Here is a 112,747-nt window from a genome sequence, read left to right as displayed (position 1 = left end):
TGACGGCTTCGAACACGAGCTGGCACAGCCTCACCCGCACCGCTGACCCCGTGCCCCTGGCCTCGGCCGGCACGGAAGCCCCTGCCCACCCCCAGAACGGAACCGCCGCATGAGCGCCCCCAAGACCACCATGACCCCCGCGCCGGTCCGCCGCCGCATCCACCCGGCCTGGATCGTCGCTGCCGTGGCCTTCCTCGCGCTGGTCGGCGCTGCCGGGTTCCGGGCGGCGCCCGGTGTGCTGATGGTGCCGCTGCAGAACGAGTTCGGCTGGTCCACCACTGTGCTGTCCGCCGCGGTCAGCATCAACCTCGTGCTCTTCGGGCTCACGGCGCCGTTCGCGGCGGCCCTCATGGAACGCTTCGGCATCCGCGCCGTCACCGCCGTGGCACTCGTGCTGATCGGCGCGGGCAGCGCCCTGACGGTGCTCGTGACGCAGTCCTGGCAGATCCTGCTGACGTGGGGGCTGCTGATCGGGCTCGGCACCGGGTCCATGGCGCTGGTCTTCGCCGCGACCATCGCCAACACCTGGTTCGCCAAGAGCCGGGGACTCGTGATCGGCATCCTCACCGCCGGCAGCGCCGCCGGACAGCTCGTGTTCCTGCCCTTCATCGCGCTCCTGGCCCAGGACCCGGGCTGGCGGCAGGCCTCGCTCCTCATCGGCGCCGGCGCGCTGGCCGTGGTGCCGCTGGTGCTGATGTTCCTGAAGAATTCACCGGCCGAGGTCGGCGTGCTGCCTTACGGGGCGACGCCGCCGGCCGAGGAGATGAACGCTGAGATGAACACCGATTCGGACGCCGGGGCGGCAACAACCGCGGAAGCAGCGACCGGGCCGGCAGCGGCGGCGCCCCGCCGGAACGCCGCCGTCCGCGCCCTGCAGGTCCTCAAACGGGCCAGCAAGGTGCGCACCTTCTGGGCCCTCGTGGCCGGATTCGCGATCTGCGGCGCGACCACCAACGGGCTGATCGGCACCCACTTCATCCCCTCCGCCCATGACCACGGCATGCCGGAAACCACCGCGGCGGGCCTGCTCGCCATCGTCGGACTCTTCGACATCGTCGGCACCATCGCCTCCGGCTGGCTTACGGACCGCTTCAACCCCCGGATCCTGCTCGCCGTCTACTACCAGTTCCGCGGGATCGGGCTGCTGGTCCTGCCGCTGCTGCTCAGCGCCACCGTCCAGCCCAGCATGATCGTGTTCGTCGTCATCTACGGCCTGGACTGGGTGGCTACGGTACCCCCGACCGCCGCGATCTGCCGCCAGGTGTTCGGCGCCGACGGGTCCGTTGTGTTCGGTTGGGTCTTCGCGGCCCACCAGCTTGGCGCGGCCGCCGCGGCCCTGGCGGCCGGGGCGGTCCGCGACGCCACCGGCCAGTACACCTACGCCTGGTTTGCCGCCGCCGCGATGTGCACCATCGCCGCCGTCATCAGCGCCACCATCCGCAAGGACGCCCGGAAACCGGAGTCCATCCCGGTCCCGGCGTAGCTGTTCTGTAGACTGACCCGACAGCGAGGGCGCGTTTCCGCCGCCCCGGACGGAACCGACCAAACGGCCAGCGTCTCACCAGCAGCCCGATTGGGGAATTCATGTCAGTGCTCGATTCCGACCGCAGCCCGGCGCGGCCGTCACCCGTCCCGCAGCTGATCCGGCTCTCCACCCTCCTGGCCATCGCCGGGGTGGGCTACTTCATTTGGGTCTCGCTCGGCGTCTGGGCCAAGCAAGGCCTGGACTTCAGCGTCTACTGGTACGGCGGCAAGATCCTCAACGACGCCGGCGCGGCGCCGTCGCAGCTGTACGCGGGAAATGTGGACTGGGCAGGCGGGCCGAAACTGATGTTTACCTACCCGCCGTTCGCCGCCATGGTCTTCGGCCTGTTGGCCCGGCTGCCGCAAACGGCGGCGCTGACCCTGTTCAACGCGGCCGGCGCCGGCGTGGCAATCCTGGCCACGGTCCGCGCGGTCCGGTACTGGAACGCCAAAAGCAGTTGGCGCGCCACCTTCCAGGCTCCCGGCAACGTCTGGGCCGCCGCCGTCCTGGCTCTGGCGGTGCTCAACCTCGGCCCGTGGCGCGAGACCCTGGTGTTCGGCCAGATCAACGCCCTCCTGATGGGCCTGATCGCCGTGGACCTGCTGGCCCGCAACCCGCGCTGGACCCGTGGTTTCCCCGGCAGCGGCTTCCTGGTGGGCGTCGCGGCCGGCATCAAGCTGACGCCCCTGGTGTTCGGTCTGTACTTCCTGGTCCGCAAGGACTGGCGCGGACTGGGCAACATGGCTGCCGGCTTCACCGCCACCGTGGTTGTCGGCTGGCTGATCCGCCCCGCCGAATCCCTGCAGTTCTGGCTCGAAATGCTGCCGGATACCTCCCGGATGGGGGGAGCGGGCTACGTGGACAACCTGTCCCTCAAGGGCGCCCTGCTGCACTTCGGTGTCCCGGAGGCGCACGTCACCGTTCCGTGGCTGGTGCTGAGCTTGGCGGTGGTGGGCCTGGGCGCAGCCGTGATCCAGGCCGCCAGCGACCAGGGCGCCCGCGTCGTCGCGGTTTCGGCGACCGCACTCACCATGCTGCTGATCAGCCCGGTCTCCTGGTCCCACCACTGGGTGTGGGTCGCGGCCGTCTTCCCGGCTTTCGCTTGGACCCTGCGGGAAAGCCCGCGCCGCTACGCCGGGATGCGCTGGACCATGGGCGGCGTGCTGGGCATCTCGATCCTGGTGTTCCTGTTCTCGCCGAAGACTATTGGCACCGCCCTGGGCGCGGAAAACCTTGATATCCAGACGCCCGGCCTGTGGATCATGGCCTCCAGCGCCGGTGTCTTCTGCGCCCTGGCCCTGCTGGTGTGCTGGCTGGTGGCCTTGCGGCGGGACTCGCTGGCGCCGGGACTCGACCTTGCATCCGAGCCGGTTGCTGAGGGGGACGTCCGGGCCGCAGCCTCTTCTTCCTCTTCGTAGGCACCTCTTTGTAGGCACCGCTTTGTAGGCACCTCTTTGTAGGCACCTCTTCTTCATGGGCGCCGGGCCGGCTGCCACGGCTAGGCTGTTCGGCATGGCTTCCTCGACTTCGCGCAAGACGGCCCTTGTCACCGGCGTCGGCCGGCTCGCCGGAATCGGCGCCGGCATCGCGCGCCGCCTCGCCGCGGACGGCTGGGACCTCGTCCTGACGTACTGGCAGGACTACGACGCCCGGATGCCGTGGGGAGTCCAGCCCGACGACGTCGAACGCCTCACCGCCGAGCTGCAGGCGATCGGCGCAGCCGTCGTGGCCCTGCCGGCCGATTTCCAGGATCCGCAGGCCGTGGACCGGCTGATGGCCGCCGCCGCGGCGGAGGCCGGAACCCTGGAGGGCCTGGTGCTCAGCCACGCCGAGTCCGTGGACTCCGGCATCCTGGACACGTCCCTGGAAAGCTTCGACCGGCACTTCGCCGTCAACACCCGTGCCAGCTGGCAGCTGATCGCCGCCTTCGCCCGGCAGGCCGGTCCCGACGGCGGGGCCATCGTGGCCCTGACCAGCGACCACACCGCCTTCAACCTGCCCTACGGCGCATCCAAGGGCGCCCTGGACCGGATCGTGATCGCCGCCGCCCGGGAACTCGGCCCGCTCGGGATCAGCGCCAACGTCCTGAACCCGGGACCGGTGGATACCGGCTGGATGGACGGGCCGCTCCGGGACGAACTGGCCCGGCGGCACCCCGGCGGCCGGCTGGGCACCCCGGCGGACGTGGCCGGAACGGTCGCGTTCCTGCTCTCGCCGGAGGGCCGCTGGATGTCCGGGCAGCTGGTCAAGGCCGACGGCGGCTTCTCCGCCTGAGCCCGGCCAGAACTCCCGCGCGGGCCTAGCGGAAGGCGGGGAGACCGGTGATGTGCTGGCCCAGGACCAGGGTGTGGACCTCGTCGGTGCCCTCGTAGGTGCGGACGGATTCCAGATTGGCGGCGTGCCGCAGCGGGGAATGCTCCAGCGTGATGCCGTTGCCGCCGAGGATGGTGCGGGCCTCCCGGGCAATGCCGAGCGCCTCCCGCACGTTGTTCAGCTTGCCCAGCGAGATCTGCTCCGGGCGCAGCGTGCCGGCGTCCTTGAGCCGGCCCAGGTGCAGGGCCAGCAGGGTGCCCTTCTGGATCTCCAGGAGCATGTTCACGAGCTTCTCCTGGGTGAGCTGGTATCCGGCCAGCGGCTTGCCGAACTGCAGCCGCTGCTGGGAATACGCCAGGGCGGACTCGTAGGAATCCCGGGCCGCACCCATCGCACCCCACGCGATCCCGTACCGGGCCTCGTTGAGGCAGGAGAAGGGGCCCCGCAGCCCCTGCGCGGCCGGCAGCAGCGCCTCCGGACCCAGCCGGACGGCGTCGAACGTGATGTCGCACTGGATGGAGGCACGCATCGAGAGCTTCTGCCCGATCGGCGTCGCGGTGACGCCCGCGGTGCCGGCGGGGACCAGGAAGCCGCGCACGCCGTCGTCGGTCATGGCCCACACCACCAGCACATCGGCCACGGACGCGAGCCCGATCCAGCGTTTGGCGCCGTCCAGGATCCAGCCGGCGTCGCTGCCCGTTCCGTCGGGGCGGGCAAAGGTCTTCATGGACGCCGGATCGGATCCGGCGGTGGGCTCGGTCAGGGCAAACGCGCCGATCAGCTCGCCGGCGGCCATCCGCGGGAGCCACTCCTGCTTCTGGTCCTCGGAGCCCCACTTGTGGATGGCAGTCATGGCGAGCGAGCCCTGCACGGAGACAAACGTGCGGACACCGGAATCGCCGGCCTCGAGTTCCATAGCCGCGAGGCCATATTCGACGGCGGAGCGGCCGGGGCAGCCGTAGCCCTCCAGGTGCATGCCGAGCACGCCGAGCTCGCCGAGTTCAGGGGCGAGGTCCAGGGGGAACACGGCGTCCTCGTACCAGCCGGCGATTTCGGGCCGGATCCGCTGGTTCGTGAAATCACGGACGCGCTCGCGCACTGCGAGCTCCTCCGCGCTCAGCAGCGAATCGATCGCCAGGACATCGGAAACGTCGGGACCACCGGGAATGCCAGCCTCATTGCTCATGCCAGCATCCTACGGCGGCGCCCTGCGGGGCCGCGCCCCGCAAGGCCCCGCGCGGGCCCAGGGTCCCCGCGCGGACTGCGGCGCCTGTGCCCGGTCCGGTGCCCGCCGCAGGCCTACACTGGTGCCATGGAAACCGCATCTGTCCTTGCTGTCTGCAGGGTTCACCAGCTGCTGGAAGATCCCGGCAGCGTCGGGGTCACAGCGATCGACAAGCGCGCCGTGGAGGGCCCGGTCCGGGTCCACAAACTCGGCCTGCGCGGTGATGTCCAGGCCAGCAGGATCCACCACGGCGGCGAGGACCAGGCGCTCTACGCGTACTCGCAGGACGACGCCGACTTCTGGGCCGTCGAGCTCGGGCGGGACATGCCGGCGGGCATCTTCGGCGAAAATCTGCGGATCACGGGCCTCAACGCCTCCACCGCCGTGATCGGCGAACGCTGGAAAATCGGACTGGACGTGGAGGTGGAAGTCACCTCCCCGCGCGTCCCGTGCGCCACGTTCCAGCGGCGGATGGGGGAGCCGCACTGGGTCAAGCGGTTCAGCGATGCGGGCAGGGTGGGCACCTATCTCCGGGTGGTCCGGACCGGCAGCATCGAGGCCGGCGACCACATCCACCGGCTCTTCGTCCCCGCCCACGGCGTGACGATCGCCAAGTGGTTCTCCGATCCCTCCCTGGAGGACATGGAGGCCCTGCGCGACGCCGACGCCGACGGCCAGATCCGCCTGCAGCCCGAGTACCTCCAGAGATTCGAACAGTTGGAGCGCCGGCTCGGGGTCTAATCGTGGTGCCCCGCTGTGCGCAATCCGGTGTCCCGGTGTGCGCAATCCGGCGCGCCGGTGTGCGCAAGCTCACCGCCCGCCGTCGGCCCCTCAACTACCACTGTTCCGATCCATGCCCTACACTTGAAATATCCCCCACTCCGGAAATCCCTTATTCCTGCCCAATTCTTGAGGCAGGACTGGTAAGTGTTGGGGCCCGCAACTGTGATGCGGGCATTTTCATAGGGAGAGCCGGCAAAAGAAAACGCTGTACAGACTGCTGGGATAGCAGCCAAGAGATGCAGCGGGAAGTCCTGCCATGGGATTGCGAAAGCGCCGGACTTCTGTGACCCGCCGGTCAACCGTACGCCCGGCATTTCGTGTCACGCGTACTGCGGCTCCGCTCACCTCGGGTTGTGCCGCTTGGCCCCTATGGATGAGGAAAATTCACCTATGCCCGAAAATCAGAACAACTCCGTCGACAGCGAACTCGCCACCGAGAACAGCCAGAACGACGTCGAGACTTCTGAAACGGCTGCCCCCGCAGCCGGCTCCGCCCCGGAATTCACCGAGGCTCCTGCGAACGTTGTAGCTCCGGCCGCTGTTGAGGCCGCTGCCGAGGCTGCCCCGCAGGCCGACACCAAGACCGAGGCTGCTTCCGCCCCGGCCAAGAACGACGACGCCGAGGAAGACGGCGTGAAGTTCGCCGATCTCGGCATCGACGGCCGCGTCCTCGCCGCCCTGCAGGACGTCGGCTACGAGAAGCCGTCCCCGATCCAGGCAGCAACCATCCCGCTGCTGCTCGAAGGCCGCGACGTCGTGGGCCTGGCCCAGACCGGTACCGGTAAGACTGCAGCATTCGCAGTACCGGCACTGTCCCGCCTGGCCGAGCTCCACGACCTCAACGGCCCGTCCCGCAAGACCCAGGCCCTGGTCCTCGCCCCGACCCGCGAGCTGGCGCTCCAGGTTGCCGAGGCCTTCACGTCCTACGCCAAGCACATTGATGACTTCACCGTCCTCCCGGTGTACGGCGGCTCCGCCTACGGCCCGCAGCTGGCAGGCCTGCGCCGCGGTGCCCAGGTTGTTGTCGGCACCCCCGGCCGCGTCATCGACCACATCGCCAAGGGTTCCCTGGACCTGTCCGAGCTCCAGTACCTCGTGCTGGATGAGGCCGACGAGATGCTGCGCATGGGCTTCGCCGAAGACGTGGAGCAGATCTTCCAGCAGACCCCGTCGGACCGCCAGGTTGCGCTCTTCTCGGCCACCATGCCGAGCCAGATCCGCCGCATGTCCAAGCAGTACCTGAACAACCCGGCCGAGATTTCCGTGAAGTCCAAGACCACCACCGGCGCCAACACCCGCCAGCGGTACCTGCAGGTCATGGGCCCGCACAAGCTGGACGCGCTGACCCGCATCCTCGAGGTCGAAGAGTTCGACGGCGTCATCGCCTTCGTGCGCACCAAGATGGCTACCGAGGACCTGGCTGACAAGCTGAAGTCCCGCGGCTTCCAGGCCGCCGCCATCAACGGTGACATCCCGCAGCAGCAGCGCGAACGCACTGTCGATGCACTGAAGGAAGGCCGCATCGATATCCTCGTGGCCACCGACGTCGCGGCCCGCGGCCTGGACGTTGAGCGCATCAGCCACGTGGTCAACTACGACATCCCGCACGACACCGAGTCCTACGTCCACCGCATCGGCCGCACCGGCCGCGCGGGCCGTTCCGGCGACGCGATCCTGTTCATGACGCCGCGGGAGAAGTACCTGCTGCGTTCCATCGAGAAGGCGACCCGCCAGCCGGTGGAGCAGATGCACCTGCCCACGGCCGAGACCGTCAACACGTTGCGCCTGGGCAAGTTCGCCGAGCGCATCACCGAGACCCTCGAGTCCGAGGACGTCGCCGCGTTCCGCGACCTCATCTCCTCCTACGAGGAAGAGCACAACGTCCCGGCCTCGGAGATCGCCGCAGCACTGGCCGTCATGGCCCAGGGCGGACAGCCGCTGCTGGTCAAGGAACTGCCGGCAGCGCCCGAGTTCCAGAAGCGCGAGCGCTCCAAGGACGGCTTCGGCTCACGCGGCCCGACCCGCACCCTGACCGAGGGCAACGCCACCTACCGGATCGCCGTCGGACGCCGCCAGCGCGTCATGCCGGGTTCGATTGTTGGCGCCATCGCCAACGAAGGCGGCATCTCCTCGGCCCAGATCGGCGGCATCGACATCCGCTCGGACCACTCCCTCGTGGAGCTTCCGGCGGACCTGAGCCCCGATCAGCTGAAGGCCCTGTCCCGCACCCGGATCGGGGGCGAGCTGATCCACCTCGAACTGGACAACGGCCGCAAGCCTTCGGGTGAGCGCGGCGCGTACCAGGGCAACCGCGGCGGGGACCGTGGGGACCGTGGCGGCTACTCCGGCGGCAGCGGCAACTTCAAGGGCAACGGCGGCTTCAAGCGCGAATTCCGCAAGGGCGACGGCGAGCGGTCTTCCGCTGACCGTGGCGGCCGCTCCTACAGCGAGCGTTCCGAGCGGAGCTTCGGCGCCGACACGCGCAAGCCCCGCCACGAAGGCGGCTTCAAGCCCCGCAACAAGTGGTAACCAGTAGCACTATCTGAGAACGGGCCGGCTCTTGAGCCGGCCCGTTCTTAGTTTTTGCAACACGCCCCGTGTTTCCTTCGTCACAGCCGCGGCGGCCGGCTGGTCCGGGGAGTCGATTGAGGCTCCCGGAACCGTGCTGGGAGCCCGGATTTGCGCTGTTTTCGGCGGGTCCGACGTCGTCCGGCCGCCGATTTGTTGGTGGGCGAATCTTCCGGTAGAGTATTTACTCGTTGCCCCCCTAGCTCAGTGGTAGAGCGCGTTCTTGGTAAGAACGAGGTCACCGGATCGATTCCGGTGGGGGGCTCTGAATGAGGGCCTGTGTCAAGGCGGTTTTGACCGGCTTAGCGCAGGTTTTCCTCATTTATGGCGGTGTAGCTCAGTTGGTTAGAGCGCACGACTCATAATCGTGAGGTCGGGAGATCGAGCCTCCCCACCGCTACAGAACAACCCCGCAGGCCCAGCCTGCGGGGTTCTTTTGTCTTAACCCCCTGTTGCCCTGTCACTTCTTGTCCTCATCAAGGCCTGATGGCAACCAGGAGTGATAGCGCAACGGGGTGCGGGTTGCGGGGCGGCATCATCCCTGCGCCCCTGACCTGCGGAAACATTGCCGAGACGGTTACTGGGCAGTACACTCGGCGACGGGGGAGCCGGGTGACCGGCTCAAAGACTGGGGGAAAAATTGAAAAACAAGATTATCCGCCTCGGCATCGCCGCGGCACTCGCCGCGCTCTCGCTTGGGGGCCTCGCGGTTCCGGCGCAGTCCGATGAGGAAATGCATGCCATCCCGCCGGCGCCGGCCGATCCCTGTGGCCCGGTGGTCGACTCCGTCAGATTCTGCACGGCACCGGACGGGCATCAGTACCCGATGCAGGTCAGCGGCGGTGCCGTCGCCGGCCCGCGGCCCGGCATCGGCGGTGCCCTTCAGGTCGGCAGCACCCTGACCGTTGTCGACGGTGACTGGGATCCCGCGAACGCGACGCTGACGCATCAGTGGCTGCGCAACGATGTGCCGGTCCTGGGCGCCACCGGCCCCACTTACCTGCTCACCACGGCGGACCTCGGCAAGGGCATCCGGGTCAAGACCACGGCGGCAGCCCCGGGCTATGCAAAGACGACCCTGCAGTCCGCCAAAACCGCCCCCGTCACGAACGCCGGCGGCGCCGTCCCGTCTCTCGTTGCGGAAAACGTTAATTTCGGTACACCGAGCACCAACCCGGATATGCCCGGCGTGCTCGTATACGGTTCGGGGTCTTTTGCCGGGGCTCCGGTTATCCACCGCCAGTACCAGTGGCTTCGCGACGGCAAGCCCATCCCGGGTGCCACCGCGCGAATTTTCGACACGACAGGATGGGGTCCGACGGGGCTGCTCAGCGTCCGGGTCACCGGCCACGCTCCCGGGTTCAAACCGGCCACCGGGACCTCCAAACCGGAAAACGTTTCTAACTACAACCCGACCCCCGCCACCGTGGTCACCGGCGGCACCGGCCTGGGGGACGTCCTCACCGGCGCTGATGATGTTCCCTGGTCTTTCAGACCGTTCGAACACCACTACAGGTGGCTGCGCGACGGCGTCGCGATTCCCGGAGCCTCCGCGCTGACCTACAAGATCACGGCCCAGGATCAGGGCCACACCCTGGTCCTGAGGACCGAGGAACTTGGATACGACGGCACCCACCCCTACTCCAACCGGGTGACTGTGCCGGCGGCCGCGGGGGTGGAGCTGAAGGAACTGACGAACGTCACCAAGCCGGTCGTGACCGGGGACGCCGTGACCGGCTCTGTGATGAAGGTGTCGGCCGGGACCTGGTCCGTGCCGGCCGATAAGCTGACCGTCACCTACGACTGGGTGGTCCCAGGCCGGGAGAAACCGGTCAGCGGCCCGACTTTCACCCCGGACCAGCCCCAAGTTGGCAGGACCCTCTCCGTCCTCGTGACTGCCTCAGCCCCGGGCTACAAAACCGCCTGGGTAAAAGTCACCGCACCCAAGCCCGTGACCGCGCGTGAGTCGACGCGGGCCATCAGCGGGACCCTGACCGTCGGGTCGAAGGTGACCTTGACCCGCGACCCCTGGTATGACCGGTCGGGGATCACCTCGGACGTACAGTGGCTGCGCGACGGCGTCCGGATCGCCGGGGCCGACGGCTGGAGCTACGTCCTGGCGAAGGCCGACGCCGGCACGAAGCTCTCGGTCAGTGTGAACCCGACTGCAACGGGCGGCAAGTACCAGACGCTCACCGCTTCGGCGAGGGTGGCGGGTCTGCCCCTGATTTCGGCCACGCCGACGATTTCCGGCACCGTCAAGGCCGGGAACGTCCTGACCGTGAAACGGGGCACCTGGACCTGGGGCACTGCCTTCACGTACCGCTGGCTGCGCAACGGCGTCGTCATCTCTGATGCCTACGCATCCACCTACAAGGTCCGGACCGCCGACAAAGGCACCAAGCTCACCGTCCGCGTCACGGGCTCCCGGTTCGGCTACACCACCGTCTCCAAGACCAGCGCGGCGCGCACCGCACAGTAGGACGGCCCGGTTGCGCTATCACTTAAAGCTCCTCTGGTGGCCCTGGAGCAGCGATACGTGATAGCGCAACGGGTGCGGGACGGGCGGGTGCGGGTGCGGGACGGGCGGGTGCGGGTGCGGGACGGGCGGGGCGTGCCGTCCTGCAGCACGGTCCGTGACAAGCAGCCCGTGACAAGGGGCCCGTTTCACCGTAGGTTGGCAGCACCTGGCGGATGGGGATATCAGTGGACTTCTTGGGCACGATCATGGCCCCGTTCAAATGGCTGGTCTCGGCCATCATGGTGGGGTTCCACGACGGGCTCAGCGCCATTGGCATGCCGGCGGCCAGCGGCTGGACCTGGACGCTGTCCATCATCGGGCTCGTGCTGGTCATCCGGGCCGCCCTGATCCCGGTGTACCTGAAGCAGGTCAACGCCCAGCATCGCATGGGGCTCCTGCAGCCGGACCTGAAGAAGCTCCAGGACAAGTACCGGGGCAAGACTGATCCGTTGTCCCGGCAGGCCATGGCGCAGGAACAGATGGCGCTGTACAAGAAGCACGGCACCAACCCGTTCTCGGCCTGCCTGCCCCTGCTGATCCAGACGCCGTTCTTCTTCGCCCTGTTCCAGGTGCTCTCCGGCATCAGCACGGCGGCCGGCCAGAACCAGGGCGTCGGCGCCATGAGCCCCGAACAGGTCCGGCAGTTCGACGAGTCCACCATTTTCGGCGCCCCGCTCTCGGCCTCGCTGCTGCACGGCGGCGGCGACCAAACGGCCGTGTGGATCCTCTCCATCATGATGATCCTGGCCATGACGGCCGCACAGTTCATCACACAGCGGCTCATCATGCAGCGGCAGATCACGGCCCTGAACATGTCCGAAGAGGCCATGGCGAACCCGTTCATTCGCCAGCAGAAAGTACTTCTCTACATCCTGCCTGTTGTCTTCGGCGTGGGTGGCATCGTTTTCCCCATCGGCGTCCTGATCTACTGGACCACCACCAACTTCTGGACCCTGGGGCAGCAGTACGTCATCCGGTGGGACAGAATGGGTCCATGACGCGAATCGCAATCATCGGCGGCCACGGCAAGGTGGCTTTGGAATTGTCCAGGATCCTCGCTGCGGACGGGCAGGAGGTCACGTCCTTCATCCGCAACCCGGACCATGCGGCCGACGTCGCGGCCACCGGAGCCACGCCGTCGCTGTTGGACGTGGAGAGCTCGACGACGGCGCAGCTCGCCAATGCCCTGCGGAACCACGACGCCGTGGTGTGGTCTGCCGGGGCCGGCGGCGGCAGTCCCGAGCGCACGTACGCCGTGGACCGGGACGCGGCCGTCCGTTCGATGGACGCTGCGCGGGAGGCGGGCGTGCGCCGCTACGTCATGGTGTCCTACTTCGGCGCCGGACCCGACCACGGGGTCCCCGCGGACAACGGCTTCTTCGCCTACGCCGAGGCCAAGGCCGCAGCGGATGCCTATCTGCGCGGTTCGGGCCTTGACTGGACCATCCTGGGGCCCGGCACGCTGACGTCCGGCCCGGGCAACGGGATGATCGACGTCGACCCAGCAGACACGTCGGACGGCACCGCCACCGCCCGCGCCAACGTCGCCCTGGTGGCAGCCGCGGTCCTCGGGCTGCCCGCCACGATCGGGCGCACCATCGAGTTCCGGGACGGCACCCTGCCGCTCGCCGCAGCCCTGCAGCCATAGACCCAGCCGCTTGGCCCGGCACCCTGGGCGGGCGCCGTCGGCCTGGCCCGGGCCCCGCCGCCGGTAGCCCCGACGCCAGGCCGATAGGGTGGTGGGGGCGGTCCGTGCATCCACCCGGGATGCCTCCGGTCCGCCTCCGGGGAAAGCAGGCACATGGACCAGTTGGCACTCATCGTTGGACTCCTGTTGGCCACTGTGGGGGCCGTCGGCCTGGGGGACCGGCTGAGGCTGCCGTACCCGGTGCTGATGCTGCTGCTGGCCGTCGCCCTGACGTTCATCCCGGGCTTCCCCGAGGTCCAGATCGCGCCCGAGCTGATCCTGCCCATCTTCCTGCCGCCCCTGCTCTTCGCAACGGCCCAGCGCAGCTCGTGGGCCGTCTTCCGGGTCCGCTGGCGCACGCTGCTCATGCTCGCCGTCGCGCTCGTGGTGGTCTCCACGGCCGTGGTAGCCGGCGCGGCCTGGCTCATGATTCCGGGTATCGGCATTCCGGCCGCGATCGCTCTGGGGGCCATGGTGGCCCCGCCCGATCCCGTGGCGGTGGACTCGATCGCAAGCCGTGTCCACATGCCGCGGCGGCTCATCAACGTGCTCCAGAGCGAAGGCCTCTTCAACGACGCCGCCGCCATCGTCATCTTCCAGGCTGCCGTGGCAGCCGCCGTCGCCGGGACCAAGATCGCCTCCGACGTCGTCCTCCAGTTTGTCCTGGGCGCCGCGATCGCGGTGGTCGTTGGCATCGGCATGGGCTGGCTCACGAGCCTGATCACCCGCCTCGTGACCTCCATGGTGGCTCGCAGCGCCGTCACTCTGGTGGTGCCGTTTGCCGCCTACATCCTGGCCGAGGAGGTGCACGCCTCCGGGGTGATCGCCGTCGTGGTCACTGCGCTGGAAATCCAACGCCACTCCCGGCCTGAGGACGCCGCCGAGAGAGTCACCCGCACCGCGTTCTGGGACGTGGTGGAACTGCTGATCACCGGTCTGGCGTTCGGGTTGGTGGGGCTGGAAGTACGCCAGGTCATCCATGAGGAAGGCAGCGGCGTGTTCGGCATGGTCGGGACGGCCGCCGTGGTCTGCGTGCTCGTCTTCGTGGCACGCTTCGCCTGGCTGGCCATGATGTCCGGCCTGTCCCGGGCCAGGAAGGACGTGCTGCGCCCCACCTCGGCCAAGGACGTGCTGATTCTTACCTGGTGCGGCATGCGCGGCCTGGCCACGCTCGCGCTGGCGCTGGCCCTTCCGCTGACCATCGCGGACGGCACGCCGTTCCCTGCGCGGAGCGAGCTGCTGGTGATCGCCTGCGCGGTCCTGCTGGCCACCCTGGTGCTGCCCGGCCTGACGCTGCCGTGGCTGATGCGGGTCCTGAACGCGTCCGAGGACGGTTCGGAAGAGCGCGACGCCGCCCGCGTGCTGGCCCGCCGTGCGCAACAGGCGGCGATTGCCGCGCTCAAGGACAACGAGCTCATGAGGGAACTTCCGGCGGAGAAGGTGGCGCTGGTGAAGGAGAAAATGACCCGGCTGCACGCCGAACTGCTGGACGGGAGCCTGCGGAACGAAAGCCCGGGGGAGAAACGCCAGCGCGGCCGCGAGCTGGCGATTGCGGTGCAGACGATCGCCCTCGACGCCGCCCGCCAGGAAGTCGTGGCGGCCCGGAACGAGCCGGGCATGGACCCGGAAGTCGCCGACCGGGTGCTGCGGCAGCTGGATTTGCGCACCATGATCATGCCGGAATAGCCACCTTTCGCGCGGCCGGCACCACGCTGCCTACGCCGGGGCTCTGAGCTCCAGGTCCCAGGTGTTCTTCTCCACATAGTCCAGCGCGCACCGCACGGCACCCACGGTCACGATCGAGTCGCCCAAGGGCGAAACCGCGACCGTCGGCGGCGTGACGGTGAACTCGCTCAGCCGTTCGGCGATCGGCCCAAGCAGCACGCCGGCCGAGTTTGCCACGGCGCCGCCGATGACCACCAGCTCGGGGTTGAGGATGGTGGCCACCGCTCCGATGACCCGGGCCATCCGGTCGGCCAGCCTGCCCAGGATTTTCAGGGCAAGGGCATCGCCGGCGGCGGCAGCGGCGAAAACGTGTTCCGCCTCGACGCCTTCGCCGGCGTGCTCGCGGAGGGACGTCCTGGCCTTTCCGGCCAGGGCGTCGGCGGCCCATCCCCTCGCCAGGGCCGCAATGCCGAACGTGTCGCCGACCCCCTCCAGCATGTCCAGGAATGCCAGCTCACCGGCGCCGCCTCCGCGGCCGTGCAGCAGCCGGCCGCCGTCGATCACTCCCGAACCGAGGCGTTCACTGGCGAGGATGACGACGACGTCGTCCACCCCGGCGGCCGCGCCGCGCCAGCGGTCGCCCAGGGCGGCAAGGTTGGCGTCGTTTTCCAGAAGCACCGTCCACCCGTGCAGGTCCCGCAGCGCCGCCTTCAGGCCGACGTCGAACAGCCCCCAGAAGTGCTGGGTCACCAGCACATCGCCGTTGCGGTCCACCGGCGCGGCGATGCCCGCGCAGACGGCCAGTACTGAGTCGGGGGAGGCCCCCACCGAGTGCAGGGCCATCATGGCGGTCCGGTCAATGACCGCGATTCGTTCTTCGGCCGAAATTTCCGCACTGGCGAAGGGCTGGCTGGACCGGCCCAGGGCTTGGCCGCGGAGATCGGACACCACCACCGTCGCCTTGGAGATGCCCACGTCCATGCCCAGGACGTAGCCTGCGCGCTCGTTGAGCTCGAACCTGCGGGCAGGCCTGCCTTTCTGGTAGCCGCCAAATGCCCGCTGGTTTTCCAGTTCCCTGATCCAGCCGCGCTCCATGAGGTCCTCACACACGGAAATGGCAGTGGCGCGGGTAAGGCCCGTGGCGTCCATGACTTCGGTGACCGTCACAGCCGCCGAGGCGCGCATGAACTCCAGGACTGCTCCGGCGCTTACACGCCGCAACAGTTGGGGCGTTGCCGCGGTCAATTCAGACATGGTGTTGACCTCTCTGTGCTCTGCACCACATAATACTTGAGGAACTAAATTTAGATTCCAAATAAACGCTGAATTTCAATAAACCCGTGCGCGGTGGGCCGGACGGCCGCCGACCACTGGCTTGGCCCTTCACTCAGCCTTTTGCAAAGGAGCAACTGTGAACCGCATCCTGAAGCACTGCCCGCCCGGAACCCACTCCTCCCGCACCCGCACGTCGGTCCCTGCCCTGTGAACGCCGCTGCCACCGCATCACTTCTCAGCAGGCGTTCCCTGCTCCGGGCAGCCGGCCTCGCCGGCGCTGCCGCGATGATTCCCCTGGCCGGCTGCGCGTCACCGTCAGGCCCGCAGAACGGCGTCACCACACTCCGCTTCATGCAGAACAAGCCAGAGGTGGTGGCCTACTTCAATCAGGTGATCAAGGACTTCGAGGCGCTGAACCCGGACATCCATGTGGTCCAGGACTTCAACGAAGGCAACTTCGTTCCCGGGCTGGTCCGCAACGATCCACCCGACGTCGTGACCCGCGGCTTCGCCACCGAAACCGCGGAGTTCGTCCGGAAGGGCATCTTCGCCGACCTGTCCGGACTTCCCGTCGCCAGGACCATCGATCCGAAGTTCCAGGACCTCGTCAACTCGTGGGGACAGTACAACGGCAACGAAACCAGCGCCCTGCCCTTCTCCGTCGCCGCCGCCGGCGTCATCTACAACCGGGGCATCTTCGCCGCCCACGGGGTGGCCGTCCCCACCACATGGGACGCCTTCGTGGCGGCCTGCGAGACCTTCAAGGCGGTCGGCATCACGCCGATCTACGGCACGTTCAAGGATGCCTGGACCCTCCGCCAGGGCGCCTTCGACTACGTGACCGGAGGAATGCTGGATGTCGGCGCCTTCTTCCAGGAGCTCATGGCCAAGGGCGCCAAAATCACGCAGGGCGCGCCCGAGGCGTTCAGCAGCCACTTCGGCTCCTCGCTGCCGAAGATCCTGCAGCTCGCAGCGTTCTCGCAGGGCGGCGCGGCCAGCAAGAACTACGCCGACGGGAACGCCGCTTTCGGCAAGGGCCAGGCGGCCATGTACCTCCAGGGCCCGTGGGCGCTCTCGCAGCTGGTGCAGGCCAACAAGGACATCCGGCTGGGCACCTTCCCGCTGCCGGTCACCAACGACGCGGCCGAGACCAAAGTCCGCGTCAACGTGGACATGGCACTCTCCATCACCCGGAACACCCCCAACAGGGCCGCCGCGGAGCGGTTCGTGAACTACCTCCTGGAACCGTCCGTCGTGAACACGTACAACGGGAAAAACGCCGCCTTCTCGCCCCTCAAGGACGCCCCCGCCGTCAGCGACCCCCAGCTCACCGGAGTGGCCGCGCATGTGGGCGACGGCCGGTACTACCAGGGCGCCGGAACGTATTTCCCGCCATCGATCCCGATGAACAACTACATCCAGTCCTTCGTCTACAACAAGAACGGTGAGCAGTTCCTGTCCACGGTCGACGCCGAATGGCGCCGCGTGGCCGAGCGCACTGCCGTCTGAACCCGCCACCAGGAGCAACCATGACTATGACTTCCCGGGCGGCCACGACAGCACCGCCCACCCCAGGAACCGCCGCCACACCCGCCACAGCAACAGCGGCAGCGCGCAGCTGGAGCCGGATCGATCCCGCGTACTACTGGATGATCCTTCCCGTACTGGCCCTCTTCGCGTTCTTCATCACGCTGCCGGCACTCGTGGGCGTGTTCTTCAGCCTCACCAACTACGCCGGCTACGGCGACTGGAAGTTCATCGGCCTGATGAACTACGTGAACATCTTCAAAGACCCGGCAGTACTGCAGTCGTACGTCTTTACGTTCGTCTTCGCCCTCACCACCACCGTGGTGGTGAACGTGGTGTCGCTGGCCATCGCACTTGGCCTGAACGCGAAGATCAAATGGCGCACCGGCCTGCGCACCGTGTTCTTCATCCCCATGGTGCTGTCCGCCCTGATCGTGTCTTTCGTGTTCAATTACCTCTTTTCCAACACGCTCCCCGTGCTGGCTGAGCGGTTCGGAATGACCCCGCTCGCCACCAGCATCCTCGCCAACGAGAACCTGGCCTGGATCGCCATTGTCGTGGTCACCGTGTGGCAGGCCGCGCCCGGCGCCACCATCATCTATCTCGCCGGCCTCCAGAGTGTCCCCTCCGAGGTGTATGAAGCGGCCGATCTCGACGGCGCCGGCACCTGGCGGCAGTTCACCAGCCTGACCCTGCCGCTGATCCTGGGCTACCTGGTCATCAACGTGATCCTCGGCTTCAAGGGCTTCCTGGGGACATACGAGATCATCGTGGGCCTCACCGGCGGCGGTCCCGGCATGGCGACCCAGTCCGTGGCCATGCGCATCTTCTCCGGCTTCACCGGCGGGGACTATGCCTACCAGATGGCCAACGCGGTCATCTACTTCCTGATCACTCTGCTGATCTCCGTCATCCAGCTGCGCATCATCGAGCGCCGGGGGGTTTCACTCTAATGACTGCGTCCATCACCCTGCCCGACGCCGGCGCTGCCGGATCCGCGGGCACCGGGACCTCCCAGCCGGGCACCGGCAGTCCCGCGCGCTTCCGCCGCACCTCGCGGGAGGGCTACCGGATCAACTGGTGGCTCACGGCATTGATGCTCGTGGCTTCCCTGACCATCCTGGTGCCGCTGTACTTCACGGTGGCCATGGCCCTGAAGTCCCCGGACCAGATCGGCACCGGAACCGGGCTGGCCTGGCCCAACCCCCTGAACTGGGACAACTTCGCGAAGGCCTATGTGGCCACGAACTTTCCCAAGGCCTTCCTGTCCACGGCGCTGGTCACCATCTTCAGCGTGCTGGGGTCCCTGGCCTCCAGCTCGCTGGTGGCCTACGCGATCGCCCGCAACTGGAACCACCGGTTCTTCCGGGGCTCGTTCGTCTACCTGCTGTCCGCGATGTTCATCCCCTTCCCGGTCATCATCCTGCCCCTCATCAAGCAGACCGCCCTGCTCGGACTCGACAACCCCGCAGGCGTCGCATTCCTCCACATCCTGGGTGGAATCTCCTTCAACACCCTGCTGTACATCGCCTTTGTCCGCGCCATCCCGGTGGAGCTTGAGGAATCGGCCCGGATGGACGGGGCCACCACCTGGCAGGTCTTCTTCAAGATCATCCTGCCGCTGCTCGCCCCCATGAACGCGACCGTGGGCATCTTCGCCTTCCTGGGCTCCTGGAATGACTTCCTGCTGCCGCAAATGATCATCGCGGACCCCGCCCTGCAGACCCTTCCGGTGGTCCAGATGCTCTTCCAGGGGGAGTTCAACACGGACTACAGCCTGGCCTTCGCCTCGTACCTGATGGCCATGGCGCCCACCCTGGTGGTTTACATCCTGGCGCAACGTTGGGTACTGTCCGGAGTCATGCGCGGCGCGGTGAAATAGCCAGTGAAGTATCCAGCGAAGTTCCAGCGAACGGGGCGCAGCACACGGGCGCCATCATTTTTCCCATACCAACAAGAAATCCCGACCCAAGAAAAGGAATGTCCTTTGCCCAACACCGCCACTCTGGCCACCCTGTCCGGATCCGACCTCGCCGCCGACCCCAACTGGTGGCGCCAGGCTTCGGTGTACCAGATCTACCCGCGCAGCTTCTCCGACTCCAATGGTGACGGCCTGGGCGACATCAAGGGCATCACGGCCAAGGTCCCGTACCTGAAGGAACTGGGCATCGACGCCGTCTGGCTCTCCCCGTTCTACCCCTCGGCGCTGGCTGACGGCGGCTACGACGTCGACGACTACCGCGATGTGGACCCGAAGCTGGGCACCCTGGCGGACTTCGACGAGATGTCCGCCGCGCTGCACGCCGCCGGCATCAAGCTCATCGCCGACATCGTCCCCAACCACTCCTCCAACCGGCACGACTGGTTCCAGGAGGCCCTCGCCGCACCGAAGGGCTCCGCTGCCCGCGAGCGCTACATCTTCCGCGACGGCCTCGGCGAAAACGGCGAGATCCCGCCGTCGGACTGGGAGTCCGTCTTCGGCGGCCCCGCCTGGGAGCGCATCACCGAGCCCGACGGCACGCCCGGCCAGTGGTACATGCACATCTTCGCCAAGGAGCAGCCGGACCTGAACTGGGCCAACCGGGAAATCCGCGACGACTTCCTCAAGACGCTCCGCTTCTGGTCCGACCGCGGCGTGGACGGCTTCCGCGTCGACGTCGCCCACGCGCTGACCAAGGACCTCACCGAGCCGCTGATCTCCAAGGTGGAGCTCAGCGCCGCCAACACGGGCACGGACGGATTCCCGGACGGCTCGCACCCGTTCTGGGACCGCGACGAAGTCCACGAGATCTACGCCGAATGGCGCGAGGTGTTCAACGAGTACAACCCGCCGCGCACCGCCGTCGCCGAAGCCTGGGTGCACGCCACCCGCCGCGCCCGCTACGCCAGCCCGGAAGGCCTGGGCCAGGCGTTCAACTTCGACCTCCTGCAGGCCGACTTCGACGCCGTCGAGTTCCGCGAAATCATCACCCGGAACCTCGCCGAGGCCACGGAATCCGGTGCCTCCTCCACGTGGGTCTTCTCCAACCACGACGTCGTCCGCCACGCCACCCGCTACGGCTTGCCCAGGGGCGGCGGCAAGCACGCCAGCGGCCAGGACGGCAAGGACTGGCTGTTGGCCGGCGCCCCCGCCGAAGAGCTCGACGTCGAACTCGGCCTGCGCCGCGCCCGCGCCGCCACGCTCCTGATGCTGGCCCTGCCGGGATCCGCGTACCTGTACCAGGGCGAGGAACTGGGCCTGCAGGAAGTCACGGAGATCCCCGACGCCGAGCGCCAGGACCCCACCTTCTTCCGCAACAAGGGCGTGGAGATCGGCCGCGACGGCTGCCGCGTTCCGCTGCCGTGGGCCGCGGAGGGCACCTCGTTCGGTTTCGGCGCTGGCGGGGCGCACCTGCCGCAGCCGGCGTGGTTCGGCCGCTTCGCCGTGGCAGCCCAGGACGGCGCGGGAGGGTCCACCCTGGAGCTCTACCGCGCGGCCCTGAAGCTGCGCCGCGAACTGCAGACCTCCGAGGAACTGCAGTGGCACGAAACCGGCAGCGCCGACGTCCTGCACTTCAGCCGCCCGGGCGGCTGGCAGACGGTGACCAATTTCGGCGACGCACCCGTCGACCTGCCCGCCGGCGACGTGCTGGTCAGCAGCGGCCCGCTGGATGGTGGACTGCTGCCCGCCAACACCACCGCCTGGCTGCGGTGAGCCCCGCGTTGAAGGATCTGTCCGGCACGCCCGCCGACGAGGTGAACGCCAACGAGGCCAACTCCTACGATGCCAGCCTGGCCCAGGAGCTCGTCTACGGCTGCATGGGCCTGGGCGGCGGCTGGACGGCGGAGCCGTACTCGTCCGCGCATGTGGACGAGGCGGCCGCCGCCGTCGACGCGGCCCTCACAGCGGGCATCACCCTCTTTGACCACGCGGACATCTACACCAACGGCAAAGCCGAAGCCGTCTTCGGCGAGGTCCTGGCCCGGACCCCGGGGCTGCGGGAGAAAATCCGGCTGCAGACCAAATGCGGCATCCGGCTGAACGAGCAGGGCCTGGAGGCGTACTACGACCTCAGCCGGGACGGCATCCTGGAACGGGTCAACGAAAGCCTGGCCCGGCTCCGGACGGACTACGTGGACGTGCTCATGCTGCACCGCCCCGATCCCCTGATGGATCCGGCGGAGGTGGCATCCGCCGTCGGGCAGCTCATGGCAGAGGGCAAGGTGCGGGCCGTGGGCGTGTCCAACATGTCCGGTCCCCAGATCGAGATGCTGCAGGACCGGCTCGAGGCGCCCGTGGTGGCCAACCAGCTCGAAATGAGCCTGCTGAAGCGTGCCTGGCTCGAAAGCACGGTGCTGGTCAACCATGCCGAAGGCACCGACTACAGCTTCCCGCACGGCACCGTGGAGCATTGCGTCCGGAACGGCGTCCGGCTGCAAGCCTACGGGTCCCTGGCCCGCGGCCTGTACACCGGGGCCCCGGCCGCCGCGCCGACGCCGGCAGAGAAGGCCACCGCGGCCCTCGTTGCCGACCTGGCCGCCGCGAAGGGCGTCACGGGGGAGGCGGTCGTGCTCGGCTGGCTCATGAAGCACCCGGCCGGGATTGCACCTGTGATCGGCACCGCCAACCCGGAGAGGATCCTCGCCTGCGCCGGCGCCGCCGACGTCGCGGCGGCGATGACCCGCGCCGAGTGGTACGGCCTGTGGGTCGCGGCCAGGGGCAGCAACATCCCCTAGCCCCTCCCGCCCTTCCCAACCAGCTCGCAGCAGGGGCCGTTTTGGACGTCCAGAACGGCCCCTGCTGCCAGTTACTTGGGTCGGGGCGGGGTTTTTGGTCGTAATGGTCACCCCGGAGGGCAGGATCGCTTAGCGGCAAGTGCCTCAGGGCGGCTAGCGTAGATGCATGACCTCTACTACCACCACCGCCGAATCACTTCGGCCCCAGCGCAACATTCCGGCCGACATCGCCCGCTCCTGGCTGCTGGTCAACGCAATGAAGACCGATCTCTTCGACCAGTCCGCCGTCTCCCGGGCCGATGCGATCATCCTCGACATCGAAGACGCGGTGGACCCCTCGCAGAAGGACACCGCCCGCGGCAACGTCGTGGACTGGCTGACCGCCGGCGGCAGCGCCTGGGTCCGGATCAACGACGCCACCAGCCCGTTCTGGGCCGACGACCTCGCGGGCCTGCGTGGCACCCCGGGCCTGCTGGGCGTCATGCTGGCCAAGACCGAATCGGCCGACCAGGTCACGGAGAGCTTCCACCGGATGGACGGCAAGACGCCGGTCATCCCGCTGGTCGAATCCGCCGTCGGCATCGAGGAAGCCAACCACATCGCCAAAGCCCAGGGCGCCTTCCGCCTGGCCTTCGGCTCGGGCGACTTCCGCCGCGACACCGGCATGGCGGCCACCCCGGAAGCCATGGCCTACCCGCGCGCCAAACTGGTAGTTGCCAGCCGCGTCGGCGGCCTGCCGGGTCCCATCGACGGCCCCACCGTCGGCACCAGCCACCCGATCCTGCGCGAACAGACCGGCATCACCGTCATGATGGGCATGACCGGCAAGCTCTGCCTCGCGATCGACCAGACCCCGGTCATCAATGAAGTCATCAGCCCCACGCCGTCCGACGTCGCCTGGGCCACGGACTTCATGGCCGACTTCGAAGCCAACGGCCGCGTCATCCGGGACGGCTCGGACCTGCCGCGCCTGGGCCGCGCCGAAAAGATCATGAAGCTCGCGGTAGCCTTTGGGGTGCAGCCGGCCCTGTAGCCGCACCCGTACCAAACCAGGAGACCCCGTGACCGATACCCGATATCTGGTCCACGGGGTCTTTTGGGATGGTCCGCCGGCCATGCCGGCACCGGGGGAGCCCGGCGGCGGCCTGCCGGTGCTGCGCCTCCAGGACCTGTCCCGCCAGGACCTTGGCGGCGCCTTCACCAACATGACGCTCGACGCCGGAACCCGGCTCGGCTTCCGGCTCGCCGCCGAGGGGAAGTCCTGCCTCGGGCACCACAAGGTGCACGGGCCCGCCGACCGCGACCACGTCCTGTGCCCGGCGCGGGCGCAGGCCGTGAAAGGCAGCCAGTGCGAGCGGTGCTTCGTGCTCGACGATTCCCGGCTGATCCACGACTTCCACCGCGGCGGCCGGGTCCCGCCGGGCCTGCGCGCCTACCTCCTGCAGCCGCACTGGCTCTATGTCGCCACCTTCGCCCGCGGAGCCAGCAAGGTCGGAACCGCGTCCCACCTGCGCAAATGGAACCGGCTCGCCGAGCAGGGTGCCGTCGTCGCCCGGTACGTCGCCCGCGCCGGGGACGGCCGCGTCGTCCGCCTTCTTGAGGACATGGTCACGCGCGACGCCGGTCTGCCGCAGCAGGTCCGCGCGGCCGCTAAGGCGGCTGCGCTCGTGGCCCCGGCAGCCGCCGTCGAACTCGACGCCCTGAACGCCCGGCTGGCAGGCGAAGCCCGAACCCTCCTGGCCGGAGCCGGCGGGGAGGGCTTTGAAGTGGTGGACGAGCGGTGGATTCGGCCGGAACTCTCTGCCGGCGCCTGCGCACAGGCCGCCCGACATGCCTACCCGCGCGATCTGGGGGCCGGAACGCACGGCTTCCGGATCGACTCGCTGAGCGGCAGCATTGCGCTCGCGGCGCTGGACGGCAGTGATCTGGAATTCGTGGTGAACCTGGGGCAACTCAAGGCCAGGGTTATCGAACTCGGTGACCACGGCTCGGACGTCCCGGCGGTGCAGGAATCCCTGTTCTGACGCCGGACTTGTCCCGCGACGCGCACATTACTGGACGCGCCCGTATTCCGGCGTCGCCAGGCAATGTGCGCGTCGCCAGGCAATGTGCGCGTCGCCAGGGATTTTCCGCCTCGCGGCGTTGCCTGTGCGCCCCGGTAGACTGGCACGGTGCTGAATGAATTCTGGGCCACCGCGTCAACCACCTACAAGGTGCTCGTCTTCAGCGCCATGGGCCTGATCGCCCTCGGCATCATCCTCAACGTGGTGGGCACCAGCACCGGCAACCAGGCCCTGGCCCTCGCCTCGCTGCCGGTGATCGGGCTGGGCCTGATCCTGCACATTGCCGGGCTTGTGGTCCGAGGCCAGACCATCCGGAAGAACCTCAAGCGCTAGCCCCGCCCGCGGCGGACCCGCGCGACACCGCCACCGGCCGACGGCGGACCCGCTGCGTCCCTGTCACGAAGCCGGACGGCCCGGGGCGTGGCGATAGGCTGGAACCATGACTATCAATCCGGACCTGCAGGGGCGCAGCTACCCTGCCGCAGAGGTGTATGACGTCGGCCGCGAGAAGATCCGCGAGTTCGCTCGCGCGGTCAAGGCCACGCACCCCGCCCACTTCGATGTCGCCGCCGCCGAGACGCTGGGCCACAGCGACCTCGTGGCGCCGCCGACCTTCGCCATCATCGTCGCCCAGCGCGCCGACGCGCAGCTGATCGAGGATCCGGATTCCGGAATCGACTTCTCCCGCGTGGTCCACGCCGACCAGCGGTTCACCCACCACCGCCCGATCGTCGCGGGCGACCGGCTGGTCGCCGAGCTGCACGTCGACGGCGTCCGCGCCATGGGCGGCGGAGCCATGATCACCACCCGCTCGGAGATCTTCGCGCTCGCCCCCGGCGCTGCCGGTGACGCTGCCGGCGTCCGCCAGCCGGTCGCCACCGCCACCTCGTCCATCCTGGTCCGCGGAGAGGGACAGTAGCCATGAGCATCAACATCGCAGAACTCACAGTCGGCCAGGACATCGGCAGCCGCAGCATCACCGTCACCCGCACCGACCTCGTCAAGTACGCGGGTGCATCCGGTGACTTCAACCCGATCCACTGGAACGAGGCGTTCGCCACGGGCGTCGGCCTGCCGGGCGTGATCGCCCACGGCATGTTCACCATGGGCGCCGCCGTCCAGCTCGTGACTGACTGGGCCGGCGACCCCTCCGCCGTCGTCGACTTCCAGACCCGTTTCACCAAGCCGGTGCCGGTCGCTGACACCACGGGCACGCCGGAGTCCGGCGCCGTGATCGAGGTCAGCGGAGCCATCGGAGCGCTCGACGTCGACGCGGGCACCGCCCGCGTCGACCTCACGGTGGTCTCGGCCGGCCAGAAGGTCCTCGTCAAGGCCCAGGCCGTCGTCAGGCTGGCCTAGCCCATGGCGCTGCTGTGAAACGAACGGCTGTGACCAGGGATGTCTTCGTCCCGGCTGCCGAGATCACGCACTGGCGGAACGCTGTGGTGGTGGCCTACGGGGCCAGCGGAATCGCGTTTTCCACCTGGGTGTCCCGGCTGCCGGCCATCCGCGATGGCCTGGACCTGACCCCGGGCACCATCGGGCTGCTCCTGCTCTGCATGACGGCCGGGTCCTTCCTGTCCGTGTCCGCCTCGGGCCTGATCGTCCTCCGGCTCGGCTCCAAGCGCACCATCCGGATCGGCAGCATCATGGTCGGGTTCGGTTTGATCCTGGCGGGCTTTGGCACGTCCGTGCTCGCCAACCCCGTGGCGGTCGCCGCAGGACTGGCGATCATCGGGCTGGGCACGGCCAGCTGGAACACCGCGTCCAATGTGGAGGGCGCCGCCGTGGAACGCGCCGTCCGGCGGCACATCATGCCCCGGCTGCACGGCTCCTTCAGCCTGGGAACGGTGGCAGGGCCGGGCTGGGCGCCTGGGCCGCCGGCGCCGGAATCCCGGTCTTCTGGCACTTCGCCGCCGCGGGCCTGCTGGTGGCCGGCTCGGTGACCACCGCTGCGGCATGGTTCCGGGCCGACATCACCCCGGTCGAGGGGGAACAACCCTTCAAAGCATCCGGGACCGATACCTTCGAGGATCCCTCCACCGGGCCCATCCCCATCGTCCGGCAGACGGACGCGGTCCCCGAGCAGCCGCTGGACAACAAACGCCAGATCGCCCAGGCCTGGCGTGACCGGCGCACACTGCTCCTGGGCGTGCTGGTCCTCGGGCTCGCCCTCGCCGAAGGCGCCGCGGGTGACTGGGTGGCCCTGGCCCTGGCGGACGGCCACGGCCAGACCGACGCGGCCGGAGCCGCCGGGTACGGGCTGTTCGTCACCTTCATGACCATTGGCCGCTTCGCCGGCACCCTGGTCCTGGACCGCTTCGGCCGCGTCCCGGTGATGCGCTGGTGCGCCGCACTGGCCGTGCTGGGCCTGGGCTTGTTCGTCTTCGCCCCGGCCCCGTGGCTGGCCTACGTGGCCCTGGCCATCTGGGGACTCGGCGCCTCACTCGGCTTCCCGGTGGGCATGTCCGCCGCGGCCGACGATCCCGTCAAGGCCGCCGCACGGGTCTCCGTGGTGTCCACGATCGGCTACGGAGCGTTCCTGTGCGGGCCGCCGCTGCTGGGCCTGCTGGCCGAGCACGTCGGCATTCTCCACTCGCTGCTCGCCGTCATGGTGATGCTGATCGCCAGCTTCCTGCTCTCCCCGGTGACACGCAAACTCCCCGTGTCCGCGCCCGTGCCGGGACAATACAGCTAACTGAGAGCGGGTGGCCCCGGCTTAGTGGGGCGGATGATCCCGGCTAGGCTGGTCAGGTGACCCAGATTCAGCTTTCCGCCCTGACCACCTCCGCCGTCGGCGGCCCCGCCGGCAGCTACATCGAGGCCGACAGCGAGGCAGGGATCATCGACGCGGTCCGCACGGCGGACGCCGCCGGCCAGCCCCTGCTGATCATCGGCGGCGGCTCCAACCTGCTGGTCTCCGACGACGGGTTCCCCGGTACGGTGCTGAAGATCGCCTCGGAAGGGTTCACGGTCAACGCCGAGGACTCCTGCGGCGGCGTGGCGGTGGTGGTCCAGGCCGGCCACAACTGGGACGCCTTCGTCGAGCACGCCGTGAAGCACGCCTGGTCCGGCGTCGAGGCGCTTTCCGGGATCCCCGGCGCCACGGGCGCCACTCCCGTACAGAACGTCGGCGCCTACGGGGCCGACGTGTCGCAGACCATCGCCGCGGTGCGCACCTGGGACCGGGAACGCAATGCGGTGAAGACCTTCACGAATTCCGAACTCGCGTTCGGCTACCGTGACTCCATCCTGAAGCGAACCACCGTCAACGGCTCGCCGCGCTATTTGGTGCTCACGGTGGAATTCCAGCTCCCGCTAGGCCGGATGAGTGCCCCCATCCGCTACGCCGAGCTCGCCCGGTCCCTCGGCGTCGAGCAGGGCCGGCGGGCCTACTCCAATGACGTCCGGCGCGAAGTGCTGCGGCTGAGGGCGTCCAAGGGCATGGTCTGGGATGCGAAGGACCGTGACACCTACTCCACGGGATCATTCTTCACCAACCCGATAGTGCCTGAAGAAATGGCGGCACGGCTGCCGCAGGAGGCCCCGCGTTACCCGGGCGGCGCGGATGGGCTGACCAAGCTCTCGGCGGCCTGGCTGATCGACCAGGCCGGGTTCGCCAAGGGCTTCGGGCTGGACCCGAACAGCGTCTCGGGCGGCCGGGCATCGCTTTCCACCAAGCACACACTCGCCATCACCAACCGGGGAGGGGCCAGCACCGCGGACATGCTGGCCGTCGCGCGCGAGGTGCGCCACGGCGTCGTCAAACGGTTCGGCATTGAACTGCACCCGGAACCGCTGCTGATCGGCGTCGAACTCTAACGAACGCTCGGCCATCGTCGGCACGGCGCCTCAGCGCCGCGCCTAGCGGTCCGTGGGGCGGGGGGTCACCTTGCTGAAGAGCATGAAGGTGAAACCGGAAGCTGAGGCCCCGAGCAGGAAGACCTGGCAGAACGCCACGGATTGAACGCTGGGACCGCTTTGCAGCACCAGCCCGGCGCACGCAAACGCTATGGCGCCGGCGAGCAACGCCAGCGAGCCGAGCAGGAAAGCCTGTACGGTGGCCGGAAATTCGCCGGCGTAGTCGAGGTGAAGGTCCCGGCCACGCGGGGCGCTGCTTCCGCGGTTCACGCCCTTCTGCGCCAGTGCCTGCGACCGTGCCTGAGACCGTGCCCGCGGCTGCAGCGCCGCGGCTGTGACAAAGCTGGCCACCGACACCGCCATACACAAACCGGCCACCAGCTGCAGCGTACTCATCATGGGCGAAAGCCGGGTGCCGCTGGCGATGGCGACGGCGAGACCGGCAGCCATGCCGGCGGCGCTGGAGGCCCAGCCCAGCAGGGCCAGCCTCCGGCACAGGGGCCGCAGCTGCGGCCACACCTCACTCATAGTCATGCATCAAGGGTAGGGAGGCCCGCTGGAAGACGGCTGGGAACAGCCGGGCAACAGCCCGACAACGGGCGCGGGAGCCCTGCCATGGGTGTCTCCCTGCGGGCGGCCTACCATGGGTCCATGGCAATCACGACGCGCGTCCGGCTCACTCCCGGAATCATGGGCAGGCTGCGGCTGGCTTCGCAGGGACTTCTGGGACCAGGGTTTGAGTCCGTCCCGGAGGCCGTCCGCACCATGACGGCGATGCAGGCCCAAGACCTGCGGGCCGCGCTCTGGGCTGTCGGCCAGCGCGTTCCGGGTGCCCGGGTTGACGATGTCCGCGGGGCGCTGGATCGGGCGGAGATCGTCCGCTCGTGGCCCATGCGCGGCACCCTGCACGTGCTGGCCCCGGAAGATTTGAAGTGGATGCTGGCGATTACCTCTGATCGGCTGATCCGTGGCATGGCCGGGCGCCACCGGGAGCTGGAGATTGACGGCCGGGACGTGGAAGCAAGCCGTGACGCGGCCCTGGAACTCGTCCAAGGCGGCCGATCGGCGACGCGCCAGCAGCTTTTCGCGGCCTTTGAGGCCGCGGGGCAGTCGACGGCGGGCCAGCGCGGAATCCACCTGCTGGGGATGCTGTGCCAGCGGGCCTGGCTGGTCCAGGGACCGCTCGCGGGGAATCAGCAGCTCATCAAAGCGTTCGACGAGTGGATTCCAAAATCGCGCGAACTGGACCGTGCCGAAGGCATCGCGGAACTGCTGCTCCGGTACATGCTCAGCCACGGCCCGGCCACGGAACGGGACTTCGCCTGGTGGTCCAGCACGCCGCTGACGGAGGTCCGCACCGCCCTGGCTCGCGTGTCAGACCAGCTGGTGGGGCTGGAGTTCGAAGGAGCCACCTACTGGCTGTCGCCGGCCACCGCGGCACTGCTGGACGACGGCGTGCCCGGCCAGCGCACGGTGTTTGCCCTGCCGGGGTTCGACGAGTTCCTGCTGGGCTACACGGACCGGTCCCTCGTGCTGGCGCCGGGGGACGCTGACAAGGTGGTCCCCGGCGGCAACGGGATGTTCAAGAAGACCATCGTCTCCGGCGGCCAGGTGATTGGCACCTGGGCGCGGGCGGGCACGGGCCGGGCGGGCGCCGTCGTGCCTGAACCTTTTGACGCGGTTAACGGGCTGCGGCCTGCCGCCCAAAAGTCCTTTGAGCTGCAGGCCGCGAAGTACCTAAGATTCTTAGGCGGCTGAGGATGCTTAGAGATTCCCGGTGGCGATGCGGAGCATGCGCCGCAGCGGCTCGGCGGCGCCCCACAGCAGCTGGTCGCCCACCGTGAACGCGCTGATGTACTGCGGACCCATCTCCAGCTTGCGGATGCGGCCCACCGGGATGTCCAGGGTGCCGGACGCCGCCACGGGCGTGAGTTCGGCCATCGAGGCTTCCTTGGTGTTCGGCACCACGCGGGCCCACTCGTTGTCCGTGTCCAGGAGCTTTTCGATCTCGGACACGGAGAGGTCTTCGCGGAGCTTCAGCGTGAGGGCCTGGGAGTGCGAGCGCATGGCACCGATCCGGACGCACAGGCCGTCCATGATGACCCGGTTCCCGGCCGAAGTGCCAAGGATCTTGTTGGTCTCCACCCCGGCCTTCCATTCCTCTTTGGACTGGCCGTTGCCGAGGTCCGCGTCAATCCAGGGGATCAGGGAACCGGCAAGCGGAACGCCGAACTGGGTCGCGTCGATTTCGGTGCGCTGGTGCGCCAGGACCTTCCGGTCGATCTCCAGGATCGCCGACGCCGGGTTGTCCAGTTCGCTGCTCACCTCGGCGTTGAGGCTGCCGAACTGGTTCAGCAGTTCACGCATGTGGCGCGCGCCGCCGCCGGACGCCGCCTGGTAGGTCATGGAGGTGCCCCACTCGACGAGGTCGTTCTTGAACAGCCCGCCGAGTCCCATCAGCATGCAGGACACCGTGCAGTTGCCGCCGATGTAGTCCTTCACCCCGCCGGTGAGGCCGGCGTCGATGACGTCCCGGTTGATGGGGTCCAGCACGATGATGGAGTCCTCATTCATGCGCAGCGTGGAGGCGGCATCGATCCAGAGGCCGTCCCAGCCGCGGCTGCGGAGTTCACCGTGGACCTGCTTGGTGTAGTCGCCGCCCTGGGCGGTGACAATAATGGGCAGCTTCGCCAGCGTCTCGAGGTCAAATGCGTCCTCGAGCTTGCCGGTGGCGCCTGTGGCGGCACCGGCAACGGCCGGGGCGGCACCGCCGGCGTTCGAGGTGGAGAAGAAGACCGGGTTGATGTTGGCGAAGTCGCCCTCGTCCTGCATTCGCTGCATCAGGACGGAACCGACCATGCCGCGCCAGCCGACGAGGCCGACAGACGGGGTAGCTGCTGTAGTCATGGGCCCAGTTTAGACTTCACCGGCTGCCAGACGCAGTCGGTTACGTCACGCCGTCGGATTCAGCACGCGTTTGCGGACGACGCGGGGCCGGAACCGTGCCGCCTATTCGACAGGCCGGGGAAGGCTGCGGGCGCTGCGGAGCCGTTCGGCCCGGCGCTCCTTGGCGTAGCCGGCCCAGGCCGCGAACAGCGGAACCAGGATCACCAGGTACATCCACACGGGAGTCCTCGATGGCCGCCGCGTTGCTGGCCTTTTCCTGCTCCTCGGCGTTGGTGAGGAGCCGTTTTGCAAGTTTCCAGCCAAAACGGCAGCCCCTTATCCGCGCATCAGCCTAACGGCCGCGGCCAAGGCCATGTGCATCCCGGTGTACAAACCCAACCCGCCCAATCTAGCCCGGACGCCGGCACCAGGCGATGGGGTGATCTCCCCATCACCCCGGGTTGCGGTCCCGTATGGCGGGGCGGCGCTCCCGGGCGGCGCTAGTCGCCGCGCGGCTCTTCCAGCAGCGCGGACTTCCGCCGGCGCAGCGCAAAGACCGCCCCGAACGTGAAGACCTGGGTCACCACCACCAGCACGATCGCGCCGATGATCTTGTTGCCGCCCAGGATCATGGTCAGTCCCACTATGGCCGAAAGCAGCGCGAGCAGGGGCAGGAGCATGTACCCCAGGACAAAGAGAGTCTCGGGCTTGCGCAGCATTACTTGGCCTCCGTCCGGCGCCACATGGTGAACCGGTACCGCGTCCCGGTGGCGGACGTGAGCCAGCCGGTGGCCGGCTCACTCGCCGCCAGCTTCCATTCATAGGTCAGCTCGGGCGCGTAGGTGTCGCCGTCCGTCTCGGAATCGATGAACGTCACCACGGCGACATCGGCGATGTCCAGGGTCTGCGCGAAGATTTCCCCGCCGCCCAGAACCCACACGGTCTCGTGGCCCGGAGCGAACTGGGACTCCAGCAGCGCGTCGTCGAGCGACTTCACTGCGAGCGCTCCCTCCGCCTCGGAAGTGTCGCCCCAGCCTTCCTGCCTGGTGACCACAATGTTGGTGCGGTCCGGCAGCGGACGGTACTTGTCCGGGAAGGACAGCCAGGTCTTGCGCCCCATGATCACCGGATGTCCGGTGGTCAGCCGGGTGAAGTGCTTCATGTCTTCGGGAAGGTGCCACGGCATGTCGCCGTCCTTGCCGATCACCCCTGCCGTGGTCTGCGCCCAGACCAGCCCGATGCCGGTGGTGCTGGCGGCGATTTTTTCGGTGAAGGCCATGGGATCCATGGCGTCGTCGTTGCTCATACGGCTATCGGGGCCTTAATCGTGGGGTGGTGCTGGTAGCCGACCACCTCGAAGTCCTCGAGGGTGTAGTCGAAAATGGAGTCCGGCTTGCGTGTGATGTTCAGCTGGGGGTACTCGTAGGGTTCGCGGGCGAGCTGCTTGAGGACCTGGTCCATGTGGTTGTCGTAGATGTGGACATCCCCGCCGGTCCAGACGAATTCGCCCGGTTCCAGCCCGGTCTGCTGCGCGATCATGAGCGTCAGCAGGGCGTAGGAGGCGATGTTGAACGGCACGCCCAGGAACGTGTCCGCCGAGCGCTGGTAGAGCTGGCAGGAGAGCTTGCCGTCGGCCACGTAGAACTGGAAGAACGCGTGGCACGGGGGCAGCGCCATGTCCTTGAGCTCGGAGACGTTCCAGGCCGAGACGATGTGCCGGCGCGAGTCCGGGTTGGACTTCAGGTTCTCGATGAGTTCGGCGATCTGGTCGATGTGACCGCCGTCGGGCGTGGGCCAGGACCGCCACTGGACCCCGTACACGGGACCGAGTTCGCCGTCGGCGTCGGCCCATTCGTCCCAGATGGTGACGCCCTGGTCCTGCATCCATTTGACGTTGGTGTCCCCGCGCAGGAACCACAGCAGCTCCACCGCGACGGACTTGAAGTGCACCCGCTTGGTGGTGATGAGCGGGAAAGTTTTGCTCAGGTCGAAGCGGAGCTGGCGGCCGAAAACACTGAGGGTGCCGGTGCCGGTGCGGTCCGATTTGTGCGTGCCGTGCTCGAGGACGTCGCGCAGGAGGTCTTCATAGGGCGTAGGAATGCTCACGGGTCCAGTCTACTGAGAAGTCGCCGGCTCTCCTTATCCGTCTTGCTGCTGAGCCGGGCGCGCAGGACCGCCAGCAGGGCGGCGTCGTCCAGTCCTGCTGCGCGGCCGCCCGCAATGTAGCGGTCGACGGCGGCAATCACCTCCGCGGGAGCCGCCGGCGCTGCCGCTTGCCCGGGCGCGGCCCCAGGGACCGGCGCGGCCCCCGTCCGCGCGACGACGGTGCCGTTGCGCCGCCGGGTTTCGACCAGCCCCGCCAGCTCGAGCTCCTTGTAGGCCCGGGCGACGGTCCCGGCCGCCAGGCCCAGGTCCGCCGCGAGGCTGCGGACGGTCGGCAGCCGGCTTCCCGGTGCCAGCGTCCCGGCCGCAATCAGGGACGCCACCTGCGACCGGATCTGCTCGAAGGGCGGAACAGGGGAGCGGAGGTCGACGGAGAGCCCTGCCGTCACGTGGCGGGCTCCTTGTCCGGCCGCGGAGCCGGAGCCGGACGGTCCCGGGCCAGCATGCGGACGGGGATGACGGCGATGACTACGGCAACGCCGGCCAGGACGGAGCCGGCCAGGGCCGCCGGCCACCACGATCCGGCGGCCGGAGGGACGCCCTCCCCGAAGGCGTCCGGCCCCAGCACCGCCGCCCAGACCTGGCTTTGGGTCAGCAGCAGGACCGCGGCCTGGGCGGTCAGGGCGGCCGCAAGGGTCCGCACTGCCCGGTGCACAGTGATGGCGCGCAGGGCCGCGTCCATGCCCGAGGGAAGGCCGGGCACCCCGTGCCGGCGGCGGGCGGCCAAGAGCGCCGGCAGCGAAACGGCTGCTGTGCCGGCCATGAGCAGGGCGGCCGGTACCCAGTCAAGCTCCTCGCCCGGGAGGGCGGGCCCCGCGGCCGTGACCCCAACGACGGCCAGGAAGACCAGCAGGGCCAGGGCGGCCGTGGTCAGCAGGGCGGGGCTCACGGGCTGCCGGGGCCAGCCGCGCGGTGCTTCCGGACTTCCGTAATTGCGTTGCAGGAGCAGCTCGCCGCCGGCGATGGCCAGCAGGACCGCGGTGGCCATCAGGGCCACGATTCCCGCAAGGCCCAGGCTGGCGGCCGCCATGACCACGGGGGTGAGGAAGACGCCGGCCACGAGCGGCACGGCAGCCGCGAGGCCAAGGAGTGCTCCGAGCGAGGAGATCAGTCTGACCGCCGGGTGCCGGGGTCCGGCGGCGAGTCCGGATTCGGGCCGGTTCCGGACGCCCAGGCCTGCGGAGGCGAGCCGCGGCGGACGCCAGCACCACATCACCACCAGGACCGCCATCCCCGCCAGGGCGGCGAAGTTCGTCCAAGACGCCGGTCCGTCGGCGGGATCGGGACGGGACGCGAAGTTGCCCGCGATGACCGCCAGCCCGGCAGCCACCATGGACACCGTGCGCAGCAGCCGGTTCATCGCGATGCTCCGCAGTACCGCATTGTCGACGGCGTCGAGGGACTCCAGCTGGCGGCGGCGGGAAATCAGCCACAAAACCAGCCAAGTACCGACGGCCAGCACCAGCAGGGCGCCCCCGAGCCAGGCGGCCTCTTCCGGTCCGGGGATACGGCCGTCACCGCCGCCGCTGTTGTAGCTGTCGCCGTCGTTGATGGTCCAGGGGGCCACGGCCGCGAATCCGGGCAGCGTGGCGGTCCGGGCGATGGCCGCGGCAGCCGAGACGAAGATCGCAGCCGTGGTCAATGCCAGCCTGCGGGGCAGGAAGTCCCGGATCCGCCGCACCGACAGCACGGCCTGCCGCCGCATTCGCCGCGGACCCGGGTAACTGACCTGGCCCAGGGCATGCACGGCCAGGCAGCCCAGGACCGGCCAGCCCAGTGCCGGGATAATCGACTCGGCGTTCACGACGGACGCGGCGGTTGGGTTGGCCGGGATGATGCCCAGGGTCATGGCGCCCTGGAGGGAGCTCGCCAGCCAGCCGATCACGCCCACCCACAGCCCGTGCTCGGACACGCTCCGCGGCGTCGTTCCGGTCCCCGGGGCCCAGACCACCCACCGCAGCACGGCATAGACCAGCAGCGCCGCGATCGCCGGGCCCAGCAGCAGCATCGGCGGAACGTAGAACTGGACAGGCATGAAATCCCCCAAGATTCAGCAGCTTTGTACCAAGCTATTGATACAAACTAGTTCTCGGGGCCCGGGGGGTCAAGGTGTCAGTCGTCGAACGGCTTGAACCGCTCCACGGCAACCACCTTGTTCTTGCTGCCGCGCGCCACATGACACACCACAATCTCGCCGGGCGCCAGGAAGGGGTCCGAGGACGGCAGCAGATCCCGCAACCGGGAGCTCATGTGCTTGCCCAGTTGCTTCAGGACGGTCGGCAGTGCCGGGCGGTGCGTGCACAGGGCCACGGCCCGCTGCTTGTCGAACAGCCCCTCGACGACGGCGGCCGTCTTGTGCGGGCTGCGGCCGTGCCGGTGCTCGGTCAGGGATTCGTTGAGCTTCACCTTGGCGTCAGCCGCCTTGGCGTACGGTGCGATGGTGGCCACGCACCGCAGCCACGGGCTCGAAACGATCCGCGCGGGCTTCCACGCCTGCAGCAGCCGCCCCACCGCCTGTGCCTGCCGGGCTCCGGTGGCCGCGAGCGGCCGGTCACCTTCGGCCTTGGTCCAGGAGGAGCGCGGTTTGGCCTTGGCATGGCGCACGATCAGCAGTGGCCAGGTTGCCAGTTCGCCGCGGTCGTGGGCGTTCACGAGGTGCTGCAGCGGCTCAACGTCGCCGGGGTTGCTCAGGAGGCGGGCGGCCTTCTCGGGAGGGCACCACATGACGCTGTCGACTTCCGTGCCGTCCGGCAGCAAGGCAGCGCCGTCGACGTCGACCGCCCAGTAGTGGACCACCTTCAAGCCGGCGGCCACGTGGTAATGGATGGCCGGAAGCGGGATCCCCAGCGGAGCGGTGAGCCCGATCTCCTCCTCCACCTCGCGGACAGCGCACTCCGGGATGGTCTCGCCGGCGTCGATCTTGCCCTTCGGCCAGGACCAGTCGTCATACCGCGGGCGGTGAATCAGCAGGACCTCGAGCTGGTCCTTGTTTGCCGAATTGAGCCGCCACGGGATGGCGCCCGCCGCCGTAACGGCAATCTCTTCATCTGGACGGTCGGTCTGGTCCGCAATCAGTGCATCGCTGCTCACACTCACGGTCCCTACCGCAGGCTGGTCGAGCGCTGGCGCGAACGGGAGGCGAGCAGCCAGGACTGGACGTCCTGGAGGTTCCGGCCGTCTTCTGCCAGGTGGTGGCGGGTCCATTCGCCCTGGCTGTCCAGGTGCCAGCTGGCGGTTTCGGGAACCATGTAGCGGTCCAGCAAGTCCAGGACATAGCTCGTGTCATTGCCGCTGGCCAGCTGCACGAGCGCCTCCACGCGGCGGTCGAGGTTGCGGTGCATCATGTCGGCCGAGCCGATGTACACCACCGGGTCGCCGGCGTTGGCGAAGGCGAAGACGCGCGAGTGCTCCAGGAAGCGGCCCAGCACGGAGCGGACCGTGATGTTTTCGCTGAGGCCCGGGACTCCGGGACGCAGGGAGCAGATGCCGCGGACAATGACGTCCACCCGCACTCCGGCCTGGGACGCACGGTACAGGGAATCGATGATGGCCTCGTCCACCATCGAGTTGACCTTGATCTGGACGCGGGCGGCGATGCCGGCCCTGGCATTCCGGATCTCGGTTTCGATCCTGTCGATCAGCCCGGACCGGACCGAGCGCGGCGCCACGAGCAGCCTCTTGAACGTGGACTTCGGCGCGTAGCCGGAGAGCTGGTTGAACAGCTTGGAGAGGTCTTCGCCCACTTGCTCGTTGGCCGTCAGCAGGCCCAGGTCCTCGTAGTAGCGGGCCGTGCGGGGGTGGTAGTTGCCGGTGCCGATGTGGCAGTAGCGGCGCAGGCCGTCCACTTCCTGGCGGACCACGAGCGAGAGCTTGCAGTGGGTCTTCAGGCCCACGATGCCGTACACCACGTGGACGCCGGCCTGTTCGAGTTTCCGGGCCCAGGAGATGTTGGCCTGCTCGTCGAAGCGGGCTTTGATCTCCACGAGGGCCAGGACCTGCTTGCCGGCCTCGGCGGCGTCGATCAGCGCATCGACAATCGGGGAGTCGCCGGACGTGCGGTACAGGGTCTGCTTGATGGCCTGGACCTTCGGGTCCGCGGCCGCCTGTTCCAGGAACGCCTGGACGGAGGTGGAGAAGGAGTCATACGGGTGGTGCAGGAGGATGTCCCGGCGCCGCATGGCGGCAAAGACGTTGGCCGCCTTGGAGGTCTCCGATTCGTTGAGGTACCGGGAGGTGTGCGGGACGTGCTTCGGGTAGTGCAGGTCCGCCCGGTCGATCCCGGCAATCACCGACAGGCCGCGCAGGTCCAGCGGAGCCGGCACGGAGTAGACCTCGGATTCCTCGACGCCGAGCTCGCGGATCAGCAGGGCGCGGATGTTGGGGTTGATGTCATTGGTGACCTCAAGCCGGACAGGCGGGCCGAACCGGCGGCGCAGGAGTTCCTTCTCCAATGCCTGCAGGAGGTTCTCGGCGTCGTCCTCTTCGACCTCGACGTCCTCGTTGCGGGTCACCCGGAAGATGTGGTGCTCCAGGACCTCCATGCCGGCGAACAGCTGGTCCAGATGCACCGCGATCACTTCTTCGAGCGCGATGAACCGTGCCACCCGCCCGGCGACGGAGCCGGCGCGGGCGCCGTCGATGGAGATCAGGCGCGGCAGCTGGTCCGGGACCTTGACGCGGGCGAAGAGCTCCTTGTCGCTGACCGGGTTGCGGACCACCACGGCCAGGTTCAGGGACAGCCCCGAGATGTAGGGGAACGGGTGGGCCGGGTCCACGGCCAGCGGGGTCAGGATCGGGAAGACCTTCTCCGCGAACATGGCGCTGAGCTGGTCCTTGGCCTGCGAGTCCAGCTCCTCCCAGTGCATGAGGTGGATGTGCTCGTAGGCCAGCGCCGGGCGGATCTGTTCGGCGTAGACACGGGCGTGGCGCTGCTGCAGCTGGTGCGCGGCCTCGCCGATCTGCTCCAAAACCTGCATGGGACTCAGCCCGGCGGGGGAGGGGACCGCGAGCCCGGTGGCGATCCTTCGCTTCAGCCCGGCCACCCGGACCATGAAGAACTCATCCAGGTTGGAGGCGAAGATGGACAGGAAGCTGACCCGCTCCAGCAGGTACAGGTTGGGGTCCTCGGCGAGTTCCAGGACCCGGGCGTTGAAGGCAAGCCAGCTGAGCTCCCGGTCCAGGAACCGGTCGGGGCTGATGTCGCCTTCCGGTTCCAGGTTCGGCGCGAACTCCGGAATGTCGATCCGGTCCTGGGTGGCGCGTGAGGCCGGCACTTCGGAGGAGCCAAAGCGGGCTCGTACCGGACGCGCCCCCTTTTCCGACGTAGCTGGTTCAGACGTGGATGTCCGGGCAGTATCCCGTGGCATGGTGTCTCCTCAATGCTGGCGCGATGTAGGTTCAACCTTACAAGCAATCACGGCCAGATGACCCCAGATTGCGGCCCGGGCGGGACGGTCGTCCGCCGACTTGACTAACGGCCGCCAAGGGCCGCGGGGCCGCCGGTCAGTGCTGCTGCGGGAGCGGCGCGTACATGACGTCGACATCCCAGCGGGTGAATCCGAGCCGGCGGTAGAGGGAGACTGCGGGGGCGTTGTCGGCATCGACGTAGAGCATGACGGCACGGAGCCCGAGGTCCTGCAGGTGCCTGATGCCGGCGACGGTGAGCGCCTTGCCCAGCCCGGAGCCCTGGGCCTCCGGGGTTACGCCCACAACATAGACCTCGCCGATCGCGGGGTGATTGCCATGCCGGGGGTGCACCTTGGTCCAGTGGAACCCCAGAAGCCGGTCCGTCGGGTCCACAGCCAGCAGGAACCCTGCCGGATCAAACCAAGGTTCGGCCATCCGGGCGTCCAAATCGGCGCGCGTCATGTTGCCCTGCTCCGGGTGGTGGGCGAAGGCGGCCTTGTTGGCGGCCAGCCAGGCGTCCTCGTCCCGGCCGGGCACGAAAGCGCGGAGCTGCACGCCCTCCGGGAGCCGGATCTCCGGCAGGGCTGCCGCCGCCGTCATCAGCCGCATCTTCCAGAGTTCGCGGACGGCGCCGTAGCCATAGCGGGCCGCGAGGTCCGCGGCGGCCTCATGGTTTCCGTGGGACCAGGCCTTCAGGCCGGCGAATCCGCGGACGTTCTTCAGTTCTCCCACCAGGCGGTCGCCCACGCCCTGGTTGCGGTAGCTGGGGTGGACGGCGATCTCCAGGACCCCCGTGCCGTCGGGTTCTTCGATCACGACGGCGACGCCGGCCAGGTCCTGCGCAGTCGCCGGATCCAGCTTGTCGTCCGGGGCGTAGAGGGCGAAGGCCAGCACCGAATGCTCGCCGGCGTCGGCGGCGCGCAGCGTGACAAGGGTTTGTTCGGACAGCGGCGGATTGCCGTCGGACTCTTCCGCCGCAGCCACAAGGGCGGCGACGTCCCTCAGCAGCCTGCCGTCCACGGTTCCTTTGACAGCATGGACGGGCCAGTTTTCCGGGTGCGCAGGGCTCATGGTGCAAGGCTATCGGGTGCCCGGCCGCCGGCGGCCGATTTTGTTCAACTCCGGGCGTCGGCGTATAGTCGATATCTCGTCCGGCGTTCCGCCAGATGCGAGGGGGATCCACCACTGGGGTGGCCTCGATACGTTCGACCCGTATGTCCTCCACTGAACTGCCGCACTGAATAATTGCAGCACTGAAATTGCAACAAGAAGGCCCCGGACTCTGGATTCCGGGGCCTTCTGCGTTCGCAACGCCCTGTGCTGGTATGTCCTGTGCTGCTGTGCCCTATGCTGGGGCGGTGCCGCTCAGGCCTCGGTGAGTTCGTCCTCGGGCTGGCGGACCAGGGTCAGGCGGTAACCGACGTTGCGGACCGTGCTGATCAGGTTTTCATGGTCGGCGCCCAGTTTGGCGCGGAGCCGCCGGACGTGGACGTCCACGGTGCGGGTGCCGCCGTAGTAGTCATAGCCCCAGACTTCGGTCAGCAGCTGCTGGCGGGTGAACACCCGGCCGGGGTGCTGGGCCAGGTATTTCAGCAGTTCAAATTCCTTGAAGGTCAGGTTCAGTGCCGCGCCGTTGACCCGTGCGGTGTAGCTGGCCTCGTCAATCACGACGCCGGCGGCCCGGATTTCGGTCGGGACATCCTCCTGCTCGGGGACGGCGCGTGCCACGCCGAGGCGGATCCGGGCTTCGACCTCCGCCGGGCCCGCGGATTCCAGGAGGATGTCGTCCACGGCCCACGCCGAGGAGACGGCAGCCATGCCGCCCTCGGTCAGGATGAGCATCAGGGGAGCGCTGAGGCCGGTGGCCTTGAGCAGCTGGGTGAGGGAACGTGCGCCCACCAGGTCCTTGCGGGCATCCAAAAGGACAATGTCGCAGGGGTCGGTTTCGAGCAGGGCCGTGGGCTCGGCCGGAAGGATGTGCACCCGGTGGTTCAACAGTTCCAGAGCAGGCAGGACGTCCACGGATGTTCCGGTGCTGTTCGTCAATAGCAGGATGTGCGACATTGTTCCTCCAAGGGGTGTCCGCGCATCGTTGGGCGTCTGTGTTGCTGATGATGAGTATACCTAAAGGCCCCTTTCCGGCCATGGTCCCGTCACCTCCGGCCGGTCCTTTTGCGACACATACCGTTCATATAGGGCAGGATTGAACCGTCAGGGCCCGCGGCCCGTGGAAATTGAGCCGAGTCGAATTGGGGTCCGCAGTGAGCGAAGGTACGACCAGGACAGGTCTGCCGATGGCGAGCCAACGGTGAAACCGTGGAGCGTCGGGATCATCGGCCTGGCCGGCCTGGTGGCCATCGTTGCCGGCGCTTACGTCTCGCCTGAGGCCCTACTGGCCGTCGGGGTCCTCAGCGCCCTCGGCATCGGCATTGGCTGGCCCTATTTCCTCGGCATCCCCGCCAAGAAGACCCTCGCGGCCCTGATCGGCCTGCCCGGCGTCGGGTCGGCCGTGGCGGCGACCTATCTCCCGGCTCCCGGCTTCCTGGACTGGACGCCTTCGTTCATGGCGGTCGGGGTGATGGCCATCTTCGTCATGCAGCTGATCCGGGGTACCGGCCAGGCCCAGCGGCTCGAATCCACCCTGGGCTCGTGCTCGGGGGTCCTGCTGTCCTGCCTGGGCGCCGGTTGGATTGCGAGCTCACGCTTCAACGGCGTCCGCGAAATGATCCTCGTGGCCGCGGTCAGTGCGGCGATCGCCCTGATGGCGGGGCTGATCCGCTGGCCTGACCGGATCGTGGCGCCGCTGGGCATCGTGGCCGCGGGGCTCGCCGGGCCGCTGGCCGGCCTGGTGTTCTCCGACATCGCAGTGCTTCCGGCTGCCCTCGCCGGCGTCGTCGTGGGCGCGGTGCTGGTGAGCTTCCGCCGCCTGGTCATTCTCAGCGGCGAGGGCTTGACCGTTTTGGCGGCCGTGGGCATGGGCCTTGGCCCGGTGTCGGCGGTCGGATCGCTGGCGTACTTCATAGACAAACTACTCATCTACTAGGCGTTAGGATGGCATCATGTCCGTACTTGCATATGAGATCTTCTTCCTTGTCCTGCTCGGCGTGGCCAGCCTGTCCATGGCCTGGTTTGCCGGCTTCGTCGTGTACCGCCTCTTCAAAGGCCAGAAGTAGCACGTTCCAGAACCCGTAGCTTCCAGAGGTAGATGCTGTGCCGATTGAAATCCCTACTGATCTGACCCCCGAAATCGTTCCGCTGTCCTGGCTCATTGGTGAGTGGGAGGGCAGTGGCCGGCTGGGAGCCGGGGACGAGGACTCCGAGCACTTCGTGCAGCATGTCTCGTTCACGCACAATGGCCTGCCGTACCTGCAGTACCGCGCCGAGAGCTGGCTGACCGACGACGAGGGCACGAAGCTGCGCCCGCTGACGGTGGAGACCGGTTTCTGGGCCCTTGACCGCAAGCAGCGCGAGGAGGACAGCGGCCCGGGCCTGATTCCAGGCGACATCGTTCCGGTGCTTAAGAGCGCGGACGAAGTCGAGGCCCTGCGCAACAGCGACGGCGGCTTCGACATCTCCGTCTCCATCGCCCACCCCGGCGGGATCTCGGAGCTGTACTACGGCCAGATCAAGGGCCCCCAGATCCAGCTCAGCACCGACATGGTGATGCGCGGCAGCCACTCCAAGGAGTACACGGCGGCCACCCGGATCTTCGGGCTCGTAGAAGGGAACCTGCTGTGGCGCTGGGATGTGGCCACCGGCAAGGGGTCGACGGCGGGCGGCGGCCTGGAGGCCCACGCGTCGGCCATCCTCGCCAAAGTAGGCTAACCACGCGGTCTCACTGATTTTTCCGTTGTCTGCATCGACCAAGGAGAAACACCGTGAACGACTCAGCTGCCGGCACAGGCACCAGCACCGACGCCGGCAAGGCCAGCTACGCCGACCTCAAGGCCGTGTACTTCAACGGCACCCTTAAGAGGTCCCCGGATGTGTCCAACACCCAGGGCCTGATCGAGGTCAGCCGCCAGATCATGGAGAAGCAGGGTGTGACAACCCGCGTGATCCGCACGGTGGACCATGACATCGCCAGCGGCGTCTACCCGGACATGCGCGAACACGGCTGGGCCACCGATGAATGGCCGGAAATCTACCCGGCCGTCAAGGAAGCGGACATCGTGGTCGTCGCCGGGCCCATCTGGCTGGGGGACAACTCCTCCCAGACCAAGAAGCTCATCGAACGCCTCTACGCCCACTCCGGGCAGCTGAACGCGAAGGGCCAGTGGGCGTACTATCCCAAGGTGGGCGGCTGCCTGATCACCGGCAATGAGGACGGGATCAAGCATTGTGCCATGAACGTCCTGTACAGCCTCCAGCACATCGGCTTCACCATCCCGCCGCAGGCCGACGCCGGGTGGATCGGCCCCGTCGGGCCAGGGCCGAGCTATCTTGACGAAGGGTCCGGTGGCCCCGAGAGTGATTTCACCAACCGCAACACCACCTTCATGACCTGGAACATGCTGCACCTGGCGCGGTTGCTCAAGGATGCCGGCGGCATTCCGTCCTACGGAAACCTCCCCGACGCCTGGAAGGCCGGCACCCGTTTCGACTTTGAAAATCCGGAATACCGCTAAAGCTAAGGACGTTCCTTTCAATATGACTATCAAGAGCCCCCTGTTGTCGCGCCCGGCCGCCGTTGAGGCCGGCGGCGCCGACGCCGGCGTCGCCGCCCACTACGGCGAGCCGCTCCGGGAGCAGCGGGCGCTGGCCGCCGGCACCGCCGTCGTCGATCTCTCCTACCGCGGCGTGGTCACGGTCAGCGGACCGGACCGCCTGAGCTGGCTCAACACCCTGTCCTCCCAGCAGCTCACTTCCCTGGCCCCCGGCCAGTCCACCGAACTGCTGTTGCTGAGCGTCCAGGGCCGGATCGAGTTTGACGCCCGCGTGGTGGACGACGGCGCCACCACCTGGCTGATCGTCGAAGGGGCCGAGGCGGCCCCGCTGGCCGAATGGCTGAACAAGATGAAATTCATGCTCCGGGTCGAGATCGCCGACGTCTCCGCCGACTGGGCCGTGCTCGGTTCCACGCGGCGCATCCCGGAGTGGTCGCAGCTGCAGGCCTGGGAAGATCCCTGGCCGCACGTCGGCGCCGGCGGCTACTCTTACGCGGTGGTGGGCGAGGACGCCCACCCCGGACTGGAGCGGCCCTGGTTCGAGTACCTCGTGCCCGCGGCTGAGCTGGTCGAGACGGTGGGGGACCGGGCCCTCGCCGGCACCATGGCTTCCGAAGCCTTGCGGATAGCCGCATGGCGGCCCCGGTGGGGCGCGGAAACAGACGACAAGACCATCCCGCACGAACTCGACCTCCTCCGCACCGCCGTGCACCTGGCCAAGGGCTGCTACAAAGGCCAGGAGGCGATCGCGCGCGTCCACAACCTGGGCCACCCGCCGCGGCGGCTCGTGTTCCTCCAGCTTGACGGATCCCAGCACACCCTGCCCGCGGCCGGCAGCGAGGTACGCGCCGGCGACCGCAAGGTGGGCGTCGTGACCTCCGTGGCGCAGCACTACGAAATGGGCCCCGTGGCCCTGGCCGTGATCAAGCGTTCCGTCGCCCCGGAGGACGTCCTGACCGTTGTCGACGGTGACGAGCCCTACGCCGCGGCCCAGGAGGTCATTGTGGCCCCCGACGCCGGCCAGGTCGTAGGCCGCCAGACCGGCTTCCTGCGGGGGACCCGATGAGCGACTCTTCCCCGAAGGATTCAGCGCCCGACGACGACACGCTGGCGCTGGCCCACACGCTCTTCGACGCGGCCCGCGAGGGCAACTCCGCGCTGCTGGGCGGCTACCTGGCCGCCGGCGCCCCGGCCACGCTGACCACTGCCTCCGGCGACTCGCTGGTCATGCTGGCGGCCTACCACGGCCACGCCGGCACCGTCCGGCTGATCCTGGAGCACGGCGGCGACGCCAACATGCCTAATGACCGCGGCCAGACGCCGCTGGCCGGCGCCGTCTTCAAGGGCTACACGGACGTCGCCCAGGAGCTGTTGGCGGCCGGGGCGGACCCCGACGCCGGCACCCCCTCCGCGCGGGCCGCCGCCGAAATGTTCGCCCGCACGGACATCCTGGCCCTCCTCGGCTGACCCCGCCGCCGGCGCCCGGCCGCCGGGCAGGCCTGCCTGGCCCGGCGGCCTGCGCAGCCTGGCCGGCGCCGGCCGTGCAGGATTTGGGACAATTGCCGCCAAATACTCCACATGGAATAATCGGTGTGGAGTAAGAGCACTTGAGACCGCAGAGGACTGCACCATGGCCCGGGTAACCGCATTGACACCGCTGGGTGTCGCCGCACTTTCCCTGCTCGTGGAGGAACCCATGCATCCCTACGAGATGTACCAGCTCCTGATCGCCCGGCACGAGGACCGGCTGGTCAAGGTCCGGCCGGGGACCCTCTATCACGCCGTCGGTCGGCTCGCAGAGCAGGGTCTTGTCGCGGCAACGGGAACGGACCGGGGAGGCAACCGTCCGGAGCGCACCACGTACACGATCTCGGCAGCCGGCCGCGAGGCGTTCACGGCATGGCTCCAGGACATGCTCGCCGCCCCGGTCAACGAATACCCGTCCTTCCCGCTGGCCATCTCCGAGGCCTACAACCTGCCCGCCGACGTCGTCGTCGAGCTCCTGGACCGGCGCCAACGGGCGCTGCGCGAACAGCTCGACTTCCTGCTCTCCGGCGAGGAGCGGCTCAAGGCGAAGGGCGTGGACCGCAAGTACTGGATCGATGTCCAGTACCAGCAGAGCACGCTGCAGGCCGAAATTGCCTGGATCGGCGGCCTGCAGGACCAGCTCCGCTCCGGCGAACTGCCGTGGTGACGCCCTTGCACAACCGGCGGCCGGAACCTGGCCGCCCCCAGCATCTCCCATCCAGTATTCACACCAGACCCTAAGGAACCCCATGGAAAACGTAGCCCGGCCATGGCCGGCACTCTGGTCCCTGGTGATCGGCTTCTTCATGATCCTGATCGACACCACCATCGTCTCGGTGGCCAACCCGAGCATCATGGAGGGCCTCAACACTGACATCAACGCGGTCATCTGGGTCACCAGCGCCTACCTGCTGGCCTATGCCGTGCCGCTGCTCATCACGGGCCGGCTCGGGGACCGTTTCGGGCCGAAGAAGCTCTACCTCTCCGGCCTCGTGGTCTTCACGCTGGCCTCGCTGTGGTGCGGGCTCTCCGGCAACGTCGAGACCCTGATCGCGGCCCGCGTGGTCCAGGGCCTCGGCGCGGCCATGATGACGCCGCAGACCATGGCCGTCATCACCCGGATCTTCGCGCCGGACCGGCGTGGAGCGGCCATGGGCATCTGGGGCGCCACGGCCGGCGTCGCCACCCTGGTCGGCCCGATCCTCGGCGGCGTGCTGGTGGACGGCCTCGGCTGGGAGTGGATCTTCTTCATCAACGTCCCCGTCGGCATTGCAGGCTTCGTCCTCGCCCAGCGCTTCGTCCCCACCCTGAGCACGCACCCGCACAAATTCGATATCCCCGGCGTGCTGCTCAGCGCCCTGGGCCTGTTCCTCCTGGTCTTCGGGATCCAGGAAGGCGAGACGTATGACTGGGGCACCATCGCCGGACCCATCACCGTCTGGGGCCTGATCATCAGCGGCATCGCAGTGCTGGTGGCCTTTGTCCTGTGGCAGCGGTTCAACAAGGGTGAGCCGCTGCTGCCGCTGTCCCTCTTCACGGACCGCAACTTCTCGCTCGCCAACATCGCGATCACCACGGTGGGCTTCACCGTCACGGCATTCAGCCTGCCGCTGATCTTCTACTACCAGATCGTCCGCGGCCTGACCCCCACCGAATCGGCGCTCATGATGGTGCCCATGGCCCTCATCTCGGGCGGCCTCGCGCCGGTGGTCGGCCGGATCATCGACAAGGTCAACCCGAAATTCATCACGGCAACGGGCCTGGTCCTGATGTCCGTGGCGCTGTTCTGGAACTCCCTGCTCATGCACCCGGACACGCCCATCTGGCTGTTCCTGCTCCCGAGCGCAGTGCTGGGCTTCGCCAATGCGGGTATCTGGGCGCCGTTGAGCTCCACCGCCACGCGCAACCTGCCGCCGCGGCAGGCCGGGGCCGGCTCGGGCGTCTACAACACCACCCGCCAGATCGGCGCCGTGCTCGGCAGCGCCGCGATCGCGGTCCTCATCCAGGCGCGGCTGGCGGCCGAGCTTCCCGCCCGTCCCGGAGCTGGCGGGGATGCCAGCCCCATGGGCTTCGGCGGAGCGCTGCCCGAGGCGCTGCATGAGGGGTTCTCGACGGCGATGGGCCAGTCCATCCTGCTGCCCGCGGCCGTCATCCTGCTCGGCGCCGCCGTGGCGCTCTTCTTCGCCAAACCCAAGCCGGTCCAGGGCTGGGGTGCCCCGGGTGCCGCTGCCGCATCAGACGCGGCGGCCGGCGCAGGGGCAGGCGGCACGGCTGACGGCGCGGACAAGGCAAGCGGCCGAACGGACAACGCCGCCGCGGAGCGGCGCTAGTCCGGCCGGCATCCGGATCAGCCCAGCAGCACGCTGGTCTGGATGCCGCCGGCGGAGAAACCGAGGCTCCGGGCCAACGCCAGCGACCCCTTGTTGCTGACCTCGGAACGCCACTGCAGCGTCAGCCCGGCGGCGAGGGCCTCGTGGGCGGCAATTGAGGCGGCCAGCTTGCCCAGCCCGCGGCGGCGCCATTCAGGCGCAACCAGCACGCCCAGGTGGGCCAGGAGCCCCTCCCATTCGGCGTAGGCCCCGCAGGCCACCGGCGTCCGGCGTCCGTCTTCCAGATGCAGGACGGTGAAACGGTGTTCGAGGTCCGCGAGGCCCACCTCGTTGACGTCGTCGGGCGGGCAGAACGACTCCAGTTCAATCGCTTCCGGGTTCCCGTGCGAGACGGTCAGTTCCCCGGAGCGCTGCTGCAGGGGGAGGTCGTCGGCGAAGAACAGCGCGGCGGCGCCCAGACCGTGGCCGCCGTGCGCGCGGGTGATGGTCAGCAGCGTCACGTGCTGGGCCAGTTCCTCGTCGGAGAGGCCTTCGGCGGCGTCCAGCGCCCATTGGGGGCCAACCAGGGCGGAGTTGCCGAACAGGCGGACGAACTGCACGGACCGGGCCGTCTCGTCGGCCCGGGTGAGCCGTACACCTGCGGCGGCCGCGAAGGCGCCGTCGTCGAACCCTAAACGGCGCGCCCACGCGAGCTGGACAATTTCAGCGGAACCGGGCTCAAGAGTCATGCAACAACCCTACCTACCGCGGGGCCGGGGTTCCGGGCGCAGCCGCCGGGCCGCCGCCTGCGGGCCGCATCCCTGTCTGCCGTCGCCCGCTTAGCCGCAGAGGCCTCCTAGCCGAAGAGAACGGCGGCCTCGTCATAGCGGCTCTGCGGTACGGACTTCAGGTTGCCGAGAGCGGCGTCGAAGCCGACATGCACAATGTCCGTGCCGTGCAGCGACACCATGGTGCCCCAGCGCTTCTCCACCACCGAGTCAATCGCCGCCATGCCCAGCCGGGTGGCCAGGACGCGGTCGAACGCCGTCGGGACGCCACCGCGCTGGATGTGGCCCAGGACCGTCGCGCGGGTCTCGATGCCGGTGCGTGCCTCGAGTTCGGGCGCCAGCATTTCGGCGATGCCGCCGAGACGGGGGCGGCCAAACGTGTCCAGTCCGCGCTCCGAATGCGGGGACTCCTGGCCCTCGGGCACGAACCCCTCGGCAACGACCAGCAGCGGGGCGCGGCCACGGTCGTGGGCGGAGACGACCCACTCGGCGATCTGGTCCATGGAGGCCTTTTGCTCCGGGATCAGGATGGCGTGGGCGCCCGAGGCCATGCCGGCGTGCAGGGCGATCCAGCCCACGTGCCGGCCCATGACCTCGGCGATCATGCAGCGGTGGTGGGACTCCCCGGTGGTGCGCAGCCGGTCGATCGCCTCGGTGGCGATTTCCACGGCAGTGTCGAAGCCGAAGGTGTAGTCCGTGGCGTCGAGGTCGTTGTCGACCGTCTTGGGCACGCCCACGATCTTCAGGCCGGCGTCGGTGAGCCGCTTGGCGGCGGCCAGGGTGCCCTCGCCGCCGATGGCGATGATGGCGTCGATCCCGAGGCGGTCCATGTTGGCTTTGATGACCTCGGGGCCGCCGCCGTTCTCGAACGGGTTGGTGCGGGACGTGCCGAGGATGGTGCCGCCCTGCTTGGCGATGCCGCGGACCATGGTGCGGGGGATCTCCACAATGTCGCCCTCGACAACGCCGCGCCAGCCATCCTTGAACCCTACGAACTGCTGGCCGTGGACCGCGATTCCCTTGAGGACGGCGCCACGGATGACGGCGTTCAGTCCGGGGCAGTCTCCGCCGCTGGTGAGGATTCCAATTTTCATGTCTTGGCTCAAATCCTGGTTTGAAGGGGTACAGGCAGAGCGCCACGCTGAGCTCACCTAGAGTCTAGTGGCGGGTGTGGGGCAGGACACAAACGGTTACAAAAGTGCCCCCGCCTGGCGGCGGGGGCACTTTGCGGGACGCGGGGGCGGGCCTGTGGCGGTATCAGGGCCGGGAGGAACGCTTCGACAGGAAGCTTTGGAGGACGATTGCGTTGCGCTGGTCCGGAAGGAGCAGCCACGCGGCAAGGTAGACCACGAACGCCGGCCCAGGGAGAAGGCTCAAGAGCAGGTAGGCGATCCGGACATAGGCCACATCAACATTGAGTTTGGCGGCGATTCCACCGCAAACCCCGCCAAGCCAGCGCTGCGGACCGCGTTTTAGGCCGAAGCCCCGGATGGTGTCGAAGAATTTATCCATGGTTCAAGACTTCCCTGTTGTTGGTTTCTTGTCACGCCTGCGTGCCGAGACCAGCCCGCCGATGATCAGGGCGGCGCCCGCCCCGATCATCAGGCCGATCAGCACATAGGTGCCGTTGAGGGCCACGAGGCCCAGCCGGGAAATGATGAGCAGCGCGGCCAGTGCCACTACTATCAGCCCCCAGACCACCGTGCCCACCCGGGCCGGGGAACCGGTCTGTTCAAGGTCCTGCCCGGCGTCGGGCCGGGAGTCGTCATAGCTGCTCATGTCAGTTTCCTTCCTTGATGGTCACGTTGCTCACGGTGCCGGAGACCTGCAGGACCAGCCGGGCGCCCGGCTTCGCGGTGTTGTAATCGCTTTGCTGCTTGGTGATGCCGCCGCGGTCCTGGTTGCCGTCGTGGAGGCTCCCCATCGTCATGTCCCCCTGGACCTGCACGGGGACGGTCGTGGGGATGACGACAGTGAGGTTGCTGGCTGTCGCGTCGATCGGAACAACGACGTCGGAGCCCAGCGGCGGATTCAGCGCCAGCTTCGTCAGGTCCACCGTTCCGGCGCCGCCGGTGATCTCGAAGCCGCCGCGGGCCTGTTCAATGCTGGCCGGCGTCCAGTCCGCGTTCTGGAAACGGAACCGGTCACCATTCGGGACCACACTGAAGATTCCGCCGATTAGCAGCGCCACCACCGCGAAGAAGCTCAGGATTCCCGAGGTCCGGCCCCGCAACCCGGCAAACAGGATCCCGAGGCCCAGGATGACCGCGCCGACCGCCCAGACCAGGGCATTGCCGGCATCGCCGAGGTCGATCACGTTGGCGGCGTCGAGGGCCTTGATGCCGCCGCCCACCAGGAGGGCCGAACCGACGGTCACGGCGACAGCCGGCGCGCCGGGGCCAAGGTTACGGGGCGCGGCCGGTGGGGGCGGGGTGGCCCCGGACCCCGGGCCGTAGCCGCCGGGGGAAACCGGATCGGTGGGGCCGGGAGGGATGGGGCCGGACGGCGGAGGCGGACCCCAGACGGGGCCGGCGCCGGTGACTCCGGAGCCGCTGCCAGGCTGGCCGTAGGCCGGGCCGCCGCCCTGGGGGAGGCCGGCATCGGGGAAGCCCGCATCGGATTGCGGCCCGGCGCCAGTGCGGGAGGCTCCCGCAAAGGCAGCGGTGCCGGCCGGGCTGCTGTAGTCGTAACGCGATGGCACGGGAGTGGCTCCGTTCCGGGTCTTGTTGCGTTGGGTCAGGTAATAGACGAGGTAGATGGCACCGCCCACCCAAAACACGGTCCAGACGAACGCGCCGAAGCCGTAGCGGTCCCAGCCCCAGACGCCGGTGCCGAGGCTCGGGAAACCGATGACCGTGGTGATGAGGGAGCCGGTCATGCCGGCCGTCCACCGGCCCGCGGCGGCCTCCTGGACGTGGATGCGGCCGTCAGGTTCGGGCAGCAGCGCCCAGGCGAGACCGTAGGCCAGCACGCCGATCCCGGCGAAGACAGCCAGGACGATCAGGACACCGCGAATGATCAGGGGGTCGACGCCGAGCCGGTGGGCTATGCCGCTGGCCACGCCGCCCACCCAACGGTCCCGTCCGCGGTAGATGCCCTGGCCCCGGATCCAGTCGAAGAAGTTCTGGGACTGCGGCGCGGGGAGCGGTCCGTCCGGGGCCGGGAAAAGCCGCGGCGGCGCCGGCGGCGGCGCGGCGTTGTCCGGGCCTGAATTGTCTCGCCCGGCGTTGTCCGGCCCGGCGCCGGCCGGTTGGGCGCCGACCGGCTCAGGACCGGCCGGAGCGGAGCCGGGCTGACCCGTGCCGGGAAGTTCTGTGCCCGGACGTTCCGTGTCTGGTTTGTCCGTGGCTGGCCGGCCTGCGGAGGCCGGGCTTTCATCGGGGTGCGGGGTGTGCGGATTCATACTTCGATCCTTCCCGTTCCCGGCGCCGGGCTCTACTGGGGAACACCCTGAACGGTCCCTGAGTGTCCCCCGGCTGGGCCCTCAAACGCGTCCGGGGAACCCCGATCCGTGCTTGGATTGATCCATGACAACCGCGCCCGCCCGCCCGCCGCTGGTCCGCAGCAGCGACCGCGTGATTGCCGGCGTCTGCGCGGGCCTCGCCAACCATCTGGGCTGGCCGGTGCGCATGGTCAGGATCGGCATGGTGGTGGCTGCGCTCGCAGGCGGCGCCGGGGTGGTTTTTTATGCCTGGCTCTGGATCATGGTGCCCACGGCGGATGAAAGCGCCCGGCGCAACGCCCGCCGCCCGGCGTCGCCGATCGCCCCGGCGGTCAGCTCCCCGGACGCCCCCGGAGTCCAGGACACCGCGCCAACTCCCGGTGCGCCCGGAACCCCCGGCATGCCCGGATCCCGAGGCGCGCGCGGTGCCGCACCGCAGGGGTCCTGGTGGTCCAAGGTGCCCGGCATGCCCTTCGGCAAGGAGATCCTGCTAGGCGCCGGCTTGCTGCTGGCCGCCGGGATCCTGATCGCCCGGCTCCTCGGCGTTGACGTGCCGCTGGGCACCCTGATCCCGGTGGCGGCGATCCTGGGCGGTGCCGCAATCGCCTGGATGCAACTGGACGAGACCCGCCGGGCGGGTCTCGTGGACAAGACCAAGGCGGACCAGGCCGGCGGCTGGGCGCGCCTCGCGGCGGGGCTCGCCCTCGTGGTGGCCGGCGTGCTGGTCATGGTGTCCGGCTCGGGTTCCTGGGAACAGACCTGGCTGGCCCTCCTGGCCTCGGTGGCGGTGCTCGGCGGCGTGGCCCTGGTGCTGCTGCCGTGGGGGCTCAAGTTCTGGCGCGACCTGGAGGCCGAACGCGCGGGGCGGGTGCGCGCCACCGAGCGCGCCGAGATCGCTGCCCACCTCCACGATTCCGTGCTGCAGACGCTCGCGCTGATCCAGCGCCGCGCCGGCAACGAACACGACGTCATCCGGCTGGCCCGCGCGCAGGAGCGCGAACTGCGGGGCTGGCTGTACCGGGACGCCGACAAGGAGTCCGGCCAGCTGTCTGAGGGCATCAAGGCCGCCGCCGCAGAGGTCGAAGACGCACTCGGGCACGCGGTCGAAGTCGTCAGCGTGGGCGACTGCGCCATGACCCAACGCCACGAGGCCCTGGTCCAGGCGGCCCGCGAGGCCATGCTCAACGCCGCCCGGCACGGCGGCGCAGCCGTGTCAGTGTATGTGGAAGTCACCGACGCCGCCGCAGAAGTTTTCGTCAAGGACCGGGGCCCGGGCTTCGACCCGGATTCGGTTCCCCCGGACCGGCTCGGCGTCCGGGAATCGATCATTGGCCGGATGAACCGCCACGGCGGCACCGCCGCCATCATCAGCAGCCCGGACGGCACCGAGGTGCGGCTCCGGCTGCCCGTCGTGGCCGCCGCGTCTGCCGGAAATGCCGGCGCTGCCGTCAACAACGCCAACGGAGAGGCCAAGCAGTGACCAGCCCAGCACCAGGACAGCCAGCACCAGGAAATCGAGCACCGGAAAACGCAGCACCAGAGGGCCAATCGCCAGCAAATGCGGCCCGGGTCCGGGTGGTGATCGTGGACGACCACGCCATCTTCCGCTCCGGGCTCAAGGCGGACCTGGACCCGGACATCGTCGTCGCGGGGGAGGCCGGAACCGTGGAAGAGGCGATCGCCGTCATCGCAACCCAGCGCCCCGACGTCGTGCTCCTTGACGTCCACCTCCCGGGTGGCCGGGGAGGCGGCGGTCGCGAGGTCCTGGCCGGCTCGGCGCCGCTGCTGGGCACCACCCGGTTCCTGGCGCTGAGCGTCTCCGACGCGGCGGAGGATGTGGTGTCCGTGATCCGGGCGGGCGCGCGCGGCTATGTCACCAAGACAATTTCCGGCGCGGAGATCAGCGGCGCAGTCCGCCGCGTGGCCGGCGGCGACGCCGTCTTCTCGCCCCGGCTGGCGGGCTTCGTCCTGGACGCGTTCGGCACGGCCCCGGCGGACATCGCCGACGACGAGCTGGACAAGCTCTCGGCGCGGGAACTCGAAGTCATGCGCCTCATCGCCCGCGGCTACAGCTACAAGGAGGTGGCCAAGGAACTGTTCATCTCGATCAAGACCGTTGAAACCCACGTCTCGGCCGTGCTGCGCAAGCTCCAGCTCTCCAGCCGCCACGAGCTGACCCGCTGGGCCGCCGAGCGCCGCCTCCTTTAACCCATGGATGCGCTATCACTTAGGGTCCTCTTGCCGCGGCAATGAGGCCCATAAGTGATAGCGCATCGGGGGTTTGGGGCGGCTACTTCGCCTTGCCGAGGAAGTCCTGCAGGCGGGCGACGCCTGTGGCCAGGTCCTCGTCGCCGAGGGCGTAGGACAGGCGCAGGTAGCCGGACGGGCCGAACGCTTCGCCGGGAACCACAGCCACCTCGACCTCATCCAGGATCAGCGCCGCGAGTTCGGCAGAGGTGGCCGGCCGCACCGGACCGTTCGCCGACGGGAACTCCTTGCCCAGCAGCGCGCGGACGTCCGCGTACACGTAGAACGCGCCCTTCGGCGTCGGGCAATCAACGCCGTCAATCGCGTTCAGGCCGGCGACGATCGCCTTGCGGCGGCGGTCAAACGCCACCTTCATCTCATCGACGGCGGTCAGCGGCCCGGACACGGCGGCGAGGGCGCCGACCTGCGGGATGTTGGAAACGTTCGACGTCGCGTGGGACTGCAGGTTGGTGGCGGCCTTGATGACGTCCGCCGGTCCGATCATCCAGCCCACCCGCCAGCCGGTCATGGCATAGGTCTTGGCAACACCGTTGAGGATGACCACCTTGTCGCCCAGTTCGGGTGCTGCGGTGGCGATCGAGGTGAAGGGCACGCCGTCGTAGGTCAAGTGCTCATAGATCTCGTCGGTGACCACCCACAGGCCCTTGGACGCCGCCCACTGGCCGATCTCCTTGACCTGCTCCGGAGAATACACGGCGCCCGTGGGGTTGGAGGGGGAGACGAACAGGAGGATCTTGGTGCGCTCCGTGAGCGCGGCTTCCAGCTGCTCCACAGTGACCAGGTAGCCCTGCTCCGGGCCCGCGAAGACCTCCACGGGCACGCCGCCGCCCAGCCGGATGGCCTCGGGATACGTGGTCCAGAACGGGGTGGGAACAATGACCTCGTCGCCCGGATCCAGGAGGGTGGCGAAGGTGTTGTAGACAGCCTGCTTTCCGCCGTTGGTCACCAGCACCTGCGCTGCCGTGGCCTTGTAGCCGGAATCGCGGAAGGTCTTGTCCGCGATGGCCTGCTTCAGCTCCGGCAGGCCGCCGGCGGGGGAGTAGCGGTGGTACTTCGGCTGGCTGGCAGCCTCGATGGCGGCCTGCACAATGTAGCCGGGAGTCGGGAAATCTGGTTCCCCGGCACCGAAGCCAATGACCGGCCGGCCGGCTGCCTTCAGCGCCTTCGCCTTGGCATCGACGGCCAGAGTGGCGGATTCGGCTATGGCGGAAATGCGCCGGGAAATGCGGGCAGAAGACATGGGCGGGTCCGTTCTTCGCTTGCAGCTGGAAGGCTGAATATGGGAATCGACGAAATCTACTCTATGCTGTTCACCGGATCCTCCGGGGTGCCTGAACGCAAATGTGACTGACCCCTGTCAGCCCGTTTTCGCAGGTCCGCAGGGGTCCGGAAGAGGGCCGGTTCGACGTAGGCGCAGTTGTTGCGTAGACTGGTTCTCCGGTGTTGAAAACACGATGATGGCCTGCGCCTCAGGGAAGCCTGGGGAAACACGTCGGCCGGAGCGGATTTTCGCCCCGAAGGGTAGTGGCGCAATTGGTAGCGCAGCGGTCTCCAAAACCGCAGGTTGCAGGTTCGAGTCCTGTCTGCCCTGCGCATGCTGTTCCGGTTTATCCGGAACCAGCGCAGCAACCATGGTTCAGTTCAGAGCCGGGTATCCGATCATTGCGAGGATGAGTGAGGACCAGGTGACCGAAACAGCTGCCAGCAGCTCCAAAGGCCGCCCCGCCAAGAATGCCGTCAAGGCCGGCTTCTTCGCTCGCATCGCGATCTTCATTCGCCAGGTCATTGGCGAACTGAAGAAGGTCGTCGCACCGACCCGTAAAGAACTGATCAACTACACGCTCGTGGTGCTGGTGTTCGTCACCATCATGATGGTGATCGTCACCCTGCTCGACTTGGCCTTTGGGACCGCAGTCAGCTGGGTCTTCGGCGGCAGCGGCCCCACGGACCGCTAAGGGGACCGGTCCGCAGACTGCGTGGATGCCCCGGGAAACCGGAGGTTCCGCGGAGTGTGCGGAATTGAGTCATTTAAATAGGCATGTAAGGCAATGAGGAAGCAGGAGACCAAGTGTCTGAGCAGGAGCTCGAGGTAACTGAGACTGAGCTGGATAAGCGCCAGGACGCCGCGGTGGAAGCCACGGAAGAGTCCGAGGCTGCGTCTGCTGCGCCCGAATCCGACGCCGCCGACGAGGCCGTAGTCGCGGAAGAAGACGCCGAAGCCGGCGACGCTGACGAAACCGACGCTGACGAATCCGACGAAGACACCGACGCGCTGGCCGCCGCGGCCGCCAAGGCCGACGTCGACCCTGCCGAGGAATTCAAGGGCAAGCTGCGCCGCCAGGAGGGTGACTGGTACGTCATCCACTCGTACGCAGGCTACGAGAACCGCGTCAAGGCCAACCTTGAGACCCGCATCCAGACCCTGGACATGGAAGATTACATCTTCGAAATCCAGGTTCCGATGGAGGAAGTCGTTGAGATCAAGAACGCTCAGCGCAAGGTCATCAACCGCGTCCGCATCCCCGGTTACGTCCTGGTCCGCATGGACCTGACGGACGCCTCCTGGGGCGCCGTCCGCCACACCCCCGGCGTCACCGGCTTCGTGGGCAACGCCCACAACCCGGTCCCGCTGCGCCTCGATGAGGTCTTCTCCATGCTCGCCCCGGTCTTCGAAGAAGAGCAGGCCGAGAAGGGCAAGCCCGTCAAGCACGCCGCCGCCCAGGTCGACGTCGACTTCGAGGTTGGCGAGTCGGTCATCGTCAAGGAAGGCCCGTTCGAGACCCTCCCCGCCACGATCTCCGAGATCAAGATCGATTCCCAGACCCTCGTGGTGCTGGTGTCCATCTTCGAACGCGAGACTCCGGTCACCCTGGCGTTCAACCAGGTCAGCAAGATCTAGCTGTTCCCACAGAATTCGCCCCGGGCTGCCGGCTTAGCAGTCACGGAGCGGCCGGCCGCCTTGCCATGGCGGCCACCAACCTGAGGCACGCTCCTGTGTCCCAGGACGTATTTGAGAGAAGGACCTACATTGGCTCCCAAGAAGAAGGTCACCGGCCTCATCAAGCTGCAGATCCAGGCAGGTGCCGCTAACCCGGCCCCGCCGATCGGTCCTGCGCTTGGCCAGCACGGTGTCAACATCATGGAATTCTGCAAGGCGTACAACGCTGCGACGGAAGCCCAGCGCGGCAACGTTATCCCCGTGGAAATCACGGTCTACGAGGACCGTTCATTCACGTTCATCACCAAGACCCCGCCGGCTGCAGAGCTCATCAAGAAGGCTGCAGGCGTCGCCAAGGGTTCGGCTACCCCGCACACCGTCAAGGTTGCCAAGCTGACCCAGGCCCAGGTCAACGAGATCGCCACCACAAAGATGGAAGACCTCAACGCCACGAGCCTCGAAGGCGCAGCGAAGATCATCGCCGGCACCGCCCGCTCCATGGGTATCACGGTCGAAGGCTAGTCGAAGGCGAACTGCCTTCACCGCCGGGCAACCGGCACCACCTAATCAATAAGAGCGGAATTTCGGTATGGAAAAACCAGCCGGAATCCCGACTGTGGCAGGGCCCAGCGCGGTCCGCAGACCACAACTGCACAAGGAGAAATAAGCAGCATGGCAAAGCGCAGCAAAGCATATGAGGCAGCCGCGGCCAAGATCGACGCGGAGAAGTTCTACGCGCCGTTCGAGGCAGTGACGCTCGCCAAGGACACCAACCCGTCCAAGTTCGACGCCACCGTTGAGGTCGCTTTCCGCCTGGGCGTTGACCCGCGTAAGGCCGACCAGATGGTCCGCGGCACCGTCAACCTGCCGCACGGCACCGGTAAGGTCGCCCGCGTCCTCGTCTTCGCAACGGGCGACAAGGCTGAGGCTGCAATCGCAGCCGGCGCCGACTTCGTTGGCTCCGATGACCTGATTGAAAAGATCGCCGCCGGCTGGACCGACTTCGACGCCGCCGTCGCCACCCCTGACCTCATGGGCAAGGTTGGCCGCCTCGGTAAGGTCCTGGGCCCGCGTAACCTGATGCCGAACCCGAAGACCGGCACCGTGACCGCTGACGTGGCCAAGGCCGTCAACGACATCAAGGGTGGCAAGATCGACTTCCGCGTCGACAAGCACTCGAACCTGCACTTCATCATCGGCAAGGTTTCGTTCGACGCCGTCAAGCTGGCCGAGAACTACGCGGCAGCACTGGAAGAGGTCCTTCGCCTCAAGCCGTCCGCTTCCAAGGGCCGCTACATCCAGAAGGCCACCGTCGCCACCACGTTTGGCCCGGGCATCTCGGTTGACCCCAACGTCACCAAGGTCCTGACCGAGGTCTAGTCCTCGCCGGATCCACGGCGCCACCAGCCCCACGGCGTCTCCAGTTCCAAGCGAAAGGCCGTCCCGCACCAGCGGGGCGGCCTTTCGCCGTTTCGGCGTCCGGAAGTCCCCGCCGTCGCGGCATCATCAGGCGTCCCGGGGCCCTTGGAGCCGCCGGCCTTGCCGGTTAGGCTGTCCCGGTGACTACGCCGCCGTACCTCATCGAACCCCTCTCCCTGCCCGCAAGCCTTGATGCCGCCGGCGTTGATGCCGGCGCAGCGGAGTTCCAGGAATTCATGGCCCTCTCCGATGAGCTCGTCCTGCAGATGTGGGGCAACCTGGACCGTGCCACGTCCCCGGCTGCTCGCCTTCAGTTCTGGCGGGACAGCCCTTACACCCGGGTGCGGCTCTTTTTCGTCCGGCTCGACGGGCGCATGGTGGCCAGCTCCTGGGTCCGCTTCGAATTGCAGGAGAACCTCAGCAGCGCGCTCCTGCACGTGAACGTCCTGGATGCCTTTACCGGCCGGGGGATCGGCCGTGCACTGCTGGAGCACGCCGAAGCGCTGGCCGCCGCCGACGGACGGACCATACTGCAGACCTTCACGGAACACCCGGCCGATTTCGACGTCGATGGCCCAAACGTCATCAGGCCGGCTACGGGCACCGGAGCCCTTCCCGCCAGCGCGCCAGGTGTCAGGTTCGCCGGACAGGCCGGCTACCGCCTGGAGCAGGTGGAACGGTTCAGCTCACTCGACCTCCCGAACTCTGCGGACCACAACACTGCGGGCCCGAACTCCGCGGATCTGGACGTTCTGGAACGGGACGCCCTGGCCCACGCGGGGGACTACGAGCTCCTGCACTGGAGGGATTCCTGCCCGGAGGAACACGCCGCCCAGCTCGCGGTGCTGATGTCGCGGATGAGCACGGATGCCCCCAGCGGCGCGCTGAGCTACGAGCCGGAGGCCTGGGACATCGCCCGGGTCCGCCACGCCGAGGACACCTGGCGGCGGGCCGGCCAGTCCTCCCTGGTGGCGGCGGCACGGCACCGGGCCACCGGTGAACTGGCCGCCTACACGGTCCTCCAGACGGAACCGGACAAACCCTGGCTGGCCAGCCAGGACGATACCCTCGTCGCGGCCAGCCACCGGGGCCACCGGCTCGGCATGCTCATCAAGATCCTCAACCTGCGGCAATTGCGGGAACACTACCCCGCCGTTCGGCGCGTCCTGACCTACAACGCCGCCGAAAACGATCACATGCTCAGCATCAACATCGCGCTGGGCTTCAAACCTGCGGGTTACGACGGCGAGTGGCAGCGGGCCGCGGCTGGTCACGGCACCCGGAACTGACTCCCGCGGCGCCGGGAGGCGAATGGAGCATAAACCGCCCGCGTCACCAATGGACCCGCGTCACCAATGGAACAGCGGCCCAAACCGGCATATGCTGGCCGTTGAAGGCCCGGTGTGAGCCGGGCCGGACCGATGGTGGATGGCACAACGGCTGGGATGATGCCCCCTATGGCAAACGAAGTACGGATTGAGCAGCTGTGGATCCCCGATTCCCTTGACGCGCCCGATGCCGCGGACTTTCTGGCCGCCGTCGAGGTGGGGCGAAGGGTCCGGATGCAGACCTGGGGCACCGACGACCTCGCCTACGCGCCGCAGGAGAAGCTCCTCGAGATGGCGGACCCGTACGAACGCCAGGTGATCCTTGTAGCCAAGATCGACGGCGTGATTGTCGGGACGGCGGACATCGCGCTGCCGCTCGTGGACAACCTCGACCTCGCCGAGTTCACACTCGACATCCTGCCGGAATTCCGGCGCCAGGGTGTGGGGCGGCAGCTGCTGGAGGCCGCGGAGCACCTGGCCCGGGATGAGGGCCGCCACACCATCCTGATCGACACCAATCACCCGGGATCCACTCTGAGGGACCCGGAAGCCGAACAGCTCGTGCCCGGCAGCGGCGTCGGATTTGTCCCGCTGGGAAGCCGCGACGTCGAGTTTGCCCGCCACACCGGCTACACCCTGCAGCACATCGAACAGTTCAGTTCCTGCGCCCTGCCGCTGGACAGCAAACTCGTCGCCGAGCTGGAGGCCGAGGCCGAGGAAGCCAATGCCGGCCGCTACCGCCTGCACCACTGGACGGACCGGTGTCCTGACCAGTGGCTCGAGGCCGTCGCCGCCCTGGAGAACCAGGCAGGCGAGGACGAAGTACCCGGACCGGACGCCCAGGAGATGGTGTTCGACGGCGGCATCCTCCGGGAGGCGGAGGAGGTCACCATTGCCCAGGGCCGCCGGACGGTGGTCACCGCCGTCGAGCACATCGCCAGCGGAACGCTCGTGGGCCTGACCACCATCAGCGTCCTGGCCCTGCGCCCGGACGTCGTCTTCCAGGATGACACCGTGGTGCTGCAGGAACACCGCGGCAACAAGCTCGGGCTGCTGATCAAGGTCGCCAACATGGAACGGCTCAGCGAACAGTTCCCGGACGCCCGGGTCCTGTACACATGGAACGCCCCGGAGAACCGCTACCTGCTGAAGGTCAACCTGCAGCTCGGATTCACGACGGCGGGCGTGACGGGTCTCTGGCAGAAAGAACTCCCCGACTTCGGCCCGAGTGTCAGCTGAGGGACGGCGCACTCTTCGGGCCACCGCTATCCGGTCCGTCCTGTCCGGCGGGCTCTCGGCCCGCCCCGATTTGGAACACACGCCCGGCGTCCCGTAAGCTGGGAGGACCAAAGACCGTCGGTTGTTGGAAATCCACTCTCCCAAGCAAGACTCACTTCTGCAGTCGCGCCGGGAGAACGCAGTGGATTTCCGGACGAAGGACCCTGAACATAGGGCGGCCGGCGCAGGTGAACGAAGCAAAGCTCCGTGGTCAAGGACCGCGTCGAGACAAGCCCCGTGCATCTGCGCGGGGCGTTTTTTAGTTTTAGCTCTCTTGAGCGGGGACCCGGACACACCGGCACTATCCCCGGAAGGAGGGTTATGGCAACGCCTAGCAAGGTTTCAGCAGTAGCTGAGATCACTAACGATTTCAAGGAATCGACCGCCGCTGTCCTGACCGAATACCGTGGGCTCACCGTTGCACAGCTCAAGCAGCTGCGTGTTTCTCTCGGCCAGGAAACCAAGTTCTCGGTCGTCAAGAACACCCTGACCGCCATTGCAGCCAAGGAAGCTGGTGTCGAAGCATTCGACGGTCAGCTCGCCGGCCCCACTGCAATCGCGTTCATCAAGGGTGACGCAGTTGCCGCTGCCAAGAGCCTGACGGATTTTGCCAAGGCCAACAAGCAGCTGGTCATCAAGACCGGCTACTTCGAGGGCAAGGCTCTGAACGCCACCGAAGTTGCTGCCCTGGCAGCACTCGAGTCCCGTGAGCTGCAGCTCGCAAAGGTTGCAGGCATCCTCAAGGCTCCTGCTGCCGCTGCTGCACGCATCATTGACGCACTGCGCCTCAAGCTTGAAGAAGAGAACGGTGCCCCGGCAGCAGCCGAAGCACCCGCCGCTGAAGAAGCTCCCGCAGCAGATGCAGCAGCCGAGGCCGCACCGGCCGAAGCCGCAGCCCCCGAAGAGAACTAGTCCTCTTCTCCATAAGACTCCGGTGCGACAGCGAGCCTCAGGGCCGCCGGGCACCACTATAGGAAGGACGCCACACCATGGCGAAGCTCACCAACGAAGAGCTCATTGAAGCTTTCAAGGAACTGACCATCATCGAGCTCTCCGAGTTCGTCAAGCTCTTCGAAGAGACCTTCGAAGTTACCGCTGCTGCTGTTGCCGTTGCCGGCCCCGCCGGTGGCGCTGCCGCTGAGGAAGCCGAAGAGAAGACCGACTTCGACGTCGTCCTCGAAGCTGCTGGCGACAAGAAGATCGCAGTGATCAAGGAAGTTCGCGCCATCACCTCCCTGGGCCTCAAGGAAGCCAAGGACCTGGTTGACAGCGCACCCAAGGCTGTTCTCGAAGGCGCCACCAAGGAAGCTGCCGAGAAGGCAAAGGCTCAGCTCGAAGAAGCTGGCGCCACCGTTACCCTCAAGTAACTCCTGCCGTCCGGGTCCCTCGCGATCCGCACTGCTCGAAGGAAACCCCGTCCACTCAGGTGGGCGGGGTTTCCTGCGTTCGCGGGCCGGAACCACTTTCACGGGCCGGCACGCACATCCCGCGGCGCGCACATCCCGCGGCGCGGGTGAACGGCGCCCAAGGATTCGGGAAAGTTTTTCTGATACCCCTGTCGCACATGATGGCCCGACCCTAAACTTTGGATTTGTGCCCACCGGCCCCAACGTTCAGGAGTTCACCCACAATGACGGACCCCAACACTTCCCCCTCCCGCCGCGCCATGCTCACGGCAGCCCTCGTGGGCGGGGGCGCAGCCGCGGCCGCGCTGGCCGGCACCCCGGCACAGGCCGCCGGCAGCGAACAGCCGGGCGGGGGCCAGGCCGGCAGCAAGAAACAATTCACACTGACGGTCCTCGGCACCACGGACCTGCACAACAATGTCTTCAACTGGGACTACTTCAAGAACGTCGCCTACGCCGATTCCGCCGGAAACAAGATCGGGATTGCCCAGGCCGCCACGCTGATCAACGCCTTGCGGGCCGAGCGCGGCGCGGCCAACACCCTGACCATCGACGCCGGGGACACCATCCAGGGCACGCCCTTGGCCTACTACTTCGCCAAGATCAAACCGATCTCTGCAACCGTGAAACACCCCATGGCGCTGGCCATGAACGCGATCGGCTACGACGCCGTGGGGCTGGGCAACCACGAGTTCAACTACGGCATTGCGCTCCTGCGGACCTGGGAGAAACAACTGGACTTCCCGCTCCTGGGCGCCAACGTCCACGATGCCGTCTCGGGCCGCCGCGCCTTCACCCCCTACGTCCTGAAGCGGGTCAAGACGCACAGCGGCTGGCTGACGGTGGGCCTGGTCGGCTTCGTGACGCCGGGCTGTGCACTCTGGGACCGCGACAACGTCCAAGGCAAGCTCGACTTCAACGGCATCGTCGAGGAGGCCAGGACCGTCATCCCCCAGGTCAGGGCCGCCGGAGCCGACGTCGTGATCGTCACGAGCCATTCCGGCGCGACGCCCGGATCCTCCTACGGCGACGCGCTGCCCTTCCCCGAGAACGCGTCCACGCAGCTCGCCGAGGAAGTCCCCGGCATCGACGCCATCCTGGTCGGGCACGCCCACCTGGAGATTCCGGAGCGCTTCGTCACCAACAAGGCCACCGGCACGCAGGTGCTCCTGACCGAACCGCTCAAGTGGGGCATGCGGGTGTCCGTCATGGACTTCAGACTCGCCAAGGTAAAGGGGCAGTGGACCGTCACCTCGGCGCGTTCGCTCCTTTTGGACGCCAAAACCGTCGACCCCGATCCCGCCGTCGTCCGGGCCGTTCAGGCCGGGCACGAGGCCACCGTGAAGTACGTCAACGAGGTCATCGGGACCTCCAGCGCCCCGCTCAGCACAGCCACCGCCTGCTGGGAGGATTCCGCCGCGATCGACGCCATCAATTACGTCCAGGCCAGCACCATCAAGGCCGAGCTGGCCAACGGTCCCGCGGCGGGGCTGCCCGTCCTGTCCATAGCGGCGGCCTTCTCCCGGGCTGTCGACGTCAAGGCCGGACCGCTGACCATCCGCGATGTGGCTGGGCTGTACATCTTCGACAACACGCTGCTGTCCATCAAGGTCACCGGAGCGCAGGTCAAGGCCTACCTCGAGTGGTCCGCGCAGTACTTCAAGCCGGTGACCGCCACGACGGCCAGAGCCCAGGACGTGACGAACGCTGTCACCGCCGCTGCCCCGAACGGCACGCCGGACTACAACTACGACGTCGTCTACGGACTCGACGCGCCGCTGAACTACGAGATCGACCTCGCCCGGCCGGCGGGGGACCGGATCGCCAACCTCAGCTACGGCGGCCAGTCGCTGCGGCCCGAGCAGGAATTCGCCCTGGCCATCAACAACTACCGGCAGAGCGGAGGCGGCAACTTCCCGGCCGTGAAGAGCGCCCCGGTGCTCTCGAACAGCCAGCAGGAGATCCGGCAGCGCATCATCGACTATGTCGTGGATCGCGGCACCCTGGACGTCGCCACGTTCAGCCAGGCCAACTGGCGGCTCACCGTCAACGGGGCGCCACTGACGGTCACGGCTTAACCCCCTCGAACCTTTTAACCCGGGCGGGCTAGTTGGGTTCGGTGATGTCCGCGACGACGGCGCCCAGGACAGCCGTCAGGGCGTCCGCGTCCACGAAGGCGCTGTAGCCGTGCTCCCCGGCGCCCATGGAGATCCGCCGGCCGGTGATGGTCCGGTCGGCGTAAACCGGCCAGGGGCGGATGCTGCCCAGCGGCGTAATCGTGCCGCGCTCGTACCCGGTGGCTTCGAACGCGGTCTCCGCCGCCGGGAGGGAGAGTTTGTTGACGCCCAGCAACGCCCGCAGCTTCGGCCAGGAGATCTGCCGGTCGCCCGGGACCAGGGCGAACAGGAAGCTCCCGTCCTTGTGCTTGACAACGAGCGACTTCACGATGTCCGCGGGCCGGATTCCCAGGATCCCGGCCGCCTCCTCAAGGCTGCGTGCGGCGAGGCGTTCCACGATCTCGACGTCCAGGCCCCGGGCGGCGGCGTCGGCCAGGAACCGCTCGCGGCCACCGCTTGTTGTCCTCTGTTCCGCCATCCGGGTCAAACCTTTCCTGCTCCTGGTCGTTGCTGGTTCATTCGGGTCGGCGGGTGCCGGTTCAGTCGCGGTACAGCAGCAGCGCCTCGCCCTGGCCGCCGCCGCCGCACAGGGACACGGCCGCCTTGCCGGTGCCGCGGCGTTTGAGTTCGTGGGCCGCGTGCAGCGCCAGCCGGGCGCCGGAGGCCCCGATCGGGTGGCCCAGAGCGATGGCCCCGCCGTGGATGTTGCACTGCTCCAGCGGATAGTCGAGGTCCTTCAGGGATTGCACCGCCACGGAGCCGAATGCCTCGTTGATTTCGATGAAGTCGAGGTCCGCGACGGACCAGCCGGCCCTGGCAAGGGCGTCCTTGATGGCGTTGGACGGCTGGGAATGCAGCGAGTTGTCCGGCCCTGCGACCTGGCCCGGCTTGCCGACCACGGCGAGGTAGTCGAGGCCGTTGTCCTCGGCGAACTTCCGGGTGGTCAGCACCAGGGCGGCGGCGCCGTCGGAGAGGGGAGAGGAGTTACCGGCGGTGATGGTTCCGTCGGTGACGAACGCCGCGCGCAGCCCGGCCAGTGATTCGACGGTGGTGTCGGGCCGGACGCCCTCGTCGGAGGTGACGGCGATCGGATCGCCCTTGCGCTGCTTGACGCTCATCGCCGCGATCTCGCCGTCGAAGACGCCGTCCTTGGCCGCCCGGGCCGCGCGCTGGTGCGACTGGGCGGCCACCCGGTCCTGGGAGGTCCGGTCGATGCCGAGGGTCAGGTTCTTGCTCTCGGTCGACAACCCCATGGACTGGCCATCGAAGGCATCGGTCAGGCCGTCGTGCGCGGCCACGTCGAGGGCCTGGACCGTGCCGTACGCCCAGCCCTGCCGGGACCCGGGCAGCACGTGCGGTGCGCGGGTCATGGATTCCTGGCCGCCGGCGACCACCACGGTGGCGTCGCCGCTGCGGATCATCCGGGCGGCGTCGATCACCGCGGTAAGGCCCGAGAGGCAGACCTTGTTGATGGTCACTGTGGGAACGTTCCAACCGATGCCGGCGCCGATCGCGCTCTGGCGTGCCGGGTTCTGGCCCGCACCAGCCTGCAGGACCTGGCCCATGATCACGCCGTCCACCTGGTCGGCTTTGACGCCGCTGGCGGCCAGGGCCGCCCGGATGGCGTGGCTGCCGAGTTCGACGGCGGTGAAGCTGGCCAGTTGCCCGTTCAGGCGCCCCTGCGGGGTGCGGGCGGCGGCGAGGATGACAACATCGTTGTTGCCTGCAGGATTGCTCATGGTCTTTTCTTCCGATCTACTTTCGACTTATGTCTACGTTATCGTGAGCCTCGTCACCTATCCATTCGGCCCGGCACCGGTCCGCCCCGCCGCCGATTGGCGAGACTCCGGAAGCGCTCCAATCGAACCCGGCGGGAACTCAAAGGGGACCCTGGCCGATCTCAGGCAGGCCACCGCCAGAATTTTGTGCTTGCAATCCCGGCGGAAGTGGGGTAGACAAGTAGGTTGCTTTGCCGTATCGTAGATATTTGCGTCTTCCCTGTTTACCTTCAGCCTTCATATAGCGGTGGGCTTAGCCTGACAGCTGTTCTATCAATGTGCCGTCAATAACGTGCACCAGCATGGACAGTGCGGGTCCCGGGTCATATAGCGGAACCGGACTGGTAGCGCTGCGGAGTCATTCTGCAGAGTGCATAACGGGGGAGATCTGACAACGCCTGAAGGTCTGTGGAAGGATCCCTCTTGGTCGCCTCGAGCACCTCTAATGTAAACAACGCTACCGCTATCAATGCCGACAGCACCGACGGTGCAACCCGCCGGCTCTCATTCGCAAAGATTCACGAACCCCTTGATGTTCCGAATCTGCTCGCCCTGCAAACCGACAGCTTTGACTGGCTGGTCGGAAACGAACGCTGGCAGGCGCGCGTTGCGAAGGCCGTCGAAGAAGGCGACCTCAGCGTCGCCACCTCCTCGGGTCTGTCCGACATCTTCGAAGAGATCTCCCCGATCGAGGACTTCCAGGGCACCATGTCCCTGAGTTTCTCCGAGCCGGAGTTCGCTGACCCCAAGTACACCATGGCTGAGTGCAAGGACCGGGACGCAACGTACTCGGCTCCGCTGTACGTCAAGGCCGAATTCATGAACAACAACACGGGCGAAATCAAGCAGCAGACCGTGTTCATGGGTGACTTCCCGCTGATGACCGAGAAGGGCACCTTCGTCGTCAACGGCACCGAGCGTGTCGTCGTCTCCCAGCTGGTCCGGTCCCCGGGCGCCTACTTTGAGCGCACCGCCGACAAGACCAGTGACAAGGACATCTTCACCGCGAAGATCATCCCGTCCCGTGGCGCCTGGTTCGAACTCGAAATCGACAAGCGCGACCAGGTCGGCGTCCGTCTTGACCGCAAGCGCAAGCAGTCCGTCACCGTGCTGCTGAAGGCCCTCGGCTGGACCGAAGGCCAGATCCTCGAGGAATTCGGCCAGTACGACTCCATGCGCGCGACGCTGGAGAAGGACGCCACCGAGACCCGCGAAGACGCGTTGCTGGACATCTACCGGAAGCTGCGACCGGGCGAGCCGCCCACGGTTGAGGCTGCCCAGTCCCTGCTGGACAACCTGTACTTCAACTCCAAGCGCTACGATCTGGCCAAAGTCGGCCGTTACAAGATCAACCGCAAGCTTGGCATCGACCGCTCCCTTGGCGACAAGGAAGCCTCGGTCCTGCACGTTGAAGACATCGTGGCCATGATCAAGTTCCTCGTCGCGCTGCACGCCGGCGAGAAGACCCTCATGGGCAAGCGCGACGGCCAGGACCACGAGCTCCGCGTCGAAATCGATGACATCGACCACTTCGGCAACCGCCGCATCCGCGCCGTCGGCGAGCTCATCGAGAACCAGGTCCGCACCGGCCTGTCCCGCATGGAGCGCGTTGTCCGCGAACGCATGACGACCCAGGACGTCGAGGCCATCACGCCGCAGACCCTGATCAACATCCGTCCCGTCGTGGCAGCCATCAAGGAGTTCTTCGGAACCTCCCAGCTGTCCCAGTTCATGGACCAGAACAACCCGCTCTCGGGTCTGACCCACAAGCGCCGCCTGTCCGCGCTTGGCCCGGGTGGTCTGTCCCGTGACCGTGCCGGCATGGAAGTCCGTGACGTGCACCCGTCCCACTACGGACGTATGTGCCCCATCGAAACTCCTGAAGGCCCGAACATTGGTCTGATCGGTTCGCTGGCATCCTACGGACGCATCAACCCGTTCGGTTTCATCGAGACCCCGTACCGCCTTGTCTCCGGTGGTGTCGTCTCCGATGAGGTCAAGTACCTCACGGCCGACGACGAAGCCGAGGTCCTTATCGCACAGGCCAACGCTCCCCTGGACGAGAACAAGCGTTTCGCGGAAGAGACCGTCCTGGTCCGTGCCCGCGGTGGTGGAGGCGAGCCCGTGCTGGTTCCCGCCGCCGACGTCGAGTTCATGGACGTTTCCCCGCGCCAGATGGTGTCCGTGGCTACGGCCCTGATCCCGTTCCTCGAGCATGACGATGCCAACCGTGCACTCATGGGTGCCAACATGCAGCGCCAGGCCGTGCCGCTGGTCCGTTCCGAGGCGCCGTTCGTCGGTACCGGCATGGAACGCGCTGCTGCTGTCGACGCCGGTGACGTCACCATCGCCAAGAAGGCCGGTGTGGTCACCGAGGTCTCCGCTGAACTCGTCATCATGCTCAACGACGACGGTACGGAAACCAACTACCGCATCAACAAGTTCGCCCGCTCCAACCAGGGCAACTGCTACAACAACCGTGTCCTGGTGAACGAAGGCCAGCGCCTGGAAGTTGGCGGCATCATCGCCGACGGCCCGGCAACGGACCAGGGCGAGCTCGCTCTCGGTAAGAACCTGCTCGTGGCATTCATGTCATGGGAAGGCCACAACTTCGAGGATGCCATCATCCTGTCCCAGCGCATTGTGGCCGAGGACGTCCTGTCCTCGATCCACATCGAGGAGCACGAGATCGATGCCCGCGACACCAAGCTTGGTGCCGAGGAAATCACCCGTGACATCCCCAACGTGTCTGAGGAAGTCCTGGCTGGCCTGGACGAGCGCGGCATCATCCACATCGGTGCCGAGGTTGAGGCCGGCGACATCCTGGTCGGTAAGGTCACCCCCAAGGGCGAGACCGAGCTGACCCCGGAAGAGCGCCTGCTGCGCGCCATCTTCGGCGAGAAGTCCCGCGAAGTGCGTGACACCTCCCTGAAGGTTCCGCACGGCGAGTCCGGCACCGTGATCGGTGTCCGCGTCTTCGACCGCGACAACGACGACGAGCTGCCCCCGGGCGTGAACCAGCTGGTGCGCGTCTACGTGGCTGCCAAGCGCAAGATCACCGACGGCGACAAGCTTGCCGGCCGCCACGGCAACAAGGGCGTTATCTCGAAGATCCTGCCCGTCGAGGACATGCCGTTCCTCGCCGACGGTACCCCCGTTGATATCGTCCTGAACCCGCTGGGTGTTCCGGGCCGTATGAACGTCGGCCAGGTGCTGGAAACGCACCTCGGCTGGGTTGCCAAGACCGGCTGGAAGATCGAAGGCGAGCCCGAATGGGTCAAGCAGCTGCCGAACCTGCCCCGCGAGAGTGGCCAGACCACTGTTGCGACGCCGGTCTTCGACGGTGCGCGTGAAGAAGAAATCACGGGCCTGCTCGATTCCACCAACGTCACCCGCGACGGCGACCGCCTGATCAACTCCTCCGGCAAGACCCGTCTGTTCGACGGCCGCTCCGGCGAGCCGTTCCCGGATCCGATCTCGGTCGGCTACATGTACATCCTGAAGCTCCACCACCTGGTGGACGACAAGATCCACGCCCGCTCCACCGGCCCGTACTCCATGATCACGCAGCAGCCGCTGGGTGGTAAGGCACAGTTCGGTGGCCAGCGCTTCGGTGAAATGGAAGTGTGGGCGCTCGAAGCTTACGGCGCCGCGTACACGCTCCAGGAACTGCTCACGATCAAGTCGGATGATATCCACGGTCGTGTGAAGGTTTACGAAGCCATCGTCAAGGGCGAGAACATCCCCGAGCCGGGCGTTCCTGAGTCCTTCAAGGTCTTGATCAAGGAAATGCAGTCGCTGTGCCTGAACGTGGAAGTGCTTTCCACGGACGGAACCACAATTGAAATGCGTGACTCTGATGACGCAGTCTTCACGGCTGCGGAAGAACTGGGCATCGATCTGTCTCGTGCAGAGCCCAGTTCCGTAGAAGAGGTCTAGCAGAGCGCCCGACGGCGGGTGGTTACCCGCCGTCGGGCCCCTCGGCCCCTTCCCGTAACCCAAGACTTCAGAATTTAGAGAACAAGAGAGAACAGGGACCATATGTCCAGCGAATCCTCCTTCGGCCTCATGCAGATCGGCCTCGCCACCGCGGAAGACATCCGTGGCTGGTCGTACGGCGAGGTTAAGAAGCCGGAAACCATCAACTACCGCACGCTCAAGCCCGAGAAGGACGGCCTCTTCTGCGAGAAGATCTTCGGACCGTCCCGCGACTGGGAATGCTACTGCGGTAAGTACAAGCGCGTGCGCTTCAAGGGCATCATCTGTGAGCGGTGTGGCGTTGAGGTCACCCGCGCAAAGGTCCGCCGTGAGCGCATGGGCCACATCGAGCTGGCCGCCCCGGTCACGCACATCTGGTACTTCAAGGGTGTTCCGTCCCGCCTGGGCTACCTCCTTGACCTGGCACCGAAGGACCTCGAAAAGGTCATCTACTTCGCCGCCTACATGATCACGAGCGTCGACGCCGACAGCCGCCACGAGGAACTGCCCAACCTGCAGGTTGAGCACGACATCGAGAAGAAGCAGCTGATCGACAACCGCGACTCGGACATCGCCACGATCGCCCGCGACCTCGAGAACGAGCTTGCCCGTCTCGAGGGCGAAGGCGCCAAGGCTGCCGACAAGAAGAAGGCCCGCGACTCCGCCGACCGCCAGATGGCGAACGTCCGCAAGCGCGCCGACGCCGAAATCGAGCGCCTCGAGCAGGTCTGGGACCGCTTCAAGAACCTCAAGGTCGCTGACCTTGAAGGTGACGAAGGCCTGTACCGCGAACTGCGCGACCGCTACGGCATGTACTTCGAAGGCTCCATGGGTGCCGAGGCCATCAAGAAGCGTCTTGAGAACTTCGACATGCAGGCCGAGTCCGACATGCTGCGCGACGTCATCGCCAACGGCAAGGGCCAGCGCAAGACCCGCGCCCTGAAGCGGCTCAAGGTGGTCAACGCGTTCCTGACCACCAACAACAGCCCGCTGGGCATGGTTCTGGACGCCGTCCCGGTGATCCCGCCGGAACTGCGCCCCATGGTCCAGCTGGACGGTGGCCGCTTCGCGACCTCCGACCTCAACGACCTCTACCGCCGCGTGATCAACCGCAACAACCGCCTCAAGCGCCTGCTTGACCTCGGTGCTCCGGAGATCATCGTCAATAACGAGAAGCGCATGCTTCAGGAAGCTGTTGACAGCCTCTTCGACAACGGCCGCCGCGGCCGTCCGGTCACCGGGCCGGGCAACCGCCCGCTGAAGTCCCTGAGCGACATGCTCAAGGGCAAGCAGGGTCGTTTCCGCCAGAACCTCCTCGGCAAGCGCGTCGACTACTCCGGCCGTTCGGTCATCGTCGTCGGCCCGCAGCTGAAGCTGCACCAGTGTGGTCTGCCGAAGCAGATGGCCCTGGAGCTCTTCAAGCCGTTCGTGATGAAGCGCCTGGTTGACCTCAACCACGCACAGAACATCAAGTCGGCCAAGCGCATGGTGGAACGTTACCGTCCGCAGGTCTGGGACGTCCTGGAAGAGATCATCACCGAGCACCCTGTGCTGCTGAACCGTGCACCTACCCTGCACCGCCTCGGCATCCAGGCGTTCGAGCCGCAGCTCGTTGAAGGCAAGGCAATCCAGCTGCACCCGCTGGTTTGTGGCGCCTTCAACGCCGACTTCGACGGCGACCAGATGGCAGTGCACCTGCCGCTGAGCCCCGAAGCCCAGGCCGAGGCCCGCATCCTGATGCTGTCCTCGAACAACATCCTGAAGCCGTCCGACGGCCGCCCGGTGACCCTGCCTTCGCAGGATATGATCATCGGTCTCTACCACCTGACCACCAAGCGTGTCGGTTCAGCTGGCGAAGGCCGGATCTTCTCCTCCGTTGCGGAAGCCATCATGGCCTACGACCTTCACGAGCTGCACCTGAACTCCAAGGTCAAGATCCGTCTCGAGGGCTTCGTGCCCTACGCCGGCTGGGAAGCCCCGGAGGGCTGGGAACAGGGTCAGACCGCACTGGTCGAGACCTCCCTCGGCCAGGTCATCTTCAACCAGACGCTGCCTGCGGACTACCCGTGGGTGGAGGATGTTGCCGACAAGGGCGAGCTGTCCCGGATCGTCAACGACCTCGCGGAGCGCTACCCGAAGGTGATCACGGCAGCAACGCTGGACAACCTGAAGGATGCCGGTTTCTACTGGGCCACCCGCTCAGGCGTCACGGTTGCCATCTCCGACATCGAGGTGCCCTCGGACAAGCCGCGGATCCTCGCCGGTTACGAGACCATGGCCGCCAAGATCCAGGGCCAGTACGACAAGGGCCTGATCGACGACGACGAGCGTCGCCAGGAACTGATCGAGATCTGGAACAAGGCAACCAACGAGATCGCCCAGGCGATGCGTGACAGCCTGTCCCCGATGAACACCATCAACCGCATGGTTTCCTCCGGCGCTCGTGGTAACTGGATGCAGGTCCGTCAGATCGCGGGTATCCGTGGCCTGGTGGCCAACCCGAAGGGTGAAATCATCCCGCGTCCGATCAAGTCCTCCTACCGTGAGGGCCTGTCGGTGCTGGAATACTTCATCGCCACGCACGGTGCCCGTAAGGGTCTGGCTGACACCGCCCTGCGTACCGCCAACTCGGGTTACCTGACCCGTCGTCTGGTGGACGTCTCGCAGGACGTCATTGTCCGCGAAGAGGACTGCGGTACCGAGCGCGGCCTGATGACCGCCATCGCCGTGGCCGACTCCAACGGGGTGCTCGTCCTGGACGAGAACGTCGAGAACAGCGCCTACGCCCGCACCCTGGCCGTGGACGTCGTCGACTCCTCGGGCAAGGTCCTGGCAGCGGCCGGCACTGACTGCGGCGACGTCGTCATTGCCGAGCTGTTCGCGGCCGGCATCACCGAGGTCAAGGTCCGCTCCGTACTCACCTGTGAGTCCAGCGTCGGCACCTGCGCCCTGTGCTACGGCCGTTCGCTGGCCACGGGCAAGACCGTCGACATCGGTGAGGCCGTGGGCATTATCGCCGCACAGTCCATCGGTGAGCCGGGCACCCAGCTGACCATGCGTACGTTCCACACCGGTGGTGCTGTTTCCGCCAGCGGCGGCGACGACATCACCCAGGGTCTGCCCCGTATCCAGGAGCTCTTCGAAGCCCGTACTCCGAAGGGTGTCGCACCGATTGCTGAAGCAGCCGGCCGCATCACCATCGAAGAGTCCGAGCGCCAGATGCGCCTGGTCATCACCCCGGATGACGGATCTGAAGAGATCGCCTACCCGGTGCTGCGCCGTTCACGTCTCCTCATCGAAGACGGCGATCACGTCAGCGTTGGCCAGAAGCTCATCAACGGCCCGGTCGACCCCAAGCAGGTGCTGCGCATCATGGGCCCCCGTGCCGCTCAGAAGTTCCTGGTGGACGAAGTCCAGGGCGTGTACCGCAGTCAGGGCATCGGTATCCACGACAAGCACGTCGAGGTTATCGTCCGCCAGATGCTGCGCCGCGTCACGGTCATCGAGTCCGGCGAATCGGACCTGCTGCCCGGCGAGCTCGCCGAACGCAGCCGCTTCGAAGAGGCCAACCGCCGCGTTGTGTCCGAGGGCAAGACGCCGGCTTCCGGCCGTCCCGAGCTCATGGGCATTACCAAGGCGTCCCTGGCGACCGAGTCCTGGCTGTCCGCAGCTTCCTTCCAGGAGACCACCCGCGTCCTGACGCAGGCGGCCATGGAAGGCAAGAGCGATCCGCTGCTCGGCCTCAAGGAAAACGTCATCATCGGTAAGCTCATCCCGGCCGGCACGGGTCTCCCGCGCTACACCGAGGTCACGGTGGAACCGACTGAAGAAGCAAAGGCCAACCTGTTCACCGGCCCGAGCGCATTCAGCGACTTCTCCTACGACACGCTGGGCGACGGAGCTCCCGAGTTCCACGCCATCCCGCTGGATGACTACGACCTCGGCAGCGACTTCCGCTAACGGGCAGGGCGGGCCCTTTCGTGTCGCGTTCCGCGCCACGTAGGGACCCGGTCGCCCTGCCCTTGGCAGTCATAGCCCAGGGATGGTCCCGCACCGCAAGGTGGGGGACCATCCCCGTTTAACCCATCCATTGCTCCGTAGGTGCCCTTTTGAGGCCCCATAAGGGCCGTACCGGAGCAATCGATGGGGGAGCCGCATTTTCGGTGCTAAACCGCGCCGATTAAGGGCTAGGAGCCGTCCGTGTTAGACTTGAGACTAATTGTTATTGTGGCAGTGGATGAGTGCGCCGGTTTTAGTTAGACAGCATGCAGCTGAAAAGCTTGACCAGGACGACGTTTCCGGTTTGCAGGGTTCTTGTGCAACGTATGCCACATTTTCGCATGCCTAGGGGCAGTTCAGGTCGAAAGTCCTTGAACCCCGGCGTGCGGTCCGACTATTAAGGCTTCGCCTCAGCTGCTCTGGAGAGAACTTCAAAGCTCGGGCGGCGAGGCGCAGCGACAAGAGAGCGGCCGCCAACGGCCGCTCCGGATAAAACGGAGAACACGAGAGTGCCTACGATTAACCAGCTGGTCCGCAAGGGCCGCACGCCTAAGGTCAAAAAGACCAAGGCCCCCGCGCTTAACGGCAGCCCGATGCGCCGCGGTGTTTGCACCCGCGTTTACACGACGACCCCGAAGAAGCCGAACTCGGCTCTGCGTAAGGTTGCTCGTGTGCGCCTCAACGGTGGCATTGAAGTCACCGCTTACATCCCCGGTGTAGGCCACAACCTGCAGGAGCACTCCATTGTGCTCGTTCGCGGCGGCCGCGTGAAGGACCTTCCGGGTGTCCGCTACAAGATCGTCCGTGGCGCCCTCGATACCCAGGGTGTCAAGAACCGTAAGCAGGCTCGCAGCCGCTACGGCGCAAAGATGGAGAAGAAGTAATATGCCTCGCAAGGGTCCGGCCCCCAAGCGGCCGCTAGTTCTAGATCCCGTTTACGGCTCCCCGCTGGTCACCCAGCTCATCAACAAGGTGCTGGTTGACGGCAAGAAGTCCACCGCAGAGCGCATCGTTTACGGTGCACTCGAGGGTGCTCGCGCCAAGTCCGGCGGCGACCCCGTTGCAGCCCTCAAGAAGGCCATGGAGAACGTCAAGCCTTCCCTTGAGGTCCGCTCCCGCCGCGTTGGTGGCGCCACCTACCAGGTTCCGGTTGAGGTCAAGCCGGGCCGCTCCACGGCCCTCGCCCTCCGCTGGCTGGTTGGCTACTCCAAGGCCCGCCGCGAAAAGACCATGACCGAGCGCCTCCAGAACGAAATCCTGGATGCCTCGAACGGTCTCGGTGCCGCTGTGAAGCGTCGCGAAGACACCCACAAGATGGCCGAGTCCAACAAGGCCTTCGCACACTACCGCTGGTAATACTTCCCGGACGCCGCCGGCTCGAGAGAGCCGGCGGCGAACGTGCAGTCCATCCGAAAGGGAGACACCGTGGCACAGGACGTGCTTACCGACCTTAGCAAGGTCCGCAACATCGGCATCATGGCCCACATCGATGCCGGCAAGACCACTACTACCGAGCGCATCCTGTTCTACACGGGTGTGAACCACAAGATCGGCGAAACGCACGACGGCGCTTCGACGACTGACTGGATGGAACAGGAAAAGGAACGCGGCATCACCATCACGTCTGCCGCCGTGACCTGCTTCTGGGAAAACAACCAGATCAACATCATCGACACCCCCGGCCACGTTGACTTCACGGTCGAGGTTGAGCGCTCCCTGCGCGTCCTCGACGGCGCTGTCGCCGTGTTCGACGGCAAGGAAGGCGTGGAGCCGCAGTCCGAGACTGTTTGGCGCCAGGCCGACAAGTACAACGTTCCGCGTATCTGCTTCGTCAACAAGATGGACAAGCTCGGCGCTGACTTCTACTTCACCGTCGACACCATCATCAGCCGCCTCGGTGCCAAGCCGCTCGTCATGCAGCTGCCGATCGGCGCCGAGAACGACTTCATCGGCGTCGTCGACCTCCTGTACATGCGTTCGCTGGTCTGGCCCGGCGACGCCAAGGGTGACGTCACCATGGGTGCCAAGTACGAGATCCGCGAGATCCCGGCTGACCTCCAGGCGAAGGCCGAAGAGTACCGCGCAACTCTCGTTGAGACTGTTGCCGAGGCCTCTGAGGAACTCATGGAGAAGTACCTCGAGGGCGAAGAGATCAGCATCGATGAGCTCAAGGCCGGCATCCGCAAGATGACGATCAACTCTGAGCTGTACCCGGTTTTCTGTGGTTCGGCGTTCAAGAACCGCGGCGTGCAGCCGATGCTCGACGCCGTCGTGGACTACCTGCCGAACCCGCTTGACGTCCCGCCGATGATCGGTCACGATCCCCGCGACGAAGAGAAGGAACTTACCCGTAAGCCTTCCTCTGAAGAGCCCTTCTCGGCACTGGCCTTCAAGATCGCCGCGCACCCGTTCTTCGGTCAGCTCACCTTCATCCGCGTGTACTCCGGTCACGTGGAAGCAGGCTCGCAGGTGGTTAACTCCACCAAGGGCAAGAAGGAGCGCATCGGCAAGCTGTTCCAGATGCACGCCAACAAGGAAATGCCCGTCGAGGGCGCTACCGCCGGCCACATCTACGCAGCGATCGGCCTGAAGGACACCACCACGGGCGACACCCTGTGCGATCCGTCCAACCAGATCGTCCTCGAGTCCATGAGCTTCCCGGAGCCCGTGATCTCGGTTGCGATCGAGCCGAACACGAAGGGTGACCAGGAGAAGCTCTCCACGGCCATCCAGAAGCTCTCCGCTGAGGACCCGACCTTCCAGGTCTCCCTCAACGAGGACACCGGCCAGACCATCATCGCCGGCATGGGCGAGCTCCACCTGGACATCCTGGTGGACCGCATGCGCCGCGAATTCAAGGTTGAGGCGAACGTTGGCAAGCCGCAGGTTGCTTACCGCGAGACCATCAAGCGTGCTGTAGAGCGTCACGACTACACGCACAAGAAGCAGACCGGTGGTTCCGGCCAGTTCGCAAAGATCCAGATCGCGATCGAGCCGCTGGACACTGCGGAAGGCGAGCTGTACGAGTTCGAGAACAAGGTCACTGGTGGCCGCGTTCCGCGCGAGTACATCCCGTCCGTCGACGCCGGCATCCAGGATGCGCTCAACGACGGCGTCCTGGCCGGTTACCCGGTTGTCGGCATCAAGGCGACGCTGATCGACGGCGCTTACCACGATGTTGACTCCTCGGAAATGGCGTTCAAGATCGCCGGCCGTATGGCTTTCAAGGAAGCCGCACGCAAGGCGAACCCTGTTCTGCTCGAACCGCTGATGGATGTCGAGGTCCGCACCCCTGAGGAATACATGGGTGAAGTTATCGGTGACCTCAACTCCCGCCGTGGCCAGATGCAGTCCATGGAGGATGCCCAGGGCGTCAAGGTCATCCGCGCGCACGTCCCGCTGTCCGGCATGTTCGGCTACATCGGTGACCTGCGGTCGAAGACCCAGGGCCGCGCTGTGTACTCCATGACGTTCAACAGCTACGCCGAGGTCCCGAAGGCAGTTGCCGACGAGATCATCCAGAAGAACCGCGGCGAGTAGTCCCTAGGACGCATCGCAGCAGCAAGAAACTCGGATGCGCCTCCGCCCAGCGGAGATTCATCTGGTGCAGGCGGCCGGACTCCGGTCAGCTGCAGTCCGGCCAAACCGGGGTGCGGCCGTCTGCACGAACAGGCTCTAGGCACTAGCATTAGTACCTGAATCTGCAATTTCACCAATCCAAAGCCCCCCAAGTAGACTTACTGGAGTTTCTGTCGCGACAAGCGCGGCCGAAGGGTAAGTCATTTGAAAACGTTCTAGGAGGAACCTGTGGCAAAGGCAAAGTTCGAGCGGACTAAGCCGCACGTTAACATCGGTACCATTGGTCACGTTGACCACGGTAAGACGACGCTGACGGCCGCCATTTCCAAGGTGCTGTACGACAAGTACCCGACTCTCAACGAGAAGCGTGACTTCGCGTCGATTGACTCTGCTCCCGAAGAGCGTCAGCGCGGCATTACCATCAACATCTCCCACGTTGAGTACCAGACCGAGAAGCGCCACTACGCACACGTAGACGCTCCGGGTCACGCTGACTACATCAAGAACATGATCACCGGCGCTGCTCAGATGGACGGTGCAATCCTCGTGGTTGCCGCCACTGACGGCCCGATGGCCCAGACCCGTGAGCACGTTCTGCTCGCCCGCCAGGTTGGCGTTCCCTACCTGCTGGTCGCGCTGAACAAGGCTGACATGGTCGATGACGAAGAGCTCCTCGACCTCGTCGAAATGGAAGTTCGTGAGCTGCTCAGCTCGCAGGGCTTCGACGGCGACGAGGCTCCCGTTGTTCGCGTTTCCGGCCTGAAGGCCCTCGAAGGCGACCCCGTCTGGGTCAAGTCCGTTGAGGACCTCATGGCAGCAGTCGACGAGTCCGTTCCGGACCCGGTACGCGACCGTGACAAGCCCTTCCTGATGCCGATCGAAGACGTCTTCACGATCACCGGTCGTGGCACCGTTGTTACGGGCCGCGCCGAGCGTGGAACCCTCGCGATCAACTCCGAGGTCGAGATCGTCGGCATCCGCCCGGTCCAGAAGACCACGGTTACCGGTATCGAGATGTTCCACAAGCAGCTCGACGAAGCATGGGCCGGCGAGAACTGTGGCCTCCTGCTCCGCGGTCTGAAGCGCGACGATGTCGAGCGTGGCCAGGTTGTCGTCAAGCCGGGTTCCATCACCCCGCACACCGACTTCGAGGCTAACGTCTACATCCTCTCCAAGGACGAAGGCGGGCGTCACAACCCGTTCTACTCCAACTACCGCCCGCAGTTCTACTTCCGCACCACGGACGTCACCGGCGTTATCACCCTGCCGGAAGGCACGGAAATGGTTATGCCCGGCGACAACACTGAGATGACCGTTGCGCTCATCCAGCCGATCGCAATGGAAGAGGGCCTCGGCTTCGCTATCCGCGAAGGCGGCCGCACCGTTGGTTCGGGACGCGTCACCAAGATCATCAAGTAGTACTTGCTGATCAATGGTTATCCCGGCCGCCTGACGGTCACGGAAAACTAACGGAACAGCCCCGCTGCACTTGCAGCGGGGCTGTTCCTTTTAAGTTCCTGATACCTTTGCAGGAAGGGAAAGGAGCTCACCATGGGCTGGTTCATTTTTCTGCTCATCGTCGTCGCGGCCGTCATCGTGTTCTTTTGGGCGAAGCGGCACTTCCGCCAGGAGATCGAGCGCGCCAAGCGCATCAACCGGGCGAACCGCAACCAATAGTCCGGCCACGCAAGAACTCAGGCCCGCCGGGCACGCGCGAGGGCCTGGTACCAGTAGTACGAGTCCTTCGGCGTGCGCTGCAGCGTCTTGAAATCCACATGCACCAGGCCGAAGCGCTGTGAGTAGCCCGCCGCCCATTCAAAGTTGTCCATGAGCGTCCAGACGTAGTAGCCAAGCAGGTCGACGTCGTGGGCGATGCCCCCCGGCGAGGTGGCATCCACCGCCTCGGCCAGATGCGCGGCGAGGTAGCTGATCCGCCCGGCGTCGGGGATGGGGCCGGTGACATGGTCCGGTTCCGGGAAACTCGCCCCGCTCTCGGTGATGTAGACCGGCGGCAACGCCCCGCCATACCTGTCCTTCAGCTCCCGGAGCAGGATCCCCAAATGGTCCGGAGCGACCGGCCAGCCGAAACCCGTGAGCTCGTACTCCGGAAACGCGGCCAGGTGGAACGGGACTTTCAACATCTCCTCCACGGTCCCCGAAGGAGTGTTGACGCCGCGCCCCGTCGCCACCTTCACGGGGTAGTAATAGTTCAGGCCATAGAAATCCAGCGGCTGGTGAATTGTGGCCAGATCCGCATCGGTGATGTTCCCCAGGTACCGGAACCACGGCCGTGCGACCAGCGGCGGCTTGGGAAAACGGCCCATGAGGATCGGATCCGCGTAAAGACGGTTCAGCACGAGGTCGAACATCCTGGCCAGCAGCCGGTCCGTCAGCGAACCCGAAGCCGGCCGGACGGGGGAATGCAGGTTCGTCACGCCGACGCCGCCGCGGACACCTGCAGCCCGCAGCGCCTGCACCGCGAGACCGTGGCCCAGCAGCTGATGGCGTACGGACGGCAGGGCATCGAAGAGCAGGCCGCAGCCGGGGGCATGGACGTCCATGGCATAGCCGTTGAGCGTGACCGAGGCGGGCTCGTTCAGCGTCACCCACTGCGCCACGCGATCGCCGAACCGTTTGCCGGCGGCCGCGCAGTACTCGGCGAACCGCTCCGCCGTCGAACGGTTCATCCAGCCGCCCCCGTGCTCGAGGGGGAGCGGGGTGTCCCAATGGTAGAGGGTGGCCATGGGGGAGATGCCGGCGGCGAGCAGCCGGTCGATCAGGCGGTCGTAGAAGTCCAAGCCCGCGGCGTTGAAGCGGCCGGTGCCCCCGGGCTGGACCCGCGGCCACGAGATGGAGAAGCGGTAGGAGTCGATTCCGAGCTCGCGCATAAGCCCGACGTCTTCGGCCGCCCGGTTGTAGTGGTCGCACGCGACTGCGGGGGAGTGGCCGTGCAGGATGTTCCCCGGCTTCTCGGCAAAGGCGTCCCACCCGGAGGGCCCGCGACCGCCGGCCGCGAGGGCACCCTCGATCTGGAAGGCCGCGGAGGCAACGCCCAGGGTGAACCCGGGGCTCAGGCGGGCGGCGAGGGCCTGAACTGCTACAGAATCCTGCACAGTCATGCCCCTATCATCCATTCAACCGGCGGTTCACGACAACGGCCGAACGGTAACGCTACCGACAGTGACTGCACTACAGCGATTGCACTGCAGCGATTGCACTGCAGCGATTGCACTGCCGTGCAGAGGGCTGATTCGCTTCTGCCCATAAATTCCGGCATACTAGATGAGTTGTTCAAGCGCTCTTTCGCGTCCCGATCCGGATAATGCCGGGTGCCAGGGTCCAGGTAAGAGACCAAACATAACCCACTCCCCACGGAATTGCGGACGACTACGTGTGAAAACGTGCGACACGCCCGACCGCGGGGGTCGGTTACGCCGGCAGGTTGAGGAACCCGGATTCTTCCGGATTCAGCTTGTGCGGCGGGTGGTAGTCACGACTTCAAATGCCTCGGCAGCCACATACAACAGGTAAGTAAACAGAGCAGCATTTACTGAAAGAGAGTCAGGCGACATGGCGGGACAAAAAATCCGCATCCGGCTGAAGTCATACGACCACGAGGTCATTGACGTTTCAGCACGGAAGATCGTTGAGACGGTCACGCGCGCAGGCGCAACGGTAGTCGGCCCTGTGCCGCTGCCGACGGAGAAGAACGTTTACTGCGTTATCCGCTCTCCGCACAAGTACAAGGACAGCCGCGAGCACTTTGAAATGCGCACGCACAAGCGTCTGATCGACATCATCGACCCCACGCCCAAGGCTGTTGACTCGCTCATGCGTCTCGACCTGCCGGCCGACGTGAACATCGAAATCAAGCTGTAGGGAGGTGCTGAGAGACTATGACCGCAACCCGTAACGTAAAGGGCCTGCTGGGCACGAAGCTCGGCATGACCCAGGTCTGGGACGAGAACAACAAGCTCATCCCCGTCACTGTGGTCCAGGCTGACTCGAACGTCATCACGCAGCTGCGCAATGCAGAAACTGATGGCTATGTCGCCGTTCAGATCGGCTACGGCCAGATCGATCCCCGCAAGGTCACCAAGCCGCTGGCTGGTCACTTTGAAAAGGCAGGCGTCACGCCTCGCCGCCACGTCGTAGAACTGCGCACTGCAGATGCTGACTCTTACGAGCTGGGCCAGGAGCTCTCCGTAGAGCTCTTCGAAGCCGGCCAGAAGATCGACGTCGTTGGCACCACCAAGGGTAAGGGCTTCGCCGGTGTTATGAAGCGTCACGGCTTCCACGGCGTTGGAGCTTCCCACGGTGCCCACAAGAACCACCGTAAGCCCGGTTCAATCGGTGGCGCATCCACCCCGAGCCGCGTCTTCAAGGGCATGAAAATGGCCGGCCGCATGGGCGCCGTTCGTCACACCACGCTGAACCTCACGGTCCACGCGGTTGACGTCGAGAAGTCGCTGCTCCTTATCAAGGGCGCCGTTCCCGGTGCCCGCGGCCAGGTCGTACTCGTACGCACCGCCGTGAAGGGAGCCTAGTTCAATGACTAGCACTGTCAAGGTTGACCTGCCTGCAGAGATCTTCGACGTACAGACCAACGTGCCGCTGCTGCACCAGGTCGTCGTTGCCCAGCTCGCTGCTGCTCGCCAGGGTACCCACAAGACCAAGACCCGCGCCGAGGTTTCCGGTGCAGGTCGCAAGCCGTTCAAGCAGAAGGGCACCGGCCGCGCCCGTCAGGGTTCCATCCGTGCTCCTCACATGACCGGTGGTGGCGTTGTCCACGGCCCCACGCCGCGTGACTACAGCCAGCGCACCCCCAAGAAGATGATTGCTGCTGCACTGCGCGGCGCACTCTCGGACCGCGCCCGCAACGGCCGCGTCCACGTCGTTGCTGACCTGGTTACCGGCTCCAAGCCGTCCTCCAAGGAAGCACTGGCAACCCTGCGCGGAGTTTCCGAGCGCAAGAACCTGCTCGTTGTCATTGAGCGCGCCAACGATGTTGCTGCACTGTCCGTGCGCAACCTCGAGGAAGTTCACGTTCTGTACGCAGACCAGCTGAACACCTACGACGTGCTCGTTTCCGACGACGTAGTCTTCACCAAGGCTGCCTACGAAGCATTCGTTGCTGACAAGGTTGCAAAGAACGAGGAGGATGCCAAGTGAGTGCAGCCACCATCAAGGACCCGCGCGACGTCGTGCTTGCACCCGTTGTCTCGGAAAAGAGCTACGGCCTGATCGATGAGGGCAAGTACACCTTCCTGGTGGACCCCCGTTCGAACAAGACCGAGATCAAGCTGGCCGTGGAGAAGATTTTCTCCGTCAAGGTCGAATCGATCAACACCATCAACCGTGCCGGTAAGCGCAAGCGCACCAAATTCGGCTGGGGTACCCGCAAGAACACCAAGCGTGCCATTGTGAGCCTCAAAGAAGGCACTATCGACATCTTCGGCGGTCCGCTTTCATAGCGGAGACCACTTTAACGAGGAAATAAATTATGGGAATCCGTAAATACAAGCCGACTACTCCGGGCCGTCGTGGCTCGAGCGTAGCGGACTTCACTGAAATCACGCGGTCGACGCCGGAAAAGTCGTTGGTACGTCCCCTCCCGAAAAAGGGTGGCCGTAACAACTCCGGTAAGATCACGACCCGTCACAAGGGTGGTGGACACAAGCGTCAGTACCGTCTGATCGACTTCCGTCGCCACGACAAGGACGGCGTCAACGCCCGCGTTGCCGAAATCGAGTACGACCCGAACCGCACGGCTCGGATCGCCCTCCTGCACTACGTTGATGGCACCAAGCGTTACATCATCGCCCCGAACAAGCTGTCCCAGGGCGACTTCGTAGAGGCCGGCGCCGACGCTGACATCAAGCCCGGCAACAACCTTCCGCTGCGCAACATCCCGGTCGGTACCGTAATCCACGCAGTCGAACTGCGTCCGGGTGGCGGCGCCAAGATGGGCCGCTCCGCCGGCGCATCGATCCAGCTCGTTGCAAAGGAAGGCCGTTTCGCCCAGCTGCGTCTGCCTTCCGGCGAAATCCGCAACGTTGACGTGCGCTGCCGCGCAACCGTCGGCGAGGTCGGCAACGCCGAGCAGTCGAACATCAACTGGGGCAAGGCCGGCCGTATGCGCTGGAAGGGCGTTCGCCCGACTGTCCGTGGTGTAGCCATGAACCCGGTTGACCACCCGCACGGTGGTGGCGAGGGTAAGACGTCCGGTGGACGTAACCCCGTCAACCCCAACGGTAAGCGCGAAGGCCGCACCCGCCGTCCCAACAAAGAGAGCGACAAGCTTATTGTTCGTCGCCGTCGTACTGGCAAGAACAAGCGATAGGAGCCTGGACACATGCCACGCAGCCTGAAAAAAGGTCCTTTCGTTGACCAGCACCTCTTTGTGAAGGTAGCCAGGGAAAACGAAAAGGGCACCAAGAACGTCATCAAGACCTGGTCCCGCCGCTCGATGATCGTCCCCGACATGCTCGGCCACACGATCGCCGTACACGACGGACGCAAGCACATCCCCGTGTTTGTCACTGAGTCGATGGTCGGGCACAAGCTCGGCGAATTCGCTCCCACGCGGACATTCCGCGGCCATGTCAAGGACGACCGTAAGGGCAAGCGCCGCTAGGCGCCTGCACTTACGTCAAAGACGAGAGAAGGAAAGCAATGGAAGCCAAGGCAATTGCGCGTCACATCCGCGTAACGCCTATGAAGGCCCGGCGCGTCGTCAACCTTGTTCGTGGTAAGCAAGCGAATGAGGCTCTGGCAATTCTGAAGTTTGCCCCGCAGGCAGCTTCGGAGCCGGTATTCAAGGTAGTTCAGTCGGCAATCTCCAACGCCCGGGTCCTCGCGGACCGCGACGGCGTGGCGTTTGACGAAGGTGACCTCATCATCAGCGAAGCGTTTGTTGATGAAGGCCCGACCATGAAGCGGTTCCAGCCGCGAGCCCAGGGTCGTGCATTTCAGATCAAGAAGCGCACGAGCCACATCACCGTGGTAGTCGCTACCCCGGAGAAAGAGGAGGCTCGCTAAGTGGGACAGAAAGTTAACCCGCACGGGTTCCGACTCGGCATCACCACCGATCACGTATCGCACTGGTTTGCTGACAGCACCAAGGCCGGACAGCGGTACAAGGACTTCGTTCGCGAAGACATCCGCATCCGCCAGCTCATGTCCACGGGCATGGAGCGCGCCGGCATCGCCAAGGTCGAAATCGAGCGCACCCGCGACCGTGTCCGCGTGGATATCCACACGGCACGTCCGGGCATCGTCATCGGCCGCCGCGGCGCTGAAGCAGACCGCATCCGCGGCGAGCTCGAAAAGCTCACGGGCAAGCAGGTACAGCTGAACATCCTCGAGGTCAAGAACCCCGAGATGGAAGCCCAGCTTGTTGCCCAGGGCGTTGCAGAGCAGCTCACTTCCCGCGTGGCGTTCCGCCGTGCGATGAAGAAGGCCATGCAGTCCGCACAGCGTGCCGGTGCCAAGGGCATCCGGATCGCTTGCTCGGGTCGACTGGGCGGCGCAGAAATGTCCCGCTCGGAGTTCTACCGCGAAGGCCGTGTGCCCCTGCACACCCTGCGTGCGAACATCGATTACGGCTTCTACGAGGCCAAGACCACCTTCGGCCGCATCGGCGTGAAGGTCTGGATCTACAAGGGCGACGTCACTGCCAAGGAACTGGCTCAGCAGGCAGCTGCTGCTCCGTCCCGTGGCCGTGCCGGCGACCGCCCGGGCCGCCCGGGTGGCGCTGACCGTGGTGACCGCCGCCGTCGTCCCGAACGCGCCGCAGCTGAGGCAGCTCCGGCTGCCGCCGAGGCTCCGGCAGTTGAGGCTGCACCTGCTGCAGTAGAAGGAGGACAGGCTTAAATGCTTATCCCACGTCGAGTCAAGCACCGTAAGCAGCACCACCCGGGTCGTTCCGGCGCTGCTACGGGCGGCACCCAGGTCTCCTTCGGTGAGTGGGGCATCCAGGCTCTGAGCCCGGCCTACGTCACGAACCGTCAGATCGAATCTGCCCGTATCGCGATGACCCGCCACATCAAGCGTGGCGGAAAGGTCTGGATCAACATCTACCCGGACCGTCCGCTGACGAAGAAGCCTGCTGAAACCCGCATGGGTTCCGGTAAGGGTTCTCCGGAATGGTGGGTCTCAAACGTCAAGCCGGGCCGGGTTCTCTTCGAACTCTCCGGTGTCAGTGAAGAGGTAGCTCGCGAGGCCCTGCGCCTGGCAATCCACAAGCTGCCGTTGAAGGCACGCATTGTGCGTCGCGAAGGTGGTGAGTAGAAATGGCAGTAGGATCCAAGGAACTTGCATCCGCACAGCTGGACGGTTTCGACAACGAGCGTCTCGTTGAAGAACTCCGCAAGGCCAAGGAAGAGCTGTTCAACCTGCGTTTCCAGTCCGCCACCGGTCAGCTGGAGAACCACGGTCGTCTGCGCGCGGTAAAGAAGGACATCGCCCGCATCTACACCGTTCTCCGTGAGCGCGAGCTGGGCATTCGTGCCGAGGTTGCCGCACCGGTTGTGGAAGCCAAGGAAGAGAAGAAGTCCAAGAAGGCTGCAACCAAGAAGGCTGAAAAGGCTGAAACGGTTGAAACCGAGGAGGACGCCAAGTGAGTGAAAAGGACGAGAACGTGACGGAAACTGTTTCCGACGCAGCCAAGGCTGACGAGCGCGGTTACCGTAAGACGAAGCGCGGCTACGTCGTCTCGGACAAGATGGAAAAGACCATCGTTGTCCAGGTCGAAGACCGCGTCAAGCACGCCCTCTACGGCAAGGTCATCCGCCGCAACGCCAAGATCAAGGCTCACGACGAAGAGAACAGCGCCGGCATCGGCGACCTCGTGCTCCTCGCCGAGACCCGCCCGCTGTCCGCTACGAAGCGGTGGCGCCTGGTCGAGATCCTCGAAAAGGCCAAGTAACACCTGCAGCTTTGCTGCTTGTTGATACAGCAGAAGCCCTCGTTCCCCTTTGGGGGAGCGGGGGCTTCCGCGTTGCCCGGGGGGCTGCCGGAGCCGGACGCTTCCGGCGTTGCAGACTGACGCGTGCCGGCCGCGGCGTCACGCAGAGCAAGCTTTGGGAAGGCGCACGACGGCGGCTGGCCGGGTTTGCGGGGCTGCACGGGATCACCGGCGGACGGCGGGCCCAAAGGCTGTCATGCGTGACGCCGTCGGGAGCGGTGCCGGCCAGCGTTTCCTGACCCGGGCCGACGTGTGCCGGCGGCAGGGCTGTGATATGGGGATACGCCCAAAACGTGCTAAGATTTTGAGTTTGTATGGCGCCTTTTGCGCGCCGACATCAACCTCGTAAACAATCGTGCCACGGCATAGTGCCCCCTTGCGCCCCGACTCGTCGGGGACCGCCTGGGAAGCAAATGTTTTTGGCACGGGCGTTTAGGCCTGGTCTGGCAAAATCCAGGCAGGTCAAGAGACACCCCGATCAACCGTTCCGCAAGGCTCATTCCGTAGGAAAAATTTCGGTCTGAGAACCAGCGCGACGCAAGGAGTAAATAGTGATTCAGCAGGAGTCGCGACTCAAGGTCGCCGACAACACGGGTGCTAAGGAAATCCTTACCATTCGCGTTCTCGGTGGATCTGGCCGTCGCTACGCAGGCATTGGCGACGTGATCGTCGCTACCGTCAAGGACGCAATTCCGGGCGGCAACGTAAAGAAGGGCGACGTCGTCAAGGCTGTCATCGTCCGTACCAAGAAGGAACGCCGCCGTGCGGATGGTTCCTACATCAAGTTTGACGAGAACGCAGCCGTCATCCTGAAGAACGACGGTGACCCCCGCGGTACCCGTATCTTCGGACCGGTTGGTCGTGAACTTCGCGACAAGAAGTTCATGAAGATCGTTTCTCTGGCTCCGGAGGTGCTCTAGTCCATGGCTAAGATCAAAAAGGGTGACCTCGTTCAGGTCATCACTGGCGCCAAGGCTGAGCGCGGCGGCGACAAGGGCAAGCAGGGCAAGGTTCTGCGCGTCTTCCCCGAGACCAACCGCGTGTTGGTCGAAGGCATTAACCGCGTAACCAAGCACACCAAGGTCGGTCAGTCGCAGCGCGGCACCAAGACCGGTGGCATCGAGGTCGTCGAGGCTTCAATCCACATCTCCAACGTGGCTCTGGTTGACCCCTCCACCAAGAAGCCCACCCGCGTCGGTTTCCGCACCGAGACCGTTGAGCGCGATGGCGTGAAGCGTGAAGTGCGCGTCCGCGTGGCCAAGAGCTCAGGGAAGGACATCTAATGACTGAGACTCTCGAGACTCCGGCAAGCAAGATCGTTCCTCGTCTGAAGACCAAGTACGCCGATTCCATCAAGAACTCGCTGACTGAGGAATTCAAGTACCAGAACGTCAACCAGGTTCCCCGCCTGGTCAAGGTCGTTGTGAACATGGGTGTTGGAGATGCCGCCAAGGACTCCAAGCTGATCGACGGCGCTGTCCGCGATCTGACCCTGATCACCGGCCAGAAGCCGCAGGTCACCAAGGCCCGCAAGTCGATCGCTCAGTTCAAGCTGCGCGAAGGCATGCCCATTGGTGCACACGCAACTCTGCGTGGAGACCGCATGTGGGAATTCCTGGACCGTCTGGTCACGCTGGCCCTGCCGCGTATCCGCGACTTCCGCGGCCTCAGCGGCAAGCAGTTCGATGGCAACGGCAACTACACCTTCGGTCTGACCGAGCAGGTTATGTTCCACGAGATCGACCAGGATTCCATTGACCGCGTTCGCGGCATGGACATCACCGTCGTGACCACTGCCAAGACCGACGACGAAGGCCGCGCGCTGCTCAAGGCGCTTGGCTTCCCGTTCAAGACCGAAGACTAATCTAGCTACGTAAAAGGTCCGACCGCGCTGGCCCCGAATTCTGTTCGGGATATGCAGCACGGCGGAAACCGTTATGAGGAAGGGCACGAGCCCACATGACAATGACAGATCCCGTCGCAGACATGCTTACGCGTCTGCGCAACGCTAACTCGGCATACCACGACACCGTGACCATGCCGTACAGCAAGCTCAAGGCACGCGTTGCTGACATCCTGAAGGCTGAAGGTTTCATTGCCTCCTGGAAAGAAGAAGACGCTGAGGTTGGCAAGAAGCTGACCCTCGAGCTCAAGTTCGGTCCGAACCGCGAGCGTTCCATCGCTGGCGTTCGTCGTATTTCCAAGCCGGGACTGCGCGTTTACGCAAAGTCCACCAACCTGCCGCACGTGCTCGGTGGCCTGGGTGTCGCAATCCTGTCCACCTCTTCCGGCCTCCTGACTGACAAGCAGGCCGGCAAGAAGGGCGTGGGCGGCGAAGTCCTCGCTTACGTCTGGTAACGGGAAAGGAAGAGAATAATGTCACGTATTGGACGTCTCCCCATCACCGTTCCTGCCGGCGTTGAGGTCAAGGTTGACGGCTCTGTCGTCAGCGTCAAGGGTTCCAAGGGCGAGCTGAGCCACACTGTGGCCAGCCCGATCGAGGTTTCCCTGGAAGATGGCACCCTGACTGTCGCCCGCCCGAACGACGAGCGCGCCTCACGTTCGCTGCACGGCCTGACCCGCACCCTGATCGCCAACATGATCCAGGGTGTCACCGCAGGCTACGAGAAGAAGCTTGAGATTGTCGGTACCGGTTACCGCGTCCAGGCCAAGGGTTCTGACCTGGAGTTCGCTCTGGGCTACAGCCACCCGGTCAACGTCTCGGCACCGAACGGCATCACCTTTGCAGTTGAGACCCCGACCAAGCTCTCTGTTTCAGGCATCTCCAAGCAGCAGGTCGGCGAGGTTGCTGCCAACATTCGCAAGCTGCGGAAGCCGGACCCCTACAAGGGCAAGGGCATCCGTTACGCAGGCGAAGTCATCCGCCGCAAGGTCGGAAAGGCTGGTAAGTAACCATGGCGATCGCAATTAACAAGAAGCGTACGAACAAGAGCAAGTCTGCCCAGCGCAGCCGCCGCCAGCTTCGTATCCGCAAGCGCATCTCCGGTACGGCTGTACGCCCTCGTCTGGTCGTCAACCGCTCCGCACGTCACGTATTCGTCCAGGTTGTCGATGACACCAAGGGCCTGACCGTGGCAAGCGCCTCCACATTGGAAGCCGACCTTCGTGCATTCGACGGTGACAAGACCGCCAAGGCCAAGCGCGTTGGCGAACTGGTCGCCGAGCGTGCCAAGGCTGCCGGTATCGAAGCAGTTGTCTTCGACCGCGGTGGTAACAAGTACCACGGCCGGATCGCCGCCGTCGCTGACGGCGCACGTGAAGGTGGGCTGGCACTGTGACCGAAAATAACGAAAAGGACATTCAGGTGACTGAAGCTGTAGCTGCTCCGGCAACTGAGACCGCTGCGCCTGCTACCACTGACGACCGCCGTGGTGGCGCCCGTCGTGGCGAGCGTGGCGACCGCGGCCAGGGCCGTGGCGACCGTGGCGGCCGTGGTGGCCGTGACGGCGGCCGCGAAGCCGAGAAGAGCCAGTTCGTAGAGCGCGTTGTAACCATCAACCGTGTTTCCAAGGTCGTCAAGGGTGGTCGTCGCTTCAGCTTCACCGCTCTCGTCGTCGTCGGTGACGGCAACGGCATGGTCGGCGTTGGCTACGGCAAGGCTAAAGAAGTTCCTGCCGCTATCGCGAAGGGCGTTGAAGAGGCCAAGAAGTCCTTCTTCCGCGTTCCGCGCATCGGCAACACCATCCCGCACCGCGTTCAGGGTGAGGCCGCCGCAGGCGTCGTCATGCTGCGTCCGGCTTCCGCCGGTACCGGTGTTATCGCCGGTGGCCCGGTCCGTGCAGTACTGGAGTGCGTGGGCATCCACGACATCCTCTCCAAGTCGCTCGGTTCCTCCAACGCCATCAACATCGTTCACGCGACCGTTGATGCCCTGAAGCGCCTCGAAGAGCCGGCAGCAGTGGCAGCACGCCGCGGCCTCCCGCTCGACGAGATCGCTCCGCCGGCAATGGTGAAGGCGCTCCTGAACCAGAAGGCAGGTGTCTGAGTCATGGCTAAGAACCTGATTCCCTCCGACGCCCAGTTGGAGATCACTCAGATCAAGTCCGCCATTGGCGGCAAGCAGAACCAGCGCGACACCCTTCGGTCCCTCGGCCTGAAGCGGATCGGACACACCGTTGTCCGCACCGCCGACGCCGTGACCGTTGGAATGCTCAACACGGTTCCGCACCTGGTAAAGGTAGAGGAGGCGAAGTAAATGGCAGAGAAGAACACCGCCGAAAAGGCACAGGGCGCCGCTGAGAAGCAGAACGCACTGAAGGTTCACCACCTGCGTCCCGCCCCGGGTGCCAAGACCGCCAAGACCCGCGTTGGTCGTGGTGAAGGTTCCAAGGGTAAGACCGCTGGTCGCGGTACCAAGGGTACGAAGGCCCGCTACCAGATCAAGGCTGGCTTTGCCGGCGGCCAGCTGCCGCTGCACATGCGCCTGCCGAAGCTGCGCGGCTTCAAGAACCCGTTCCGGGTTGAGTTCCAGGTTGTAAACCTGGACCGGCTCAACGAGCTGTTCCCGGAAGGTGGCGCAGTCACCGTGGAGAACCTGGTCGAAAAGGGTGCCGTTCGCAAGAACCAGCCCGTCAAGGTGCTGGGCACCGGCGACATCACCGTCAAGGTTGACGTCACCGTCCACGCATTCTCGGCCAGCGCCGCAGAAAAGATTGCCGCAGCAGGCGGAAGCACCACCGCCCTCTAACGAGGCGGCGGGGCAGTTGCCCGTTGTTGAAACTCCCGGCACCGGGGGCTCAGGCCCCCGGTGCCGGGAGTTTTTTTCAATTTCCGGGCCCCGCCGATTGTTCGCCGCACGCATCCACCGGTTAGACTCGGTTGTTGGGTTTATTTGACCTATCTCACACGACTTTACTTATTACTCAGGAGGACGCTTGCTTAGCGCATTTGGCCGGGCCTTTCGCACGCCTGATCTGCGACGCAAGTTGTTGTTCACGCTGGGAATCATCACAATCTTCCGCTTGGGTGCCTTCATCCCCTCGCCTGGTGTGAGCTACCAGAATGTCCAGCAATGCTTGCAGAACGGTCAGACCTCGGGCGGCATCTACCAGCTCGTCAACCTGTTCAGCGGCGGTGCATTGCTGCAGGTCTCCATCTTTGCCCTCGGCATCATGCCGTACATCACCGCCAGCATCATCGTCCAGCTGCTCCGGGTGGTCATTCCCCGGTTCCAGCAGCTGTACGAGGAGGGCGCATCCGGGCAGTCGAAACTGACCCAGTACACGCGCTACCTCACGATCGCGCTCGGCCTGCTCAACGCCACCACGCTGGTGTCGCTGGCACGTTCCGGGCAGCTGCTGCCCAACTGCCAGCTGCCGATCATTCCGGACACCTCGATCGTCACCACGGTCCTGATCATCATCACGCTCACGGCCGGCACCGGCCTGATCATGTGGATGGGCGAGCTCGTGACCGAGAAGGGCGTCGGCAACGGCATGTCCCTGCTGATCTTCACGTCCATTGCGGCAGGCTTCCCCGGATCGCTCGGTGCGATCTGGAAGGCCCAGGGCCCCGGCACGTTCTTCCTGGTCCTGATCATCGGCCTGCTCACCGTGGCCCTCGTGGTCTTCGTGGAGCAGTCCCAGCGCCGGATCCCGGTGCAGTACGCCAAGCGCATGATCGGACGCCGCACCGTCGGCGGAACCAGCACGTACATCCCCATCAAGGTGAACATGGCCGGCGTCGTGCCCGTCATCTTTGCCTCGTCCATGCTGTACCTGCCGGGGCTGATCTCACAGTTCAACCAGCCCAAGGCCGGCGAGCCGATGCAGCCCTGGGTCGAGTGGATCAACAACAACCTGACCAAGGGCGACCACCCGATCTATATGGCACTGTATTTCGCCATGATTGTGTTTTTCACCTACTTCTATGTTGCGATTACTTTCAACCCTGAAGAGGTCTCGGACAACATGAAGAAGTACGGTGGCTTCATTCCGGGCATCCGCGCCGGCAAGCCGACGGCGGACTATCTTCAGTACGTCCTATCCCGGATCACCCTGCCCGGAGCCTTCTACCTCGGCTTCGTGGCACTGATCCCGCTGGTTGCACTCGTCCTGATCAACGCGAACCAGAACTTCCCGTTCGGCGGCACCTCGATCCTGATCATGGTGGGCGTCGGTCTGGAGACCGTGAAGCAGATTGATGCGCAACTACAGCAACGTCACTACGAAGGGCTTTTGCGATGACGAGAATGTTGATTATCGGACCCCCCGGCTCCGGCAAGGGAACGCAGGCGGAACGCATTTCGGAGCGCCTCGGCGTCGTTGCGATTTCCACCGGCGACATCTTCCGCGCCAACGTCAAGGGTGAGACTCCGCTCGGCGTCGAAGCCAAGAAGTACATGGATGCCGGCGACTTCGTCCCGGACAGCGTCACCAACAAGATGGTGCGCGACCGCCTCAGCGAAGGCGACGTCGAAAACGGCTTCCTGCTGGACGGGTACCCCCGCACCACCGCGCAGGTGGACTACCTCGATGCGATCCTCGCCGACGCCGACCAGAAGCTCGACGTCGTCCTGCAGCTCACCGCGGACGACGAAGAACTGGTCACGCGCCTCCTGGGCCGTGCCAAGGAAACCGGCCGCAGCGACGACAACGAAGGTGTTATCCGTCACCGGCTGGACCTGTACCACGAGCAGACCGAACCCGTTGTGGCCAAGTATGCCGAACGCGGCATCCTGACCCAGGTGGACGGCATCGGCGCCATTGACGACGTCACCGAGCGCGTCATGGAAGCGATCAAGTCGGCCCAGGCCGCCTGATCCCTGGACTGAGGCCCTCCCGCTAGGGCACCACTGAAGGGCGCGTTCCGTACCATCGTGTACGGGACGCGCCCTTTCGCTGTTGGGCGGCACTGTTTGGTGGCGCCGGCTCCTGGGGCGGGCGGCCTGTTCGGGACTGGCGTGCCGGTGCTGGAGAATAGAGCGTGAAGACGTGGGTTGAAGGCCCATGGTGGAGGACCGGGCTGAAGTGCGCCCGGACCGCGAGAGAAAATTCTGAGGGTTTAGATGGCATTCGGCCAGGCACGCATTGAATACAAGACCAACGCCCAGATGCGCACGATGCACGAGGCCGGGCTTGTCCTGAGCCGTGCACTGGATGCGGCCGTTGCCGCGGCGGCCCCGGGCGTCACCACGGCCCGGCTGGACGAGGTCTTCGCCGCCGTACTCCAGGACGCCGGCGCCAAGTCCAACTTCCTCGGCTACCACGGGTTCCCGGCCACGATCTGCACCTCGGTGAACGAGGAGGTTGTCCACGGGATCCCCGGCGGCCGGGTGCTGCAGGACGGCGACATCATCTCGATCGACGGCGGCGCGATTGTGAACGGCTGGCACTCCGACTCGGCGCGGACCGTGATTGTGGGCACCGCCGATCCCGAGGACGTGCGCCTGTCCGACGTCACCGAGGAAGCGATGTGGCGGGGGATCGCGGCCCTGGCCACCGGCAAATTCGTGGGCGACATCGGCAACGCAGTGGACGACTACGTCTCCTCCGTGCCGGGCAAGCCGCTGGGCATCCTGGAAGACTACGTGGGCCACGGCATCGGCTCCGAGATGCACATGGCCCCGGACGTGCTGAACTACCGCACCAGCCACCGCGGGCCGAAGATCCGCCCGGGACTGTGCCTTGCCATCGAGCCCATGCTGGTCCGCGGCAGCATCGACACCGCGATCCTCGAGGACGACTGGACCGTTGTCACTACGGACGGCAAGCGCTCCTGCCAGTGGGAGCACTCCGTCGCCGTGCATGAGAAGGGGATCTGGGTCCTTTCGGCGCCCGACGGCGGAGCGGCGAAACTCGCGCCGCTCGGCGTCGTTCCCGTCCCGATTCCCTAGGCTCCGTTCCCTAGGCCCCGCGACGCACGCGGCGACGCGCAAGTTTTCTGGAGACACGGAAAATCCCTGGCGACACCGAAATTCGGAAGCGCCAGGGATTTTGCGTGTCGGCGGCGCAGCGAAGCCTGTTTGCCGCAGGATTCCATAACGTTTGTTTTTGCGGCCGGGTGGCCTCCCTGGCGCGTCCCCTTCGGCTTCGGTCCTCCGCCGGGGCGCACAATGGAGCCATGACAGCAACAGGGGCGATCACCGACGTCGCCGGGATCCGGGTAGGACACGTCCAGAAGATAGGCGACGGCTGGCTGAGCGGGGTGACTGTCATTCTTCCGCCGCCCGGCACGGTGGGCTCCGTCGACGTCCGCGGTGGCGGCCCTGCAACGCATGAGACGGACTCCCTGGATCCCACCACGCTGTCCTCGAACGTGGACGCCGTAGTACTGACCGGGGGGAGCGCCTACGGCCTGGCAACGGCGGGCGGGGCCATGCGCTGGTGCGAGGAGAACGGCCGAGGCTTCGCCGTCCCCGGCGGGCTGGTTCCGATCGTGCCGGCGGCAGCAATCTTCGACCTGGGCCGCGGCGGCGATTTCACCGCCCGCCCGGACGAGGAGATGGGCTACGCGGCCACCGCCGCCGCCGCGGCTCGCCAGGAAGGGCACGACGTCGAACGAGGCAACGTCGGAGCCGGCACTGGAGCAGCAATCGGCCGGGGCACCTACAAAGGGGGAGTGGGCACAGCTTCCCTCACCCTGGACAACATGTCCCAAGAGGGCCCGGTGGTCGTGGGAGCGATAGCCATCGTCAACGCCCTGGGGCTGCCCTTCGACGCATCCGGAGTGAACGCCGCAAGGAATGCGAATCCGGGCGGGGCGGCGGATCTGGAACCCGGAAGCGTGCGTCTAAGCGAGGAACGAGCGAGCACGCGGAGGGTTTCGGATTCGCCGCCCCTGAACACAACCCTCGTCGTCGTCGCCACGAACGCCGTCCTGAGCAAGGCCGACTGCAAGCGGACGGCCTCCGCTGCCCACGCCGGCCTGGCCCGGGCACTGAACCCCAGCCACACCCTTGCCGACGGCGACACCGTGTTCGCGTTGGCGACGGGCGCCGTCGAGCTTGACAGCAGTACCCCCGCCGCCCGGCACATAAGGCTGATTGAGCTGCAGAGCGTGGCTGCCGACGTCGTCCGGCTGGCCATCCTGGACGGGATCTCCCGGGCGGAAGCCGTGGAGACGGCGGCGGGGACGCTAGGTGCGTACGGACGCTGAGTGCGCTACGATGGCTGGATTTAACTCTCGATTTAACAATCGCGCCGCAATGGCGTAGTGTTGTCTGTTGGTTGTCTGCCCCGTTGTGCCCTTTTGTGGTCGGGTGGCACCAACCAACCAATCAAAAACGTCCGCGGTCATGACCGGTGCAATCCGGGAGGCTGCGGCAACAACAGTTAGCGGAGGGTATGGCCAAGAAGGACGGGGTCATTGAGATCGAGGGCGTTGTGACCGAGGCGCTGCCCAACGCGATGTTTCGCGTTGAGCTCACCAACAAGCACATCGTTCTGGCACACATCTCTGGAAAGATGCGCCAGCACTACATCAGGATCCTCCCCGAGGACCGCGTAGTGGTGGAGCTGAGCCCTTACGACCTGACACGTGGTCGTATCGTCTACCGCTACAAGTAAACACTGGGCGGCCAGGGCAATAGCCAAAGGGCCGGTCCAGCTGACCAACTGCAACACGCAAAGGAACGCCATGAAGGTCAAGCCGAGCGTCAAGCAGATCTGCGAAAAGTGCAAAGTGATCCGCCGTAATGGCCGGGTCATGGTGATCTGCGAGAACCCGCGCCACAAGCAGCGCCAGGGCTAATTTCCTTCACGGGAAATCCTGGGTTGCTAACCCACGCAAGTAAATAAAGGCAGCACAAGCTGAATTGGGACGTATGGGCCCGGACAGCTAACCCCTGGTCGGAGGCCGGGGCCGCACTGAAAGTGCGGGTGTACTGCCTACGACCTCCGGTTTATACAAGGAGTACTGCCAATATGGCTCGTCTCGCTGGCGTAGACATTCCCCGCGAAAAGCGGCTGGAAATTGCGCTTACTTACATCTACGGCGTGGGCAAGACCCGTGCACACGAAACCCTGGCTGCTACCGGCATCAGCGCTGACGTTCGGGTCAAGGACCTGACCGACGCGCAGCTGGTTGAGCTGCGTGACTACATTGAAGGCAACTACAAGGTTGAGGGTGACCTTCGCCGCGAGGTAGCCGCCGACATCCGCCGCAAGGTTGAGATCGGCAGCTACGAAGGCCTGCGTCACCGCAAGGGCCTGCCCGTACGCGGTCAGCGTACGAAGACCAACGCCCGTACCCGCAAGGGCCCGAAGCGTACCGTCGCCGGCAAGAAGAAGGCCCGTTAATCCCTGAGGGATTAGCTCGGTTTTCCCCCGATAACTTTCTGTAGGAGAAAAAATGCCCCCGAAGACTCGTGGCGCGGTTCGCAAGCCGCGTAAGAAGGACAAGAAGAATATCGCGCTTGGCCAGGCGCACATCAAGAGCACCTTTAACAACACCATCGTGTCCATCACGGACCCGACCGGTGCTGTCATCTCCTGGGCTTCCTCCGGTGAGGTTGGCTTCAAGGGCTCGCGTAAGTCCACCCCGTTCGCTGCCCAGATGGCCGCCGAAGCCGCCGCAAAGCGTGCACAGGAGCACGGCATGCGCAAGGTTGACGTGTTCGTCAAGGGACCGGGTTCCGGACGCGAAACCGCCATCCGCTCGCTGCAGGCCGCTGGCCTTGAGGTTGGCTCCATCCAGGACGTCACACCCAGCGCCCACAACGGCTGCCGTCCCCCGAAGCGCCGCCGCGTCTAAGGCTTTCCAGCGCCCAGGAGCTTGCCCGGACCGTCACAGGTCCGGGCAGGCCCGGCCGCGTTAAGTCTTCAGACCGATCTTTCCACCACCTGTGTTGCGTCATATAGCGGATGCTCGCCGAAAGGAAACCTAAGTGCTCATTGCACAGCGCCCCACCCTCTCCGAAGAGGTCGTCTCCGAAAACCGCTCCCGGTTCATCATCGAACCGCTGGAGCCGGGCTTTGGTTACACCCTCGGAAACTCCCTCCGCCGTACCCTGCTCTCCTCCATCCCCGGTGCCTCTGTAACGAGCATCCGGATCGATGGCGTGCTGCATGAGTTCACCACGGTTCCGGGTGTCAAGGAAGATGTCACCGAGATCATCCTGAACATCAAGAACCTGTCGGTTTCCTCCGAGCACGACGAGCCGGTTGTTGCTTACCTGCGCAAGCAGGGACCCGGAGTCGTCACCGCCGCGGACATCGCTCCGCCGGCCGGCGTCGAATTCCACAACCCGGATCTGCACATTGCCACGCTGAACTCGAAGGGCAAGTTCGAACTCGAACTGACCATCGAGCGCGGTCGCGGCTACGTTTCGGCAGCTCAGAACAAGTCCGGCGACTCCGAGATCGGCCGCATCCCGGTCGACTCGATCTACTCGCCGGTCCTGAAGGTTACTTTCCGCGTGGAAGCTACCCGTGTTGAGCAGCGCACTGACTTCGACAAGCTCATTGTCGACGTCGAGACCAAGCAGGCAATCGCCCCGCGCGACGCCGTTGCTTCGGCAGGTACCACCCTGGTGGAACTGTTCGGTCTGGCCCGCGAGCTGAACACCGCAGCTGAAGGTATCGAGATTGGCCCGTCGCCGACGGACGCTGCCCTGGCAGCTGACATGGCCCTGCCGATCGAGGATCTGGACCTGACGGTCCGTTCCTACAACTGCCTCAAGCGTGAGGGCATCCACACCGTGGGTGAACTCGTTGCCCGCTCCGAGGCTGACCTCATGGACATCCGTAACTTCGGTGCGAAGTCCATCGATGAGGTCAAGGCCAAGCTGGTCGAACTGGGCCTGTCCCTCAAGGACTCCCCTCCCGGTTTCGATCTCGCAGCACGCGCCGCAGCCATCGAAGAGGACGACGCCGCGTTCAGCGACGACGAGCTCTAACCAACAGAACTTGGCCGGCCGGCTGGATGCACCCTGGCGTGCACAGCCCAACGGCTTCCATAAGGAGAAACTATTATGCCTACCCCCGCTAAGGGTCCGCGCCTCGGCGGCGGAGCGGCTCACGAGCGTCTCATGCTCGCGAACCTGTCCGCTGCACTGTTCGAGCACAAGCGGATCACCACCACGGTGACCAAGGCCAAGCGCCTGAAGCCGTACGCCGAGCGCCTGGTGACTTTCGCCAAGCGTGGCGACCTGGCTTCCCGCCGCCGTGTCCTCGGCCTGATCAGCAACAAGGGCGTCGTCCACGAGCTGTTCACCGACATTGCACAGGCAGTGGAGAACCGCGACGGCGGCTACACCCGCATCACCAAGATCGGCAACCGCAAGGGCGACAACGCTCCCATGGCTGTCATCGAACTGGTTCTCGAGCCGGTTTCCGCGAAGCAGGCCGTTGTAGCCGAGGCTACCTCCGCCGCCAAGAAGGACGCAGACAAGAAGGACGCCGACAAGAAGGACGCCGCGAAGGCCGAAGCAGCTCCGGTTGCCGAGACCGAAGAGGCTCCCGAGGCTGAGGTCGTTGAGACTGAAGCTGCAGCTGCCGAAGAGGCTCCGGCCGCTGAGGAAGCAGCCGTTGAGTCCGAGAAGGACGCGAAGTAATTCGCTAAAACCTTCTTATAGACTTAAGTCTATGAACGAGCTCAAACCCGCTGCCCCCGTCTTGGGGGGCGGCGGGTTTTTGCGTATCCGGATGGATGTGGCGTACGACGGCGGCCCCTTCAGCGGGTGGGCGGTGCAGCCGGGACTGCGCACAGTCCAGGGCGTTCTCGAGGAGGCCCTTGAACTGCTGATCCGCCGCCCGGTCCGCGTCACGGTGGCCGGCCGTACCGACGCCGGGGTGCATGCCCGCGGCCAGGTGGTCCACCTGGACCTCACCGAGGCAGAGTGGCTGGGCCTTAACCGCGGTGCTGAACTGGATCCCGCCGTTGCCCTGCTCCGCCGCCTCCGCGGCGCCCTGAGCCGGGGCCTGGGGGACCTCAGCGGGGCGATCGAGGTGCACAGGGTGAGCATGGCGCCCGAAGGATTCGATGCCCGCTTCTCGGCCCTCTGGCGCCGCTATTCGTACCGGATCGCTGACGGCCCCGCGCTGTGGGATCCGCTGGGCCGCGCCTGGACCCTCTGGCACAAGGTCCCGCTGGATGTGGGGCTCCTCAACGAAGGTGCCGCGCGGCTGCTGGGGCTCCAGGATTTCCGCTCGTACTGCAAGCCCCGCGAGGGCGCCACCACCATCCGGGAACTGCAGCGCTTCGAGTTCGCGCGCGGCACCGACGGGGTCATCGTCGTCACCGTCCAGGCCGACGCGTTCTGCCACAACATGGTCCGGTCCCTGGTGGGCTCGGCGCTGTACGTCGGGGAGGGTGCAGAGGCCCCGGGCTGGCTCTACGAGCGGCTGCTCGCCCGGCAGCGCGACGCCAGGTCCGTGCTGGCCGCCCCGCATCCGCTGGTGCTCGAGGAAGTGGCCTACCCTTCTGACAGCGGCCTGCTGGCCCGCGCCGAACTGACCCGGGCCCTGCGCGCCTAAGACCGCCGATCTTCCCCAGTTTCTACGGCACGAGGCCGCCAGACGCCGGCGGTTCGGAACGCCACGCCGGCCGGGAGTCCCGAAGGTGGGGAAACTCCGCCGCAACCGGCAGCCGGTGACCCTGGACATGACGCTAGAAAGCGGCCGGGGGCCCGTCGGCGGGAAGCTCGAGGGTGAACGTGCTCCCGTGTCCTGGACGGGTGCGGCAGGAGATGGATCCGCCGTGCCGCTCCACGATGGCTTTGGTGATGGACAGCCCCAGGCCGGCCCCCGGAATGGAACCGTCGCGGACTGCCGGGCTGCGGAAGAAGCGGGTGAACACCCGGCTGGCGTCGGCGGCCGTCATGCCCATGCCGGTGTCTTCGACGTGGAGGCGCACCAAGCCGTCGCCGGTAGTGGCGGAGACCCGCACCGATCCGCCGTCGGGTGAGTACTTGATCGCGTTGGAGACGAGGTTGTCCAGGGCCTGGCTGATCCGGAGCGGATCCACGTGGGCCCACAGCGGGCCCCGCACGTCCATGGCGAGGGAGACGCGGGACGCCTGGGCCTGGGCCTGGGCCGAGCCGAGACTCGCCTCCACCAGCCCGGCGAGGTCGGTGCGGCGGGGGTGGACATGGAGCGCGGCGCTGGCGGACATGAGAAGGTCGGACACCAGCGCCAACAGCCGTTCCGCGTTGCGCTGCGCCACTTCGACGCGGCGCACCACCGGGCTGTCCAGGCCTTCGGTGTCGGCGAGCACCAGATCCAGGTTCCCGATGATGGACGTCAGCGGCGTGCGGAACTCGTGGGAAACCGTGGAGACCACCTCGTCTTTCGCCGCGAGGGCGTCCACCAGGCCGGTGACCTCGTTGAAGACCACCACGGCCCCGCGGAAGTCATCGGCGTCGTCCTTCAGGGGCCGGGCCCCCGTGGAGACGACCCGGCTGGCCGGCCCCTCGCCGAAGCAGACGAGATAGTCGGCGAAAGACTCGCCGCCCAGCGCCCGCCGGATGGGGCGGCGCTCCAGGGGCAGCGGCGTGTTTCTGTCCTGCCCGGTCAGCACCAGCCGGCCTTCTTCCGCCGGGACTTCTTCCGCGCCCGATTCCGACGCCGGCCGGGCCGCCGCCTGCGCCGCCGCCGGGACGGGGGCAGGCGAGCCGGGCGCGGCGACCGCGGATTCCTCCAGCTGCGTCTGCCAGCTGTTCGTCAGGAGGCGGCGGCCGTCGGCGTCGACGGCCACGATCCCGACGTCGACAGTGTCAAGAATGGTATTCAGGAGCCGTTCGCGCTCCCGACTGTCCGCGAGCAGGACCTCCAGCTCGGCTTCCTTGGACTTGATCCGCCATTGCTCGTGCCGCAACCGCGCCCGCGCGAAACGCATGGCCAGACAGACCGCAGCCATCATCAACGGCACCAGCAAGGCTTCGGCGATGCGGGCCGCAAGAGGTGCCGCACGGTCCGCGAGGAGCCACGGCGCGGCGGCCAGCAGGGGCACGGTGAAGCTGAGCCATAGGCTTGCGGGGGCGGACAGCCGGGATGCCGAGATCCACACCACGGGCAGCACCGAGAGAATCCCGGGATCCGGCAGGCCAGCCGAACTGCCGTCACGAAGGAGTCCGATCGCGACGAGGCCCAGGACGGGGATGGCCAGCGGCACCAACGGCCCGAGGCGCTGCCAGGGAACCGTCACGCAGGCCACGAGGAGCACAGCCTGCAGGCCGAGTGCGTACCGGCACAAGGTGCTGTCCGGAAGTGCGGGCCAGGCGGCGGGGGCTGCGAGGACGATTCCAGCCATCATCACGGCCAAAGGCAACTGGCACATGAAGACCCGCGCGCGCGGCCCCAAAGCCTTGCCGTATCGATCCACACCGCGGATCAGCCGCTGTCTAAGCAAAGACGCCGCGCCCCCTTCCCGTTGACCCATTTTTACACCTTGTGTCACGCAAATTTGACACAATTCGAAGTTTTGCTATTTCTGTTACCTGGCAGCGAAGAATTTGCCCCGTAGGGTGGGTATTCTGACAGTGCCGGCTGGGGCCGACGGGATTAGTGTTGCTGCCGCATCCGCGGGCGGCAACGTAGCGTGCCACGTGAGGGGGGCCATGACCGACCTTGGAGTCGCCGTCGTAGTAGAAGACGACGAAGATGTTCGGAACCTTGTTGAAGCCGTATTGAGCCAGGCGGGCTTCGAAGTTCATTCCGCGGCCGGCGGGCGGGAAGGCGTCGACGTCGTCAGGGCGCAGGAGGCGAGCGTGGTCACCCTGGATGTCGGGCTGCCCGATATCGATGGTTTCGAGGTGCTGCGCCGGATCCGGCAGTTCAGCGACGCGTACGTGGTCATGTTGACGGCGCGTACCGACGAACTGGACACTTTGACGGCATTTCACACCGGAGCCGATGACTTCCTGGCGAAGCCTTTCCGGCCCCGCGAATTGCGCGCCCGCGTGGGTGCCATGATGCGCAGGCCCCGGCAGGAGATCCGGGCCGGGCAGGTACCCGGTCCTGAGGCTCCCGCCGCGGAAGCGACCCAGAGTCCCGTCCTGCGCCACAACGGGCTGGACCTGAACCCCGAGACGCGGACCGTGAGCGTCGACGGCGTGGCTGTCAGCCTGACGCGAAGCGAGTTCGACCTTCTGCAGGCCCTCCTCAAAGGTGCCGGCGCCGTGCGGTCCAAAACAGAACTGGTGCGGGTGGTCCGGGGCGATTACTACCGGGCGGATGCCTACATCAGCGAATCCGATGAACGCGCCGTCGAGGTGCATATCGGCAACCTCCGGAGGAAGCTCGGCGAGGACCCGGTGGAACCGCGCTGGCTGCAGACCGTCCGGGGTGTGGGCTACCGGTTGGCGCCGCAGCGGTAGCCCACTGGCTGTCCGGCGTCCGCGAGACCTGAAGGGGTCAGGGGTCCGGGTGGGCTGAGCTGTCCAAGAGGATCGGGCGGTCCAACAGGATCTAGCTGTCCCACAGGACATAGCTGAACTGGAGTTCGTCGACCGTTTCGTCGCCGCGCTCGGCAACGTCGCGCAGGAGCACCAGGGCGTGGCCCATGTCGCCGGCCCTGAGGGCAGTCTCCAGTTCGCCGGCGAGCTGGGCCAGACGCAGGCCGCCGACCATTTCGGAGGACGTCTTCAGGCTCAGCACCGCATCCATGGACCGTGCGAGGTCCCCGTTCTCGAGGGCTGACGCCAGCGTTTGGTAGCGCTGGTCCCACATCTTGGTGTAGTCCCTGGCAAATCCCTTAGCCACTGCCGGGCTGTCGAGCTGGGCGCCCAGGTCCTGGAGCGCCGCCGGGTCCACAAGCGGGGGCGCCGAGGGGAGGACTGCGGGGTCAGCTGTGGCGTCTGCGAGCGGGAGGGCCACAGGGACGCTCGGCCCTGTGGGGTCCACGAGCGGGATGGCCGCCGGGGCACTGGAAGCCGCCAGGGCGGTCTCCGGCTGTCCGGGAATGTCTGTGGGAGCGAGGGCGACGCTTGCATTGCCGTCGTCGGGGCTGGCACTGGGTTGGGGCATGTGACCACGCTACTTGCTGATGTGGCCTATGCCTTGCAGACCGGCCTATCCTGCGGAAACCCTGAGGCTTTCCGCAGGGGAACCAGCAACACCCGCTATTGCCAGCCATGGACTCGCCTGTAATGCCGGCCGCTACTGGCCGCTGAACGTGTCGATGGCGTTGATGACAGCCGGACCCAGGATGGCGATGAAAAGCACCGGAAAGATGAAAAACAGCAGCGGGAACAGGATGGTGACGGGCAGCTTCATGGCCTTCTCCTCGGCCCGCTGCCGGCGTTTGACCCGCATGACCTTTGCCTGCACGCGCAGCACCCGGCTGATGGCAATGCCGTACGTGTCCGCCTGGACCACCGCCTGGACGAAGCTTCGCAGCTCGGGCACGTTGGTCCGTTCGGCCAGTGCCACGTACGACTCGCGCCGGCTGCGCCCCACCTGCATGTCCTGCAGCGTCCGGATCAGTTCGTCCGCCAGCGGGCCCTTGCCGTTTTCGCCCGCCCGGGCCATGGCCCCTTCGAAGCCCAGGCCCGCTTCCACAGAAATGAGCATCTGGTCCAGCGTGTTTGCCAGTTCCAGCTGCATCGTCTTCTGGCGCTCTTGCCCCTTGCTGTAGAGCAGGAGGTCTGGGATGAAGTAACCCAGCAGGAACACAAAGATGCCCACGAGCTTGAGGATCGGCGTCGGGCCGTTGGCGCTGATGTAGAAGCCCAGGAAGGCGCCCAGCAGGCCAAGGAGCGGCTTGGCCGCGAGCACCCGGCCCAGCGGCAGCGAGGCGGGGCGCCCGGCGAGGGACAGCAGCCTGTCCAGCTTGCGGACGTAGGCCGTGGGCGTCAACCGGTACCCGACCCATTCCAGCACGCCGCTGCGCTCCCGGTGGGTGAGCTCGGCAGGGTCTGTGCCCAAGGCGAGCAGCTCCCGGAGGACGCGCTGTGACCTGCGGTCCACGGAGAGGAGGGACCAGGCAAAATAGCCGAGCGGCAACGCCACCAGCAACATGGCAAGAAGTACAACGGGTGCCATGGCGGCCTCAGAACTTCAGGTCGATGATCTTGCGCATCCACAGACCGCCAATGGTCATGAGGATGACGGAGGCGACGATCATGCCCCAGCCCAGCGGGTGCGTGAACATGACGTTCATGTAGCCGGGGTTGACCAGCATCAGCATCACAACAATCCCGATCGGCATGGCCATGAGGATGTAGGCGGAGAACTTGCCCTCGGCAGCGAGTGATTTGATGTGTCCCTTAATCTCGCTGCGCTCGCGGATGGTCTCGTTGACCTGGTCCAGGACTTCGGCCAGGTTCCCGCCAACCTCGCGGTTGATTTGGATGGCCTGTGCGATCCAGACAAAGTCCTCGTTCCGCATCCGGTCTGCCGTGTCGCTAAGGGAAGCCAGAAGGTCCCGGCCCAGGCTGGTCTCGGTGACTACCCGGCGCATTTCCTCCGACGTCGGGCTTTGCGATTCGGCGGCTGCGGCGTCAATGGCGCGCAGGATGCTGTGTCCGGCCCGGAGCCCTCCGGAGAGCAACTGCAGGGTGTCGCCGAGCTGCTGGTCGAACCTGGTGCGGCGCTTTCCGGTCAGGTAGCCGATGACGAGGTGCCCAACCACCGGTGCCAGGAGAACCAGCAGGATTGCCAGCAATGGTCCCGCGACGACGAAACCCGCGAGGCCCCCCGCAAAAGCGCCGGCCAGGAGCAGGACGTAGAAGTCGGCCTGGCCCAGGCGCAGGCCGGCCTGTTCCAGCGACTCGCGGCTGAAGAGCCGGATCTTGCGGCCTGAGAAGAATCCGTCCACCAAATGGACGGCCGAGCCGGCGAACCGCGTCAGCTGCGAGTCTGTCTGGACTTGGGATGGCCTGCGCCGGTCCAGCGGGACACTCGCCCCGCCCGGAGCGAGCAGCACGATTCCCAGGACCACCACTGCGCTGAAGAGCAGGCCGACGCCAATGGACAGCAGAGTCATGGACAGATCACGCCCTTCCGGCCGGCGTTAGCGGCGCGGCAAACACAGCGGGGGAGACATGGATGCCCAGGTCCTCGAAACGGTCGATGAAGCGCGGACGGATGCCGGTGGGAACGGGCCGGCCGAGGAACCGGCCGTGGGCATCGACCCCGGCCGCGTAGTCAAACACGAAGGCGTCCTGGAGCGTCACGATGTCTCCCTCCATGCCCTGGACCTCGGTCACGTGGGTGATGCGCCTGGTTCCGTCCCGCAGCCGGGAGATCTGGATGATCAGGTTGACGGCAGAGGCGATCTGTTCCCGGATGGCGCGCAGCGGCAGGTCCATCCCCGCCATGAGCACCAGTGTCTCCAGGCGGGCCACGGCATCCCGCGGCGAGTTGGAGTGGACGGTCGAGAGCGACCCGTCGTGGCCGGTGTTCATGGCCTGGAGCATGTCTAGCGACTCCCCGCCGCGGACCTCCCCCACCACGATCCGGTCCGGGCGCATGCGCAGGGAGTTCCGCAGCAGTTCGCGGATGGTGACCTCGCCCTTGCCCTCAGTGTTTGGCGGCCGGCTTTCCAGCTTCACCACGTGCTCCTGCTGAATCTGGAGCTCGACGGCGTCCTCGATTGTCACGATCCGCTCGTCGTGGGGCAGGAAGGAGGACAGGACGTTGAGCAGCGTCGTCTTGCCGGTGCCGGTGCCGCCGGAGACGATGATGTTGAGTTTGGCCTTCACACAGGCATTCAGCAGTTCCGCCATTTCCGGCGTCAGCGTGCCGAACTCGATGAGGTTCCGGACTGTCAGCGGCACTTTGCTGAACTTTCGGATGGTCAGCGAGGAACCGCCGACGGCGAGCGGCGGGATGACGGCGTTGACGCGGGACCCGTCCTCGAGCCGCGCATCCACGAGGGGTGAGGACTCGTCGATGCGCCGGCCCACCTTGGAAACAATGCGCTCGATCACCTTCCGGAGGTGGTCCTCGGAACTGAAGCGCGACTCCGTCAGGGTGAGCTTGCCGTGCCGTTCCACGTAGATCTGGTCCATCCGGTTGACCATGATCTCCGTGACCGCGGGATCATCGAGGAGCCGCTGCAAGGGGCCGTAGCCCAGCACGTCGTCGGCAACGTCGCGGACCAGCCGGGAGCGTTCTTCGGCGGACAAGGGGACCTGTTCGGCGTCGATGATGCGCGTCAGTTCCTCCCGCGCCGAGGTGCGGAGATCCTCTTCCTTCGTCGCCGAGTCGTTGAAGCGGGTTCCCAGGCGTTCGAACAAGGCGGTGGCGGCGCGCTCTTTGAGGGCCGCGAAGACATCGACGGGCTGCTGGCCCCGGGCGCGGGATTCGTGGGGCTCCGTGAAACCCGGCAGGGGTGTGGGGCTGCTCTTCTCGAGCACGACGGCGGCCGGCAGCGCCGCCGTCGTCTCACTTCGGGTGGGGGAGCCCGGCAGCGGTGAGACAGGCAGGGCTGTGGCGCGCTGGGTGGATCCGGTGAGCGGGGCGTCGGCGGGCGTTCCTTCGGCGGAGCGGAGCCGCTCGGAGAGTTTCACCTATACCACCACCCGCCGGTGGAGCTTCTTTTGGGCGGTGGCGCGCCAGGCGGGATCGAACCGGTTGACGAGCTGTTTCAGGCCTTTGATGGCCGGGTCCTTGCGCCCGTCCTGGAGCACCGGAACGCCGCGGTTGGTGGAGATGGCGACTGCCTTGGATCGGGGGATGCTGACGTCAACGGGCGCGCCAATGGTCGCCTCGACGTCCTGGACGCTCAGCCCGGACTTGGAGTCGGCCATGTTCAGGACCACGTGGCGGGTCTCGGGCAGCAGGTCCAGCCGCCGGAGGATTTCCAGACCGGAGCGCAGCCCGCGGATACTGGGCACGTCCATGGCGGTTACCCAGACGGCGTCGGTGCATTGCTCCAGGGCGGCGAGCCCGATCTCCGGGAGCCCAGGCGCTGTGTCGACCACGACGTACTGGAACTGTTCGGCCAGTTGTTCGAGCAGCCGGGTGACCTGCTGCGGTGTGATGTCGTCGGCCTCTTCGGGCGTCCTGGGGGCGCAGAGGGCGTAGATGCTCCCTGGGTGGACGGTGAGGAAGGCTTTGAGCACGAGGGAATCGTGGCTGGCCGAGGGCGAGACAGCGTCGGTTACGGTGTGCTCCGGGTTCAGGTACAGGCCAGAGGCGACGTCCCCGAACTGCAGGTCCAGGTCCACGATCACCACGCCCATGGGCGCGACTTTGCCGAGCCCGATCGCGATGTTCGTAGCGATCGTGGTTTTGCCCACTCCGCCCTTGGGGGAGAAGACTCCGATCACCAGTCCCTTGGCGCTGTCCGGCTGGCTTGCGGCCGTGGTCCGGTTGCGGGTGGCGAACGACTGGCAGGCCCGCTCCAGCAGCACCCGGATCTGGGCGGGGTCAGCCGCGGGGCTGAGGATGTCGCGGATGCCGGCCCGCATGGCCAGCAGGACGAAGTCGGGATCTGCCTCGCCGACCAGGATGACGCTGAGTTCGGGAAGTTGGACGTCGAAGACCGTCGCCAGGTGCAGGGCATCCTCCACCGGCACGTCGGGCCCCAGGATCAGGACCTCGGGCCGTTCCTGGTTGAGGTTCGCGAAGAGCTCGGCCGGGTTCGCGGGATTGACGAACGCAAAGGTCTGCAGGCTGCCGGGAAGGCCGCCGGCAAGTGCCTGCCGGACGCGGGCATCAAAGTCCGTGTTCGGGGAGATCAGGACAAAGCGGCTCATTTGTACACCTCTGGTTTCGTCATGATTCCCGGCCGGCCGCTGTCCGTGGCATTGAGCGGTTCCTTGCTCAGCCAGATCTTGGCAAATTCGGCAGCGTAGACAATCTTGGTGGCATCGACATCGTTGACGGCGACGGTCAGCAACAGCGAGCCGGTTGGCAGCGACGTGTCCTCAGCTGTGGCGGCCGAGCCGGCGGATGGCTGCGGAGACGGTTCGGCCGACGGCGCCCGCTGCACCGACGTCACAAGGACTTTGTGGATTGTCAGTTGCGTGGTCTGCTTGTCCGGCTTGGCTTCAAGACCCTCTTTATCAAGATTGATAAAGACCCCTACATGATCGCCGGCCGCGATCCGGCCGCCCACCACGCGCTGCGGTTCGAGCTGGAAGGACACCTCTTGGAGGCCCACGGGGATCTCCACCGATCCGCTGGTTTTCAGTTCTTCGGGGGCGATCAGGCGCTCCGCGACGAGCTGCTCGCCGGGAAGAAGCTCGACGGCGGTGACCTTGCCGGCCAGGCCGTCCAGGTTGCGGAGTGCGGATTTGGCGACGGCCGTGCCGGGAAGTTTTTCGGTGGCGAGGAAGGGCTGGAGGGTCTCCACGGACGTGCCGGCGGGTACGGTTTTGGACACCACGAGGACGTCCTGGGGCTCCAGGCCCTGTACGGCCCGCGCGTCGGCGCCCTGCGCGTAGCTGACCACCAGGAAGGCTCCGACGACGGCCAGCACCAGGGCCGCGATTCCTGCCAATAAGCGTGACTTCACTATTAGGGCACTCCAATGGTGAGGCGGACTATTGAGGTTCCGTAGTCGGGTGCCGCGCCGAGTTCGAAGGCGTCGGACAGCGAGACGTATCGGACGAAATAGCCCTTGATGGTCTTGTTTTTAAGCGTCCCGCTCAATGACCAGCTATTAGAGGCAAAGTGGTAGCCAGTGACATGGAATGCGGCAAATCCCTTCACGTAGTACTTGCCGCTGGAGCCATTGCCTGTGGCCACGTCGTACAGAGGGAAAAGGACTGTTTGGTCGTTCATCTTGCTCAAGTCCGCCGCGGTGCACTCGCTTGGTGCGCTCGCGCCGGTGTTGCTGGAAAACCAAACGCCAGAGTTGTTTGCCTGTCCGGCCGACAGGGTGACTCCGCATTTTGCGTCGCTATCCGAAATCCAGCCGAACCCACCCGGGATCTCGCCGCAGCCGCCAGAATCCATGTCCAGGACCTGTTCGGCGCCGGTCAGCGAACCGGGCAGCAGGTTGAGTTTGCATTGGGCGATGGCCAAGGGCAGAAGGATCGTGCCCGTTGACGGCGTCCCCCACTGCACACGAGAGGTCGCTGTTACTTCGGCGCTTGAAATACCCAGGGCACGGGCAAAAAAGAGGGAAACCCTATTGGGCGTCTTACCTGCCTCCTGCGCCCCCACCGTTACTTTCACGGTGCGGGCGGCCTTGTCCAGGACGAGAGCCGCAACGTTGCTCGCGCCGTCCCCGGCGTTGCTGTTGGCGAGGCTGCGGGCGAGAGTCGACGTGGTGGAGCAATCAGCGTCGTTGAGATTCTTCGCGCATTTCTGGGCGATGGCCAAGGCCGCGGCGTCGGCGCCGCTGCGCAGTTGGGTCCTCTCCGCGTACAGCATCCCGACGTCGACCGCCAGAGCGGTGAACCCGAGCAAAGCCACCATGAGGATTGCGACCAGGACGCTGATGGCGCCGCGCTCGCCGTCAGACGTTGTGGTTGCTAGCCGCCGCACAGCATGACTCCTTTGCCTTCCATGGTGAACGGGCCCGCAATGCCGGTCATGGTGGAGAGCGAGTAAGTGATCTTGAGGGTCACCTGGGATCCGGTGGTGCAGGTGGCCGGGGTGATGGTGATGTTGGCGTCAGTCAGCGCCGGTTTCAGCGCCATGGCCGAGTTTTTGGCCGCCGTCCGGGCGGCGCTGGGACTGTTGCCGATGGCCATGACCCGGACACCCTCGCGGGCGGAGCTGGAGAGGGTAACTTGCGCGTTGTACGCGCGCCCGAACTCCGTGATGCCGAGCAACAGCATGACTAGGACCGGGGCCAGGAGGGCGAATTCCACCGCGACGGCGCCCCGTTCGGATGTCTTGGACAGGGGAACCGCCTTTCCCACGAAGATTGCCTGAGACGACTTGGTGGTGGCGGCCTGCTGCCGCCACCACCACACTGTCATTGACCAAAGGGCCGTGCCTGGGTTGCGGTGCTTACGGCGCGCAGGATGCCGCTACGTCCCCGGCGCGGGCTGTGAAGGTACCGCCGCTGACGGAGCACTGGACCTGTGTGAAGGTGTCCGTCAAGGTGCCGCCGAGAAGGGTTACGGCAACAATGATGACGACTGCGATGAGGGAGACCATGATGCCGTATTCAACGGCGGTGGCGCCGCGCTGATCGCGGCAAAGGCGGGTTGCGAAAGCGGAGAGGAAGGAACGCATTGAGACTCCTGAGCGAGTTGGGAGGCTGGTCCTGCACCAGCACTGAGAGGAACTTAGCAATCGACGACACGCCGAGGTTTCGAGCTTGACGCATCCTGTGCTAAGGCTTCCCAAACTGCACGTTTCTTGTACATTCCCTGCGCCCATCTTGCGCTTGGTACGCCGAAGGACCCCCTTGGCTCTGGTCCAAGGGGGTCCGGTTTCTTGGCGGTCAGCTGGGGATCCGGCGTCTTGCGTGGCCGATCGACTGGTCAGCTGGGAATACGTATCAGCCGGGAGTTGGAACTGATCGCATTGACCGCAGAGACGAAGATCGGGCCGAGTTCGCTTCCGCTTGCAGCGCAGAAGAAGAAGTCTCCGTCGGAGTTCTCGGTAGTCCGGAGCGCCGCTGTGGAGCAGTCGTTGTCGGCGTCGCTGGCGAGGCCGTGTGAGTCCTTCGATGCCGCGGTGGCCAGGACGTTCCGGACAAACGCGCCGCCGCTGCCGCACTGCGCGGTTGTTGCGTCTCCGAAGGCGACCGTCACGATGAGCAGGCCCGCCGCCTTGGCGTTGGTTGCGACCGCGTTCAGGTTGTTGCACGCAGCTGACGCGTTGGTAGTCCCGATGTCGTTTGCGTTGTTCAATGAGTTGTCGGATCCCGCGACGTTCTGCTCGTTGGGCTGGCCGTCCGTTTCCAGGATGATGGCCTTGCGTGCCGTTCCAGCGCGCGAGGGCAGGCTTCCCAGGTTGTTTGAGGGCATGCCCAGCACGTACCGCGAGGCGGCTTTCAGGGGTGCCGCCAGATACGTTCCTCCGCTCGACGCTGACAGGCACGTCAGGGCCTTAACCAGCGTGCTGCTTGTGTTCAGTGGTGGCGTTCCGCCTGGAATTGCGGGGTTCTGGGTGTAGTCGTTGGAGAACGGAACGGGGATCCAAGGACCTGTGTTGTCCGTGGATGGCGTGGTGATACAGCTTCCGGGAGATGCCTTACTTCGGTGGATCGTGCCCAGCGCTACGTATTGCTGATCCCTGGTCATGGTCTGCAGGGTGCTCTTGATCCCGGCGACCATCAGGTCCCGATTCGCGGTGCTCATGCTGCCGGTTCGGTCAGCCACAATGGCAATATCCATCGGATTCGGGATTTGGGAGCCGCAGGAACCCTTGCAGGCATCTGACGCCAGCGAGCCGGTGTTGCCGGTATTAATCCCGATCACCGGTGCGAAGTTGAACGCGACGTCCTTATCGTCCGTCACAGTGATCGAATTACAGGCGTTGCTACCCCCCGGGATGCAGGGGATCGCGCAGATGGTTTCGCTGCATCTGGCACCGGCGATCGTTCCGGGGTTGCAGACGCTGGGGATCTGGCTGCTCAGCACGGTCCGGCCGGCGCCGGTTGACGCCACCACACACCAGAAGGTGACCGCGGGCGCCGCTGCGGGGTCGTTGGCCCGGGCGAATGATGCCGCTGCGTTGCGGGCGGCCACCGGGTCGCCGGGGAGGTATGCCGCACCGGCTAGAGCTGCGGCATCCAGTGCGTTGCTCAGGTGCTGACGTTCATAGACCAGCCTGCTGACGTCAAGGCCCATGGCGAGGGCTCCGAAGAGTACGGGAACCATCATGGCGAAAATGACGGTCGCCGCCCCACGCTCGCGGGATGCCTTACGGAGTTTCTTCCTGTCGTTCACCTGATCCCGGCTATTGCGGACGCGACGTAGCCGCTTCAGGAACGATCCTGGTATCAAGGCGTGCATGATCCTCCGGTCCAATGCTGTGCACCCGAGGCCACAGCCGCCGGGCTTTCCATTTTCATGACGGCTTTTGCTTCGAAAACGCCGCCGAGCACCCACGAATAGAAACCAGTCAGTGACGACTGGGGGTAGCGCAGGCAAACGACCATAAGGCCGGGAGCCCCTGCAGAGGTGTCGACGGCGAATCTGACCTGGAGTTGGCTGCCGTCAAGCGAACCCCTGGCGCGGTTGGCGGACGCAATAACGTCGCCCTGCGTCACGCCCTGCCGCGCGCTTTCACGTGCTGCTCCCTGCAGACTGACGCTTTGCCCGAGGGCCGTCCCAAAGTCGATGACACCAAGGAGCATGGACAGGAGCAAGGGAAGCACCAAAGCAAATTCAACCGCTGTTGCACCGCGCTGCCGGTCATCCCGATCTGTTCGATGTCCTGTCCTGGACGTAATCATCTGTTGCTCCTTAAATCTGGTTGAATCCTGCCACTTCGGCGGGGTGAGGAATGAATTACGTGGCGGGTTAGATAGATGCTTTGGTCACCGGCCCGAAAACGTGGCGATTGTATTGATGACTGCGGGGCCAAGGATGACGATAAAGAGCGGTGGAAAGATAAAGAGCAGCAACGGAAATACCACGGCCACCGGTAGCTTCATTGCCTTTTCCTCTGCACGAAGACGCCTCTTTATTCGCATCTGGTCTGCCTGGGGTTTCAGGACGCGGGCGACTGAAAGGCCCTGTACATCGGCCTGGATGACAGCACCTACGAAGCTCTTCAGCTCGGCAACTGTGGATCGTGCGGCCATGGCCTTATAGGCGTCACGGCGGGTACTGCCGGCCTGGATATCCTGCAAGGTGCGCACGATCTCTTCCGCCAGCGGCCCCTTGCCGCTCGTCCCGACGCGGGCCATGGCGGCTTCAAAACCGAGGCCCGCCTCGACCGAGATCAGCAATTGATCCAAGACATTGGGCAGATCCAGCCGCAATCTCGCCTGGCGTTTTGTGCCGCTGTTAT

At 66.1% G+C, this 112,747-nt stretch carries 114 protein-coding genes, 3 tRNA genes and 1 pseudogene (2 of these 118 only partly in view); 83 read left to right on the top strand and 35 right to left on the bottom strand.

The window, feature by feature from the left end; genetic code table 11:
• From ACFVTM_RS11915 to ACFVTM_RS11900, 4 genes are all read left to right on the top strand, one after another.
• On the top strand, positions 1-113 hold the final stretch of the coding sequence (locus ACFVTM_RS11915) for a winged helix-turn-helix transcriptional regulator (RefSeq protein ID WP_390203654.1). It extends 415 nt beyond the left edge of the window; only the last 113 of its 528 coding nucleotides appear in the window; its start codon lies beyond the left edge, outside the window; its stop codon occupies positions 111-113.
• Complete coding sequence (locus ACFVTM_RS11910; RefSeq protein WP_390203653.1) at positions 110-1,483, top strand: MFS transporter; 1,374 nt, start codon at positions 110-112, stop codon at positions 1,481-1,483. The genes ACFVTM_RS11915 and ACFVTM_RS11910 overlap by 4 nt, the downstream gene beginning before the upstream one ends.
• Positions 1,484-1,584: 101 nt before the next feature.
• Positions 1,585-2,943, top strand: a complete 1,359-nt coding sequence (locus tag ACFVTM_RS11905) for a glycosyltransferase 87 family protein (RefSeq protein WP_390203652.1) — start codon at positions 1,585-1,587, stop codon at positions 2,941-2,943.
• 94 nt (positions 2,944-3,037) lie between these two features.
• On the top strand, positions 3,038-3,799 hold the full coding sequence (locus ACFVTM_RS11900; RefSeq protein ID WP_390203651.1) for an SDR family oxidoreductase: 762 nt from the start codon (positions 3,038-3,040) through the stop codon (positions 3,797-3,799).
• Between the two features lie 25 nt (positions 3,800-3,824).
• On the opposite strand, the gene ACFVTM_RS11895 is transcribed toward ACFVTM_RS11900, so the two are convergent.
• Positions 3,825-5,024 carry an acyl-CoA dehydrogenase family protein gene (locus tag ACFVTM_RS11895; RefSeq protein WP_390203650.1) on the bottom strand — a complete coding sequence of 400 codons (1,200 nt, stop codon included), beginning with the start codon at positions 5,022-5,024 and terminating at the stop codon, positions 3,825-3,827.
• A 126-nt stretch (positions 5,025-5,150) separates the two neighbouring features.
• Between ACFVTM_RS11895 and ACFVTM_RS11890 the strand changes: the two genes are divergently transcribed.
• The 8 genes from ACFVTM_RS11890 (at position 5,151) to ACFVTM_RS11855 (ending at position 14,308) form a co-directional block, all read left to right on the top strand.
• The gene (locus tag ACFVTM_RS11890; protein WP_390203649.1) at positions 5,151-5,804 is read left to right on the top strand and encodes an MOSC domain-containing protein; all 654 of its coding nucleotides are present in this window, start codon (positions 5,151-5,153) and stop codon (positions 5,802-5,804) included.
• 432 nt (positions 5,805-6,236) lie between these two features.
• Positions 6,237-8,375, top strand: a complete 2,139-nt coding sequence (locus tag ACFVTM_RS11885) for a DEAD/DEAH box helicase (RefSeq protein ID WP_390203648.1) — start codon at positions 6,237-6,239, stop codon at positions 8,373-8,375.
• A 232-nt stretch (positions 8,376-8,607) separates the two neighbouring features.
• Positions 8,608-8,679 (top strand) — tRNA-Thr (locus tag ACFVTM_RS11880).
• A gap of 61 nt (positions 8,680-8,740) precedes the next feature.
• Positions 8,741-8,814, top strand: a tRNA-Met gene (locus ACFVTM_RS11875).
• Positions 8,815-9,054: 240 nt separating this feature from the next.
• Positions 9,055-10,896, top strand: coding sequence for a hypothetical protein (locus ACFVTM_RS11870; protein ID WP_390203647.1), 1,842 nt, complete (start codon positions 9,055-9,057; stop codon positions 10,894-10,896).
• A gap of 224 nt (positions 10,897-11,120) precedes the next feature.
• Positions 11,121-11,933, top strand: coding sequence for a membrane protein insertase YidC (gene yidC, locus ACFVTM_RS11865; protein ID WP_390203646.1), 813 nt, complete (start codon positions 11,121-11,123; stop codon positions 11,931-11,933).
• Positions 11,930-12,583 carry an NAD(P)H-binding protein gene (locus tag ACFVTM_RS11860; protein ID WP_390203645.1) on the top strand — a complete coding sequence of 218 codons (654 nt, stop codon included), beginning with the start codon at positions 11,930-11,932 and terminating at the stop codon, positions 12,581-12,583. Before yidC ends, ACFVTM_RS11860 begins: the two co-directional genes overlap by 4 nt.
• A gap of 153 nt (positions 12,584-12,736) precedes the next feature.
• Entirely contained in the window at positions 12,737-14,308 is a 1,572-nt protein-coding gene (locus ACFVTM_RS11855) for a Na+/H+ antiporter (RefSeq protein ID WP_390203644.1), read from the top strand.
• 30 nt (positions 14,309-14,338) lie between these two features.
• On the opposite strand, the gene ACFVTM_RS11850 is transcribed toward ACFVTM_RS11855, so the two are convergent.
• Positions 14,339-15,541: an ROK family protein gene (locus ACFVTM_RS11850; RefSeq protein WP_390203643.1), complete on the bottom strand. Its 1,203-nt coding sequence runs from the start codon at positions 15,539-15,541 to the stop codon at positions 14,339-14,341.
• A 228-nt stretch (positions 15,542-15,769) separates the two neighbouring features.
• Here ACFVTM_RS11850 and ACFVTM_RS11845 point away from each other — a divergent pair, with 228 nt between their 5' ends.
• The 12 genes and pseudogenes from ACFVTM_RS11845 (at position 15,770) to ACFVTM_RS11790 (ending at position 27,690) form a co-directional block, all read left to right on the top strand.
• Positions 15,770-17,071 carry an ABC transporter substrate-binding protein gene (locus ACFVTM_RS11845; protein ID WP_390203642.1) on the top strand — a complete coding sequence of 434 codons (1,302 nt, stop codon included), beginning with the start codon at positions 15,770-15,772 and terminating at the stop codon, positions 17,069-17,071.
• Between the two features lie 20 nt (positions 17,072-17,091).
• The gene (locus ACFVTM_RS11840) at positions 17,092-18,042 is read left to right on the top strand and encodes a carbohydrate ABC transporter permease (RefSeq protein WP_390203641.1); all 951 of its coding nucleotides are present in this window, start codon (positions 17,092-17,094) and stop codon (positions 18,040-18,042) included.
• Entirely contained in the window at positions 18,042-18,971 is a 930-nt protein-coding gene (locus tag ACFVTM_RS11835; RefSeq protein WP_390203640.1) for a carbohydrate ABC transporter permease, read from the top strand. The genes ACFVTM_RS11840 and ACFVTM_RS11835 overlap by 1 nt, the downstream gene beginning before the upstream one ends.
• A gap of 105 nt (positions 18,972-19,076) precedes the next feature.
• Positions 19,077-20,783, top strand: coding sequence for a glycoside hydrolase family 13 protein (locus ACFVTM_RS11830; protein ID WP_390203639.1), 1,707 nt, complete (start codon positions 19,077-19,079; stop codon positions 20,781-20,783).
• A gap of 77 nt (positions 20,784-20,860) precedes the next feature.
• On the top strand, positions 20,861-21,805 hold the full coding sequence (locus tag ACFVTM_RS11825) for an aldo/keto reductase family oxidoreductase (protein ID WP_390203689.1): 945 nt from the start codon (positions 20,861-20,863) through the stop codon (positions 21,803-21,805).
• Between the two features lie 166 nt (positions 21,806-21,971).
• Complete coding sequence (locus ACFVTM_RS11820) at positions 21,972-22,838, top strand: HpcH/HpaI aldolase/citrate lyase family protein (protein WP_390203638.1); 867 nt, start codon at positions 21,972-21,974, stop codon at positions 22,836-22,838.
• A 28-nt stretch (positions 22,839-22,866) separates the two neighbouring features.
• A complete protein-coding gene (locus ACFVTM_RS11815; RefSeq protein ID WP_390203637.1) occupies positions 22,867-23,829 on the top strand; it encodes a DUF2797 domain-containing protein in 963 nt (320 codons plus the stop codon).
• A 147-nt stretch (positions 23,830-23,976) separates the two neighbouring features.
• Positions 23,977-24,201 carry a DUF3188 domain-containing protein gene (locus tag ACFVTM_RS11810; protein ID WP_390203636.1) on the top strand — a complete coding sequence of 75 codons (225 nt, stop codon included), beginning with the start codon at positions 23,977-23,979 and terminating at the stop codon, positions 24,199-24,201.
• A 106-nt stretch (positions 24,202-24,307) separates the two neighbouring features.
• Entirely contained in the window at positions 24,308-24,787 is a 480-nt protein-coding gene (locus tag ACFVTM_RS11805; RefSeq protein WP_390203635.1) for a MaoC family dehydratase N-terminal domain-containing protein, read from the top strand.
• A gap of 2 nt (positions 24,788-24,789) precedes the next feature.
• The gene (locus ACFVTM_RS11800; protein WP_390203634.1) at positions 24,790-25,227 is read left to right on the top strand and encodes a MaoC family dehydratase; all 438 of its coding nucleotides are present in this window, start codon (positions 24,790-24,792) and stop codon (positions 25,225-25,227) included.
• Between the two features lie 29 nt (positions 25,228-25,256).
• Positions 25,257-26,566: pseudogene (locus ACFVTM_RS11795) on the top strand (MFS transporter).
• A 56-nt stretch (positions 26,567-26,622) separates the two neighbouring features.
• Entirely contained in the window at positions 26,623-27,690 is a 1,068-nt protein-coding gene (locus ACFVTM_RS11790) for a UDP-N-acetylmuramate dehydrogenase (RefSeq protein WP_390203633.1), read from the top strand.
• Between the two features lie 42 nt (positions 27,691-27,732).
• On the opposite strand, the gene ACFVTM_RS11785 is transcribed toward ACFVTM_RS11790, so the two are convergent.
• Positions 27,733-28,263: a hypothetical protein gene (locus ACFVTM_RS11785; RefSeq protein ID WP_390203632.1), complete on the bottom strand. Its 531-nt coding sequence runs from the start codon at positions 28,261-28,263 to the stop codon at positions 27,733-27,735.
• A gap of 117 nt (positions 28,264-28,380) precedes the next feature.
• On the opposite strand from ACFVTM_RS11785, the gene ACFVTM_RS11780 reads away from it, so the two are divergent.
• A complete protein-coding gene (locus ACFVTM_RS11780) occupies positions 28,381-29,487 on the top strand; it encodes a winged helix DNA-binding domain-containing protein (RefSeq protein ID WP_390203631.1) in 1,107 nt (368 codons plus the stop codon).
• A gap of 6 nt (positions 29,488-29,493) precedes the next feature.
• On the opposite strand, the gene asd is transcribed toward ACFVTM_RS11780, so the two are convergent.
• From asd to ACFVTM_RS11730, 10 genes are all read right to left on the bottom strand, one after another.
• Entirely contained in the window at positions 29,494-30,636 is a 1,143-nt protein-coding gene (gene asd, locus ACFVTM_RS11775; protein WP_390203630.1) for an aspartate-semialdehyde dehydrogenase, read from the bottom strand.
• A gap of 479 nt (positions 30,637-31,115) precedes the next feature.
• Positions 31,116-31,334: an NF038396 family protein gene (locus tag ACFVTM_RS11770; RefSeq protein ID WP_390203629.1), complete on the bottom strand. Its 219-nt coding sequence runs from the start codon at positions 31,332-31,334 to the stop codon at positions 31,116-31,118.
• Complete coding sequence (locus tag ACFVTM_RS11765) at positions 31,334-31,921, bottom strand: dihydrofolate reductase (protein ID WP_390203628.1); 588 nt, start codon at positions 31,919-31,921, stop codon at positions 31,334-31,336. The genes ACFVTM_RS11770 and ACFVTM_RS11765 overlap by 1 nt, the downstream gene beginning before the upstream one ends.
• Entirely contained in the window at positions 31,918-32,721 is an 804-nt protein-coding gene (locus ACFVTM_RS11760) for a thymidylate synthase (RefSeq protein WP_390203627.1), read from the bottom strand. Before ACFVTM_RS11760 ends, ACFVTM_RS11765 begins: the two co-directional genes overlap by 4 nt.
• On the bottom strand, positions 32,718-33,167 hold the full coding sequence (locus tag ACFVTM_RS11755; protein ID WP_390203626.1) for a GntR family transcriptional regulator: 450 nt from the start codon (positions 33,165-33,167) through the stop codon (positions 32,718-32,720). Before ACFVTM_RS11755 ends, ACFVTM_RS11760 begins: the two co-directional genes overlap by 4 nt.
• Positions 33,164-34,813 carry a hypothetical protein gene (locus ACFVTM_RS11750; RefSeq protein WP_390203625.1) on the bottom strand — a complete coding sequence of 550 codons (1,650 nt, stop codon included), beginning with the start codon at positions 34,811-34,813 and terminating at the stop codon, positions 33,164-33,166. The genes ACFVTM_RS11755 and ACFVTM_RS11750 overlap by 4 nt, the downstream gene beginning before the upstream one ends.
• Positions 34,814-34,890: 77 nt before the next feature.
• A complete protein-coding gene (locus tag ACFVTM_RS11745) occupies positions 34,891-35,868 on the bottom strand; it encodes an NUDIX domain-containing protein (protein ID WP_390203624.1) in 978 nt (325 codons plus the stop codon).
• Positions 35,869-35,879: 11 nt separating this feature from the next.
• Positions 35,880-38,144, bottom strand: coding sequence for an RNA degradosome polyphosphate kinase (locus tag ACFVTM_RS11740; protein WP_390203623.1), 2,265 nt, complete (start codon positions 38,142-38,144; stop codon positions 35,880-35,882).
• Positions 38,145-38,280: 136 nt separating this feature from the next.
• Positions 38,281-39,255: a mycothiol synthase gene (mshD, locus tag ACFVTM_RS11735; protein WP_390203622.1), complete on the bottom strand. Its 975-nt coding sequence runs from the start codon at positions 39,253-39,255 to the stop codon at positions 38,281-38,283.
• A 294-nt stretch (positions 39,256-39,549) separates the two neighbouring features.
• Complete coding sequence (locus ACFVTM_RS11730) at positions 39,550-40,248, bottom strand: winged-helix domain-containing protein (RefSeq protein WP_390203621.1); 699 nt, start codon at positions 40,246-40,248, stop codon at positions 39,550-39,552.
• A 244-nt stretch (positions 40,249-40,492) separates the two neighbouring features.
• Here ACFVTM_RS11730 and ACFVTM_RS11725 point away from each other — a divergent pair, with 244 nt between their 5' ends.
• From ACFVTM_RS11725 to ACFVTM_RS11695, 7 genes are all read left to right on the top strand, one after another.
• The gene (locus ACFVTM_RS11725) at positions 40,493-41,227 is read left to right on the top strand and encodes a permease (RefSeq protein WP_390203620.1); all 735 of its coding nucleotides are present in this window, start codon (positions 40,493-40,495) and stop codon (positions 41,225-41,227) included.
• Between the two features lie 167 nt (positions 41,228-41,394).
• On the top strand, positions 41,395-42,009 hold the full coding sequence (locus ACFVTM_RS11720; RefSeq protein WP_390203619.1) for an FABP family protein: 615 nt from the start codon (positions 41,395-41,397) through the stop codon (positions 42,007-42,009).
• Between the two features lie 53 nt (positions 42,010-42,062).
• Complete coding sequence (locus ACFVTM_RS11715; RefSeq protein WP_390203618.1) at positions 42,063-42,812, top strand: flavodoxin family protein; 750 nt, start codon at positions 42,063-42,065, stop codon at positions 42,810-42,812.
• Between the two features lie 22 nt (positions 42,813-42,834).
• Positions 42,835-43,917, top strand: coding sequence for a YgfZ/GcvT domain-containing protein (locus ACFVTM_RS11710; RefSeq protein WP_390203617.1), 1,083 nt, complete (start codon positions 42,835-42,837; stop codon positions 43,915-43,917).
• A complete protein-coding gene (locus tag ACFVTM_RS11705) occupies positions 43,914-44,318 on the top strand; it encodes an ankyrin repeat domain-containing protein (RefSeq protein ID WP_390203616.1) in 405 nt (134 codons plus the stop codon). Before ACFVTM_RS11710 ends, ACFVTM_RS11705 begins: the two co-directional genes overlap by 4 nt.
• 163 nt (positions 44,319-44,481) lie before the next feature.
• On the top strand, positions 44,482-45,045 hold the full coding sequence (locus ACFVTM_RS11700; protein ID WP_390203614.1) for a PadR family transcriptional regulator: 564 nt from the start codon (positions 44,482-44,484) through the stop codon (positions 45,043-45,045).
• Positions 45,046-45,127: 82 nt separating this feature from the next.
• Entirely contained in the window at positions 45,128-46,708 is a 1,581-nt protein-coding gene (locus ACFVTM_RS11695) for an MFS transporter (RefSeq protein ID WP_390203613.1), read from the top strand.
• A gap of 17 nt (positions 46,709-46,725) precedes the next feature.
• On the opposite strand, the gene ACFVTM_RS11690 is transcribed toward ACFVTM_RS11695, so the two are convergent.
• The 5 genes from ACFVTM_RS11690 to ACFVTM_RS11670 form a co-directional block, all read right to left on the bottom strand.
• Positions 46,726-47,436 carry a GNAT family N-acetyltransferase gene (locus ACFVTM_RS11690; protein WP_390203612.1) on the bottom strand — a complete coding sequence of 237 codons (711 nt, stop codon included), beginning with the start codon at positions 47,434-47,436 and terminating at the stop codon, positions 46,726-46,728.
• 107 nt (positions 47,437-47,543) lie between these two features.
• Positions 47,544-48,569 carry a 6-phosphofructokinase gene (locus ACFVTM_RS11685; RefSeq protein WP_390203611.1) on the bottom strand — a complete coding sequence of 342 codons (1,026 nt, stop codon included), beginning with the start codon at positions 48,567-48,569 and terminating at the stop codon, positions 47,544-47,546.
• Positions 48,570-48,732: 163 nt separating this feature from the next.
• Positions 48,733-48,987: a PspC domain-containing protein gene (locus ACFVTM_RS11680; protein WP_390203610.1), complete on the bottom strand. Its 255-nt coding sequence runs from the start codon at positions 48,985-48,987 to the stop codon at positions 48,733-48,735.
• A 3-nt stretch (positions 48,988-48,990) separates the two neighbouring features.
• Positions 48,991-49,254, bottom strand: coding sequence for a hypothetical protein (locus ACFVTM_RS11675; RefSeq protein WP_390203609.1), 264 nt, complete (start codon positions 49,252-49,254; stop codon positions 48,991-48,993).
• 1 nt (position 49,255) lies between these two features.
• Positions 49,256-50,878, bottom strand: a complete 1,623-nt coding sequence (locus ACFVTM_RS11670) for a PspC domain-containing protein (RefSeq protein ID WP_390203608.1) — start codon at positions 50,876-50,878, stop codon at positions 49,256-49,258.
• A gap of 124 nt (positions 50,879-51,002) precedes the next feature.
• Between ACFVTM_RS11670 and ACFVTM_RS11665 the strand changes: the two genes are divergently transcribed.
• Positions 51,003-52,397, top strand: a complete 1,395-nt coding sequence (locus ACFVTM_RS11665) for a PspC domain-containing protein (protein WP_390203607.1) — start codon at positions 51,003-51,005, stop codon at positions 52,395-52,397.
• A gap of 95 nt (positions 52,398-52,492) precedes the next feature.
• The gene (locus ACFVTM_RS11660) at positions 52,493-53,125 is read left to right on the top strand and encodes a LuxR C-terminal-related transcriptional regulator (protein ID WP_390203688.1); all 633 of its coding nucleotides are present in this window, start codon (positions 52,493-52,495) and stop codon (positions 53,123-53,125) included.
• An 82-nt stretch (positions 53,126-53,207) separates the two neighbouring features.
• On the opposite strand, the gene ACFVTM_RS11655 is transcribed toward ACFVTM_RS11660, so the two are convergent.
• Positions 53,208-54,425, bottom strand: a complete 1,218-nt coding sequence (locus ACFVTM_RS11655; protein ID WP_390203606.1) for a pyridoxal phosphate-dependent aminotransferase — start codon at positions 54,423-54,425, stop codon at positions 53,208-53,210.
• 278 nt (positions 54,426-54,703) lie between these two features.
• Here ACFVTM_RS11655 and ACFVTM_RS11650 point away from each other — a divergent pair.
• The 10 genes from ACFVTM_RS11650 to ACFVTM_RS11605 all read left to right on the top strand — a co-directional run bounded on the left by ACFVTM_RS11650 (position 54,704) and on the right by ACFVTM_RS11605 (position 63,632).
• Positions 54,704-54,776, top strand: a tRNA-Trp gene (locus tag ACFVTM_RS11650).
• 79 nt (positions 54,777-54,855) lie between these two features.
• Positions 54,856-55,140, top strand: a complete 285-nt coding sequence (gene secE / locus ACFVTM_RS11645) for a preprotein translocase subunit SecE (protein WP_390203605.1) — start codon at positions 54,856-54,858, stop codon at positions 55,138-55,140.
• Between the two features lie 113 nt (positions 55,141-55,253).
• Entirely contained in the window at positions 55,254-56,084 is an 831-nt protein-coding gene (gene nusG / locus ACFVTM_RS11640; RefSeq protein WP_390203604.1) for a transcription termination/antitermination protein NusG, read from the top strand.
• Positions 56,085-56,213: 129 nt separating this feature from the next.
• Positions 56,214-56,645 carry a 50S ribosomal protein L11 gene (rplK, locus tag ACFVTM_RS11635; RefSeq protein ID WP_018773647.1) on the top strand — a complete coding sequence of 144 codons (432 nt, stop codon included), beginning with the start codon at positions 56,214-56,216 and terminating at the stop codon, positions 56,643-56,645.
• Positions 56,646-56,795: 150 nt separating this feature from the next.
• Positions 56,796-57,503, top strand: a complete 708-nt coding sequence (rplA, locus tag ACFVTM_RS11630; protein ID WP_116765107.1) for a 50S ribosomal protein L1 — start codon at positions 56,796-56,798, stop codon at positions 57,501-57,503.
• A gap of 179 nt (positions 57,504-57,682) precedes the next feature.
• Positions 57,683-58,831 carry a GNAT family N-acetyltransferase gene (locus ACFVTM_RS11625; RefSeq protein WP_390203602.1) on the top strand — a complete coding sequence of 383 codons (1,149 nt, stop codon included), beginning with the start codon at positions 57,683-57,685 and terminating at the stop codon, positions 58,829-58,831.
• Positions 58,832-58,999: 168 nt separating this feature from the next.
• On the top strand, positions 59,000-60,109 hold the full coding sequence (locus ACFVTM_RS11620; RefSeq protein ID WP_390203600.1) for a GNAT family N-acetyltransferase: 1,110 nt from the start codon (positions 59,000-59,002) through the stop codon (positions 60,107-60,109).
• 360 nt (positions 60,110-60,469) lie between these two features.
• Complete coding sequence (gene rplJ / locus ACFVTM_RS11615) at positions 60,470-61,060, top strand: 50S ribosomal protein L10 (protein WP_390203599.1); 591 nt, start codon at positions 60,470-60,472, stop codon at positions 61,058-61,060.
• Between the two features lie 77 nt (positions 61,061-61,137).
• Positions 61,138-61,515: a 50S ribosomal protein L7/L12 gene (gene rplL, locus ACFVTM_RS11610; RefSeq protein ID WP_390203598.1), complete on the top strand. Its 378-nt coding sequence runs from the start codon at positions 61,138-61,140 to the stop codon at positions 61,513-61,515.
• A 263-nt stretch (positions 61,516-61,778) separates the two neighbouring features.
• Positions 61,779-63,632 carry a bifunctional metallophosphatase/5'-nucleotidase gene (locus ACFVTM_RS11605; RefSeq protein WP_390203597.1) on the top strand — a complete coding sequence of 618 codons (1,854 nt, stop codon included), beginning with the start codon at positions 61,779-61,781 and terminating at the stop codon, positions 63,630-63,632.
• A 28-nt stretch (positions 63,633-63,660) separates the two neighbouring features.
• On the opposite strand, the gene ACFVTM_RS11600 is transcribed toward ACFVTM_RS11605, so the two are convergent.
• Positions 63,661-64,149: an aminoacyl-tRNA deacylase gene (locus tag ACFVTM_RS11600; protein WP_390203595.1), complete on the bottom strand. Its 489-nt coding sequence runs from the start codon at positions 64,147-64,149 to the stop codon at positions 63,661-63,663.
• A 61-nt stretch (positions 64,150-64,210) separates the two neighbouring features.
• Entirely contained in the window at positions 64,211-65,410 is a 1,200-nt protein-coding gene (locus ACFVTM_RS11595) for an acetyl-CoA C-acetyltransferase (protein ID WP_390203594.1), read from the bottom strand.
• Positions 65,411-65,872: 462 nt separating this feature from the next.
• Here ACFVTM_RS11595 and rpoB point away from each other — a divergent pair, with 462 nt between their 5' ends.
• The 7 genes from rpoB to ACFVTM_RS11560 all read left to right on the top strand — a co-directional run bounded on the left by rpoB (position 65,873) and on the right by ACFVTM_RS11560 (position 78,682).
• On the top strand, positions 65,873-69,388 hold the full coding sequence (rpoB, locus tag ACFVTM_RS11590) for a DNA-directed RNA polymerase subunit beta (protein WP_390203593.1): 3,516 nt from the start codon (positions 65,873-65,875) through the stop codon (positions 69,386-69,388).
• 102 nt (positions 69,389-69,490) lie between these two features.
• A complete protein-coding gene (locus ACFVTM_RS11585; protein ID WP_390203592.1) occupies positions 69,491-73,387 on the top strand; it encodes a DNA-directed RNA polymerase subunit beta' in 3,897 nt (1,298 codons plus the stop codon).
• Between the two features lie 548 nt (positions 73,388-73,935).
• Positions 73,936-74,310, top strand: a complete 375-nt coding sequence (rpsL, locus tag ACFVTM_RS11580) for a 30S ribosomal protein S12 (RefSeq protein ID WP_018773658.1) — start codon at positions 73,936-73,938, stop codon at positions 74,308-74,310.
• A gap of 1 nt (position 74,311) precedes the next feature.
• A complete protein-coding gene (rpsG, locus tag ACFVTM_RS11575) occupies positions 74,312-74,782 on the top strand; it encodes a 30S ribosomal protein S7 (protein WP_011692813.1) in 471 nt (156 codons plus the stop codon).
• Positions 74,783-74,851: 69 nt separating this feature from the next.
• A complete protein-coding gene (gene fusA / locus ACFVTM_RS11570) occupies positions 74,852-76,966 on the top strand; it encodes an elongation factor G (RefSeq protein ID WP_390203591.1) in 2,115 nt (704 codons plus the stop codon).
• 267 nt (positions 76,967-77,233) lie between these two features.
• Positions 77,234-78,424 carry an elongation factor Tu gene (gene tuf / locus ACFVTM_RS11565; protein WP_018773660.1) on the top strand — a complete coding sequence of 397 codons (1,191 nt, stop codon included), beginning with the start codon at positions 77,234-77,236 and terminating at the stop codon, positions 78,422-78,424.
• 132 nt (positions 78,425-78,556) lie between these two features.
• Positions 78,557-78,682 carry a hypothetical protein gene (locus ACFVTM_RS11560; protein WP_390203590.1) on the top strand — a complete coding sequence of 42 codons (126 nt, stop codon included), beginning with the start codon at positions 78,557-78,559 and terminating at the stop codon, positions 78,680-78,682.
• Positions 78,683-78,699: 17 nt separating this feature from the next.
• Here ACFVTM_RS11560 and ACFVTM_RS11555 read toward each other — a convergent pair whose 3' ends face one another.
• Complete coding sequence (locus ACFVTM_RS11555; protein WP_390203588.1) at positions 78,700-80,124, bottom strand: GH1 family beta-glucosidase; 1,425 nt, start codon at positions 80,122-80,124, stop codon at positions 78,700-78,702.
• Positions 80,125-80,575: 451 nt separating this feature from the next.
• On the opposite strand from ACFVTM_RS11555, the gene rpsJ reads away from it, so the two are divergent.
• The 31 genes from rpsJ to truA all read left to right on the top strand — a co-directional run bounded on the left by rpsJ (position 80,576) and on the right by truA (position 99,409).
• Complete coding sequence (rpsJ, locus tag ACFVTM_RS11550; RefSeq protein WP_003803825.1) at positions 80,576-80,884, top strand: 30S ribosomal protein S10; 309 nt, start codon at positions 80,576-80,578, stop codon at positions 80,882-80,884.
• Positions 80,885-80,901: 17 nt separating this feature from the next.
• Positions 80,902-81,552 (top strand): 50S ribosomal protein L3, encoded by a 651-nt coding sequence (gene rplC, locus ACFVTM_RS11545; protein ID WP_003803812.1) that lies wholly within the window; start codon positions 80,902-80,904, stop codon positions 81,550-81,552.
• A gap of 4 nt (positions 81,553-81,556) precedes the next feature.
• A complete protein-coding gene (gene rplD, locus ACFVTM_RS11540) occupies positions 81,557-82,177 on the top strand; it encodes a 50S ribosomal protein L4 (protein WP_390203586.1) in 621 nt (206 codons plus the stop codon).
• A complete protein-coding gene (gene rplW, locus ACFVTM_RS11535; RefSeq protein ID WP_018773664.1) occupies positions 82,174-82,479 on the top strand; it encodes a 50S ribosomal protein L23 in 306 nt (101 codons plus the stop codon). Before rplD ends, rplW begins: the two co-directional genes overlap by 4 nt.
• A gap of 29 nt (positions 82,480-82,508) precedes the next feature.
• Positions 82,509-83,348 (top strand): 50S ribosomal protein L2, encoded by an 840-nt coding sequence (gene rplB, locus ACFVTM_RS11530; RefSeq protein ID WP_390203585.1) that lies wholly within the window; start codon positions 82,509-82,511, stop codon positions 83,346-83,348.
• A gap of 12 nt (positions 83,349-83,360) precedes the next feature.
• Positions 83,361-83,642, top strand: a complete 282-nt coding sequence (rpsS, locus tag ACFVTM_RS11525; RefSeq protein ID WP_018773666.1) for a 30S ribosomal protein S19 — start codon at positions 83,361-83,363, stop codon at positions 83,640-83,642.
• Positions 83,643-83,680: 38 nt separating this feature from the next.
• The gene (gene rplV, locus ACFVTM_RS11520) at positions 83,681-84,046 is read left to right on the top strand and encodes a 50S ribosomal protein L22 (RefSeq protein ID WP_003803798.1); all 366 of its coding nucleotides are present in this window, start codon (positions 83,681-83,683) and stop codon (positions 84,044-84,046) included.
• On the top strand, positions 84,047-84,880 hold the full coding sequence (rpsC, locus tag ACFVTM_RS11515; protein WP_390203583.1) for a 30S ribosomal protein S3: 834 nt from the start codon (positions 84,047-84,049) through the stop codon (positions 84,878-84,880).
• Positions 84,881-85,297: a 50S ribosomal protein L16 gene (rplP, locus tag ACFVTM_RS11510; protein WP_018773668.1), complete on the top strand. Its 417-nt coding sequence runs from the start codon at positions 84,881-84,883 to the stop codon at positions 85,295-85,297. It begins immediately after the preceding gene.
• A gap of 2 nt (positions 85,298-85,299) precedes the next feature.
• The gene (rpmC, locus tag ACFVTM_RS11505; RefSeq protein ID WP_066436863.1) at positions 85,300-85,629 is read left to right on the top strand and encodes a 50S ribosomal protein L29; all 330 of its coding nucleotides are present in this window, start codon (positions 85,300-85,302) and stop codon (positions 85,627-85,629) included.
• Positions 85,626-85,934 (top strand): 30S ribosomal protein S17, encoded by a 309-nt coding sequence (gene rpsQ, locus ACFVTM_RS11500; RefSeq protein ID WP_051628707.1) that lies wholly within the window; start codon positions 85,626-85,628, stop codon positions 85,932-85,934. The genes rpmC and rpsQ overlap by 4 nt, the downstream gene beginning before the upstream one ends.
• 590 nt (positions 85,935-86,524) lie before the next feature.
• A complete protein-coding gene (rplN, locus tag ACFVTM_RS11495; RefSeq protein WP_003803789.1) occupies positions 86,525-86,893 on the top strand; it encodes a 50S ribosomal protein L14 in 369 nt (122 codons plus the stop codon).
• A gap of 3 nt (positions 86,894-86,896) precedes the next feature.
• Positions 86,897-87,256 (top strand): 50S ribosomal protein L24, encoded by a 360-nt coding sequence (rplX, locus tag ACFVTM_RS11490; protein WP_024366125.1) that lies wholly within the window; start codon positions 86,897-86,899, stop codon positions 87,254-87,256.
• On the top strand, positions 87,256-87,837 hold the full coding sequence (gene rplE / locus ACFVTM_RS11485) for a 50S ribosomal protein L5 (RefSeq protein ID WP_091563108.1): 582 nt from the start codon (positions 87,256-87,258) through the stop codon (positions 87,835-87,837). Before rplX ends, rplE begins: the two co-directional genes overlap by 1 nt.
• A 95-nt stretch (positions 87,838-87,932) precedes the next feature.
• Positions 87,933-88,331, top strand: coding sequence for a 30S ribosomal protein S8 (gene rpsH / locus ACFVTM_RS11480; protein ID WP_390203582.1), 399 nt, complete (start codon positions 87,933-87,935; stop codon positions 88,329-88,331).
• 18 nt (positions 88,332-88,349) lie between these two features.
• Complete coding sequence (gene rplF, locus ACFVTM_RS11475) at positions 88,350-88,886, top strand: 50S ribosomal protein L6 (RefSeq protein WP_011692797.1); 537 nt, start codon at positions 88,350-88,352, stop codon at positions 88,884-88,886.
• 2 nt (positions 88,887-88,888) lie between these two features.
• Positions 88,889-89,272, top strand: a complete 384-nt coding sequence (gene rplR, locus ACFVTM_RS11470; protein ID WP_018773674.1) for a 50S ribosomal protein L18 — start codon at positions 88,889-88,891, stop codon at positions 89,270-89,272.
• Positions 89,273-89,298: 26 nt separating this feature from the next.
• Positions 89,299-89,979 carry a 30S ribosomal protein S5 gene (rpsE, locus tag ACFVTM_RS11465; RefSeq protein WP_377985280.1) on the top strand — a complete coding sequence of 227 codons (681 nt, stop codon included), beginning with the start codon at positions 89,299-89,301 and terminating at the stop codon, positions 89,977-89,979.
• A gap of 3 nt (positions 89,980-89,982) precedes the next feature.
• Entirely contained in the window at positions 89,983-90,189 is a 207-nt protein-coding gene (gene rpmD / locus ACFVTM_RS11460) for a 50S ribosomal protein L30 (protein ID WP_056626615.1), read from the top strand.
• Entirely contained in the window at positions 90,190-90,681 is a 492-nt protein-coding gene (gene rplO, locus ACFVTM_RS11455) for a 50S ribosomal protein L15 (protein ID WP_390203581.1), read from the top strand.
• Positions 90,682-90,868: 187 nt separating this feature from the next.
• On the top strand, positions 90,869-92,179 hold the full coding sequence (secY, locus tag ACFVTM_RS11450; protein ID WP_390203580.1) for a preprotein translocase subunit SecY: 1,311 nt from the start codon (positions 90,869-90,871) through the stop codon (positions 92,177-92,179).
• Between the two features lie 5 nt (positions 92,180-92,184).
• The gene (locus ACFVTM_RS11445) at positions 92,185-92,754 is read left to right on the top strand and encodes an adenylate kinase (RefSeq protein ID WP_390203687.1); all 570 of its coding nucleotides are present in this window, start codon (positions 92,185-92,187) and stop codon (positions 92,752-92,754) included.
• A gap of 246 nt (positions 92,755-93,000) precedes the next feature.
• Positions 93,001-93,828 carry a type I methionyl aminopeptidase gene (gene map, locus ACFVTM_RS11440; protein WP_390203579.1) on the top strand — a complete coding sequence of 276 codons (828 nt, stop codon included), beginning with the start codon at positions 93,001-93,003 and terminating at the stop codon, positions 93,826-93,828.
• A 227-nt stretch (positions 93,829-94,055) separates the two neighbouring features.
• Positions 94,056-95,090, top strand: a complete 1,035-nt coding sequence (locus ACFVTM_RS11435) for a P1 family peptidase (RefSeq protein WP_390203578.1) — start codon at positions 94,056-94,058, stop codon at positions 95,088-95,090.
• 188 nt (positions 95,091-95,278) lie between these two features.
• Complete coding sequence (gene infA, locus ACFVTM_RS11430; RefSeq protein ID WP_009358723.1) at positions 95,279-95,500, top strand: translation initiation factor IF-1; 222 nt, start codon at positions 95,279-95,281, stop codon at positions 95,498-95,500.
• A 70-nt stretch (positions 95,501-95,570) separates the two neighbouring features.
• Positions 95,571-95,684, top strand: coding sequence for a 50S ribosomal protein L36 (rpmJ, locus tag ACFVTM_RS11425; protein WP_009358722.1), 114 nt, complete (start codon positions 95,571-95,573; stop codon positions 95,682-95,684).
• 173 nt (positions 95,685-95,857) lie between these two features.
• Entirely contained in the window at positions 95,858-96,232 is a 375-nt protein-coding gene (rpsM, locus tag ACFVTM_RS11420; protein WP_003803743.1) for a 30S ribosomal protein S13, read from the top strand.
• Between the two features lie 52 nt (positions 96,233-96,284).
• The gene (rpsK, locus tag ACFVTM_RS11415) at positions 96,285-96,686 is read left to right on the top strand and encodes a 30S ribosomal protein S11 (protein ID WP_056737824.1); all 402 of its coding nucleotides are present in this window, start codon (positions 96,285-96,287) and stop codon (positions 96,684-96,686) included.
• A 133-nt stretch (positions 96,687-96,819) separates the two neighbouring features.
• Positions 96,820-97,830, top strand: a complete 1,011-nt coding sequence (locus ACFVTM_RS11410; RefSeq protein WP_018773683.1) for a DNA-directed RNA polymerase subunit alpha — start codon at positions 96,820-96,822, stop codon at positions 97,828-97,830.
• A 75-nt stretch (positions 97,831-97,905) separates the two neighbouring features.
• A complete protein-coding gene (rplQ, locus tag ACFVTM_RS11405; RefSeq protein ID WP_390203577.1) occupies positions 97,906-98,487 on the top strand; it encodes a 50S ribosomal protein L17 in 582 nt (193 codons plus the stop codon).
• Positions 98,488-98,518: 31 nt separating this feature from the next.
• Positions 98,519-99,409: a tRNA pseudouridine(38-40) synthase TruA gene (gene truA, locus ACFVTM_RS11400; protein WP_390203576.1), complete on the top strand. Its 891-nt coding sequence runs from the start codon at positions 98,519-98,521 to the stop codon at positions 99,407-99,409.
• Positions 99,410-99,542: 133 nt separating this feature from the next.
• Here truA and ACFVTM_RS11395 read toward each other — a convergent pair whose 3' ends face one another.
• The gene (locus ACFVTM_RS11395) at positions 99,543-101,186 is read right to left on the bottom strand and encodes a sensor histidine kinase (RefSeq protein ID WP_390203686.1); all 1,644 of its coding nucleotides are present in this window, start codon (positions 101,184-101,186) and stop codon (positions 99,543-99,545) included.
• A 304-nt stretch (positions 101,187-101,490) separates the two neighbouring features.
• Here ACFVTM_RS11395 and ACFVTM_RS11390 point away from each other — a divergent pair, with 304 nt between their 5' ends.
• Positions 101,491-102,249, top strand: coding sequence for a response regulator transcription factor (locus ACFVTM_RS11390; protein WP_390203575.1), 759 nt, complete (start codon positions 101,491-101,493; stop codon positions 102,247-102,249).
• Positions 102,250-102,340: 91 nt separating this feature from the next.
• Here the strand turns inward: ACFVTM_RS11390 and ACFVTM_RS11385 are convergent, their stop codons facing one another.
• The 12 genes from ACFVTM_RS11385 to ACFVTM_RS11330 all read right to left on the bottom strand — a co-directional run.
• Complete coding sequence (locus ACFVTM_RS11385) at positions 102,341-102,898, bottom strand: Hpt domain-containing protein (RefSeq protein ID WP_390203574.1); 558 nt, start codon at positions 102,896-102,898, stop codon at positions 102,341-102,343.
• A 132-nt stretch (positions 102,899-103,030) separates the two neighbouring features.
• Positions 103,031-103,915, bottom strand: a complete 885-nt coding sequence (locus tag ACFVTM_RS11380) for a type II secretion system F family protein (protein WP_390203573.1) — start codon at positions 103,913-103,915, stop codon at positions 103,031-103,033.
• 7 nt (positions 103,916-103,922) lie between these two features.
• Complete coding sequence (locus ACFVTM_RS11375; protein ID WP_390203572.1) at positions 103,923-104,858, bottom strand: type II secretion system F family protein; 936 nt, start codon at positions 104,856-104,858, stop codon at positions 103,923-103,925.
• 7 nt (positions 104,859-104,865) lie between these two features.
• Positions 104,866-106,206, bottom strand: a complete 1,341-nt coding sequence (locus ACFVTM_RS11370; RefSeq protein WP_390203685.1) for a CpaF family protein — start codon at positions 106,204-106,206, stop codon at positions 104,866-104,868.
• Positions 106,207-106,386: 180 nt separating this feature from the next.
• Positions 106,387-107,577 carry a CpaE family protein gene (locus tag ACFVTM_RS11365; RefSeq protein WP_390203571.1) on the bottom strand — a complete coding sequence of 397 codons (1,191 nt, stop codon included), beginning with the start codon at positions 107,575-107,577 and terminating at the stop codon, positions 106,387-106,389.
• A complete protein-coding gene (locus tag ACFVTM_RS11360) occupies positions 107,574-108,323 on the bottom strand; it encodes a Flp pilus assembly protein CpaB (protein WP_390203570.1) in 750 nt (249 codons plus the stop codon). Before ACFVTM_RS11360 ends, ACFVTM_RS11365 begins: the two co-directional genes overlap by 4 nt.
• A 17-nt stretch (positions 108,324-108,340) precedes the next feature.
• Positions 108,341-109,315, bottom strand: a complete 975-nt coding sequence (locus ACFVTM_RS11355; RefSeq protein WP_390203569.1) for a pilus assembly protein TadG-related protein — start codon at positions 109,313-109,315, stop codon at positions 108,341-108,343.
• Positions 109,303-109,677 carry a TadE/TadG family type IV pilus assembly protein gene (locus ACFVTM_RS11350; RefSeq protein WP_390203684.1) on the bottom strand — a complete coding sequence of 125 codons (375 nt, stop codon included), beginning with the start codon at positions 109,675-109,677 and terminating at the stop codon, positions 109,303-109,305. The genes ACFVTM_RS11355 and ACFVTM_RS11350 overlap by 13 nt, the downstream gene beginning before the upstream one ends.
• A gap of 109 nt (positions 109,678-109,786) precedes the next feature.
• Positions 109,787-110,014: a Flp family type IVb pilin gene (locus ACFVTM_RS11345; RefSeq protein WP_390203568.1), complete on the bottom strand. Its 228-nt coding sequence runs from the start codon at positions 110,012-110,014 to the stop codon at positions 109,787-109,789.
• 251 nt (positions 110,015-110,265) lie between these two features.
• The gene (locus ACFVTM_RS11340) at positions 110,266-111,678 is read right to left on the bottom strand and encodes a pilus assembly protein TadG-related protein (protein WP_390203567.1); all 1,413 of its coding nucleotides are present in this window, start codon (positions 111,676-111,678) and stop codon (positions 110,266-110,268) included.
• A 53-nt stretch (positions 111,679-111,731) separates the two neighbouring features.
• On the bottom strand, positions 111,732-112,187 hold the full coding sequence (locus ACFVTM_RS11335; protein ID WP_390203566.1) for a TadE/TadG family type IV pilus assembly protein: 456 nt from the start codon (positions 112,185-112,187) through the stop codon (positions 111,732-111,734).
• Between the two features lie 84 nt (positions 112,188-112,271).
• Positions 112,272-112,747, bottom strand: partial view of a type II secretion system F family protein gene (locus tag ACFVTM_RS11330; protein WP_390203565.1) — the 3' portion only. 406 nt of this gene lie beyond the right edge of the window; 476 of the gene's 882 nt are visible here — the last part of the coding sequence; its start codon lies beyond the right edge, outside the window; it ends in the stop codon at positions 112,272-112,274.

Origin of the sequence: Arthrobacter sp. NPDC058130 (assembly GCF_042884475.1) — a bacterium.
In the GTDB taxonomy this organism is placed as follows: Bacteria; Actinomycetota; Actinomycetes; order Actinomycetales; family Micrococcaceae; genus Arthrobacter.
The sequence above is the reverse complement of the archived record's forward strand: the minus strand, read 5'-3'. Positions and strand labels throughout refer to the sequence as shown.

Excerpts from the sequence above, each read along its gene's own strand:
- ACFVTM_RS11910 (WP_390203653.1), top strand. The coding sequence starts at position 110 with ATGAGCGCCCCCAAGACCACCATGACCCCCGCGCCGGTCCGCCGCCGC.
- ACFVTM_RS11905 (WP_390203652.1), top strand. The coding sequence starts at position 1,585 with ATGTCAGTGCTCGATTCCGACCGCAGCCCGGCGCGGCCGTCACCCGTC.
- ACFVTM_RS11900 (WP_390203651.1), top strand. The coding sequence starts at position 3,038 with ATGGCTTCCTCGACTTCGCGCAAGACGGCCCTTGTCACCGGCGTCGGC.
- ACFVTM_RS11895 (WP_390203650.1), bottom strand. The coding sequence starts at position 5,024 with ATGAGCAATGAGGCTGGCATTCCCGGTGGTCCCGACGTTTCCGATGTC.
- ACFVTM_RS11890 (WP_390203649.1), top strand. The coding sequence starts at position 5,151 with ATGGAAACCGCATCTGTCCTTGCTGTCTGCAGGGTTCACCAGCTGCTG.
- ACFVTM_RS11885 (WP_390203648.1), top strand. The coding sequence starts at position 6,237 with ATGCCCGAAAATCAGAACAACTCCGTCGACAGCGAACTCGCCACCGAG.
- ACFVTM_RS11860 (WP_390203645.1), top strand. The coding sequence starts at position 11,930 with ATGACGCGAATCGCAATCATCGGCGGCCACGGCAAGGTGGCTTTGGAA.
- ACFVTM_RS11855 (WP_390203644.1), top strand. The coding sequence starts at position 12,737 with ATGGACCAGTTGGCACTCATCGTTGGACTCCTGTTGGCCACTGTGGGG.
- ACFVTM_RS11850 (WP_390203643.1), bottom strand. The coding sequence starts at position 15,541 with ATGTCTGAATTGACCGCGGCAACGCCCCAACTGTTGCGGCGTGTAAGC.
- ACFVTM_RS11840 (WP_390203641.1), top strand. The coding sequence starts at position 17,092 with ATGACTATGACTTCCCGGGCGGCCACGACAGCACCGCCCACCCCAGGA.
- ACFVTM_RS11835 (WP_390203640.1), top strand. The coding sequence starts at position 18,042 with ATGACTGCGTCCATCACCCTGCCCGACGCCGGCGCTGCCGGATCCGCG.
- ACFVTM_RS11820 (WP_390203638.1), top strand. The coding sequence starts at position 21,972 with ATGACCTCTACTACCACCACCGCCGAATCACTTCGGCCCCAGCGCAAC.
- ACFVTM_RS11805 (WP_390203635.1), top strand. The coding sequence starts at position 24,308 with ATGACTATCAATCCGGACCTGCAGGGGCGCAGCTACCCTGCCGCAGAG.
- ACFVTM_RS11800 (WP_390203634.1), top strand. The coding sequence starts at position 24,790 with ATGAGCATCAACATCGCAGAACTCACAGTCGGCCAGGACATCGGCAGC.
- ACFVTM_RS11785 (WP_390203632.1), bottom strand. The coding sequence starts at position 28,263 with ATGACTATGAGTGAGGTGTGGCCGCAGCTGCGGCCCCTGTGCCGGAGG.
- ACFVTM_RS11780 (WP_390203631.1), top strand. The coding sequence starts at position 28,381 with ATGGCAATCACGACGCGCGTCCGGCTCACTCCCGGAATCATGGGCAGG.
- asd (WP_390203630.1), bottom strand. The coding sequence starts at position 30,636 with ATGACTACAGCAGCTACCCCGTCTGTCGGCCTCGTCGGCTGGCGCGGC.
- ACFVTM_RS11770 (WP_390203629.1), bottom strand. The coding sequence starts at position 31,334 with ATGCTGCGCAAGCCCGAGACTCTCTTTGTCCTGGGGTACATGCTCCTG.
- ACFVTM_RS11765 (WP_390203628.1), bottom strand. The coding sequence starts at position 31,921 with ATGAGCAACGACGACGCCATGGATCCCATGGCCTTCACCGAAAAAATC.
- ACFVTM_RS11750 (WP_390203625.1), bottom strand. The coding sequence starts at position 34,813 with ATGCCTGTCCAGTTCTACGTTCCGCCGATGCTGCTGCTGGGCCCGGCG.
- ACFVTM_RS11740 (WP_390203623.1), bottom strand. The coding sequence starts at position 38,144 with ATGCCACGGGATACTGCCCGGACATCCACGTCTGAACCAGCTACGTCG.
- mshD (WP_390203622.1), bottom strand. The coding sequence starts at position 39,255 with ATGAGCCCTGCGCACCCGGAAAACTGGCCCGTCCATGCTGTCAAAGGA.
- ACFVTM_RS11730 (WP_390203621.1), bottom strand. The coding sequence starts at position 40,248 with ATGTCGCACATCCTGCTATTGACGAACAGCACCGGAACATCCGTGGAC.
- ACFVTM_RS11710 (WP_390203617.1), top strand. The coding sequence starts at position 42,835 with ATGACTATCAAGAGCCCCCTGTTGTCGCGCCCGGCCGCCGTTGAGGCC.
- ACFVTM_RS11705 (WP_390203616.1), top strand. The coding sequence starts at position 43,914 with ATGAGCGACTCTTCCCCGAAGGATTCAGCGCCCGACGACGACACGCTG.
- ACFVTM_RS11700 (WP_390203614.1), top strand. The coding sequence starts at position 44,482 with ATGGCCCGGGTAACCGCATTGACACCGCTGGGTGTCGCCGCACTTTCC.
- ACFVTM_RS11695 (WP_390203613.1), top strand. The coding sequence starts at position 45,128 with ATGGAAAACGTAGCCCGGCCATGGCCGGCACTCTGGTCCCTGGTGATC.
- ACFVTM_RS11690 (WP_390203612.1), bottom strand. The coding sequence starts at position 47,436 with ATGACTCTTGAGCCCGGTTCCGCTGAAATTGTCCAGCTCGCGTGGGCG.
- ACFVTM_RS11685 (WP_390203611.1), bottom strand. The coding sequence starts at position 48,569 with ATGAAAATTGGAATCCTCACCAGCGGCGGAGACTGCCCCGGACTGAAC.
- ACFVTM_RS11680 (WP_390203610.1), bottom strand. The coding sequence starts at position 48,987 with ATGGATAAATTCTTCGACACCATCCGGGGCTTCGGCCTAAAACGCGGT.
- ACFVTM_RS11675 (WP_390203609.1), bottom strand. The coding sequence starts at position 49,254 with ATGAGCAGCTATGACGACTCCCGGCCCGACGCCGGGCAGGACCTTGAA.
- ACFVTM_RS11670 (WP_390203608.1), bottom strand. The coding sequence starts at position 50,878 with ATGAATCCGCACACCCCGCACCCCGATGAAAGCCCGGCCTCCGCAGGC.
- ACFVTM_RS11665 (WP_390203607.1), top strand. The coding sequence starts at position 51,003 with ATGACAACCGCGCCCGCCCGCCCGCCGCTGGTCCGCAGCAGCGACCGC.
- ACFVTM_RS11655 (WP_390203606.1), bottom strand. The coding sequence starts at position 54,425 with ATGTCTTCTGCCCGCATTTCCCGGCGCATTTCCGCCATAGCCGAATCC.
- secE (WP_390203605.1), top strand. The coding sequence starts at position 54,856 with ATGAGTGAGGACCAGGTGACCGAAACAGCTGCCAGCAGCTCCAAAGGC.
- rplA (WP_116765107.1), top strand. The coding sequence starts at position 56,796 with ATGGCAAAGCGCAGCAAAGCATATGAGGCAGCCGCGGCCAAGATCGAC.
- ACFVTM_RS11620 (WP_390203600.1), top strand. The coding sequence starts at position 59,000 with ATGGCAAACGAAGTACGGATTGAGCAGCTGTGGATCCCCGATTCCCTT.
- rplJ (WP_390203599.1), top strand. The coding sequence starts at position 60,470 with ATGGCAACGCCTAGCAAGGTTTCAGCAGTAGCTGAGATCACTAACGAT.
- rplL (WP_390203598.1), top strand. The coding sequence starts at position 61,138 with ATGGCGAAGCTCACCAACGAAGAGCTCATTGAAGCTTTCAAGGAACTG.
- ACFVTM_RS11605 (WP_390203597.1), top strand. The coding sequence starts at position 61,779 with ATGACGGACCCCAACACTTCCCCCTCCCGCCGCGCCATGCTCACGGCA.
- ACFVTM_RS11600 (WP_390203595.1), bottom strand. The coding sequence starts at position 64,149 with ATGGCGGAACAGAGGACAACAAGCGGTGGCCGCGAGCGGTTCCTGGCC.
- ACFVTM_RS11595 (WP_390203594.1), bottom strand. The coding sequence starts at position 65,410 with ATGAGCAATCCTGCAGGCAACAACGATGTTGTCATCCTCGCCGCCGCC.
- ACFVTM_RS11585 (WP_390203592.1), top strand. The coding sequence starts at position 69,491 with ATGTCCAGCGAATCCTCCTTCGGCCTCATGCAGATCGGCCTCGCCACC.
- rpsG (WP_011692813.1), top strand. The coding sequence starts at position 74,312 with ATGCCTCGCAAGGGTCCGGCCCCCAAGCGGCCGCTAGTTCTAGATCCC.
- ACFVTM_RS11560 (WP_390203590.1), top strand. The coding sequence starts at position 78,557 with ATGGGCTGGTTCATTTTTCTGCTCATCGTCGTCGCGGCCGTCATCGTG.
- ACFVTM_RS11555 (WP_390203588.1), bottom strand. The coding sequence starts at position 80,124 with ATGACTGTGCAGGATTCTGTAGCAGTTCAGGCCCTCGCCGCCCGCCTG.
- rpsJ (WP_003803825.1), top strand. The coding sequence starts at position 80,576 with ATGGCGGGACAAAAAATCCGCATCCGGCTGAAGTCATACGACCACGAG.
- rplC (WP_003803812.1), top strand. The coding sequence starts at position 80,902 with ATGACCGCAACCCGTAACGTAAAGGGCCTGCTGGGCACGAAGCTCGGC.
- rplD (WP_390203586.1), top strand. The coding sequence starts at position 81,557 with ATGACTAGCACTGTCAAGGTTGACCTGCCTGCAGAGATCTTCGACGTA.
- rplB (WP_390203585.1), top strand. The coding sequence starts at position 82,509 with ATGGGAATCCGTAAATACAAGCCGACTACTCCGGGCCGTCGTGGCTCG.
- rpsS (WP_018773666.1), top strand. The coding sequence starts at position 83,361 with ATGCCACGCAGCCTGAAAAAAGGTCCTTTCGTTGACCAGCACCTCTTT.
- rplV (WP_003803798.1), top strand. The coding sequence starts at position 83,681 with ATGGAAGCCAAGGCAATTGCGCGTCACATCCGCGTAACGCCTATGAAG.
- rplP (WP_018773668.1), top strand. The coding sequence starts at position 84,881 with ATGCTTATCCCACGTCGAGTCAAGCACCGTAAGCAGCACCACCCGGGT.
- rpmC (WP_066436863.1), top strand. The coding sequence starts at position 85,300 with ATGGCAGTAGGATCCAAGGAACTTGCATCCGCACAGCTGGACGGTTTC.
- rplX (WP_024366125.1), top strand. The coding sequence starts at position 86,897 with ATGGCTAAGATCAAAAAGGGTGACCTCGTTCAGGTCATCACTGGCGCC.
- rplE (WP_091563108.1), top strand. The coding sequence starts at position 87,256 with ATGACTGAGACTCTCGAGACTCCGGCAAGCAAGATCGTTCCTCGTCTG.
- rpsH (WP_390203582.1), top strand. The coding sequence starts at position 87,933 with ATGACAATGACAGATCCCGTCGCAGACATGCTTACGCGTCTGCGCAAC.
- rplF (WP_011692797.1), top strand. The coding sequence starts at position 88,350 with ATGTCACGTATTGGACGTCTCCCCATCACCGTTCCTGCCGGCGTTGAG.
- rplR (WP_018773674.1), top strand. The coding sequence starts at position 88,889 with ATGGCGATCGCAATTAACAAGAAGCGTACGAACAAGAGCAAGTCTGCC.
- rpmD (WP_056626615.1), top strand. The coding sequence starts at position 89,983 with ATGGCTAAGAACCTGATTCCCTCCGACGCCCAGTTGGAGATCACTCAG.
- rplO (WP_390203581.1), top strand. The coding sequence starts at position 90,190 with ATGGCAGAGAAGAACACCGCCGAAAAGGCACAGGGCGCCGCTGAGAAG.
- ACFVTM_RS11445 (WP_390203687.1), top strand. The coding sequence starts at position 92,185 with ATGTTGATTATCGGACCCCCCGGCTCCGGCAAGGGAACGCAGGCGGAA.
- map (WP_390203579.1), top strand. The coding sequence starts at position 93,001 with ATGGCATTCGGCCAGGCACGCATTGAATACAAGACCAACGCCCAGATG.
- ACFVTM_RS11435 (WP_390203578.1), top strand. The coding sequence starts at position 94,056 with ATGACAGCAACAGGGGCGATCACCGACGTCGCCGGGATCCGGGTAGGA.
- infA (WP_009358723.1), top strand. The coding sequence starts at position 95,279 with ATGGCCAAGAAGGACGGGGTCATTGAGATCGAGGGCGTTGTGACCGAG.
- rpmJ (WP_009358722.1), top strand. The coding sequence starts at position 95,571 with ATGAAGGTCAAGCCGAGCGTCAAGCAGATCTGCGAAAAGTGCAAAGTG.
- rpsM (WP_003803743.1), top strand. The coding sequence starts at position 95,858 with ATGGCTCGTCTCGCTGGCGTAGACATTCCCCGCGAAAAGCGGCTGGAA.
- rpsK (WP_056737824.1), top strand. The coding sequence starts at position 96,285 with ATGCCCCCGAAGACTCGTGGCGCGGTTCGCAAGCCGCGTAAGAAGGAC.
- rplQ (WP_390203577.1), top strand. The coding sequence starts at position 97,906 with ATGCCTACCCCCGCTAAGGGTCCGCGCCTCGGCGGCGGAGCGGCTCAC.
- truA (WP_390203576.1), top strand. The coding sequence starts at position 98,519 with ATGAACGAGCTCAAACCCGCTGCCCCCGTCTTGGGGGGCGGCGGGTTT.
- ACFVTM_RS11395 (WP_390203686.1), bottom strand. The coding sequence starts at position 101,186 with ATGATGGCTGGAATCGTCCTCGCAGCCCCCGCCGCCTGGCCCGCACTT.
- ACFVTM_RS11390 (WP_390203575.1), top strand. The coding sequence starts at position 101,491 with ATGACCGACCTTGGAGTCGCCGTCGTAGTAGAAGACGACGAAGATGTT.
- ACFVTM_RS11385 (WP_390203574.1), bottom strand. The coding sequence starts at position 102,898 with ATGCCCCAACCCAGTGCCAGCCCCGACGACGGCAATGCAAGCGTCGCC.
- ACFVTM_RS11380 (WP_390203573.1), bottom strand. The coding sequence starts at position 103,915 with ATGGCACCCGTTGTACTTCTTGCCATGTTGCTGGTGGCGTTGCCGCTC.
- ACFVTM_RS11375 (WP_390203572.1), bottom strand. The coding sequence starts at position 104,858 with ATGACTCTGCTGTCCATTGGCGTCGGCCTGCTCTTCAGCGCAGTGGTG.
- ACFVTM_RS11365 (WP_390203571.1), bottom strand. The coding sequence starts at position 107,577 with ATGAGCCGCTTTGTCCTGATCTCCCCGAACACGGACTTTGATGCCCGC.
- ACFVTM_RS11345 (WP_390203568.1), bottom strand. The coding sequence starts at position 110,014 with ATGCGTTCCTTCCTCTCCGCTTTCGCAACCCGCCTTTGCCGCGATCAG.
- ACFVTM_RS11335 (WP_390203566.1), bottom strand. The coding sequence starts at position 112,187 with ATGATTACGTCCAGGACAGGACATCGAACAGATCGGGATGACCGGCAG.